A 115,343-nucleotide genomic window follows, 5' to 3' on the forward strand; every position below is an offset into this window, starting at 1 on the left:
CAGCCTAGTAAACGTAGAATTAATGTAGAACCGATTCCTAACTTAGGAGGCTTAGCTATTTTTGGGGGAGTAATTGTTAGTCTCCTCTGGTTGGGGGTCGATAGTCAATTAAGAAGTATTTTAGTGTGTGCTAGTTTATTAGTTAGTTTAGGAATTTTAGATGACTTGTATGAGCTATCTGCATCGGTTAAATTAGCTGGACAATTAGCAGTTGTTCTATTGCTAGTTAACTCAGGTATCCAAATAGAGTTTATTAGAGGTTACTATTTAGGTCTATTTAGTATTCCAGTTACTGTAATTTGGATGTTGGGTACTATGAATGTGATTAATTTAATCGATGGTTTAGATGGCTTAGCTGGAGGAGTAACTATTATTGCAGCTATTCCGTTAGCTATTTTTGCCTACCAGCAAGGACAAATGTTAGCTGTATTATTAACATTAAGTTTAATTGGGGCTACTATAGGATTTTTGCGTTATAATTTTAATCCGGCTCAGATTTTCATGGGGGATACAGGTAGTATGTTTTTAGGTTTTATGTTAGGAGTTATCTCTATCACTGGAGCTTTAAAAAGCATTACTACAGTTACCTTCATCTTACCTATTTTGGCTTTAGGAGTTCCTATTTGTGATACTTTATTTGCTATTATTAGACGTAGATTACAAGGTCAACCTATTTTTAAAGCTGATCGTAATCATTTACACCACCAATTACTAGATTTAGGGTTAACGCAGTGGCAGGTGGTATTGATTATTTATTTAGTTAGTATTTGTTTAAGTTTGGTGGCTATAGGAGTCAGTCAGGCTAATTTTGCTGAAGGTCTCTTTTTAGTGCTGACTACAGTTAGTTTTTTACTAATTGGTAGTCATAAATTAAAACTATTGCCGCTTGTATAAGTGATCACTTATACAAGCTTGTCATAAAAATTACTTTACAAGATTGTAAATATCTATTATAATGTAAGTAGTATATTATAATAATTAAAATTAGATATTTGATAATTGCCGAATCCTAATTATAGGAGCGGAGGGTCCATTCTTTGGGGCGAATCCAGCAATGAGTTTGAGCTTAAGCTGTGACTTAAACTTAGACTTGAAAATGGTAAGGTACCCTTTAACCTGAGCCCGACAGCTAACTCCGTAGGTGTTTTAAAGGGATCAGTCTAGTCTGTTTATAGCTAATTATTAGTTGTAAATAGGGTAAGAGTTTGAGAGACTATGGCTATCTGCTGTAGTCTTTTTGTATTATCTGTATAATTTTATTTTAACTTAGGGATTACTAATTAGGAGAGTAGATATGAAAGATAATTTAAGTGTTTTACAAGCATTAGCTTTATTATCTCAGGTAGGAATAGCAATTATTGTCCCTACTTTTGGTGGGTTGTGGGTAGGAAATTATTTAGATCAACTACTAGGAATTGAACCATTATTGTTAGCTGTAGGAATTATTACAGGAGTTGTAGTTGGTTTTAGAAATGCCTATCGGTTGCTGATGAGCAAGCAAGATGAGAGAAAGAGTGATTAATGATGGAACAAGTTAAGCAGACTAAACAATTTATTATAAAGTGGACTGTTCTTTTAAATTTAGCTTTAATGTTTTTGCTAGCTATCTTTTGGGATTTAAGATCTGTAGCTGGTATTTTAGTAGGAGGCATTATAAGTGTGATTAATTTTCACTTATTGACTACTTCTTTACAGAAGGCAGTCCAATTTCAGTCTACTAAAGCTGGGATTTATACTTTTGTGCAGTACATATTAAGGTATTTACTTTGGGGTAGCACATTATATATTGCTTTACAGAGACCCGATGTTAATTTAATGACTGTGATAGTAGGCATGTTAACAGTAAAGGCAGTTATCTTAGTAGTTAATGTTTTTAATATATGGCCTAATGATCCACAAAGGTTTAGAGAAAGGAGGGGAAATGAGTAGATGAATATTTTGGATAAGATATTTTTAAAAGGGGCTCCTGGAGCAGAGGAGTTTAGTCCAGATGTAATGTTTAATCTACCTGATAATACTGTGACTAGAATGTTGCAGATTGCTGATGCTCCAGTTAAATCCACTGTAACTACAACTTGGGTGATTATGGCTTTTTTAGCCTTATTTTCTTGGTTAGCTACTCGTAATTTGCAACGAGAGCCTAAGCCAGGTAGTCTACAGAATATAGCTGAATCTTTTGTAGAAGGGATGAGAGGATTAGTAGAGGAGACAATGGGTCCTAAGATGAAGCAGTTTGCTCCTTATATTGGAACTTTAATGATTTATTTGACTATTGCCAATATAATGGGGATTGTACCAGGTAGAGATATCCTACATCTTTACACTCCAACAGCAGATTTGAATACTACTTTTGCTTTGGGAGCTATTACTTTTGTTAATGTCCATTTCTTTGGTATTAGGTCTAAAGGGGTAGGAGGTTATATCAAGTCTTATTTTGAACCATTACCTTTTTTAGCTCCTTTAAATTTAATTGGTAATTTAGCTGATCCTGTATCATTATCTTTCCGTTTATTTGGTAATATGATAGCAAGTGTAGTAATTATGGGACTGCTTTATGGAGTAGTTGGTTTAATTGTCCCTAGTATAGCTGATTTATACTTTAATTTATTTGCTGGTGTTTTACAGGCCTTTATTTTTGCAATGTTGACTATGACTTATATTTCAATGGAAATGGAGTAATCTCTCCATAGTTAGAAAGGAGGGATTTGAATGGCAGAAATTCCCAATTTAGTAGTCCTTTTTTTAGATTGGCTTACTCAATTTAGTACTGTGACCTTAGTATCAGCTGCATCTGCTATTGGTGTAGGATTAGCTATGATTGCCGGTATTGGAGCAGGAATTGGTCAGGGATTTGCAGCAGGTAAAGGTGCTGAACGTGTGGGAAGCAGACCAGAGGTACAAGGTGTTATTGTAAGAACAATGTTGCTTGGTGCTGCTGTAGCCGAAACAACAGGTATTTATGCTTTAGTAATTGCTTTGATTTTGTTATTTGCTAATCCATTACTTAGTTAATGAAAAATAAAAATTAAAGGAGGAATTTATAATGAATGGTCAATCTTTAATTGCAGCTGCATCTGCTATTGGTGCAGGGCTAGCTATGATTGCCGGTATTGGAGCAGGAATTGGTCAGGGGTTTGCAGCAGGTAAAGGTGCTGAAGCTGTAGGTAAACAACCAGAAGCACAAGGTACAATTACTAGAACAATGTTACTTGGTGCTGCTGTAGCAGAGACAACAGGTATCTATGGTTTGGTAATTGCTTTGATCTTGTTATTTGCTAATCCGCTTCTTGGCTAATGAGAATCGAAAAGGGAGTAGCTAGTTGAAGATGGATTTTATGATTCATCTTCACTTCCCTTGTATTTGTCGTCCGATACTTGCTAAAAAAATGTTATAGTGATTAGTAGATAGGTTCTTGTAATTATTTTTTTGCTGTTAGTTTTGAAAGGAGGAAGCAGAAAGTGATTAGTCTAGATATAACCTTCTTTTTTCAGTTAATAAATTTTATAGTATTATATCTAATCTTGCGGCGTTTCTTATTTGAGCCAATTACAAGTTTTATGAATCAGAGATCTGAAGATATTTCTGATCGAATAGAATCTGCTCAAGCAAAAGAATCAGAAGCAGAAAAATTAAAAGAAGAATATCAACAGAAGCTAAGTGATGCTAAGCAGGAGGCTCGAGAAATAATTGAAGAAAGTCGTCGTCGTGGTAAAAAGAAGAAAGAAGAGATTGTCTCTCAAGCTGAAGAAGAAGCGAATAGAAAGATTGCTAAAGCAGAAGAGGAAATTAATATAGCTAAGTTAGGAGCACGAAAAGAGTTAAAAGATGAAGTTGCTGATATTGCAACTCAGATGAGTAAGAAAGCACTATCTAATTATATTGCTGAGCAAGAATTACAGGAAGAAACAATTAATCAATTTATTGAGCAACTTGACCAAGAGAAATTAGGTGAAGTAACATGATAGATCAACAAGTAGCGGAGAAATATGCTCAAGCTCTTTTTGAGTTGGCCCAAGAGGGAGCTAGTCTAGAGGATATTTTAGCTGAATTTACTGAGTTAGTGGATTTACTCCAAGAAAATCAAGAGTTAGAACAGATGTTATATCATCCTGAACTCAGTGGTCAACAAAAGAAAGAAGTATTAGCTGAACTCTTTGCTGCTGAATTGTCTACTACTTTATTCAATTTTATTAATTTGTTGGTGGATAAAAAACGGGCCAACTTATTAGTAACTATTTATCAGCAGTTTAAAAAGTTAGCTGGTGAGGAAGCTAATAGGTTAGCAGTAGAAGTTAAGTCTCCTATTGAGTTATCTGCTGACCAGCTAGAAAAGTTAACAACTAAGTTAGAATCTGAGTTAGATAAAGAGATAGAATTAGAAGTTACAGTTAAACCAGACTTAATAGGTGGTCTAGTCTTACAGATTGGAGATAAAGTAATTGATGGTAGTCTATTAACACAATTAGAAAATCTAAATCAGGATCTAAACAGGTTAGAAGTAAGTCAGTTAGGGGTGAGATAATGAATCTTAAGCCTGAAGAAATAAGTTCAATTATTAAAGAGCAGATTAAAAATTATGATGTTGAGTTAGAGACTGAAGGTGTAGGAACAGTTCTTAGTGTCGGAGATGGTATTTCTCGAATTCATGGTTTAGAGGACGCTATGGCCGGAGAATTATTAGAATTCTCCAGTGGTGTTAATGGTATGATTCTAAACCTAGAGGAAGATAGTATTGGTTGTGTAATTATGGGAGATCAATCCCAAATAGAAGAAGGGGACGAGGTACATAGAACTGGTCGCGTTGTTGATGTTCCAGTAGGAGAAGAGTTACAGGGACGTGTAGTTAATCCGTTAGGAAAGCCAGTTGATGGTAAAGGGCCAATTGAGACTGATAATAGACGGCCTGTTGAATCTGGAGCACCAGGTATTGTAGAGCGTCAACCAGTAGAAGAACCGCTCCAAACAGGAATTAAATCTATTGATTCAATGGTACCAATTGGTAAAGGGCAGCGAGAGTTGATTATTGGTGATCGCCAGACAGGGAAGACTGCCTTAGGGATTGATACAATTATTAATCAACAGGATGATGATGTCCAGTGTATTTATGTGGCTATTGGTCAGAAGTCTTCTACAGTAGCCCAAGTTGTAGATAAGTTAGAAAGAACAGGAGCTTTAGAGTATACTACTGTTGTAACAGCTTCTGCTAGTGATCCAGCTCCTTTACAGTATTTAGCTCCTTATGCTGGTTGTACAATTGGTGAACACTTTATGTACGAAGGAGAAGATGTCTTAGTTGTCTATGATGATTTATCCAAGCACGCAGTAGCTTATCGGGAGATGTCTCTCTTATTAAGAAGACCACCAGGTCGGGAAGCTTATCCTGGCGATGTATTCTACTTACACTCTCGTCTTTTAGAGCGAGCTGCTAAGTTAAATGATAATTTAGGAGCAGGTTCTTTAACTGCTTTACCAATTATTGAAACTCAAGCAGGAGATATTTCAGCTTATATTCCTACTAATGTAATTTCGATTACTGATGGTCAGATTTACTTAGAAAGTGAATTATTCTATTCTGGGGTTCGACCAGCGGTTAATACAGGATTATCAGTATCTCGGGTAGGTGGAGATGCTCAGATTGATGCTATGAAGGATGTTGCTGGTACACTAAGATTAGATTTATCTCAATATCGAGAACTAGAAGCTTTTGCGCAATTTGGATCTGATTTAGATGAATCAACTCAACAGAAATTAGCTCGAGGAGAAAGATTAGTAGAAGTTCTTAAGCAGGATGAAACTTCTCCAATGGCTGTAGAAGAACAAGTAATGGTTATCTACGCTGTTAATAATGGTTATTTAGATGATATTCCTGTTGAGGATATTAAGAGATTTGAAGAGGATCTTATCCAGTCTTTACAGGATACTCATCCTGAAATAGGAGAGGCAATTGCTGAACAAGAAGAAGTAACGGAAGAAACAGAAGAAAAATTAGCAGCTGCCTTAGAAGAATTCACAGAGGAGTTTGCAACTAGTCAAGACGAAGAAACTGCCTAATAAGTTAGCCGCTGTCAGAAAGTGAGGTGAGCTACAGATGGAAAGTATGCGCGATATAAAGCGGCAGATTAGTAGTGTGGAGAATACTAAAAAGATCACGCGAGCTATGAATATGGTTGCTGCCGCTAAGTTACAGAAAGCTGAAGCAAGAGCTGAAGAAGCTAAACCTTTTTTTGCTCAGACAAGAAAGACTTTAACTGGTTTAACTGCTAATGATGAGGATTTACATCCTTTATTAGAAGAACGAGCAGTAGATAAGGTAGGTTATATTGTAATCACTGGTGACCGAGGTTTATGTGGTCCTTATAATAGTAAAGTAGAACACAAAACGGAAGCTGCAATTGAAAATCGCCAGGAAGATAGTGCTTTAGTAACTATTGGTAAACACGGTAGAAACTATTTTAAAAGAACTGGCGTGGAGATTGTATCTGAATATCTAGATTTAGCAGATAATCCTACTTTCTCTACTGCTGCTAATATTGGTAAAGAAGTTATAGATTTATATAGAGATGAAGCAGTAGATGAAATTAATTTGGTTTATACTGAGTTTGAGTCAGTTTTAAATCACAATGTGGAATTATTACAATTATTACCTGTTAAACCGCCTGAAGAAGAAGTAGCTGGCGAGAATTTTCTCTATGAACCTTCTGCCGGAGCAGTGCTAGGTACTGTTTTACCACAGTATATTAACAATTTAATCTTTGGAGCTTTATTACAGTCTAAAGCTAGTGAATTTGCTTCGCGAATGACAGCAATGGATTCTGCTACTGAGAATGCAGAAGAGATGATTGAAGAGTTAACTTTATCTTATAACCGTGCTCGTCAATCCGCAATTACTCAGGAATTAACTGAGATTGTTGGTGGTGCTGAAGCATTAGAATAGGAGTTTTGAAGGAGGTATTATGATGAGTCAAGGTAATACTGAGGGCCAAAATATAGGAAGTGTTGTTGAGGTTATTGGCCCTGTAGTTGAAGCTGAATTTAATAATGGAAGCTTACCTGAGATTAATGATGCAATTCGAATTGTAGATGAAGAAAGAGATATAGATGTTACTGTTGAGGTCATGAATCAGGTAGGAGACAATCGAGTTAAAGGCGTTGCTATGTCTTCAACTGATGGATTAGTTAGAGGTATGCAAGCAATTGATACCGGCGGGCCAATTTCTGTGCCAGTTGGTGAAGAATGCTTAGGTCGAATTTTTAATGTCTTAGGGGAACCAATTGATAAAGAAGGAGAAGTTAATGCAGAAGCTGAGTGGCCTATTCACCGTGACGCACCAGCTTACGAAGAACAAACTACTAACACTGAAATTTTTGAAACAGGGATTAAAGTAATTGATCTGTTAGCACCTTATGCTGAAGGTGGTAAAGTAGGATTATTTGGTGGTGCTGGGGTAGGTAAGACAGTCTTAATCCAGGAGTTAATCAATAATATCGCTCAGGAGCATGGTGGTTACTCTGTATTTTCTGGTGTCGGGGAGAGAACTCGGGAAGGTAATGATTTATGGTTAGAATTTAAAGAAGCCGATATTTTAGATAAAGTAGCTTTAGTTTATGGTCAGATGAATGAACCACCTGGAGCTCGAATGAGAGTTGGATTAACTGGGTTAACAATGGCGGAATATTTCCGAGATGAATATGCCCAAGATATGTTACTCTTTATTGATAATATCTTCCGGTTTATTCAGGCTGGTTCTGAGGTTTCTGCGCTGTTAGGTCGAATGCCATCTGCAGTAGGTTACCAACCTACCCTAGCCACAGATGTAGGTACTTTACAGGAGCGGATTACTTCTACTCAAAAGGGAGCTATTACTTCTGTACAGGCAGTCTATGTTCCGGCAGATGATTTGACAGATCCTGCTCCTGCTACTACATTTGCTCACTTAGATGCTACAACTGTATTGTCTCGGCAGATTGCTGAGAAAGGAATTTATCCAGCAGTGGATCCTTTAGATTCCACTTCTACAATTTTGGATCCTAGTATTGTTGGAGAAGAACATTATAATATAGCTCGAGAAGTCCAGGAGACTATTCAGCAGTATCAAGATTTACAAGATATTATTGCTATTTTAGGTATGGATGAGTTATCTGAAGAGGATAAATTAATAGTAGAACGAGCGCGTAAGATTGAGCGTTTCTTATCTCAGCCATTCTTTGTGGCAGAACAGTTTACTGGTATTTCAGGTAAATATGTATCACTTGAAGAAACAATTAGAGGATTTAAGGAAATTTTAGAAGGAAAGCATGATGATTTACCTGAGGAAGCATTCCTATTCGTAGGAACTATAGATGAAGCTATAGAGAAGGCTCAAGATGTAGAAGGAAGTGAATAATTATGGCTCAGATGACGCTGAAGATTGTAACTCCAGAAGGCATAATTTATGATGACCAAGCTGAGATGATAGTAGTCAGAACTATTGATGGTGATCGCGGAATTATGGCGTTTCATGAACCTTTATTAACTGGAGTGGAGATTGGTGAGATTAAAATCAAGCGTGCCGAAGAAGAATTATTATTGGCTACTAGCCATGGTTATATGGAAGTTAAGCCCGAAAAAGTTACTATTCTAGTAGAAGCTGCTGAATTTGCTAGTGAGATTGATGTTGATCGGGCTCAAGCTGCTAAGGAGAGAGCCAAAAATAGATTAGAAAAGCGCCAAGCAGACCATATCGATGAAGAAAGAGCAGAGATTGCCTTACAGAAGGCATTGAATCGGTTACAGGTCAATAAGCGGCGTAATTTTGAGTAAGAGAGTAATCTCTTGCTCTTTTTTTATTTATAAGATAATAAAATAATACATAATTGTAAATGATAAAAAAGAGGTGAAAGAATGGGTAAAGAGGAAGATATCCAACAGGAAGCAATCAAGAATAGTCAACAAAAGAGTGATCTAGAACAGACTGTAGCAGCTAAGGCTCAAGGAGGTTTAGAGCTAAAAAAAGGGGAAAAGAATCAGTTTTTAGGTGAGTATAGAGAGAGAGTCTTGCTTGCTTTATCCTTTGCCCAAGTAGAAGAGGATAATATTTATCCCCAAGTTAAAACAGCAATTAAAGACCCGGAAGCTACTAAACTAATTATTAATCGTCAAGTTGATAGCCAGGCAGCTAGAGATTATATTAAGTTGGCCCAGGAAGCTGATGTATCTTTTAAAAAGATAGATTCACCTGATTTTATTGGTAAGATAGCTTTAGAAGTTGTTAGTGACCATGCTGTTAATAAGGAAGATATATTTGTAGAGAGTAGAGAGGATTATTTATTAGAGCAGGGGTTACCTACAGAATTGATTGCAGTCCAAGGGGAGAAGATATGCTCTGATTGCTATCAACTTTTACAGGAAAAAGCTCCTGGAGAAGTTGATAATTACCAACAAATGTCTTGGCTGGATAAATTACTAGGAGTTGACTGTCCTGGATGTGATTAGATTTAGGGGAAGGAAGGAACTTATTCCTTAATCTAGAATATCATTAAGGAAATCGGATTATAGGAGGAATAGTATGAGTAAGTTAGTAATTAATGGCGGTAATAAATTAACAGGCAGACTAAGTATTAGTGGAGCTAAAAATGCTGCTTTACCAGTTATTATGGCTAGTTTAATGGGCCAAGGGGAGAGTATATTACATGATATTCCAGATTTAAGAGATGTAAATAAATTAGTTGAAATTCTTAATTCTTTAGGTGCTGAGGCTGATTTTGCTGGTAATAGATTACAGGTGCAGGCAGATTCGCTATCTAAACTAGAAGTACCAGCTTCTTTAGCTACTGAAATGAGGGCATCTTATTATGCATTAGGGGCGTTATTGGCTCGCTATGGAGAAGTTAAGACTACTCTACCTGGTGGGTGTAAGATTGGTAATCGGCCAATTGATCTTCATTTAAAAGGTTTTAAAGCTTTAGGAGCTGAGATCAAGCAAGAAGGAAATCAGATTTCTTTACAAGCAGATAAATTAACAGGAACCAGAATTTATCTTGATTATCCTAGTGTAGGGGCTACTATGAATATTATGATGGCGGCTGCCCTAGCTGAGGGAGAGACTGAGATTGAAAATGCAGCTCAAGAACCTGAGATAGTTGATTTAGCTAATTATCTCAATGTAATGGGGGCTAAGATTAAAGGAGCAGGTACTAATTTAATCAGGGTTAAAGGAGTTAAGGAATTAACAGGAACTGAGTATACAATTATTCCGGATCGAATTGAAGCAGGAACCTATATATTAGCTGCTGCTATAACTAGGAGTCAACTACATATTGATAATGTGTTAGTAGAACATGTTAATTCCCTCCTAGCTAAGCTAAGGGAAATGGGAGTTAGAATTAAAGAGGATGTAAATAGTGTAGAAGTAGCAGCTACTGATTCTTTAAACTCTGTAGATATTAAGACTCTACCCTACCCTGGCTTTCCTACCGATCTCCAAGCTCCTTTTATGGCTTTATTAACTCAAGTTGAAGGTAAGAGTAAAGTAATTGAGACAGTATTTGAAGATAGATTTGGACATGCTCAGGAATTGCAAAAGATGGGAGCTAAGATTGCTATTGAGGATAATGTAGCTGTTGTTCAAGCTAGTCAATTGACTGGAGCTCAGGTACAAGCAACTGATCTAAGAGCAGGAGCTTGTTTAGTTTTAGCAGGGTTAGTAGCCCAGGGTGAGACAGTAATAGATGATATTTATCATATTAAGCGAGGTTATGAGGATTTAACAGCTAAATTAAATCAAGTTGGGGCTGATCTTCAAGAGATCAGCTAGCATTTAAGGGGTAACGCAATTGCGTTACCTCTTTATTGATATAGTGTAACTTTTATAGTTTACTAGGCAAGAGTTTTCTCACTTCCTGAATTTTTTCAAACTCATCTAGAGCTCACTGCTTAAAAATAAGGTTAATCTAATTTAATGTCTTGCAAATTAGATAATCCAAGCCTTATTTTTACTCCAGTTCGCTAAGATTCGTTACTAAAAAATTCAAATGTCGTTGTGAAACTCTTACCTAGTAATTAAAAAAGGTTGTTTTAGTTTTGGTTTAATTAGAACAATCAGCTAATTACGATTGAGATAAGTAAGTAATATATGGACTAATATTTTTTGCTATCTTTAGTAACTTTTTAACCGTAGAAAACATTGATTGTTCTACCCTTGAAATCTTTTGGTAACTTTTATAGTTCAATAAAAGTTACTCGGAAAAAAGCTACTTTGTAGCTTTTCCGAAACAGCTATTGAAGTTTTGTTAGTTACTTTTTATTAAATAGTTTAAATGGGATCTATTAGTTGTGGCACGAAAGTGCCACTTTATATCAATTAAGTGTATATAATTCCCTCCTGATTAATAAGTATTAGATATATGAATAGGGGGGTAAGCTTGAAAGAGCTTATAAGTATTATAGTTATCTTTAGCTTAGGCTGTTTGATTTTGCTACCGCCAGTGATAACTTTATTTACTACTATAGACTTTGCTAGTCCAGAGGTTGAGATAGTAAATAGTAAGACGCAACAGACTATGGAGTTAGAATTAGAAGAATATATTAAAGGAGTTTTAGCAGCAGAGATGCCAGCTCATTTTTCTTTAGCAGCTCTTAAAGCTCAGGCGATAGCAGCTAGAACTTATACACTCCGGGCCGTAAGCCAAGGGAACCAACTAACAACAGATAGTACTGTTGACCAAGCCTGGTCCAGTCAACAGGATTTGGTGGCTAAGTGGGGGTTGATTGATTATTTAGTCTACTGGTCTAAGCTATCTGCTGCTGTAGAGGAAACTAAAGGATTGGTTTTAACCTATGAAGGAGATCTAATTGATGCAGTTTATCATTCCACTAGTGGTGGCCATACTGCTTCAGCTAAGGAGGTATGGGGGACAAAAGTTCCTTATTTACAAACTGTAAGTAGCAAGTATGAGTCAAATTCACCATATTATCAAGTTAAAAAGCAGTTTACTTTGTCTGAATTAGAACAGGAACTAGGAATTAATAATATTAATCCAGATCAGATAGAGATTATTAAGTTAAGTGCTAGTCAGCGTGTTGCTCAGTTACGAATAGGTCGCCATATTTTTTCCGGTCGAGAAATAAGAACTAAGTTAGGATTACCTTCTACTAATTTTGATTTAGAGGCAACTAAGGAAGAGGTGCAAGTAACTACTACTGGTTATGGACACGGAGTAGGTTTAAGTCAGTATGGGGCTGAAGGTATGGCCCAAGAGGGTTATAATTTTGTGGAGATTCTCCACCATTATTATCCAGGGATTGATTTTTCTCTGGTAAAGCATGATTGATATGTATAAATTATTAATCTCTGGGAAATATAACTCCCGGAGGTGGAAGTGATGAAAGAACAGCTGAAGAGAGTATTGGCTAAACTTAAAGAAGCAAAGTGGAAGAAAGGTTTAGCATTTATAGGCTTGTTTTTTACTTTAGGAGCGATGTTTGCTCTTTATCAGCACTATAGCGAGTATAGTTTACAACGGAGTCAAAATCAAGAATCAGCCCAAGTAGAGGTAATAGAGCCTAAAGAAAAAGCTAGTCAACCTGATTTTGAAGGAAGGGAATTGAGTCTACCAGCAGCTGATAAATCAACTAAGCAAGAGCAATCTAAAAAAGAGACAACCCAACAACAAACGGCTACTTCTGAAGAAAAGCCTCAGGATGCTATTAAAGTAACCAGTCAGTCACAAATTGGTAATTTGTTACCTCCAGTTGAGGGAGAAGTAGTTACTGCTCGGGAATGGTATAAAGACCAGACCCTAGATGCTTGGAAGTATAACCCAGGTATGGATTTAGCAGCTGAAATAGGCACTGAAGTTAAAGCAGCTCAAGCTGGTCAAGTAAAAGAGATAATTAGAGATGACTTTGTAGGGTTAACAGTAATTATTAAACACAATGATAATTTTAAAACTTTATATGGTAATTTACAGAGTACTGATTTGACAGAAGAAGACCAGGTCAGTAAAGGTCAATTAATTGGTAAAGTAGGAGATAGTGGAGGCAGCGGCAAGAATAGTTTTCATTTTGAGGTAATTAAAGATGGTAAAAATGTAGCACCTGAAAAATATTTAAATTAATTTGCTTTTTTTGACATATTACTTGTCCCTAACCATATATATAAAATAAAAGCGGAGTAGACAAGGGGGACAAGTTAATGAAGGATTATATTTATCGGCGAGTGATAGAAGTTAGCCGTTACATATATGAAACTAAAGCAACAGTTAGACAAGCAGCTAAAGTTTTTGGGGTTAGTAAGAGTACAATTCATAAAGACGTAACAGATAGAATCGAAAAGGTAGATCCTAAACTGGCTGAGCAAGTACGCCAAATATTAGATTATAATAAGGCTGAGCGACACTATCGTGGTGGAGAAGCTACTAGGCAAAAATATTTACAACAGAAGCAAGAAGAGCAAACTAAGGAGGTTGGCAACTAAGCCAGTCTCTTTTTTGTTTTAAGTTACTTCTTGATTTAATTAGTAAAAAGAAAGGAGTTCAGGTTTAGATGTATAATATAATTAATAAGTAACTATAATAAGGAGGTCATTTATGTTAAGAGGATTATATACATCAGCATCAGGAATGAAGGCTTCTCAACAACAGAATAATACAATCTCTAATAATCTAGCTAATATTAATACAACAGGCTACAAAAAAGATAGAGCTATTCAGAAGTCTTTTGCTGAAGAAATGGTTACGCGAATTGACCAACAAGCAACTAATATAGGTAAGGGTGGTAGTGGAGTAGCTATTAGTGAAACAGCTACTGATCATAGTACTGGTAGTTTTCGCCAGACAGATGGACAGTTAGACTGGGCAATTGATGGTTCAGGTTTTTTTGTGGTGCAGACTCCCGAAGGAAAAAGATATACTAGGCAAGGTGAATTTACTATTAATAATCAAAATCAAATAGTAACGCAACAAGGGCATCCTGTCCAAGGTGCAGAAGGGGTTTTACAAGTGGCTCCTAATAGCGAGAGTGTTAATCTCAAGGATAATCAGTTAGTGGTAGATGGGAATGTAGTTAATACAGTCCAAGTACGGGATTTTGCTAATAAATCCAGTCTGGTTAAGGAAGCAAATAATTTATTTAGAAGAACTCCTGAGACTGGACAAGCTTTTGCTGCTCAGGCTAAGGTTAAACAAGGTTATTTAGAGGGATCCAATGTAAATCCTATTCAGGAAATGGTAAAGATGATTGAAACAAGTCGGCAGTATCAAGCTGATCAAAAGATGATTAAGTCACATGATCAGACATTAGGTAAGGCAGTTAATGAAGTAGGGAAGGTTTAGGGTATTATTTAGTGTGTGTCGTGTGCTGTGAGCTAGTTCAAAATCTTAATGCTTTTGAATTTACTCACGACACATGACTCAAGACTAATGACTAAAATAAGGGAGGTTAGAAAATGATTCGTTCATTACGTAGTGCAGCTTCAGGAATGAAGGCTCAGCAGTTAAATGTAGATACAATTTCTAATAATTTATCCAATGTTAATACTACAGGCTTTAAGAAGTCTCGAGTTAGTTTTCAAGATTTAATGTACCAAACAATTGAGGAACCGGGAACTCCTAATAGTCAAGGTTCGCAAGTTCCAACTGGGATTCAAGTTGGTCATGGTGTGCGTCCTGGTGCTACGCAAAAGATGTTTACCACTGGGAGTTTAAAGAATACTGGTAATTCACTTGATTTAGCTATTCAAGGGAAAGGTTTTTTTAAAGTTCAACTACCTGATGGAAGTACTGGTTACACTAGAGATGGTTCTTTTAAGTTAGATAGCAATGGGCAATTAGTAACCTCTGATGGTTATCAATTACAACCACCAGTGACTATCCCGGCTAATGCTAAAGACGTAACAATTAATGAAGAAGGAATGGTTACCTATAAGGAACCAGGTAATGAGATACTGCAAGAAGGAGGCCGGATTGAGTTAGCTAATTTTGCTAATCCAGCTGGGCTCAAGAGTGATGGCCAGAATATACTCAAGCAGACACCAGCTTCTGGTGAGGCAATGACTGGTAGTCCGGGACAAGCTGGTTATGGTAAGTTGGCGCAAGGATTTTTAGAGACATCGAATGTTAAAGTAGTTGATGAGATGGTGGATATGATTGCTGCGCAAAGAGCTTATGAGGTTAACTCTAAGGCAATTAAGGCTTCTGACCAGATGTTACAACAAGCTAATAATCTCAAAAGATAGGAGCGAAACATAATATGACCAAGGGCCAACTGGTAACTTTAAATTTAGTTCTTTTGCTATTGTTAGTGACTTCTGGATTAGCAATTGGGAACCAATCTAATATGATTATTATTCCCCAACAGGTGCAAGTCACTAAGTTACAGGTTAACTTACAGGAGATAGCTCAGATAAAAGGAAGTAGTAGTTTTCAAGATAAGATAGCAGATATTGATTTAGGTAAGGCACCGTTGCCTGATTATAAACGTACTATCTATCGCCAGCAAGTTATTAATCACTTACAGAGTAATCAGGTTAATTTCTCCCAGGTGAAGTTACATATCCCTTACCAGTTTAGAGTAGTTAGTAACTATCGTAAGTTATCAGCAACTAAATTACTGGCAGCAGGAAAAGATTATATTTACAACCAACTTCCTTATTCTAAGCAGAAATTAAAGCTTAAAGCTATTGACCCTCCCTCAGAAGTTCGGGTACCGCAAGGAGAGCTTGAGTTTGAGGTGGAGAATAATTTTAGTCGTAATTTAGTCGGGCGAGCAAGTATCCCCCTTAAGCTAATAGTTAATGGCCAATTTTATAAGCGATTTTATCTCCAGTACCAAGTTCAGGTAGAACAAAAGGTACTAGTCAGTAAGAAGAATTTAAAGACTGGGCAGCGAATAAGTCGTGATCTATTTGCTATTCAGACTAAAACAGTTTCTAATCCTAATCGAGACTTTGTAGATCCTAGTACCTCGTTGTCTGATTTTAAGTTAACCTCTTCCTTAAGTCCAGGAGAGGTTTTATTAAATAATATGGTAAAAAAACCTTCATTAGTTAAACGGTGGACAGATGTAACGATTATTGCTGAGGTAGGTGGGGTCTGGATTACTACTACGGGACGAGCTTTACAATCCGGACACCAAGGAGAAACAGTCAAAGTTAAGAATAAAAGTAGCGGCAAGACTATTAAGGGGCAGGTAGTTGGCCCTAAAAAAGTACAAGTAATTGTTAATTAGTAAAGGAAGGTGACTACAAAGATGTACAGGAAGACTGGTGCCTTAATAATTATTTTAGTTATATTATTAGCAACAACTGGGCAAGCTGCTTCCCTATGGAACGAGACTGAATCAGTCTATTCTGATAATGGTAAGTATGAGGCAGGAGATATTTTAACAATTATGATTCAGGAGGATGCTGCAGCTAACCAACAGGCTAGTACCGATGTCTCCCAGAGTAACCAAGCTAATGCAGGAGCAGGAACTGGTATTTTTGATTTCATTGATTCTTTTGGGTTTAATGAAAGTGATAGTAGTACAGCAACAGGAACAACTAGCCGGAGTGGTAATTTATCAGCAGAAGTTACAGTAGAAGTAGCAGAGGTCTTAGATAATGGTAACTTAAAGATTACTGGAGAAAAACAATTAACTATTAATAATGAAGAACAACAGATTAAGTTAGATGGGATTATTAGACCAGAGGATATTACTGCTGATAACTCGATTGACTCTACTTATGTTGCTCAATTAAATATAGATTATCAAGGCCAAGGGGCTATAGGAGATAAACAACAGCCAGGAATGATTACTAGAGTTTTAAATTATCTTTTTTAGAAAGGAAGGGAGTAGAATGAAGAAGTTTATTGTTATCCAATTATGCTTATTAGTTTTACTGGTAACTAATCCAGTTCTAGCTTTAACTCCTGGCCAAGAAAGTAATAATGATCCGTTAGTAAGAATAAAAGATATAACAAGAGTCAAAGGTGTCCGGAATAACCAACTGATTGGTTATGGGTTAGTAGTTGGTTTGAATGGAACTGGTGATGGCGGAAGTGACCAGACAGTGCAATCAATTGCTAATATGTTGAATGAGTTTGGGGTTAAAGTTGATCCTTCCCAGTTAGGAGCGGATAATGTAGCAGCAGTAATGGTTACCGCAGATCTACCTCCTTTTGCTCGCTCAGGAGATGAGATTGATGTTACTCTATCATCTGTTGGCGAGGCAGATAGTCTTCAGGGTGGTACTTTATTAATGACTCCCCTCCAAGGGCCGGCCCGGGAAAAGGTGTATGCTGTAGCCCAAGGGTCAGTCTCTATTGGAGGCTTTAATGCTCAACAAGGAGGTAATCAGGTACGGCAGAATCATTCAACAGTTGGTCGGGTGCCTAATGGGGCTATAATTGAACGTTCTTTAGATACTAAGTTTGCTGCAGAAGGAAAAATGACTTTGGTTTTAGCAGAACCTAATTTTTCTACCGCCCAAAGAATTGCTGATGTGATTAATAGTAAGTTTGGCTATACTCCTCAAGGTGGAGCTTATGCTCAAGCAATGGATGGAGGTCGGGTACAGGTTAAAATTCCCCAACATTTTACTGATAATAAAGTTGGTTTTATGTCTCGAGTCGGGCAACTAGAAGTAAGACCAGATACTGATGCTAAAGTAGTGGTTAATGAACGAACTGGGACTATTGTAATGGGGCATAATGTCCGGTTATCTAAAGTTTCTGTCGCTCATGGTAATTTGACAGTCACTATTGAGACTAATGAAGAAGTCTCCCAGCCTGCAGAAGATTCGGAAGGAGAAACAGCGATTGAGGAGAATACAGAAGTTGAGGTCAACGAAGAAGAAAAAAAGTTAATGGTATTACCTAAAGGAGCTACTATTTCCGATGTTGTTAAAGGATTGAATGCAGCTGGGGCTAAACCCCGAGATGTAATTTCTATTTTACAAGCTATCAAAGAAGCTGGTGCTTTACATGCTGACTTAGAGATTATGTAACAGGAGGGACTAAAAGTGAAGATTAATTCCCAGATGAAATTTAATCAATTGGCAAGACAACAGGCGAAAAACCAAGAAGGGCAGAAAGTTAAACAGGATTTTCAGCAGATAATGGATGATCAACAGCAAGAATCTGATTCCCAAAATAAAAACCAATTAAAGAAAGTAAGTAACAAGTTTGAATCTATTTTTGTAGGAATGATGTTTAAGGAGATGAAAGATGCTGGTTTTAAATCTAAACTACTGGATAGTGGATTACAGCGTGATATATTTGAAGATATGTACTATGATAAACTGGCTAAAAAGACTGCTAAAAATAGCAAATTAGGAATTGCTGAGGCAACTTATCGGCAATTAAAGAGAGATACAAGAAAGTAAGAATTTGATTTGGAAGGAAGGGATTTGATTGCAAAAAGCAGTACGGACTATTATGGTATTAGTTATCTGTTTTGTTGTAGCCCAGACTGTAGTAGCTAGTCCTGAAATCATGCCGTTAGATAAAGTGAAACCAGGCATGAAAGGGGTGGGCAAGACAGTTGTTAGTGGTACGGAAGTAGAGGACTTTAAGGTAGAAGTAGTAAGTACTATTCAGGATAAAGCAGACCATCCTTTGATCTTAATTAAGACTAGTGGTCAGGTAATAGATAAGACTGGAGGCATTGCTTCTGGAATGAGTGGTAGTCCTGTCTATATTGATGGGAAATTAATTGGGGCAGTAGGCTATGGTTGGCAGATGGCTAATCATAAGATTGGGATGGTAACTCCTATTGAGAGTATGTTAGATATTTTTAAGCTAGATAAGCTAGATCAGAATCCAGAGGATATTAGGTTGGATAAACCAATTAAACTAGGTAATAAAGAGTATGATAAGCTTAAATTTGGTTTTGGAGAGGAGGCAGCTGACACTACATTAGTAGCTAAGCCGGCTACTACTCCGCTAGTAGTTAATGGATTAGAAGGTAGAGCCCGGGATAGATTAGCTACAGAACTGGATAATTATGATTTGGCCCCAGTAAAAGGCGGTGGCGTTCAGTCTAGAGACGAAAATGTAACTCTCGAACCTGGCAGTGCAGTAGCAGTCCAGTTAGTCAGAGGAGATATTAATGTTTCCTCGATTGGTACTTTAACTTATCGTGATCAGGATCAACTACTAGCTTTTGGTCATCCTTTTTTATCAACTGGAAATGTTGATTATCTTTTATCAGCAGCCTATATCCATCAGATGGTGACAAGTGTTAAGATGCCTTTTAAGATTGGATCGCCACTGGATTTAAAGGGAATTATCACGCAAGATAGAAGTGCAGGTTTGGCAGGAACTATAGATAAGTATCCTAATGTAATTCCAGTAGAGATAAAGGTAACTGATAAAGATCTACAACGCAAGCAAAATTATAATTTTCAGATAGTAGAGGAAGAAGATTTATTACCGAAATTATCAACAGCTGCCTTATTACAGGCTATAGATAGTACACTTGATCGGAAAGGTGGAGGAACAGCTAAGGTACAATTAGAGATCATGGGGAATCATTTACCTGATAATTTAATTAAACATCAAAATTTTTATTATAGTAAGCAAGATATAGCTTCCACTTCTTTATCTAGTTTAGTTAATTTGCTACAGTTAATAATTGATAATCCATTTCAGGAAGTTGATATTTCTGGAATTAAGGTTGATATAGAGGTAGAAGAGAAAGCTAAGGTAGCTTTAGTTGAGGAAATTACTTTAGATAAGACTGAGGTACAGCCAGGAGATGAAGTAGAAGCTACTGTTACTTTGCGTCGCTATCGAGAGGATACAATTGATAAGCAGATTAGTCTCCAGATTCCAGAGGAAGTCGAAGCTAAGCAATTAGAACTCCATGCCTTAAGTGGGCGGGAAGCTAATTTAGATCATTTTACTCAATCTCAAAGTGAGAATCGCTCGAAGCAGATAAGTCAGATTCAGAGTCTAGAAAAGTTAATTGAGACTTATCAAGACCAGAATCAGAATAACCAGCTATTATTAGAGTTAAGATCTAGTTATGCTACTCAATCTGAGAGTGCTCTCCAAGAAAAGCAAACAAATCAGAGTTTAGTGAAAGAGGAGTTAAATACAGAGTATGTGTTAAAAGGAGCAGTTAAAGAACAGATTAAAGTTACAACTAGCCAGCAGAATGAGCAATCTTCAGCAGATAAATAGGTTATCAGGCTCTCTATTTAGAGAGCCTTTTTTTGGTAGTGTGATGGGTTAAATGTTAATGGATTACATTTAATTCAATAACTAACTAATAATATCTATTGCAAGATAGAATAAAATATAATATCATTAAAAGTGACTCGATCTTTAGAAGTTCCAGGCAGAGTGGAGGAGAAAAAATGAGCTTGCAAGCCTTACCGGCTAAAAAAATAGCAGTGGCAGTAATTATTATATTTTTTCTTAGCTCTTGGTTAGTTGTTAGCAATAGTCAATTATTATTAGAAGAAATTAAAACTAAAGTAATCAATCAGTTAGAAGAGAAAGCAGGAGTTCAGTTACAGGCAGATAGGATTGATCTAGCAGGTATAAACCAGTTAATAATTCAGCAGGTAGGACTCAGTGAGCCAGAAAGTACTGATTTAATTCATATAGAGAAGATAGTGGTTAGTTATAGCTGGCAGGATTTATTATTGAATACTTTAAATCCTGTCCGGAGTATTCAAAGTTTAGAATTGATCCAACCGCAGGTTAAGATAGTAAATCAACAGCAGAATAATTATCAATCTTTAATTGAACAATTCACTAGTCAAGAACAGACGGTTTCCGCTAAGGAAGACTTATCATTAACAGTAGAGATCAAAGACGGAGAGATAAATTATAAAGCTCAAGACTTAACAGAAAAAATAAGTAACATTCAAGGAGCGGTTACACTAGGACCGGAGTTAGAAGTTGATTTATCAGCTCGGTTAGCTACTTTAGCTGATAAAAAGTTACATCTAACAGGTAAAATTGATCAGGACCAGGCTTACGAAGGAAGACTTGATTTTGCTCAAGTGAACTTAGCAAAGTTAGGCCAAAAATTTGATTTAGGATTAAAGGAGCAAGGTGTTGCTTATCAAGGAAAATTAGCTGGTAAGATCAAGTTCACAGGAGATTTAGGGGCCGAACCTGATTACTATGGTGAGTTATTTTTAAGTAAGGCTCAAGTAAGTTACCAAGATGAGGAATTAACTGCTATCAATAGTCGTTTCACCCTTAATAATTACGGGTTAAAAGTAAAGCGGTTATTAGGTAGATTTGACGGAGCTCCAGTAATGGTTACTGGCGAGACTTTTGGTTGGCACAAGCCCCAGCTTAATCTCAAATATAAAGCACCTAGCCTTGAATTGGCTAAGTTAAATCAATTAGGGCCAACTGAGCTCCAGCTTAAAGGAGTAGCTAAAATAAGTGGCAAGCTACGTGGTACTCTCCAGAATCCAAATCTAGAAGCAGCCATTACGTTACCTACTGGGGAGATAAATCAGGCTACAGTAACTGATTTATCCAGTAGAATTCATTATCAAGATGGTGCTGTTAACTTAAAAAGACTTGATTTTGATTATGGAGCTGGTAGTTTTTCCAGTGACGGGATGGTAACTTTAGGAGAAGAATTTAATTACATTTTATCCGCCCAGTTTAAGAAGTTGAATCTAGACCAGCTGGCTCAGGAAACCGAATTTAATCTACCTGTTTCTGGTTTGGCTAGTGGTGAAAGTATTATTTCGGGTACAGGTTTTACTCGTGATCAATTAAATGTATTAGGCTCTGTTTCCTTACAACAAGGGGCAGTAATTGGCTATAACTTTGATCAGTTAGAGACTGATTTATGGCTTAACCAGGGCCAACTCTTTTTAAATGAAGCCCAACTGGAAACAGGAGAGACTAATGTCCAATTAGAGGGGATGGTTGATTTAGCAGGTGAGTTGGATTTAACTCTCCAAGCGGACCAGGTGGAGTTGGCTGATTTAGACTCTATTCATCACTTAGATAAGTTAGCTGGACAAGTCAGTCTAGATGGTAAATTGACAGGAGATTGGTCTGCGCCTGATTTTGCCGGCCAGTTTAGTTTAAGTGATCTAGTCTTAGCTGATTTTTTAGATGATCAACTCCAGATAGCTTCTGCTAGTGGTGCGATAAATTACGAAGATCAAGTGGTTAGCTTAGAAAGAGTCAAAGTACCTGAACTTGAGAGTCAGTTAGCAGGAGAGCTTGATTTTGCCACTAGTAATGCTCAATTAACAGTTGCTACTGATGGGGTGCAGATAGATAAATTCTTAACTAGTCTAGGGCTCCACTTACCTATTACTGGAGTAGCTACCGGTCAGGCTCAAATAAAAAAAGTACTGACTGATCCAGTGGTTACCGGACAAGCTACAGTAGCTGAAGGCCAGGCTTTTGACCAGAATTTTGATCAGGCCCAACTAGAGTTTACTAGTCGCAAAGGAGAATTTATAATTAATAATCTCCAGGCTAACTATCAAGATAGTACAGCTCAAGCTAGCGGAAATATCAAAGAAGGACAGGTGGATTTAGACTTTAGTAGCCAGAATTTTGCCCTCCAGGATAGTGATCATCTGGCGCAGCTAGCTCAGTTGCAGGGTCAAACTCAATTAGAAGGTAGACTTTATGGCCAACTACCTGATCTTAAAGCAACAGGTAGAGTAGAGGGCACAGATATTCAGCTTAACGAGCAGCAGATAGGCCATCTAACAGCTAAATTACATTATGCTGATGCTCAATTAGCAGTTAGTGAAGGACAAGTTGACTATCAGGATAATTCCTATAGTATAGATGGTGGTTTGGATCTATATCAGCAGGAGTTTACTGATTTAAAAATTAATATTAAACAAGGGAATCTCGCTTATTTTAGTCAGTTACTACCGGTTCCAATTAAACAGAATTATCAGCTGACAGGTAGAGTTAAGTTGAATGATTCCTTCCGCCAACCTAGATTTGGGCTGGACTTAACAGTAGCTGATAGAGACCAGTCAGGCCAAGTACAGTTGCTAGGTGATTATCAATTTGAACAAGGGGTTAATCTGGAAGTAATAAGTACTGATTTTGATTTAGCCAATTTAAACCAGTGGGATCTAGTCCCTTATCAAGTAGCAGGCGATCTGGATTTGACAGGTCAGTTGACTGGACAGTTGGATCAATTGGATTTTGATTCTCAACTGCAGGTTACTGATGGTCAGATAGAGGGGTTAAAGTATGACCAGATGACTGGTCAGGCGAAGGTGATTGATGGCCAAAGGTTGGTGTTAAACCAACAGCTCCAGATCCAAGGATCCAATACTCTTCAGGCTAAGGGGTTGATCCCTTTAGTGCCGGAAGAGGAATTTGATCTTGCTATGAAATTAGAAGGAGGAAACTTGAGCTTGCTTTCTTTCTGGTTAGATGACCTCCAAGCAGCTCTAGGACAAGGACAAGCTGAGTTGAGGTTAGATGGGACTTGGCAAGATCCCCAACTGACTGGCGAGGCTCAGCTAGTATCAGGTGGTTTTGCTCATTCTAGTTTAGATAGAAAGATAAATCAATTAGATGGGAAATTAATCTTTGAAGAAGGTCAGGTATTAGTTAAAGATGTAGCAGGTCGATATGGGGGAGGAGAGTTTCAGCTAGGTGGTTCAATCTCTTTGGCAGGACTAGTTCCTAGTCAGTTTGACCTAGACTTTACTGGTCAGGATATAGCTTTTGAACATGGATCCTGGCAAGGACTCAATGATGGCCAGTTAGAAATTATTGGCCCGGTAACAGAACCGCTGATCCAAGGAACTATTACAGCTCATGATCTCCAATTTGCCCTTCCTTTCCAGTGGCCGACAGATAATAGTGGTAAACAGCCACTAGTTAAGCCTCGATTTGATTTAGAAATCACCCCTGGGGAGAAAGTTAAAGTAGGTAATGATAATATTAATATATTAGTCCGAAGTGGTAATTTGCAGTTACAGACAGTCAATGAACAGTTGGAGTTGACAGGACGATTAAAGTCAACTACTGGCCGCTTCACTTACTATAATACTGAGTTTGAATTACAAGAGGGTAGGGCTGTATTTGATAAATATAGTTACATTCCTAATTTAGAGGTGCAAGCCGAGACAAATATTCAGGGCACAACTATAGATTTAGGATTAACTGGTGCAGCCGATCAATTGAATTTTTCTCTATCTTCTGATCCACCGCTTACTAGGCAAGAAATTATTGATCTCTTGACTAGCCAAGGAGGGATTGGGAATTTATTAGAGAAAAATTATGAAGAGGCAGTTAAAGATGAGTTATGGCGGATTATTGGGCAAGGTTTTAAGACAGAATTATTATATAAAGTAGAACGTTCTTTTGAAGAATCATTTAATTTAGATCAGGTAAGAATTAAATCTTTACTGAGTAATGAGTTAGAAATCGAAGTAGGAAAGTTTATTTTTCCTAATTTTATGCTGAAGTATCAACAAAATTTTGGGACAAAAGAAGAACGATCACTAGGCTTTGAGTATAATTTTGGTCAAGGACTGGATAACCTACGTTTCCAAGGCTCTTATAATAGTCAAGGTGATTATAATTTAGGAGTGGAAGCTAGAATTCCATTCTAAACAGGGAGGACATTAACTTATGCAACATAAAAGCTGGAGTATAATAGTTTTAGTAATAACTTTAGTAGTAGCTAATAGTGGATTTTTAGTGGCAGCTGAACCGCAAATGGATCCTCAGCCAAGTAAAGAAAAATTAGAGGAGAATACTATTACAGCTATTAAAGTAGTAGGTAATGAAGAGATAGCTGAGGAAGAGATTTTAAATGGAGTAGAAACTACAATAGGAGATAATATCTCTTATGATCAATTACAACAGGATATGCAGTCTATATTTGATTTAGGTTACTTCTTTGATGTTAAAGTCAACTTTAAAAACCACAAAGATGGAGTGATGTTGATTTTTGAGGTGATTGAGAATCCTCAATTATCAGCAATTAAGATAACAGGTAATGAGAATGTACCAGATACTAAATTTAAAGAGACTATAGGCTTACAGACAGGTGAGATTTTAAATGTTAATCAATTAAATCAAGGAGTTAAAGAACTGAATAAGTATTATCAAGAAGAAGGTTTTGTCTTAGCTGAAATAGTTGATGTTACAATTAAGAATGAAGATGAGTTGCACATTAAAGTTAATGAGGGGCAGATTAATAAGATCTTAATTAGTGGCAACGATAAAACCAAGGATTATGTTATTAGACGAGAGTTATCTCTAGAACCAGGCCAGGTCTTTAATATCAATCAAATGTGGTCTGATTTAAGAGATGTCTATAACTTAGGATATTTTAAAGATGTGAAACCTAAATTTAATCGAGTAGAAGATAACCCGCAGGCTGTTAATTTAGAAGTGCAAGTTGAAGAAGCCAAAACAAGAACAGCCTCTTTAGCTGGAGGATATAGTGGTAATTATGGCTGGACAGGTTCAGTTAACCTTGAACTTGATAACTTCCGTGGTCGCGGGCAGAATGTAAAGTTGAAGTGGCAGTTTGGCCAAAAGAAGAATACCTATGAGATTGGTTTTTATGAACCATGGGCCTTTGGTAGTCAGACTAGTGTTAACTTTAATCTCTACAATAAAGATGAGACAGAGCCAAGCGGTAAGGAAGTTGAGACTAAAGGAGGAGATATTACTTTAGGTCGTCCTCTAACAGATAATACGCAAGGTTATCTAAAGTTAAATATAGATAGAGAAAAGACTAAAGAAGCTGATGCAGAGAATTGGAATGACTGGCAAGATAATCGGAGTCTAACTCTTAAGACAGTTAGAGATACTAGAGATAATGTTTTAAGTCCAAGATCTGGTAGTAAATCTGAACTAGCAATAGAAAAAGCAGGCATCTTAGGTGGCGATAATGACTACACTAAGTATCAAGCAGACCTACGGAAGTATCTACCCTCTGGTAAGGATAATAGCTGGGCTATTAGATTAAAGCTAGGTGAAAGCAGTGGTGACTTAACAGATCATAAATATTCTTTATCTGGTTTAGATGGGATCCGGGGTTATGATGATGACTATTACAAGCCAGAGAATAATCCAGAAGAAGAAGGATTTATTGGTGAGTCAGTCTTAGCTAGTAGTTTAGAGTATAGATTTAAGATTGTAGATAAGGTTACAGGTGTTAGTTTTGTAGATGCAGGAAGAACTTTTGAAGATCATATTGATTTAGAGGAGTTAAATGATATTAATTATTCAGCTGGGCTAGGAGTTAGATTTGATACTCCAATGGGCCAACTAGGACTGGATTATGGTTATGCTCCAGAAGCTAAATTGGATTCTAAAGATAAATTTAGTATTAGATTAGGTAATAGATTTTAGAAGGGGGCTCTACAATGAAAAAGTTAACTGGTTTAGGACTGATAGGGCTGATAGTTGTCTTAGTAGGAGCAGGTTTATTGATCAATCAAACTGCTCAAGCCAATAAAAAACCACAAGTTGGCTATGTTGATATGCAAAAATTATTCAATAAGCACCCCCAAAAAGATACTTCTGAAGGTAAGTTACAAGGAGAAGCTAAGAAGTTACAACAGAGATTAGAGACTGAGGCTAAGGATTTAAGTAAACAGAAAAGACAAGAATTACTAAGGGAATACCAACAAAAGCTTGATCAATTAGAACGGCAACTAGTAGGAGAAGTAATGGAGGAGATCAACCAACTAATTAGCCAAGTAGCAGAAGAAAAGGATATTAAGTTGGTTGTGGATAAATCAGCAGTGATAACTGGTGGTTATGATCTAACTGATGAAGTATTAGCTAAGATGGAAGCCAAGGAAGAGGACAAGGATAAGGATAAGGACAAACAAGAAGATACCACTCAGAATAATACAGAAGATAAAACAACTAATCAATAGTAATAGAGGTAGGTGATGATAGATGTTCCAACGACGATGGGTTAAAGTTGGACTAGGGTTATTAGTTATTTTGGTAGTAGTGGTAGTAGCTTCTGGTAAAGCAGAGATTAAAATTACAGACCAAGCTAGCAAGATAGATAATAACTCTCAAGTTGGACTAGTAAATCTAGCAGAAGTATATCCTAGCCATCCATTAACCGAACAGATTAAGAAATTAGAGCAACAGATTGCTAACCAACAGTTAAAGTTACAAAATGAAAGAAATAACCTAGCCCAGGTTAAAGAAAGTAGTCAACAGCAGTTAAATGATTTTAACCAACAGATACAGGATAGGTTAGCAACTCTTAAAGAAGAGTACCAGTCTAAAATTAAAGCTCAACAGGAAGAAATAAAAGTACAATTAGATGAGTACCAACAACAATTACAGTCAGAGATTAGTAGCCAACTTAAAGATCGCAAACAAAAGTTAGAGCAACAAATAAGTGAAGAGATTAAGGCCCAAAGAACTAAGTATGATCGAGAGATGGCTACTTATGAATCCCAGTTAGCTGAGGAATATAATTCGCAAATTCTTAATTTGAGATTAAAGTTACAGGTTAGTTCGTTAACTGAGGAAGAAGCCAAAGAGCAGCGCAGTAAATTAAATGAATTACAGACTGCTAAGCAGAAGAAACTAAAACAACGTCAGTCAGAGTATGATGCTCAATTGGAACAGTTGATTAAGGAAAAGGAGACTAACTTACAAGAACAACTCCAAAATTATGAGCAGCAGTTAGCTAAGCAAGCTGAAGCAGACTTTAAAAAACGTAAAGAAGAGTTAATAGCGGAGTTTACAGCTCAAAAAAAGGAATTAGAAGCTGAATTAAGAGCTAAATTAAACCAGCGCAAACAGAAATTACAACAGGATATAGGTGCTAACTTTAAACAAGCTGGGGCTAAGTTATCTTCTAATTTAGAGGCTAAAATCAAGCAGATCAAGTCTGATATTAAGCAGTTACAAGACCAGCATCAGGAGCTAAAAGCGAAACGAGAAACAGAGATTGAAGCAGTGATTGAGCAGGTAGCTAGTCAAGAAGGACTTGAGGTAGTAGTTACTAATCCCCAAGAAGATATCTCAGCTACTGATTTAACTGCTCAAGTAGAAGATGAATTGTAGGAGGTGACTGAACTTGAAGAAGTTAATTAAAGTTAGCTTGCTAGCAATGTTTGTAGTAGTTACTCTAACGGGTTGTATTCCCCAACAGGAAAAGCAAGTGGAGTCTAAAGTACAATTCAAACAACTACAAGTAGCTGTTATTAACCAAGATAAAGTGTGGACTGAAAGTGAAGCAGCTCAGGAGTACCAGTCTAAATTAAATAAACAGATTAAAGAGTTACAGCAGGATTTTCAACAACGGGCTAAAGACTTAGCTGCAGATAAAAGAGCTCAAAAGCACCAGGAAGTATACCAGAAAATTAATCAGTTGCGAGAAGAACTAAAACAGAAATTTAAATCGGAAATCAAAGGTGTGGTGGAGAAGATTGCTAGTAATAAGGAATATGATGTAGTGCTTAATAAACAGGAAGTTAAGTATGGTGGTACTGATATTACCAGTCAAGTAATTAAGAGATTAGATCAGAAGGAATAACATTATCAACAGTTGATAGCTACTTATTAGCTGTCAACTGTTAACTGCTATAGAGGAGGGAAAATAATGGCTAGGAGACTAAAGGAGTTGGCTCAGTTAGTAAATGGGCAAGTGATTGGTAACCACCAGGTGGAGATTACAGGAGTTGGTGGTGCAGATAATGCCCAAGTAGGGCAGATAACTTTTGCTCAAAATGAAGAATTTTTTGTGCAAGCACAGGAAAATGCTACAGCAATTATTGTTAATGACGAATTAGCGCAATTAAATAGTAATGTACCATTAATAGTAGTGGAGCAGCCTCGATTAGCTTTTGCTAAGATTGCTGATCTATTTATGACTGAAGATTATTATGATCCTCAGATTAGTGAGAAAGCAACTATTAGTTCTCAAGCTGAATTAGGAGCTAATCTTTCGATTCATCCCGGAGTAGTAATTGCTGCTGATGCTGAAATTGCTGATGATGTAATTTTGGCCCCAGGAGTTTATATTGGCCCTAATGTAACAGTAGGTGCTGGTAGTATAATCCATCCTAATGTAGTAATCGAGCGTGATTGTCAATTAGGTAGTGGAGTGGAAATTCATCCTGGTACAGTAGTTGGTTCTGATGGATATGGTTTTGAGACAGGCCCCGAAGGCCATGTTAAAGTACCACAGTTTGGTAATGTAATAGTAGAAGATAACGTGGAGATTGGAGCTAACGTTACTATTGATCGGGGAGCCACTGGAGCAACAGTCATTGGACAAGGGACTAAGATAGATAATCTAGTACATATAGCCCATAATGTAGAACTTGGAGCTGAATGTTTAATTATTGCTCAAGTAGGTATTGCTGGGAGCTCTCAAGTAGGTGAGCGAGTAACTCTAGCTGGTCAGAGTGGAGTAGCAGGCCATTTAACAATTGGTGAGCAGACGACTGTAGCTGCTGATAGTGTAGTAACTAGAGATATACCTGCTGAATCTTTTGTATCGGGGTATCCAGCTCATAACCATCGGCAGGAAAGAAGAATTAAAGTAGCCCGGAAGAAGCTACCACAGTTACTTAAGCGAATCAGAGAGTTAGAAGGGCAGGTAGCAGAATTAGAAACAGAATTAAAGGGGGAAGCAGAATGAAAAAAGTTTTAATTGCTATTGCGTTAGTATTGGTAGTTAGTTTATCTGGAGTAGGGCAAGCTAGTGAAGTTGGTGGTTTCGGGACTAAGGGTCTATTGACAATTCCTACAGCTGATATTTTGCGGACAGGGGATTTGAATTTAGAATACCAAATGGGTGAAGATATGGATTTGTTGACTGCTGACTATGGATTGCGAGAAGGTGTTCAGATAGGTGTGGGATCTAATTGGGATGATAAAAGTGATGAATCAGAGGTGTATTCTGCAGCTAAGATTAAATTATTTAATGAAGATGATAACTATCGTCCTCAAGTTAGTTACGGAGTAACTAATGGTAAGAGTTATTTAGTAGCTAGCAAGACTAGTTCTTATTATAATTCACGTTTTCATCTAGGAGTAGGCGACGAAGAATATTTTGCTGATCGTATTTTTGCTGGGATTAGTAAAGTGATTAATCCAGTTGTTATTTCTTCTGATGATAATCAATTTGAGATACCGATTATTACTTTGATGGCTGAGTATAATGATGGTGTTAACTTAGGAACCAGATTTAATTTTGATGCAGGGGTTGAAGTTGATCTAGGATTTAAAGATTTAGACGAATTCACTTTTTCTGTTGGAGTGCAAAATAAATTTTAGTTCCTTTAGATCGCAGATGTAAAATACATCTGCGATTTTTTATGATTTTGAACTTGAACTGGCTGATGACAGATAGCTGATAGCAAATGACTCACGCACACAGCACACGACTATGTTGCTAGACAGAGGAGGCTTTAGCAGTGCGTTACAGTCTATCATTAGTTGATCGGTATCTGGTAGGAGAGTTTCTCAAACCTTTTTTATTTTCTATTGCTGCTTTAACAGTGATTATGATTAGCAGTTATTTATTTGAATTAACAGACTTAATTCTTGTGAAGCAGGTACCGGTAGTCAAAGTACTTAAACTATTGCTTTATAAGTTACCGGCAGTAATGGTCCAGAGTTTTACTATATCCATTTTATTTGCTACGTTGTTATCTTTAAGTCAATTAGCTAAAAATAATGAGTTAACTGCTCTCCGGTTAGGAGGCATCTCGCTCCATCGGTTATTGTTACCTTTTTTAATTACGGCTTTGGTGATTAGTATAACTAGTTTTGTAGTTAATGATAAATTAGTGCCTTGGACAAACCATCAGGCGGAGAATATTGTTCGGCGGATTATTCTTCAAGAAGGACTACCTGACCTCCAGGAAGGTTCCTTTTTTCAGGGCACAGATAAGCGGCAGTTCCATATTGGTCGTATCGATGAAGAAACAGATAAGTTATATGAGATTATGGTTTATGATGACAGTAATGAGGAAAGTAAGTTTCCGCGCTTGATTAGGGCGGATAAAGGTTATTTTAAAAATCAAGTCTGGCATCTGCTAGATGGGATGGTTTATAGATTTAATGAGCAAGGACAGGTTAGTTATCAGTCTGCTTTTCAGGAATTAGAGATTAATGTTAATCAGCAATTAGATGATTTTTATGGTGACCAAAAGACTACTTCCGAGATGAGTCGGGCCGAATTAAGGGAAGATATTAACCTCTTTCGCGAGAGTGATTTAGATGTAGCATCTTTACTAGTGGATTATCATTTAAAGTTAGCTAAGCCCTTTGCTTGTTTTATCTTTGTCTTAGTAGGAGCTCCGTTAACAGTTAATAACAAACAAGGGAGAACGTTTGGGATTATAGCTAGTGTAGTAATTATTTTCCTTTATTATGTCCTACTTTCTACCTGTCGTTCCTTAGGTAGAAATGGTTTGTTGTCTCCTTTAATGGCAGCTTGGTTACCTAATTTTGTTTTTGCTCTAAGTGGTGTTTACTTGATTATTAAAGAGGAGTACTTTAGTCTATAACTAATAGACAATTAATTTAGAATAGGTGAGCAGGATGAAGATTATTGATAGATATTTAGCTTTGGAATTTATTAAACCTTTGGTAGTGACTTTATTTATTCTAGTAATTGTTTTAATTAGTAGTTTTCTGTTTCAATTGACTGATTATATTATTATCAAAGAGGTACCAATTCCTATAGTACTCAAATTATTACTTTATAGACTACCTAGAATTATGGTACGTAGCTTTTCGATGGCTGTTTTATTTGCTACTTTATTATCTCTGACTCGGTTAGTTAAGGATAATGAATTTACTGCTTTGCGGATAGGAGGGATTAGATTTTCGCGGCTGTTAGTGCCCTTATTGATCTTAGGAGTGCTAGTTAGTCTGCTGACCTACTGGTTTAATGAACAAGTAGTTCCTGAGGCTAATAGTAGATACGAAGAGATAATTAGGGAGTCAGTAAAAGATAAACAGGATACTCCCTTCCACCAACAAGTTTTGTTTACTGATCAGCAGGGTAGATATTTTTATTTAGGGCAGATAAATACGAAGACCCAACAAGCAAAAAATATTTTAGTTTATAATAAAGAAGGATCTTCTCGGGTAGTTAGTTCTTCTAGAGGTTATTTTAAGCAACAGAAGTTATATCTAAAATCAGGTACTAACCATCAGTTAAATGAACAAGGCTATGTAACTACTACAGCTAAGTTAGAGGGAACTAGTTTTCAACTCCAGCGGGGGATTGATCAGTTAGCTACTAAACAACAGGAACCAGCTGAATTGAATCGAGCCCAAATAAGCAAGCGGATTAAGCTATTACAGGCTAGTGGAGTCGATACTATGAAGTTACAAGTGGAGTATCATTTGAAGTTGGCCCAGCCTCTAGTCTGTTTGATCTTTGTATTACTAGGGGCTCCGTTAAGTATTAAATCGGATAGAGGACGGATTTTTGGTTTAATAGCTAGTGTAGTAATTGTTCTGGCCTATTATGTCTTGTTATCTATCAGTCGTTCGTTAGGTCGAACTGGAGTTTTAGTTCCTTGGTTAGCAGCTTGGTTACCTAATCTAGTTTTTGCTCTGTTAGGTAGTTATCTAGTAATTAAAGAAGAATATTTTACAGTTAGTTAAGTTAAGGAGGGACTAGTAATTAAAATAGTTAAGGTGGTAGCTAGTAGTTTATGTAGTCTATTATTGCTATTAGTGCTGACTAATTCTAGCTGGGCGGCTGAAGCAGGAGTTAATCTGCAGGCAGAACAAGTTACCTACCAACGAGATCAGGAGTTGATTATAGCTACTGGAGAGGCTCATTTACAAGCTCCAGAGATTGAATTAGAGGCTAATCGAATCGAGATTAATCTCAAACAGAATCAACTAGTAGCAAAGGGCCAAGTTACGACTAACAGAGATACTACAGAGTATACTAGTCAGCGTGTGGAGTACGATCTAGAGACAGACCAAGGGGTTTTTATTGATTCCCAGGGAACTTTTACTAGTGCTAGTCTCAATAGTCCTCTTTATCTCCAGACTCCTAAAACAGACTATAGTCCCCAACAGAGTAAGTTATCCACTCCGCAGTTTACTAGTTGTGAGTTAGAAGAACCTCATTATCATTTTCAAGCCCAGCAGATGGTAATTTATCCTGGGGATAGGATCGTTGCTTATCACGCTAGTTTCTGGGAGTTTAATGGTCAAATACCTCTTTTTTACTGGCCTATTTTAGTTTATTCTCTCCAGCATAACCAACAAGTCTTCCAGCCTCAGCTAGGTTATAATCGGCAGAAAGGTTGGTTTGTGAAGACGACTTATAATTATTACTTGGAGTCTGATTTTGGTCAGTTATATGTTGATTATTTTAGTGAGTTAGGTTGGGCTATAGGAGCTAAGCACTATTATAAAAACCTAGAGGATGATCGGGCTAGTTTATATCTCTATCTAGAACAGGATCGCCAACATCCTAAGCAAAGTCCTTGGGTTAATTTTAGTTTTGAGCGTCATTATGAGACTGAGCAGACAAACCGAGATCTAACTTTGGATTATCAAGACCACTATGGAGATTATCTATCTCAGCCTCAGAAAGCCCACCAAGTTGAGCTTGCTTTTGATCAACAGCTTGACTTAGGTAACTGGGAAACAGCACTAGGGCTGGATTATAATCGCAATCAAAGTTACAATCATCACCTGGATCTGCAGCTAGGTCTGGACAAGCTTCCCAGGGAACCGACTGCTGATAGATTTGATCTGGATCTGGATTATAGTTACGAAGAGCAGCCTAGTAGTAGACTAGATGACTATCAAGCCCAGTTGGAGTATCAGACTTATTTAACTGATGATTTATCTTTAAATTATGATTATACTTATAATTACCGTCGGGAAGAGGAAACTAAAAGTTGGGATTATGATACTAGTCTACAGTTACAAGAAACGCAGCCTAGTTATGAATGGTGGTTAGGTACTAGTCTCCAACGAACTGAGGAAGAGATAGATTATTATAATCTTCCAGAGGGGGAAGTGACAGTTAAGCCTGGTGTTATTTGGTCGGCTGAAATCTGGGATCCCTTAGAAGTAACACTAGGGGGAGTTAATAAGTATCAAGTTGATTGGCCTGCGGCTAAGCAACATGGTTATTATCAACTGGATTACAGTGATTACTTTCAGTTAGGGAAGTATAATAACATTTATTATGATCAGCAATTTCAACAGAATATGTATAGTACTGACCATCTTAACTGGTCTTATAGTAATGATTTTAACTTACAGACCCGACTGCCAGCTGGCTGGTCTAATCGAGTGACTTATGATTATCAGACAGTCTCTAATTCTGCGCCGGAAGGCTTTTTTACTCCTGATGAGAAACACCAGATCACAGAGAAGTTAAGTTGGCACCAAGGAGAGAGTGATTTCTATATTAAATCAGGTTATGACTTAGTAACAGGAGAGTATGATGATTTAACTAGTGAAGTAGAGTATTCCCGGGAACATTATAGTTTAGAAGCAGTCACTGAGTATGATTTAAACGAACAACAGTTTAATGAATCGGCTACTTCCTTAACAGTGGATTATGATCGTTTGCAGTATGATACAGCAGCTCGGTGGGATTTAAATACTGGTTCTTTAGTCCAGTGGGATAATAGTTTACAGTTTAAAGTAGGTCGGAGTGCTAGACAATGGCAGGTGGAGGTAAATAGTAGCTATGATTTAGCTGACCAGAAGTTTAAAGAAGCTAATCTGGAACTGGCTAAGAGATTACACCGTCGTAAGTTGACTGTAGCCTATAATCATCTCCAAGAAGAAGTCTGGGTGCAGTATCAGATCTTAGCCTTCTCTGACAAAGGACTTAAATTAGGAACTGGATCTGAGGGAGAGATGTTATTTGATAGTGATCTAGGGAGGATTTTAGATGAAGTGGAGTAAGAAATTAAGTTGGTTACTTGTTATACTAGTCGTTGGCTTAGGAGGTATTATATTCTGGACCCAATCAAATCAGTCCTCGAGCCAGAAGCCTGCTGCTGACTATCAGTATCAGGTAGCTAAACCTAAATTAGTTACTTATTATCAAGGGGCTAAAAGATGGGATCTAAAGGCTGCTTCCATTATCGAACCTAAGAGAGAAGAAAAAGACAGCCGGATTATTCTCCAAGAAATTAAGCAGGGGAAGTTATTTAGGAATGGCCAACTAAGCTATCAGTTAACAGCGGATAAAATTATTTATCAACCCCAGGCTGGGCAAGCTAAATTACAAGGCAATGTTACTCTTCAGGAGGTAGAGGGCTTAGAGATTACTACTGATCGACTCCTTTGGTCAGCCCAAGAAGATAGTTTACAGACAACTAGTGGGGTGCAAGTTAACTTAGAAGCAGGCGAATTAACAGCCCAAGAGATGGTAGTTGATCTGAACCAGAAGGAGTTTGATTTTACTGGTCAGGTGGAGATGACCTTCGAGATTGGAGGTGAGAATCATCAAGAATAAACAGTTAATTGTAGGCTTGATCTGGCTTATCTTAGTGAGTAGCCCTGTAGTTGCTGCTCAGACAGGCCAGCTAAAATCGGATCATCTTAAGTACAATAAGCAGGAGAATGTTTTACTTGCTACTGCTAATGTTCAATTAGATTATAGTGGCCAACAGATAACAGCCCAGCAACTGAAGCTGGATCGGGAGCAACAGGTAGCTTACTTTAGCAAGCAGGTCCATCTAATAGGCAGTGAACAGGAGATCTGGAGTCAGAAATTAGAGTATGATCTTCAGGAAGAGATCTTAATAGCTAGCCAAGAAGTAGAACTAGTCTCCCAGAAACAAAACAAAGAGTTTCGGTTAACTAGTGCTTATTTAAAGCTGTGGACGACTAGTAATGATTTAGTGGCTAAACAGGATGTCCAACTGGATTATGATGGTCAACAGATCAAAGGTCAGCGACTAGAGTATAATGCACCAGAAGAAGAGATAGTTGTCACCGACCAAGCTGAGATAAAAGAAGATGGTAACTGGATTGCAGCCCAAAAGGTAGTTATTTCTTTAGCTGATAATACTATAGATGCTACTGGAGCAGTAGAGATGGAGTTTGAGATAACAGAATAATTTTGTTTAAAAAATGTCTGTTTGTTAAATAATAAGTATAAACAGGTATAAATTTACTAGATTATCCAGTTCTTATTTTGGAGGAGCTGTTTACTCTCTAGTGGCTTGATGATATAATTTGAGGAGGATAGATAAGTGCCTCTTTTGCAATCCAACTTTAAGATAGATATAATAAGGTTAATCATAGCTACTATTGTAGTAGGAGCTTTATTATCACTAGTGGTAGGTTATATTAGTGATTTTTATTTTGGGAACTTAGTATCTAATCTAATAGGTGGCTATGGTGAGTATGATCTGCTATTAGTTGTAGACCAGCAACAACAGCAACAAGCTAAGCAAGAACTGCAACAGATTATCAATGATAAATTAGCTGGATCAAAGTTAATGACAGGAGTTAGTTTAGTTGGCAGGACTAATTTTTTTATTAAGTTAGCTCCTGAGTATAAAACGCGTTCTACTTTATTGAAGATTAAGGACTATTTTACCCCAGTAACTGGATTAGAGAATGTTTCTTTAATCATCCAGCCTAGGATTACGATTAGAGGTTTAAAGAAAAAAGCTAACTCTTATTTAGAACCACAGATTAATTCTTTACCGGGAGTGGATTATACTCTGCCCCAAGAAGATAAGTTAGAGGTGGTGGTGACTACTCCCGAGCGGTTAGCAGAGGTTAAAGAAAAAATCACTACTATTTTAGAGAAAAATCAAGTTTTATCAGTTAGATTCCCAATTGCCTCTGAGCCCGAGCGGATAGTAGAGTTAGGGGAGCAGGTGACAACTCAATTACAACAGGAGTTTACTTCTGATATTGTCAATATTACTGCTACTGGGCGAGAGGATTTAGAAGCTTTGCTGAAAACAATGACGGAGATGAAGCAGTTTTTAGCTAGTTATACTAGTCGGATTACTATTCAAGTCAAGCCCCAAATTGAGTTAGCAGTTGAGGATAAATTAGTTGTTCCTAGCCAACAAGGGGGCCAAGTCCAATTGCGAGTTACTGCAGTAGATGATGACCAAGCCCAAGCAATTGTTACTGATGGGGATAGCCGAGCTATTCTAGGCGATCAAGCCTATCAACCTCAAGCTGAACAATTAGGGCCTGCTGTAGGTAATATCGAGGTGCATAATCCTCGTCAGCAGTTAGCCTATGCTACTAACCAATTAGTTAAACTAATGCCTAATTTGCAGAGTATTTTCCAGCAGTCAGAAGAGTTGTTAGGCCAGTTAGTAGAACTTAGTTCTCTTTTGCAGCAGGCTCGAGAATCTTTAGTCCAGATTAAGCTGTTAAATCAGCAACTAACTACCTACCAACAGGATATTTCTGAGGTGGAGTTTACTCAATTACAGCAGGCGGTAGCTGACTTAGAACAGAATCTAGCTTGGTTGGCTGAAGTGGCGCAAGCTTTGGATGTAATTCAGGGAGTACTGACTGATTTAAACTCTCAGTTAGAGAGTATTAATCGGCAGTTAGAACAAGCTAGTCAGCAGTTGGCCCCAGGAACTCCTTACTACCAGCAAGTACAGAACTTACGACAGACTATTGGTCAGTTAGCTACTAGTTTAGAAGAAAATAGTAGTCCACTTATTGCCTATATTAATCGCTATAATCCAGTATTACAAGAGGTAACTGCTTGGCGAGAACAAGTCAGTCAACTACGTGGTTTATTGGCTACAGCAGATACAATTGAAGAATTGGACCTAGAGGCTAGGCTGAAGGAAGTAATTAATCCTCAATTAATAGAGAAGGTTAATAATTTGGATACTGCTACTTTGAAGACTGATTTAAACCAGTTAGAAACTAGAATTGAGCAGTTAAGAAGTGTTGATTTTCCTGCTATTATTAATGAGTTACAGTCTATTCAACAGTCTCTGCCCCAGCTTAAAGATGAGGAGATTACTGCTACGATAGATTTGATTGACGAATATCTAGCAGGTAAGGTGATTCCTGGTTCAGAGATTGGACTGATTTTGCCGGCGCAGGGGATTGACTTAGACCAAGTTAAGAGGAAAATCCAAGCTTTAATCCCCCACCAAGTCTCGTTTACTAGTGCTCAGTTAGGAATTATCAGTCCTAATTATAGAGCTCAGGTCTACCAGATTCTAAGCGAGATAAAGATGATTTTGGCAGCTTTAACAGCTATTTTAATTACTCTTTTTTCTCTTTTATTTGATCATACTGTGGTGATTAATTCTTTGCGTTTATGGCAGGGAGCTAGAAGCTGGTATGCTGACTTTGGTTTATATTATGGAGTGTTAGTTGGAGGTGGGATGTTAGGGGCTATCTTTGGACTAGCCAGTATTGATCTACCTTATATTGCCTGGTGGCAAGTTGTTTTATTCGGGATGAGTTTAGGATTCTTTACTGTCTATAAAGCTAGTAGCTTAAATCCTATTACAGTAACTGAGTTCCAGGCCGGACGTGCTTTAGGTTTAAGTTATGCTGAGATTATGCGCCAGATTATAATTCCCGCTGGTAAACCTGGCTTGTTACAATTTTTTAATCGCTCTAAAACTTATTTTTAAGGAGTAATTATGTTACAGGTAACAGATTTAAGGAAAAGTTATGGAGCTGAAGAGGTGTTGAGAGGAGTTAACTTTACTGTCCAACGAGGCCAGACAGTAGCTATTATGGGGCCAAGCGGTTGTGGGAAATCAACTACTATTCGGTGTTTAAATCGTTTAACAGAACCTGATAGCGGAGAGATTATCTTCCAAGGGGAGTCTGTGCTGGAGTTATCTTTGAGTCACCTGTTAAAGTTGCGCCAGCGGATAGGATTTGTCTTTCAAAACTTTAATTTGATCCAGCATTTAACAGCCTTCCAGAATGTTATGTTACCTTTATTTAAGTTTAACTTAACTGCTCAAGAAAGGAAGGATCAAGCTGTAGCTGCCTTAAAAAGAGTTAAATTAAAGAAACAAGCTACAAGTTATCCAGCTCAGTTAAGTGGGGGCCAACAACAACGGGTAGGTATGGCTCGAGCTTTGGTTATTGAACCAAATCTTTTGTTATTAGATGAACCAACTGCTTCCTTAGATCCTATTTTAGTTAAGGAAGTACTAGAGGTTATCGAAAGGATAACTAAAACCCAACAGCGGGCTGTAGTGTTAGTTACTCATGAAGTATCCTTTGCTTTACAAGTAGCAGATGTGATTTTGCTGTTAGATGAAGGACAAGTAGTAGAGCAAGGAAGTCCAGAAACTATTTTTACTAATCCTCAATCAGAGGTAGGCCGTAAGTATAAGGAATTATTGGAGTACTATTAGTAGTTTATAGTGTATAGTTTACAGTTGATAGTTGATAGTTAAAAGCAAGTTCAAAGTTTTTAGTGTGAGTGTGGGTGTGAGTGTGAGTAACTTCAAATTCTAAAATTATTTTAGAATTTACTCCCCCCCACACTCATTACCCACACTTTTCAAATAAAGGAGGAGCCAAGTTTGCGGCAGCAACAGACTATAGAAACAGAATTTAGCTATACAGGTACTGGCTTACATACAGGAGAAGAAGTGACTATTGTTTGTAAGCCACTAGCTGCTAACGAAGGAATCAAGTTTAAACGAGTTGATTTAGATAAGCAACCTACAGTAGAAGCCAGGATAGAGAATGTAGTCTCTACTAAGCGGTGTACTACTGTAGGTCAAGATAAATGGCAAATCAATACTATAGAACATTTAATGTCAGCTTTATATGCTTTAGGAATTGATAATCTCTTAATTGAATTAGATGCCAATGAGCCTCCTGTCACTGATGGTAGTGCGCAAGTGTTTTATCAGTTATTAACAGAGGCAGGGGTGAAGAAGCAAGCTGCTAGCAAAGAAGTTTATCAAGTTACAGAGCCAATTCAGATTAGGCAAGATGATCAGTATTTAGTCTTGTTACCAGCTGAGGAGTTTCAGGTTAGTTATACCTTTGTGGGCCATCATGCCGGGTTAACTGACCAGTTTGCTGAGTTTAGTTTTACTAGGGCTGATTATGAAACAGAGATTGCTCCCGCTAGGACTTTTGGTCTGGCTAAAGAAATAGAAAAACTACAGAAGGCTGGACTAGCCTTAGGAGGTAGTCTGGAGAATGCCATTTTGGTAGATGAGACAGGTCCAGTTAATCAGCTAAGATTTGCTAAGGAATTTGCGCGACATAAGATTTTGGATGTAATTGGTGATTTTAAATTAGTGCCTGAATTTAAGGGGCATATTATGGCTGTTAGGTCAGGTCATAAACTAAATTCACTATTAGCTCATAAAATCAAATCTAAACTTACTAAGGGGGAATTATAAGCATGGAAGAAGTAATGGATATTAATGAAATTAAAGAAGTTTTACCACATCGGTATCCGTTTTTGTTAGTGGATAAAGTTTTGGAGGTAGAACCAGGCGGCAAGACAATAGGCGTCAAGAATGTAACTGCTAATGAGGATTTCTTTAATGGTCACTTTCCTGATCATCCGATTATGCCAGGAGTATTGATTGTAGAAGCTATGGCTCAGGTAGCAGGGATTAGTCTGTTGGCTACAGTAGATAATTCGGAGGAAAAGGTGCCTTATTTTGGTCGGATCAATGATGCTCGTTTTAGACAACCAGTTCAACCAGGCGATCAGTTGATTATGGAGATAGAAGTTACTAAACTAAGAGGAAGCATAGGGAAAGTAGCAGCCCAAGCTCTAGTTGATGATGAAGTTGTAGCAGAGGCTACTTTAACTTGCTTTATTCAGGATAAATAAGGAGGGGATAAGATGATTAACGGACAAGATAACATAGCCCACTTAAATAATGGCGGCCAGATCCACCAGACAGCTGTTGTTCATCCTGAGGCTAAAATTGGGGATGAGGTAAAGATTGGCCCTTATGCTGTGATTGATGAACATGTAGAGATTGGAGCCGGCACAGAAGTTGGCTCACATACTGTGATTAAAGGCTGGACTAAAATTGGTCAGAATAATAAGATTTTTAATGGGGCTTCTATTGGCCAAGTGCCTCAGGATTTAAAATTCGATGGAGAAAAAAGTTTTGTTGAGATAGGAGATGACAATACTATTAGAGAGTTTGTTACTATCCACCGGGGAACTGAGGAGGGTAGTGGCTTAACTAAGATTGGTAATAATAATTTGATTATGGCTTATTGTCATGTAGCTCATGATTGTCATCTGAGCAATGATATCATCATGTCCAACTCGGCCCAATTAGCTGGCCATGTGATAGTGGAGGATGCTGCTGTAATTGGTGGTTTAGCTGGCGTACATCAGTTTGTTAGAATCGGTGAGATGTCTATGGTAGGCGCTAGTTCCAAGGCAGTTAAGGATGTTCCTCCTTATATACTAGTTGATGGTCATCCAGCTAGTGTCAATGGAATCAATATTGTAGGTTTAAGGAGAAATGAGGTTGCTCCAGAAATAAGACGGAAGATTAAACAAGCTTATAAAATTCTGTATCGTTCTAACTTAAATACTAATCAAGCTATTGAAGAAATGGAAGAAGAGCTAGATAATAGTCCTAAGATAGAACATTTCTTACGCTTTTTACGTAATGCTCAGCGAGGTATCTGTAGGTAAAATAATTGATAATTGATAATTGTCAATTTAGAATTAGGAGGGAGAACATGGCTCACTTAGGATTGATAGCTGGTAACGGTCAGTTACCAGTTTTATTTGCTCAAGCTATGCAAGAAGAAGATTATGAATTAACAGTAATTACTGTTACGCCTCAGGCAGAGACGGCTCAACTACAGCAGCTAGCTGATTCTGTCTATCAGATTGAGGTAGGACAGCTAGATCAGATAATTACTACTCTCCAACAAGCTCAGCTAGAACAGGTTATTATGTTAGGCAAGGTAACTAAGGAGTTATTATACCAGGGAGTTAGTCTAGATGCTAGATTCCAAAAGTTATTAGCTAATCTAGAAGAGAAGAATGATGATGCTATTATGCTGGCTATAGTCCAGGAATTACAACAAGCAGGGTTAGAAGTGATTGACCAGACCAAGTGGATCCAGAAGTTATTGCCGCAAGCTGGTACTCTAACCGAGGTTGAGCCAACTGAAGCTGTACTAGCCGATATGGAGTATGGCTTTAAGATGGCTAAAGAGATTGGTAGATTGGATATTGGCCAGACAGTAGTTGTTAAAGACCAAGCAGTTATGGCAGTCGAAGCAATTGAAGGTACTGATCAAGCTATCTTGCGGGGTGGAGAGTTAGGCCAGCAGGAAGTTGTAGTAGCTAAGGTAAGTAAACCAGAGCAGGACTTAAGATTTGATATTCCTACTATTGGTCTTCAAACTATAGAACAGCTAATAGAAGTGGCAGCGCAAGGGTTAGTAATTGAAGCTAATAAGACTTTTATTGTTAAGCAGACTGAGGTTCTTAAAAAAGCCAATCAGGCGGGGCTACCAATTGTAGCACTTGATTAGGTATTCTGCTTTTAATTTAGAGATTAAAGAGTTATAATTACTTTTAGTAGGGTTGGTGGTTTGATGAAGAAGGTATTAGTTGTGGCTGGAGAAGCATCAGGAGATATGCATGCTGCTGAGGTAATCCAGCAGATTAAGAAATTAGATTCTACTGTAGATGCTTTTGGGTTTGGTGGCCCGCGGATGAAGAAAGCAGGAGTAGAGATTATTTATGATCCGACTGAATTAAGTACTATTGGTTTTCTGGAAGCCGTTAAGCATCTGCGCTTAATGTATCAAAAACTAAACCAACTAGAAGAAGTGATGAAAGAAAGACAGCCTGATGTTGTCTTTTTAGTTGATTATTCTGGTTTCAATATGAAGGTTGCTAAGAGAGCTCATAAATTAGACATCCCAATTGTTAATTATTTTGCTCCTTCGGCTTGGGTCTGGGGCCAATGGCGGGCCAACAAGATGGCTCAGTATGAAGCTAAGATTGCTTCTGTCTTTCCTATGGAACAGAAAGTCTACCAGGAGGCAGGAGCAGAGGTTGAATTTGTAGGTCATCCTTTATTAGATATGGTAGAAGCTGAGTTAGCCCCGCAGGAGTTTGCTACAGCCTTTGGGATTGATCAAGATCAGCAGTTAATTGGTCTCCTACCAGGCAGTCGCAGCCAAGAGATAGATAGTCTCTTAGAGCCGATGTTACAAGCAGCAGCCAGGATTAGCCAGAACCAAACTAGTCAGTTTTTGTTACCTGTAGCAGAGACGATTTCTAAGTCCCGATTAGAAGCTCAAGTTGAGGAGTACGATCTAGATCTTAAGTTAATTCCGCAACACTCTTATGAAGTAATGGAGATAGCAGATTTATTACTAGTTGCTTCGGGGACGGCTACCTTAGAAGCAGCTTGTTTTGGGACGCCAATGGTAATTGCCTATCAGACTTCCTGGACTACTTATTTAGCTGGGAAGTTACTGGTTCAGTTACCTTATGTAGGCTTACCTAATATTATTGCTGATAAAGAGATAGTACCAGAATTACTGCAAACAGAAGTAACAGGGGCCAACTTAGCCCAGGAAGCTAAGGAGATCCTTAATTCTCCTGCTAGACAAGCCCAGATAGAAGAAGATTTAGCTGAAGTTGTAGTTGATCTAGGAGATAGTGGAGCAATAAACAGAGTAGCCCAGTTAGTGTTAGCTACAGGAGGTAATAGCAGAAATGAAGCTAGCTAAACGTGTTCTTAGTTATATTAAGCCTTATAAAGGGCGGTTAGCTCTAGCAATAGTAGCTATGATATCGCATGCTTTATTACAAGTTTTCTTTATTGAAAAATTTCAGAATTTAATTGATACAATTATTCGTGGGTTAGAAAAAGGGGAGGCTACGTTAGGCGAGTTAAACTTAATTGTAATTGCTATGTTCTTTATCTTTCTGTTTCGTGGTATCTCGCAGTACGGAGAGAAGTATTTAACAGCCTATGTCTCCCAGAATTCAATTAAAGATTTACGAGATGATTTATATCAGCATTTACAGCATCTATCTTTGGATTTTTATTCAGAGAATAAGACTGGAGAAATTATGTCTCGAGCTACTAATGATGTCGGAAAATTGCAGGGAGCTATTGCTTCGGGAGCTATCGGTATTTTTAGTAAAGTATTTCAGCTAACAGCAGGGATTGGTAAGTTGTTGTATGATAATTGGCGGTTAACTCTAATATCCTTTATTGTTTTTCCATTTATTGGTTATGTCATTGATCGTTTTAACCGCAGAATTAGAAAAGTTAGTAAACGGGCCCAAGTTAAGATAGCAGATATTTCTGATATTCTCCAGGAAACTATTACTGGAGTTAGAGTAGTTAAGTCCTTTGGTCGTGAGGAATACGAATACGAACGATTTCAGGAAGAAAACTATGCTAACTTCCGGGCCAACTTGAAGAACTCGCAACTAAAAGCAACTCTAACGCCAATTACCGAGTTGCTAGCTGCTATGTCCTTTATTTTTGTCCTCTGGTATGGAGGCCAAGAAGTAGTAGCTGGTAAGATGTCTCCCGGAGAGTTGATAGGTTTCTTTACTCTGTTGATGATTATTACTAATCCTTTGAAAGGAATTACTAGACTATCCAGTACAATCCAACGTGCTCTAGCAGCAGCAGAAAGAATCTTTGCTATTATAGATATTGAACCTACTGTTCAGGATGCTCCTGATGCCCAACCGCTCGAGGAAGTTAGAGGAGATGTTGAGTTTAATGATGTTTCCTTTAGATATGAATCTGATGATGAGTGGGCGCTCAAGGATATCAACTTGGAAGCGCAAGCGGGGCAGATGGTAGCTTTAGTAGGTCCTAGTGGAGCTGGGAAATCAACTTTGGTTAATTTAGTACCTCGGTTTCATGACCCCGAGCAAGGTGTAGTTTCCATAGATGGGGTTGATGTTAAACAATTAACTTTAGATTCCTTACGGGAGAAGATAGGTATTGTGCCTCAAGAGACAATCTTATTTGGAGGTACTATTGAGGATAATATTCTCTATGGTGATCTCCAAGCTAGTTCCGAGGAAGTTATCCAAGCTGCAAAAGCAGCTAATGCTCATGACTTTATTATGGACTTTCCTGATGATTACCAGACTGAACTTGGTGAACGAGGAATTGGTTTATCGGGAGGGCAAAAACAGCGAATAGCTATTGCCCGGGCAATTCTCAATGATCCGGAGATCCTGATCTTAGATGAAGCTACTTCAGCTTTAGATACAGAATCAGAAGCATTAGTTCAGGAAGCTCTGGAAAGACTAATGGAGGAGCGGACTACTTTTGTAATTGCTCATCGGTTATCTACTGTTCTAAATGCTGATCGGATTGTAGTTATGGAAGAGGGCCAGATAGTAGAAACAGGGACTCATGAACAACTCTTAGATCACGGTGGGGTCTACCAAGGTCTCTATCAAGCCCAGTTTGATAAGTAGGTGATAGGATGAAAGAAAAAATGATTCCCTGGTTAGCCTATTGGTTATCCCGATTGACTAATGGTAGCTTACGGTTACAAGTTAAAGGTAGAGACCAAGTAACTAAGTTACAAAAGTCTAACCAACAGATTATCTTTGCTATGTGGCATGGTCACTTATGGTTGCCTGTCTATTATCTAGCTGATAAGGATTATGTAGCTTTGGCTAGTAGAAGTGATGATGGAGAGTATATCAGTCGCGTGTTAGCTAAATTCGGTTGGGAAGTAGTGCGGGGTTCAACTTCTAGAGGCGGGGCTCGTTCTTTATTACAACTAGTTAAAAAGTTAAGAGCAGGAAAAAATATAGCAATTACTCCTGATGGGCCCCGGGGACCACGCCATCAAGTTAAATCTGGTGTTTTATATTTGGCCCAGAAGACAGATAGTGTGATTATTCCTCTTGGAGTTGCTTTTAACCGGAAGAAAGTTTTTAGTAGTTGGGATCAGTTTGAATTACCTTATCCGTTTACTAAAAGTGCCCTTGTTTACGGAAGACCTATAGAGATAACAGAAGTTAATCAAGCAGCTCAGCAGCAACTCCAAACAGGATTGACAACAGCAGTTGCTGAGGCGGAAGAAATGTTGGAGGCTTAATTATGGATCTAGAAAATTATTTATTAGAAGTAGTTACTGGAGAGCGAGAAGGCCCCCTAACTAAAGTTATTTTAGTAGTCTTAACTGTCTTGTCTAAAGTTTATCAGATAGGAATCTGGAGTAGAGCTAAGATCTATGATCTAGGATTGAAGAACAGAGAGGAATTATCGACTCCAGTAATTAGTGTGGGAAATATCACCGTAGGTGGTACAGGGAAGACACCAGTGGTTAAGATGCTAGCTAACGAGTTAACGCAAGAGGATTACCAGACTGTAGTCTTAAATCGTGGTTATAAAGGTAGTTTAGAAGAGGAAGCAGGGCTTGTCTCTACCAGAAAAGAAGTTTTATTATCAGCCCAAGAAGCTGGTGATGAAGCTTATATGTTAGCTAGTAGTCTACCAGAGGTGCCAGTAGTAGTTGGTTCCCAAAGAAGTAAATCAGGTAAGTTGGCCCAGCAAAAGTTCCAGCCAGATTTTATTATTTTAGATGATGGTTTTCAACACTGGCAATTAGAGCGAGAGTATGATCTAGTGGTAGTAGATGCTACTAATCCTTTTGCTAATGGTCATCTATTACCCCGGGGGCTGTTAAGAGAGTTACCTAGCAGTTTACAACGGGCCGATGCTTTATTGATTACTAAGGCTGATCAGATCTCTAGTCAGGAATTAGAAGAACTTAAAGCAAAGTTAAGAGAATTAAACCAATCAGCTGTTTTGTTGACTAGTAAACACCAGGCTACCTATTTGCGTAGCTTAGCTCAGCAACAACCTAGAGAGATAGATCTAGCAGGAGAAAAGGTGTTAGCTGTCTCGGGGATTGGTAATCCGCAGTCTTTTGCCCAGACTCTTAGTGATTTAGGAGCTGAAGTAGTTAAGGAGTTGAGATTTGCTGATCATCATAGTTATACTAAAGAGGAAATTATGGAGATTTTTAGTGTAGCTTCTGAAGAAGGTATAGAGCGAATCATTACTACTGAAAAGGACGCTGCTAGCATAAATCAAGAACTGGTAGCTGAAATTAATAAACAACAGATTGAATTAGAAGTATTAGGGATTGAGATTGAACTGCTTGATTCTGATCAGGAGTTTGCTAAATTCTTGTCTCAGGTGGAGGGATTACAACAATGAAAGTAGTAGCTATTATTCCAGCTCGTTATGCATCAACCCGGTTACCAGGTAAACCACTCAAAGAGATTGCTGGTCAACCAATGATCCAACATGTCTACGAGAGAACAAACCAAGCTAATCATTTAGATCAGGTAATTGTAGCAACTGATGATCAACGGATTTATAATCAGGTAGCTGATTTTGGTGGTCAGGTAAGAATGACCTCTTCCGAACACCAGACAGGTACTGATCGTTTGGCAGAGGTAGCCCAGGATTTAGAAGCGGAGATTATTGTTAATGTGCAAGGGGATGAACCTTTAATCAGGCCGGAAATGATTGATCAAGCAGTCCAACCTTTAGTAGCTGATAAAACACTTCAAATGAGTACTCTCAAGCAGCTTATCACTGACCAAGCAGAATTAAAGAATCCTAATCTGGTTAAAGTAGTAACTGATAAGAATGATTTTGCCCTTTATTTTTCTCGCGCTCCGATTCCTTATCCCGGCCAGGAAGTAAAGGTTGATTACTATAAGCATATTGGGCTCTATGTTTATCGGCGTAATTTCTTACTGGATTACGCAAATTTAGAACCTACTCCCTTAGAACAACAAGAGTCACTAGAACAATTGCGAGCTTTAGAAAATGGTTACCAGATCAAGGTAGTAGAAACAGAACATAAGTTAGTTGGTGTCGATACGCCTCAGGATTTAGAGCAAGTCAGGGAGTTGTTAGAAGAGTAGCTGTCTGCTGTCTGCTATGTGCTGTGAGCTGTGTGCTGTCTGCTATGTGCTAGTTCAAAATCAAGGTCAAGGTCAAGATCAAGGGCAAGATTAAGGCCGAGGTCGAGATCAAGGGCAAGATCAAGGGCGAGGTTAAGATTAAGCTCTAGGTCGACGGTGAGGCTCAGATTAAGTTCACAAGGCCGAGGTCGAGCAAATTAATCCTTTTGGTTTTAATTGATAATTGATAATTGATAATTGATAATTGATAATTGTAAATTGTAAACTGTAACCTGTAAACTGTAAACTACTACGCGGAGGTGACAAAATGAAGCAAGCAGATGAAGTTAGATTAAATGATGAGATTAAGTTTGGGGCCAACCATCCTTTTGTCCTATTAGCTGGCCCATGTGTGATGGAAAGTGAAGACCATGTGTTAAGAATGGCGGAGAAGTTACAACAGATTACTGCTAAACTAGGGATTCCTTATGTCTTTAAGTCTTCTTATGATAAAGCTAATCGATCTTCAATTGATTCTTATCGCGGGCCAGGCTTAGAACGAGGGTTAGAGATTTTACAGCGAGTTAAAGATGAGTTTGATCTTCCGGTTTTATCTGATGTGCATAGTGTAGAAGAAGCTCAGATAGCTGGCGAAGTACTTGATATCGTGCAGATTCCTGCCTTTTTATCCCGGCAGACAGATTTAGTGACTGCTGTAGGAGAGACAGGCCAGGTAGTTAATGTTAAAAAGGGCCAATTCTTAGCGCCTTGGGATATCGATCAGGTAGTAGAAAAGATTGAAAGCACTGGTAATCAAAGGATTCTGCTAACGGAACGCGGGGCATCTTTTGGTTATAATAATCTAGTTGTTGATATGCGTTCTCTACCCCGGATGAAGGATACTGGTTATCCAGTTGTCTTTGATGCTACCCATAGTGTTCAGTTACCAGGAGGAGCTGGTGATGCTTCAACTGGCGAACGAGAGTATGTACCTTATTTAACTAGAGCTGCTCTAGGAGCAGGGGTTGATTCTATCTTTATGGAGGTCCATGATAAACCAGAAGAAGCATTATGTGATGGGCCAAATATGGTGCGGTTAGAGAACTTAGAAGAGTTACTTAAGCAAGCGCAAAAAATTGATCAGGTGGTTAAGGGGTAGCTGTCAGCGGTCGGCGGTCTGTCGTCGGCTGTCAGCTGTGTGCTATGAGCTGTGAGCTGTGAGCTGTGTGCTCAAGACACACGACACACGCCACATGACACATAGCACACGCCACATGACACATGGCACATGGCACACGCCACACGACACAACTAACTACGGAGGGATTTACAATGTCAGAGTTAGCTAATTTAGATGCGATAAGGATTAAAGAACAAGCTAAGGAAGTATTAGAGATTGAAGCTGAAGCTATTAAAAATTTAGGAAATTCTATCAATGGTGAGTTTGTGGAAGTAGTCCATGAAATCCTATCTTGCTCAGGTCGGTTGATTACAACAGGGATGGGGAAGTCAGGCTTTATTGCTAAGAAGTTAGCAGCTACTTTTTCTAGTATCGGGACTTCTTCTTTCTTTTTACATCCGGCTGAGGCAATTCATGGTGACTTAGGGATGGTTACTGAAGAGGATATTGTCTTAGCAATTTCTAATAGTGGAGAGACTGAGGAAATAATCGATATTTTGCCTGTTATTAAGCGCCTTGGGGCGCAGATAGTAGGAATCACTGGTAATCTAGATTCCACTCTAGCGGATACAGCTGATTATAACTTAGAGGCAGCAGTGGAAGAAGAGGCTTGTCCGCTTGATTTAGCTCCGACTGCTAGTACTACAGCAGCTTTAGCTTTAGGTGATGCTCTAGCTATGACTTTAGTAGAAGCTAAAGGCTTTAAGTCAGAGGATTTTGCTCTTTATCATCCTGGTGGCAGTCTAGGGAAGAAGTTGTTATTGACTGTAGATGATGTTTTACATGTTCGTGAGAGAAATCCAGTCGTCCAGCAGACTGCTACTTTACAGGAAACTTTATTTGAGATGACTTCTACTAGAATGGGCGCCGCTAATATTGTTGCTGAGTCTGGTGAATTAGTGGGGATTATTACTGATGGAGATATCCGACGGCTATTAGAGAATGAAGCTGTGTTATTGACTCAACAAGTCCAGGAAGTAATGACTGCTGATCCGGCTAGTATTACTCCGGATAAACTGGCTGCAGAAGCACTACGGGTTATGCAGGACAAAGAGATCAATGATCTACCTGTTGTCAATCAAGAGGGCCAACCTTTAGGTTTAGTTAACTTCCAGGATCTACTTCAGGCAGGGATTATTTAGGTGTTAGCTGTCTGCTATCAGCTGTCAGTCGTCAGCTGTGTGCTGTGTGCTATGTGCTGTGTGCTGTGAGCTAGTTCAAGATCAAGGTCAAGGTCCGAGGCTAAGGACAAGGCCAAGTTCGAGGCTAAGGTCAAGGTTGAGTTTAAGTTAAAATCAAAATCAAAGACTAAGGCTAAGATTGAGATTGAGTTTAAGTAAATTAATTTTTTATTTAATAATGATTGATAGGGCTTGATTTTAGGGTTTTAATTGTAAATTGTAAATTGATTATATGATTGCGAGGTGAAGGTAATGAAGCAAGAGTTAGAGGAGCAAGCCTCCAGAATAAAGTTATTCATCACTGATGTTGATGGTGTGTTGACTGATGGGCGGATTGTGTTAGGTAATAACGGCGAAGAGTTTAAATTCTTTCATGTCCAAGATGGCATGGGGATTAAGTTGGCCCAAGAAGCAGGAATTAAAACAGCAATTATCACTGGTCGAGAGTCTCAATTAGTGGCGCGTAGAGCAGAGGAGTTAGCAATTACTGAAGTCCACCAAAATATTAAAGATAAGTTAGGTGTTTTTGCTAACTTATTAGATGAGTATGAGATTTCTAGGCAAGAAGTAGCTTATATTGGAGATGATGTTAATGATTTACCTATTCTCCAAGAAGTAGGGTTGGCTTTAACAGTTGCTAATGGAGTTGAACAAGTAAAAGCAGAAGTTGATTATGTTACCAATCGACAAGGTGGCGAAGGAGCAGTGAGAGAAGCAGTTGAGTTAATTTTAGCAGCACAAAGTCAATAATTCAGTTTATAGTTTATAGTTGATAATTGATAGTTAAACTTTATTAGGATCCTATTAATGCAAGATATCTTCTGATTATTAACTCTCAATTGTCAATTATCAATTCTTAATTGTGTTAGGGAGCTGTTAGTGATGAAGGAGCAAGTGGAGTATTATCTGCTACAAGTATTTAAGTGGTTGATTAATTTTCTGCCAGCTAAGGTAGGAGATTATTTAGCTATCGGATTAGGGAACTTGTTATTTTATTTAATAAAAGGTAGACGAGAGTTAGGAATCAAGAATATAAAATCAGCTTTAGATTGTACTGACCAAGAAGCTTATCAGTTGACCAAAGAAGTCTTTGTGGATATAGCTCTTAAGTTGGGCGAAGTATTAAGGTTGGAAAACTGGACTGCAGCTGATTTTAAAGAGCGGATTAAGGTAGAAGGTCTAGAGCATCTCCAGCAGGCTTATGATCAAGAGCAAGGGATTGTTCTATTTACTGGTCACTTTGGTAACTGGGAGTTATTAGGACTTTATCTGTCCTGGTTAGGTTATCCAGTAAATGCTGTTGCTCGAGAGCATGGTAATGATTATCTTACTAAAGAGATCTGGCGGATTAGAGAAAGTCAGGGAGCTAGTGTCTTTAATCGACAGCAGGTTAAGGCGGCTTTTAAAAAATTAATCCAGCAAGAACTGCTATTACTATTAGGTGATCAGGATGCGCATCAGGGTGGTTGTTTTGTGGAGTTTTTTCAGCAGTTAGCTTCGACGCCTAAAGGGCCAGTAGTGTTGGCCCAGAAGGCAGAAGGTTTGATTTTACCTGTTTATTTAGTTAGAGAGGAGTTAGGCAACTATCGACTCTTTATAGAGGAACCTGTTGAGGTAGCACCAGAAGCTGATGAAACTCAGAGAAAAGAAGTCCTTCAGCAGTTAACTACTTCTTTAGAGGAGAAGATTAGAGCTTATCCTGCCCAGTGGCTGTGGTTACATCGGAGATGGAAGACTGATCCTAAGGAGGGCCAGGCATGAAGAAGTTAGGGGTTATTATTCTAGTTGTGGTGTTAATTAGCGGTTTGTATATTTTTCTACAACCTGCCGAAGAGCAGGATGAAATTTCGCAAGATCCAGTGCGGGAAAAAAAGCAACCCCAGACTGAGTTAGAAGATGCCCAAATTACTTTACACAGTACAGATGAGCAGACTAAATGGCAGTTAACAGCTCAGTCTATAGCCCGTTTTGAAAACCCCCAAGAGGTACAGTTAGAGCAGATTCAGGCTCAAGTTTATCAGAATGACCAAGAAATAATTACTTTAATTGCAGAACAAGGTAGTTTTGATCCCCAGACTGGTTTTTTATCTTTAAGTGGTTCTTTGACGATTAAAGGCCAAGATAAACTTATCAAGGCCGATAAGCTAAAGTGGAATCAAGCTAAAAACGAATTAACTGGTCAAGGTGATATTGTAATCAAGCAAAATGAATTAACTATTACTGGAGATAGATTTATCAGTCAGATTGATCTTAAGAAGTTACAGGTGTTAGGCAATACTAGGACGAACTTAACCCCAATTGACAATTGACAATGAACGATTTACAATTAAAATTATAAAGTCAAAATCTTTCAAATGATTAATATATAAATAATTATAGAATTTTTGAATTTGGTCTTGATTTTAACTGTCAATTGTAAATTAATAGAGGTAGGTGAGAGGGATGACTAAACAGATAATTATTAGTAGTCTGATTTTTACTTTAGTATTTTCTATAGGTTTAGCTGCTGCTGGCCAACAAGAAACTGAATTAATAGCTGATAAATTAATAGTTGATGATTTAAATGGTCAGTTGGTAGCCGAAGGAAATGTAACTTTACAGGAAGGTAAGACTACTCTCCAGGCAGATAAGCTAGTAGCCCAGCAAGATCTGCAAGAAGTTACAGCTTCAGGCCAAGTGCTACTCCAAGCTAGCGGTAGTAAGTTAACTGGTGAGCAGTTAGAACTAAATTATGAGACTCAACAGGGGGTTGTAACAGGAAGTCCGCAGTTAACTAGAGAAGAAGTGGTTGTAACTGGGGAACGGTTTACTTTTGATCTAAATCGTAGTCAGTTTGAAGTCACTGGTCAGGCTCATCTAGAAGACCCTAGCCAGGAACTAGTAGCTGATGCTGATAAACTAGAGTATCGCCAAGACCAGGCGCAGGTGGTTTTGACTGGAGAAGTAGAGGTTACTCGAAGAGGCCAGGAAATGGTGGCTCCAGAAGTGGTTATTGATTTAAAGAGTAAAAAGATGACTACCAAGGGAAAGACTAGATTTGTAATTCCAGGGCAAGGTGATTAAATTGGCAATCAAAGCTAAAGAGTTAGTTAAAACTTATGATGGAGAAGATGTAGTTGATCGAGTTGATTTTGAAGTTAATCAGGGCGAAGTAGTAGGTATTCTTGGTCCTAATGGAGCAGGCAAGACAACCACCTTTTATATGGTAGTAGGGCTAGTTAAGCCTAATCAAGGCCAAGTTGTCTTAAATGGTGAAGATATAACTAAATTACCAATGCACAAACGAGCCCAGCGAGGGGTTGGGTATTTGGCCCAGGAGGCTTCTGTTTTTAGAAAGTTAACAGTCGAGGAGAATCTATTGGCTATTTTAGAAATGATAGATCGTCCCCAGCCCGACCAAGAAATTGTTGAATCACTACTAGAGGAGTTTGAGATTGCAGATATTAGAGATCGCAAAGGATATATGTTATCTGGGGGCGAACGGCGGCGAGTGGAGATTGCTCGTTCACTAGTGACTGACCCAGATTATATTCTATTAGATGAACCTTTTGCTGGGGTGGATCCAATTGCTGTTAATGATATTCAAGATATTATTTCACATCTAAAGGACAGAGAGTTAGGAGTTTTAATTACAGATCATAGTGTTCGCGAGACATTAAGTATTACTGATCGAGCTTATATTATGCACCAAGGTGAAATATTGCTCTCAGGAACTGCAGATGAAGTAGCTAATAGTGAAGTGGCTAAAGAATTTTATCTAGGTGAGAAGTTTACAATGTGAGGTGCCAGTAGATATGAAAATCATTGATCGCTATCTATTACAGGAGTTGATTCAGCCTTTTTTATTTGGAGTATTTGCTTTTACAAGTATCTTTGTTGGTTCTGATGTCCTAATTAAATTAGCTGAGATGATGATGAAGTATGGAGTACCAATTCTGACTACAGTTAAGCTCTTCTTTTTAAGTCTACCCCAGATTATTATCTTGACTTTTCCGATGTCTATGTTATTAGCTACTTTATTAACCTTTGGTCGACTATCTGATGATAGTGAGATAGTAGCCTTACAGGCAGGAGGGGTTAGCCTGATTAGATTAGTGATCCCTGTGTTAATTGTGGCTTTAATGATTAGTGGTTTGACTATCTTTTTAAATAATAGCTTAGTACCTGCCAGCCAAAACAGTTATGAGGAGATTGTCTGGGAGTTAAAGCATGGCGAGGAGATGCCTAAAACCCAGCGGAATTTAAGGATTGCTCCGGTAGATAGCAAGACAGGAAAGTTAGACTTTTTATTGACTGCGGATAAGTTTGATGGTCGAACTCAGACTTTAGAGGGTGTTACTTGGCAGAATTATGAAGAGGGAGAGCTAGCGACGATTATCCAAGCTAAAAAGGCTAAATGGCAGAGGGATCAATGGGTCTTTATTGAAGGTACTAGTTACACTATTACCTCAGAAGGAAGGATTCCGCAGACTGAATTTCAGCGATTGAATATGAAGAACAAGCTATCTAGAACGCCTCAGCAGATGACTCGCAACCAAAAATCACCTGAGGAGATGACCCTAGGCGAGTTAAGCGAGCATATTGAATTGATGGAGCAAGAAGGTAGAGATGTTAATGAATTATTAGTTAGTTATTACCAGCGGTATGCTATTCCCTTTGCTTGTTTTGTTTTTGCTTTAGTAGGAGCTCCCTTAGGTCTAAATCCTAATCGGTCTGGTTCTTCTATTGGGTTAGGATTGAGTATTGTAGTGATCTTTATTTATTATACATTGATGACTATTGGTTCAGCGCTAGGTCAAGGTGGCAATCTAGCTCCGTGGTTAGGAGCTTGGCTCCAGAATATTGTCTTTACTATAGTAGGCATTGGATTATTGGTTAAGGAAGCAAGGTGAGAAAGCAATTGACAGTTTACAATTTAGAATTTACAATTAAATTCAAAAACAAAAAAATATATTTTTTTAATAGTATTTATAATGTTTATTCTTCTAGTTTACTAGGCAAGAGTTTTCTCACTCCCTGAATTTTTTCAAACTCATCTACAGCTCGCTGCTTAAAAATAAGGCTAACCTAATTTAATGTTTTGCAAATTAGGTAATTCAAGCCTTATTTTTACTCCAGCTTGCTAAGATTCGTTACTAAAAAATTCAAATGTCATTGTGAAACTCTTACCTAGTAATTGAGAAAGGTTGTTCTGGTTTAACTTAAGTAGAACAATCAGCGATCTATGATTAAAATGAGCAAGTAATATATGAACTATTATTTTTAATAGATTGAGTAACTTTTTAACTGTAAGAAGCATTGATTGTTCTACCCTGGAAATCTTTTGGTAACTTTTATAGTTTAATAAAAGTTACTCGGAAAAAAGCTACTTTGTAGCTTTTCCGAAATAGCTGTTGAAATATTATTTTTAATTCTCCATTCTCAATTGTTAATTGTTAATTAACTAGAAGGGGGCGGCGAAATGTATGGAGTCCAGTTAGTCTTAACTCTAATTATCCTAGGTGGCTTGATAGCTTATGTAGGCGATAAAATAGGTATGAAAGTAGGTAAAAAACGCTTGTCCCTGTTTGGTTTACGACCTAAATATACGTCTATTATTATCACAATTATTACTGGTATTTTAATTGCTTTAATGTCCTTAGGTTTATTATTAGTTGTTTCTCAAAATGTGCGCCAAGCCTTATTTGATATGCAGGCTGTATTAGAAAAGTTAGATAATTTACAGCAGACTGTGCAAGCTAAAAATCAGGAGTTAACTACCCTCCGGGATCAGGTTACAGCTAAATCAAAGGAATTACTGACTCTAGAACAGGATAAGGAAAAATTACAGACTAGGCTAGGGAAGATGAAGCAAGAATATAAACAGGTTAAAGATCGCAAGTTACAGTTAGAAACGCAGGTAGAGGAGTTATCACTCCAACAGGAGGCACTAACAGACCAGGTTAATAATTTGGCCCATAATTTGAGCTTATTTGGTAAGCGCTACTTTCATTCTTTAACTGAAGATCTTATCTTTCCTAAAGGTGAGGTAGTAGTTAGTACTAGGATTGCTGAGAGTAATCCAGCAGCTAAGCTAGAAAAATTACTTGCTACAGCTAAACAAGAAGCTAACCAGGCTGGGTTAGGTGCTGGCCAAGTAACTTATAATCAAGAAGAAAAAGAGGAAGCAATTAATCTAGTGACTAACCGTAAGGAGCAGATGATTCTACGACTTGTAGCAGCTCAGAATACTTTCCAAGATGAAGAGTTACAACTGAAGTTTGATCTGTATCCTGATTATCAAGTCTACGAGCAAGGAGAAACTATTATGACCTATCAGGTGGAAGCGGAGCAGTTGGCCCAGTTAGAAGCTGAGTTAGACCAACTAGTAGCTCGATTAAATCAGGTAGCTGTGCAGGAAGGAATGTTACCTGATAAGCAAGGTCAGGTAGTTGATTTTTCGTTGGCCCAGCTATATCCTTTAGTGGATAAATTACTAGGTTCAGAAACTAATCAACTTAAAGTAGTAGCCAGCCAAGAAGTCTGGCGGGCCAGTAATCTCCAGGCTAATATCAAATTAGAGGTGGAGGATTAAGATGATTATTGCAGTTGATCCCGGAAAAGATAAATGTGGAGTAGCTGTGGTAGAGGAAGATCTGACAGTAAAGCAGCAGGAGGTGGTAGCTAGGGCTAAGTTAGGAGCTAACTTAGCAGCACTCCAAACTAAGTACCAAGGTGCAGAGTTAGTGATTGGTGATGGAACTAAGTCTCAGGAAGTAACAACAGAGTTAGCAGCTATCTGTCCGCAAATTAGTTTAGTTGATGAATCTCATTCTACTCTTGAGGCCCGCCAACTCTACTGGCAAGAGAATCCTCCGACTGGTTGGCGAAGATTAATTCCTCTCTCTTTACAAACTCCTCCAGATCCAATAGATGATTATGTAGCTATTATTTTGGCTAACCGTTATCTACAATCAAAAAATGTAACATAAGTTGCTTATAGCGGATAATTATGTTAGAATAATAGCAGGTTAGTTTATATAAGTACATATTTTTTGGTTGGTGGCTGAGAGAAAATTAGAAAATTACAATTTTTTCGCTCAGTTTGCAGGTCTTTTTAATTTAATCGACAAATGTATAAGTAGTGAAGATTTAGCAATTTACTAAAAAATATTTTTGGCGGGAAAGGAGGTGATCCCCGCACGCCAAGACAATCTAGTTAATAGATTTATTTTTCAATAAAAAAGAAAGTATAATGTTTTATTGAAACAAAAAAGTTAAGGGGGATATTAAATTATGAAGAAAATTGTAGGTTTACTTACGTTTGTTTTAGTTTTAGGTTTAGCTGTGCCAGGTTTTGCAGCTGAAGATAATGTAGAAATTACTGGTACTGTGGACACTATTTTTGAAGTTGGTGGCTATGGTGACAATACAGATGCTACTAAGGAACTTTGGGCAGATGATGATGTATTAGATGAGGATTATGAAGAGGATCCTGATTTATTCCCTGCTGAAAAGGCATTCTACCAAGAAATTGGCTTAAATGTAGCAGGAACTGTAAATGAGAATATTGCTTTTGATTTAGCAATTGATACATTAACAAATAATTTCACTAAAGTAGAAGGTCCAGGAGTTTTAGGTAATCCAGTAACAGAAGATGGTAAATCAGATGCTAGTGACTTAGTAATGGATACTGCTTTATTGACAATTGATACTGCTGCTTCTACAATTAAGTTAGGAGATATGAATGACTATGGAGCAGAGACTTACTTTATTGATGAAGAAGATGTAGAAGGTGCAGAAGTAAGTACTGCTATTGCAGGTAATGATGTTACAGGGTTTGTAGTAAGCGACAATGATGACTTCAAAGAGAAGATTAATGGTGAGGATGAAGAAGTTGAAGGTATAGATTTCTACGGCGTAAAAGCTACTAAAAACTTAGAAATTGCTGATTTAACTGGTAAGATCTATCAAGCTAGAGTTGCAGGATATGATGTTACTAACTTAGCTGTAGCTGGTGAGAAAGAAATGAACGCTCTTACGTTAAATGGAGAGGTAGTTGCTAATAGTGCAGATGAAGAGGTTGCTAGTTTCGCTGCAAAGAATGATACTGCTGCAACAGCACTTAACCAAGATGCTGAAGGAGATGCTTTAATCAACCTTGGTGCTGATTATAAGGTATCTGATGTTTTATCTGTAAATGGTACAGTAGAAAAAGTTGGAGATGAATTTGTAGCAGTTGCGCATGACCTTGAGGAAGATGCTGACTATGAGTTATATGAAGTTGGCGCTGAGTATAAGCTAGATACTGCTACTAATGTTAGTGGTTCTTATACTATGGTTCAGCCAGGTAACTCTTTAGAGGATAAATATGAAGATGATGAAACTAAGAAAACTATTGAAGTAGCTCTAGATAATACTAGAGGAGCATTTACTAATACTGCTTCTGTAGAAATGACTACTAATGATGCTTATGCAGAAGATACTGATGTAACTGTAATTAGTCTAGGTACTGATTATGCTATGACTGATGCTACTACAGTAACTGCTGATTTAGTTAACCAATCTGCTGATGATAAGTATGATAATGACTTTACTTATCTAACAGCTGGATTAGATACACAAGTTTCTGAAAATGTAACTTGGAATACTGAAGCTAAATATGTTTCTGGTGATGCTTATAATGATGATGGCGAGGTTACAATTGATGATGAAGGAGAAGGTAGTGCATTAACTACTAAGTTAAGCGTTAACTTCTAATCAATCTCAAATTAGATCTTAAACCTCCGGGCCAACTCCCGGGGGTTTTTCACTTTACAATGTACAATTGATAATTGACAATTAAAACAATAAAATAATCTATAACTTAAGGGCACAACTCTGTTGTGTCTTTTATTATTTTTTGGATATACTTTCCTAAAGGATTTAGGCAGGACAGGTCAAATAAGTATAATAGTCGTCTGCTATTTGCTGTCTGTCGTCTGCTGTCTGCTATCAGCCCAAGCTAAAAATCAAATTCAAACTCTAGCTTAAACTCAAACTCAAACTTAGATTTAATCTTCAACTCATTGGTTAAACTTTCCTAGAGGTTTAAGAAAGGGAACGTCAAATAAGTATAGTGGCGGAAGGAATTGAGAATTGACAATTAATAATTTACAATTAACAATTAAACTCAAAAAATAGTGACTTAGACTCAAACTCAGTCTTAAAGTCAAACTTAAACTTAGACTCAGACTCAATACTTAACTTATTGGATATACTTTCCTAAAGGATTTAGGCAGGCCAAGTCAAATAAGTATAACAGTCATTAGCTATTTGCTGTCTGCTATGAGCTAAAACCAAAAATCAAGATTTTACTCGAGCTCAATCTTAAACTTAAACTCAGCCTTAAGCTTATACTTAAATTGTTTCTCAACTGTCAATTGTAAATTGTAAACTATAAACTGATTTGTGAGTTGGGGATTTATAAGTAGATACTGACTAATATTAGTATTTAGCTATGAGTTTCTAACCTACTACAATCCTATAACATCGGGCAAGAAAGGAGGTGAACCCCCGCTTAGCCCCAAGCAGGATTGTTTAGCAGGTATTACAGTTACGCACGGAAATAACTAAGGGTAAGGAAGAGTTGAGGAAACACGGTCACTCGCTTGGGAATTACTCCTAGTTATAATTAGTTGTAACTGTAATAGCCAATATATTAACTACTAATTATACTATGAAATTAACTAGGGGGCTTTATTAATGAAAACAAGGAAATCAAAATTAACTATTCTATTGACTATGGCTTTAGTATTTGCACTAACTGTACCAGTAATGGCTAGTCCGTTCCAAGATGTACCAGCTAATCACTGGGCTACTGATGCTTTAGAACAAGTTGCTCAAGAAGGATTGATTGATGGATACAATGATGGCCAGTTTAAAGGTGACAAAGAATTAACTCGTTATGAGGTTGCTACTCTAACAGCTAAAGTACTAAATAAAATCAAGGCTGAAGATAAAGAAGTAACTGAAGAAACAGCACAAGCTATCAAAAAGTTAGCTACTGAGTTTGATAAGGAATTAGCTAAAGTTGATAGTAGATTAAAAGATCTAGAAACTGTTCAAATTAATGGAGAGACTGGTGTAGAGTATAAAGACACTGAAGTTGAAGGTAATGGAGTAATGACTGATGAGGAAGGTAATGAAGTAGTTTATAAAGATCCATTTAACACTGATGTAGATGGTGATGATGAAGAATTCACTAACGCTAATAAGAATGATGAGGATGATGTGACAACTACTGAAGATTACTTTAAGCAATATGCAGATTTTAATGTTAATATTCAAAAAGATGGTTTAACAGCTGATTTAGATTTATTAGCTACTGGAAATTACTTCGGTAGTCCTGGTAATGATGAAGATGATATGAGTCAAGATATTAAATTAGATGAGATGTCTGGACAAGTTGCTACTGAAGATTTTGTAGCTAATATCGGAGATGACCAAGATTTAGGTTGGAAAGATTATTTATTTGCTGAGGATGACAATATTAATGGTGTAGTTGTTGAAGCAGGTGACTCTACAGTTGCTCTAGGTAAAGATGGAGCGAAGAAGACTGTTGCTGCTAAACAAGATAACTTATTTAACTTACCTGTTAACTTATACGCAGGGAACAATGAAGATAATACTGTAGTTGCTGCTGATACTGCATTTGATTTAGTAGGAATTGACTTAACTGGTGAGGTTGCTACTAGTGGTCAGAACTTAGAAGAGACATTAGCTAGAGTAAAAGCAAGTGAAAACTTAGGTAAACTTAATCTAGCTGCTGAATATCAATATACTGATAACTTCACTGGTATCCAAATTGACGAAGATGACTATGAGCCAGGAGAAGAAGTTACTTTAGCTGCTAAGGTAGCTGAAGATAATGCTTATAATGTATCTGGTGTAGAAGTATTCGGTAACTATGAACATGAAGTTGATTCTGGTGATGAAGAAAGATATGTAGAAGCTAATAAAGATTTAGCTGATCTTAAGTTAGCTACTATTTATGATTACGAAAATACTAGTACTGAAGACAAGTCTGATAAGGTAGTAAGTGCAGCATATGCTCCAGAATTTAAGGTAGCTGGAGTTGAAGTAGCTCCGAAAGCTAAGGTAGCTGCTATTTATGATAAGGATAACAACCAAGCTATTAATAAAGAAGCTGGCGTAGATGCTAGTTACCAAGTTAATGATAAGGTAACTACTAAAGCTGGTTATGCTTGGGCCAACAAAGAAGATCGGGTAGATATTGAAGGAGAAAAAGTTACTGCTAATGCTGGTGTAGAGTATCAAGTAACTGAAGATTCTGCTGCAACTGTTGATTATGAACAGACTGACTTTACTGGAGCTAGTGACGAAAATAGCTTCGCTACACAAAGCGTAACTGGACAAGTTAACGTTAAGTTTTAATTAACATTTAAATTTAATTGAGAAGTTGGCCCCTGGTCTTTTCCAGGGGTCTTTTTAGTTTGGTGTGAGTCGTGTGTCGTGTGCTATGTGTCGTGAGTCAGCCCATAGCAGACAGCACATAGCACGTAACCAAAGGAGGAGAGAGTGATGAAGAAGTTAGTAATTCTTTGTTTAGTGGTTACTTTTGTAGCTGTTCAGGCACCAGTAGGTTTGGCTGAGACAGTAGAAGCTAAACACGAAGTATTAACAGTTGCCGAGGAGCAGTTGATTGACTTAGCAATGAAGGAGAAGTTTACTGATTTAACAGAGGTAATGAGTAAGTTAGTCCAGCTGAATTTAGAATCTAAACAAGAAAAAATAAGTTTAGCTGAGATTCATGTTGTAGATTTTAAATATAAAGCAGATAAAATAATTATTTATTATCAGTTAGATTAGTGGGGCTATTTGGTATTTAGCACTTTAGAAATAAAAAATAAAGGATTATTAGCAGGAAACAAATTGATTATTAAAGAAAGAACAAAGTAGAAGATAGAAAAGAATAGATAAAAGATTGGTTATGGATTACTAATACTAATTCTAAATACCTGCTTAACTAGTTTATGCTAGTTGAGTAGGTATTTGTTATTTTATGGAGATAGATGTTTACGTTAATTCATGTTATAATAATAGTCGTTAGTTATGTGCTATGTGCTATGAGGCTAGTTCAAAACTATTACCAGCCAAAAATAAATCTAAAGAAAATTGTTGCTGAATCAAGACTTGATATAAAACCAAAGAGAGGTGGAAGAAGTGCGCAAGGCAGTAATCATTACAGTACTGATCTTAGCTTTCTGTATTCAACCTGTCGCAGCAGAAGAGATGCCCTTTACTATCGAAGCTGATGATCATGTAGCTTTTGTAGAAGCTAAACAACAGATTGAAGCAGAGGGCAATGTAGTAATTAAGTTAGCAGATGGTTCTATTCAAGCCGACCAAATGACTATCTTCTTAGATAAAAAAGTGATTGTAGCTGCGGGAAATGTCACTTTAATTGATGGTGAACAACAGGTGACGGGGAGTAAACTAGAGTATAATTACCAGACCAAAGAAGGGAAATTACTGGATAGTCAATCCCAGCAGGACAAGCTACACTTTAGTGGTGAAGTAGCTCATTTACAACAGGATCAAATAGTTGTTGAGAATAGTACTCTAACTACTTGTCTACTAGATGATCCCCACTATAAGTTAACAGCTGAACAGATAACTGTCTATCCTGGTGATAAGGTAGTAGCTCGAGATGTTTGGTTATGGGCCAAGGATTATAAAATATTACCCTTCCCTACTTATACTGCTAGTCTAGCCGAAGATGAAGAAGAACGAAAACAAGAGACAACCTCTTTGCCAGAACCTAGAGTTGGTTATAATGGTGATGATGGAACGTATCTCCAAGTTGATTATGATCATTATATTAATCAAGATTTAAAAGGTAAGTTTTCTACTAAATTAACTAGTAGGAGTACTGATGAATTAAATTTAGATTATACCTATAATCCCAACCAACATACTAATTTTAATCCTCGGTTAAATTATGATCGGGAGTATGGTTTAGATTCTTATTTCAATTTAACTAATCAGTTTGACGATACGACTAGTGAATTAAAATATAATTCTTATACAATTACTGATGAAGATGATGAAGATTATAGAGAAAGAAAGTGGTGGGCTAAATGGGATTTGAGTACTAAATTAGGAGAAATAGATTTGAATACGCAACTAAAACAAGATCAAGATGATCAACATCTTAACCGCAGATTAGAATTAAAAGAAACTTGGTCAGATTATTACTGGAAGTTAGAATCTAGCAGATATTTTGATATTAGTTATAAACCACAACTATCAGTGGGAGTTAAGAATAAAGATATAGGTAGAGGTAACTTATTATCTCTTGATCTGAAGCAAGGTGAAATAAAAGCAGAAGCAAATGAATCGGAAGCAGATGTAGAGACTACTAGAAAACAGTTAGCTGTAGGGTTAAAGAATGAATATCAGTTAACTGAGACTGCTAAGTTGCGGTGGCAGGGAGAAGTGACTGATGCTAGCTATGGAACAACTGCTGATTACCGTAGTTATGAATTCAAAACAGCTGTTAGTAAGAAGACGCCGGAGTGGAATTTTGGTCTGGATTATCAGTATCATGGCGACCAAGGCCAGACGCCATTTGAATTTGATGATTTAATTACTGATGGATTAGGGGCTAGACATTTAATCTCCAGTAATGTAGGCCAAGAAGAGATTAGTTTAAATGATGATTTAAAACTAGACTGGAATATGTTTGGGAAGAAGAGATTTTACGAAGCTGGAATAGAATATAGTCAGTATGGGTTGGAGACTACAGCTAATTATCAGATTGATGAATATAATAAGTTATCTATAGGATATGATTATCAGTCTTTATCTAAGAAGAATATTGTACCTAATAAAAATTATGATCTAAATGATGAAGATGATCGAGAAGATGCAGCTGATGATTTAGATTTTATTAGTGAGAGTGATTTAACTTTAACTAATCAGTTGAAATTTGGTTATCAGTTTCAGACTAACAAACAGGAGTTTCCTTATTGGGATGTAAAAATTGATACTGCTTATGATTTTAAAGATAAAGAGTTAGCAGAACTGAATTATTCTCTAACTAGAGAGTTTGATTGTTTTAATGCTCAGCTAGAGTTTGATCAGTTAGAGAAAGAGGTAGAGTGGAGTTTAGATTTTAAATATTAATTTAGATTTTAGGTTTGAACTTTTTGCAGTCTGATGATAGATATTGTATAATGTAATTGATAATTAGCGATATATAAGAGATTAAATAGAAATCAAGCTTGATAAGGGGTTTAGATAATGACAATAGCCTATTGGTTGTATGATTTATTATTAGTAATTAGTTGTATTCTTTATTTGCCAGTTATGTTATATAAGGTAATTATTAAAGATCAGTCTCTAAGACAATTTAAGCAACGTTTAGGACTATTATCAAGTAGAATCAAGGATAAGTTGACAACTAAACAGGTGATTTGGGTTCATGCAGCATCGGTAGGAGAAACAGGGGCAGCAGAACCAGTAGTTACAGAGTTGCGACAAGAATTCCCTGAGTATAAGATTTTATTTTCTACTATGACTGCTACTGGCCAGGAAATGGCTCATAAGCTAATAGATGAGGCGGATGAAATTATTTATTTCCCCTTTGATCTACCTTGGGTTATGAAGAAGGTGCTCCAGGAAATTAATCCGGAGTTAGTTGTCTTGATGGAGACTGAATTATGGCCTAATTTTCTTAGGCAAGCTAAAAGATTAGGGAGCAAAGTAATGATTGCTAGTGGGCGGATTAGTGATAAAAGTATTGATCGTTATCAGTTACTAGGTTCCTTTGGAGAAGAAGTAATAGGTCAGATTGATTCTTATAGTATGCAATCTGAATTAGATAAGGAAAGAATTATTACCTTAGGTGCTGATAAAGGTCTAGTCTATAATAATGGAAATACTAAGTTTGACCAAGAGTATAGTAATACTAGTCATAAGGCTAAAGAGGAGATCTATCAAGAATATAAATTGGACCCAGAAGCTCCTATTATAGTAGCTGGTAGTACTCATGAAGATGAGGAAGAGCAATTAATAGCTTGTTACCAGGAATTGAAGGAGCAGTTTCCTGATTTGGTTTTACTTTTGGCCCCTAGGTATGTTGGGCGCAAAGAAGAGATTGAAGCTACCTACCAAGAAGCGGGGATTGAGACAGTAAGAAGGAGTCAGTTAGAGACTAGAGATCCCCAACAGGAGTCAGTAATTATAGTTGATACTATTGGTGAATTGGCTAGCTTATATGGCATAGCTGATCTTGTTTTTATAGGTGGTAGTTTGATTGATCGGGGAGGCCATAATATCTTAGAGCCAGCTTCGCAAGGGAAGCCAGTCTTCTTTGGCCCTTATATGTATAATTTTAAGGATAGTACTGAATTATTATTAGAGCATAAAGTAGGAATTCAAGTTAAGAATGTAAGAGAGCTAACTGATAAGATGACTAAATATCTTTCTAAGCCAGATCTACTGGCAGCTAAAAATAAACAAGCTCTAAAGTTAATTGAACAAAATCAAGGAGCAGCGCAAGCTAATGCTAAGTTGGCTAAGGAATTAATAGCTACTAGGAAGATACTATTGATGCGATTAAGTGCAATTGGTGATGTAATTCATGCTTTACCAGTAGCTAAAGCAGTTAGAGAGACTTATCCCCAAGCAGAATTGACTTGGATTGTAGAGAAAAAAGCCAAAGATTTAGTAGTAGATAATCCTAATCTAGACGAAGTTATTGTGTTACCTAAAGAAAAATGGAAGACAGATTTTAAAGAGAAAAAATGGGCTACTTTAAAAGAGGTTAAAAGCTTCTTTAATAACTTGCAGCAGGAATTTGATTTTGATTTAGTTTTGGATTTACATGGCTTATTTAAAAGTGGTTTAACTGCTTATTTAAGTGGGGCTAGAAGAAGGATTGGTTCCCAAGCAGGTCGGGAAGGTAGTACCCTTTTTTATAATCAACAGATTGAGTTACCTGACCGAGAAATACACCAGATTGATAAGAACCTTTACTTAGCGGAAAAAGGTTTAGGTGCTACTAGCCAAGAGGTAGATTTTGAGATTGCTATTTCTGAGCAGGAGCAAGCTCGAGTGGAGCAGTTATTAGCTGAGTTAGGAGTAGAGGAAACTGCTAAGTTAATAGCTATTAATCCTCGGACAAGCTGGAGTTCTAAAAACTGGATACCTAGTAGATATGCTCAACTGGCGGATAGATTAAGTCAGGAATTAGACTGTACCGTGCTCTTTACTGGCGGGCCAAGCGACAAACAAAAGATAGCTCAAATCCAAGCTAAGATGAAGTCTAATGCCTATAATCTAGCGGGCAAGACAAGTCTTAAAGAGACAGCTTATCTATATCAGCAAGCCCAACTTTTTGTCGGTGGTGATACAGGTCCACTCCATCTGGCAGTTGCTATGGATCTAACAGCTATAGCACTAATGGGCCCTACTAATCCTCAGACTCATGGCCCCTACGGCGATGAGCATATTGTGATTCAGCCTGATATAGAGTGTAAGAACTGTTGGGAGCGTGAGTGTCCCAAGGATGCTCACAAGTGTATGGAGTCAATTACAGTAGAAGAAGTGTTTCAGGCTGTGAGCTGTGTGGTGTGAGCTGTGAGCTATCAGCCTTCTGCTATCTGCTATCAGCTGTCCGCTGTCCGCTATCTGCAGACGGCAGATGACAGAAAGCAGACCGCAGACGGCAGACGACACATAAAAATCCCTTCTTGGTAAATAATAATTTTCATAACACTATTTACCAATGGAGGATGATCTATATTGAGTAATGCTGAAGACTTAGATGTATTTCAGAAATCTCATAGTTTAGCAGTGGATTTATATGAATTGACCAAAGACTTTCCTGACCAAGAAAGATATGGTCTTGTTGATCAGATAAGAAGATCAGCTTCTTCTATTAATGCTAATCTGATGGAAGGAAGTCATCGAAATACCGATGGAGAATATAAACAATTTATTGGGATTGCTAGAGGTTCAGTAGGGGAATTGAAATATCATCTCTTATTAGCTAAAGATTTGGATTACATTACAAAAGAGCGGTATTTAGAATTTAAAAAGGAAACCAGTGATATAAGTAGAATGTTAACAGGGTTGATTGGAGCGGTGAGTTAGCTATCTGCTATCAGCTGTCCGCTGTCAGCTATCTGCAGACGGCAGACGACAGACAGCCGACGACGGACAGCCGACACACCGCCCACGACACGAACAGGAGTGAACTATCAATGAAGGAAATAAAACAAGCTAAAAGAATAGTAGTAATTGATCTACTCTACCTAGGCGATTTACTATTTGCTACTCCTTTTTTTCGTAATTTAAGCCATAATTTTCCGGAAGCTAGGATAGATTTAGTAGCCAATGCTAATTTTGCTGCCATGATGGAGAACAATCCCCATCTCGATCAGGTATATGCCTATGATAAAAGCTGGGGGTTATGGGAAAGTTGGGCTTTTGCTCGTCAACTAAAGGAGAATGACTACGATTTAGGACTGAATATTCATGGTAACTGGCGGACTGCTTTATTGCTGCGGGCCATCAGTCCCGAGTATAGTGTAGGCTATGGAACTAAAGGACGAGGCATTTTCTTAGATCAGGCTGTAACTCCAGTGGAAGAAGGCCATATGGTTGATAATTATCTGGCCTTATTGCCTAAGCTAGGTTTAGAGATTTTTGATCAAGCAGGCCAGGAGTTAGCAGTTACTGATCAGGCTTTAGCTAGGATGACTGAGTTTCTGACTGAAGCAGGTGTAACTAAGGAGGATAGAGTGATTGGCTTAAATACAGGAGCTAGCTGGGCTACTAAACGGTGGCCGAAAAGAAAATGGGCCAACTTAGCCGATCAATTACAACAAACAGAAGCTAAGGTAGTCTTCTTTGGCGGGCCTGGTGATGTTCAGCGGGTGACAGAGATAGTAGACCAGATGGCGGAAGAGCCTATTATTGCTGCTGGAGAGACTAACCTACAGGAGTTAGCTGCTCTAGCTTCGTTATCTGATCTCTTTATCAGTGGCGATAGTGGACCAGTTCATGTGGCTGCTAGTGTAGAGACACCAACTATAGCTATCTTTGGCCCGTCTGATGAGACTAAATATCATCCCTATGGAGATAATTATCAGGTAATAACTAATGAGATTGACTGTCGACCGTGTGGTGAACAGCAGTGTCCTCTAGAACATCATCGATGTATGGAGAATATTAGTCCCGAAGATGTTTTGAGCTGTGTGGTGTGAGGTATCAGCTGTCAGCTATCTGCTATCAGCTGTCCGCTGTCAGCTGACCGCAGACCGCAGACCGCAGAAAGCAGACCGCAGAAAGCAGACGCCACACAATTGTATCTAACTCCCTAGAGTGAGTAATAATAACTCTAGGGGGGTTCGATGAGCAATTTAACTATATTACAGATCCATTCTGCTAAACATTTTGGCGGGGGAGAAGTCCATCTCTACCAGTTGGCCCAAGGTCTATCTCAGAAAGGACATAGGGTTATTTTGGCTATTCGAGAGCCGCTGGTCGAAAAGTTCTCTCAATTAGAGGTAGAAATAGCCCAGTTACCTTTAAGAAATGCTTTAGATATACCTTCGATATTTAAATTAGTCCGGATTATAAAAGAAAAGCAAGTCGATATTATTCATGTCCACCGCGGGAAAGGATATTGGCTAGGTGTCATTGCAGCTAAGTTGGCTAAAAGGGCCAAGGTAGTGGCTACAAGACATATCTTATTGCCCTTAAGAAATAGTTATTTTCATTCTCGCCTACAGGATAATATTGATAAGTTTATAGCAGTATCTAAGGAAGTCAAGAATACTTTAGTTCAAGAGAATGGGTTATCCGAAGATAAGGTGGATCTAATCTATAATGGTGTTGATACTAGTAAATTCAATCCGCAAGAAATGGGGTCGGGGGTAAGACAAGAATTTGCAATAGCTAATGATGAATTAGTAATTGGAACTGTAGGGAGATTAACAGAGACTAAAAATCAGGAGTTATTAATCAAGATTGCTGCTCAGTTAAGGGATAGAGGACTGAATCCTAAATGGTTAATAGTAGGAGAGGATAGTAGTCCTAATAATGATTATAAACATAAGCTAGAAAGTTTGATTACAGATTTTAAGTTAAAGGATAAAGTGATTCTAACTGGTTTTCGGGAGGATATTCCGGAGCTAATGACTAGCTTTGATATTTTAGTAATTCCTTCCCAAGAAGAATCATTTGGGATTGTTGCTATTGAAGCCATGGCAATGAAGAAACCAGTAGTAGCTAGCAAAGTTGGTGGCTTAAAGGAGATTATTCAGGAGGGGAAAACTGGATTTTTGGTTCCCTTAGTAGCAGAAGAATTTGGAGATAGATTGATAAAGTTAGCTAATAATCCAGAATTAAGAGAAAAAATGGGCCAAGCTGGATATCAAAGAGTAAATAAGAATTTTACTATTGCAGCTATGATTGAGCAGACCGAGGAGTTGTATTTTAGTGTGTTGTGAGCTATCAGCTATCAGCTGTCTGCCTTCTGCTATCTGCAGATGACAGACGGCAGACGGCAGACGACACAAGACCGAGGAGGCAGATAGATGGTGTCTATTGGAGTATTAGTCTTAACGTACAATGAAGAAGAGAATATTGCCGATTGTTTAGAAAGTGTTAGTTGGGTTGATGAGCTAGTAGTAGTAGACTCTTATAGCCAAGATGACACTTTAGAGTTGGCCCGAGAGTATACTTCTGATATCTATCAGCGCGAGTTTGATGACTTTGCTAGCCAGCGTAATTTTGGTTTAGACCAGCTTGAATCTGACTGGGTCTTAGTAGTTGATGCAGATGAGCGAGTTACTTCTGAATTACAGCAAGAAGTCTTAGATAAGTTATCTAATCCCCAAGCTAAAGGCTATAAAATACCTCGTAAGAACTATTTTTTAGGTGACTGGATCAAGTATTGTGGGTGGTATCCAGATCATACTCTACGATTATTTAAAGTAGCAGACAATAGATATAGTGGTCTGGTTCATGAAGGTCTTCAGATAGAGGGGAGAGTAGAAAAATTAGAGAGTCCTTTAATTCATTATACATATCGTAATTTAGAACATTATCTAGCTAAGATCAACCACTATACAACTTTAGATGCTCAAAAGAAGTATCAAGCTGGCAAGAAGAAAGGATTATTATATATATTACTCAGACCAGTTGTTGAGTTTATAAAAAAGTATATCCTTAAAAAAGGTTTCTTGTTAGGAACCCCAGGACTTATTCTTTCTATTCTATCCGCCTACTATCAGTTTTTAAAATACATAAAGTTATGGGAAAAGTATAATAGCGATGAGTCGTGAGCTGTGTGTTGTCAAGCTATCTGCTGTCAGCTATCTGCTATCCGCAGACCGCAGACCGCAGACCGCAGACGACAGAAGACAGAAAAGGAGGTGAAGTAGATGAGTAAAATACTATTTCTTAATAGTTGTGTCGAATGGGGTGGCGGAGAGAAATGGACTTTTGAAACTGCCCTTGAATTACATAAGAGAGGTTATCAAGTAACTGTAGGTAGTGTGTCCGAAAGTGAATTGTACCACAAAGCTGAAAAAAATGGATTAGAGACGACAGAAGTTCCTGTTCGCGGAAGTCTATCAGTGCTCAATCCAGTTAAACTTTGGTCCTTTATTAATTATTTGCAGGAAGAAGAAATTGATACTATCTTCTTAAATTTATCGCAAGATTTAAAGTTTGGCGGATTAGCAGGAAGATTAGCTGGTGTGGAGAATATCATTTATCGGCGAGGCAGTGCTATCCCGATTAAAGATCGCTTTTATACTGAGTTTCTACTAGAGGATTGTGTGACAGATATTATTGCTAATTCAGAGGCTACTAAGGAGACGATTCTGGAGAATACGTCTCACTGGTTGACTGAAGAAAAGATAGAAATTATTTATAATGGGCTGAAATTAGACCAGATAGCAAAAGAACGAGAAGTTGGCCCGGATATTCGAGCTGAGTTTGGTATAGCTGAAGAAACAACTTTGCTAGCTAATGTGGGTAGATTAAGTAAACAAAAAGGGCATAAGTATTTAGTGGAGACAGTCGATTTATTAAAGGATAAGTTAGATAATTTTGTAGTATTAGTAGTTGGTAAAGGAGAGTTAGAAGCTAAAATCAAAGAGCAAGTTAAAGAGTTAGGTTTAGAGGAATACATAATCTTTACTGGATTTAGAAGTGATATCTACAATATTATGAATCAAATGGACTTTTTATTACATACGGCTTTGTGGGAAGGTTTTGGGTTTGTGATTGCTGAAGCGATGGCAGTTGGTAAACCAGTTGTAAGTACTGATGTAAGTAATATTAGTGAGATTATAGCCGAAGGGCAGACTGGCTATCTGGCTGAGAGCAAGAATCCTCAAGATATAGCGAAACAGACTATTAAGATGATTAATAATTCTAAGGCTAAACGAGAAAAAATGGGCCAACTCGGTCGAGAAATAGTTGAGGAGAGATTTGCTTTTTCAGATAAGATTACTGAATTAGAGGAGTTTTATTTTAAAGATCTTTAAAATAGAAAACGGTTTAATCATTGGAGGGAGAAGGTGTGTCTCTAAAACTAAAAGAAAAAATTGAAAATATAAATTATAGAAGAGAAGATAAAAAGTCAACTAGCAAGTTGACTTGGGTGGCTCCAGAGTGGGCTACTAAACAATTTAGAGAATTTATAAGTTCTATCCAGGAGCTAGAGACAGGAAATATTATTGATGATAAGCGGAACTTGCTGGTTCATATCCCTGCTGCTGATAGAATAGGTCTTAAAGAAGATATTATGGTGAAGAAGTTTAATCTAATCCGAAAGTATGATCAGTTACGATTTTGTTTCTTAAATTCTAAAGCAGTTCGTTCTTTGCGGTTGGCGTTGGCCCTTGCTGAATTAGGTATTAATACTCCTAAGCCACTAGCTGTAATAGAAGAGAGAGGAAAATTTAATCAACTGATCTATAGTTATTTTGTTACTGAATATGTTGATTATGATTATAATCTATTAGATATTGTTAAAGACTATGATCATCCTCAGCGAGATAAATTAAAAGATTATTTACCTTTAATTGCAGAAGATATAAAAAGGATGCATGATGCTGGAATAATACATAACGATTTACACGCAGGTAATATTTTGGTTAAAGAGACAGCAGCTAAGCCTGAATTTTATTATATTGATTTAAATCGAGGTCGAATTAAGAATAAGTTAAGTGTTAAGGCTAGAATGAAGGATTTGGCAAGATTTAAATTAACAGAAGAAGAACAAGGAATCTTTCTAGAAAATTATGATCGAGATAATTGTCAAGAATTATTAGAATTAATGATTGATCAGCGAAAAAAGAGAAAGAAGTTTAAAAAGTGGAAGAAAAAATTGAGGAGTTTATTTAAATAAGTAACAAAAATTTCAGAGCAGGAGATGGTGTAATTAAATGCCCCACTATAAACTAGTTAAGTATCTAGATAAATTTATTGTTGGTAGTTTAATGTTTATGATGTTTAGTTCAGCTATTTCAATTGCAGGTTCTAGTATAGGATTAGGATTAGCTTTTATTGGCTGGATAACAAAAATTTTTGTTACAGATGATATTGAGTTTAACTTAAATCCAATAAATAAGGGAATTCTCCTATTTTCTTTTACAATACTAGTCTCTTTTATAGGTAGTTATAATCTAGAAAAAAGTTTTGGGGATTTAGAAAATTATATACAAATATTTATTCTCTATAATATAGTTATCACTAGCATTTCAAATTTAAAACAGGTTAAGAAATTATTTAGATTAGGACTTATTTCTATTGTTATTTCTTGTTTATATGGGCTTATCTGGCAGTATTATTATTTAGGGATCGAAAGAATAGATTCCACTTTTATGGCTTTAGATTTTGGGGCATTAATTGTAATCTACTTATTATTTATTATAGTGTATCTATTATTTGAAGAGAAAGGTTTTAATGATAAATTAAAATATACTTTATTTTTTCCACTTTTATTAATAACTCTAGTTTATAATAAAAGCCGTGGAGCATGGTTAGGATTTGTAGGGGCTAGCTCTATTATTTTTTGGTTACGTAGCAAAAAATGGATTATTTGGCTGTCATTGTTGATAATTGTGGTTGTATTTTTTGCTCCAGGCGCAATAAAGAGTAGAGTTGCTAGTATTACAGATTTAGAAGATAATAGAAGCAATTTAGGGAGATTGGCTCTTTGGAAAGGAGCTATTTTGATGGCTAAAGACTATCCAATTAATGGGATTGGATTAGGTAATTTTAAAGAAGTTTATATGTCGGATTATAAACAACCTAATACTGTAGCTAATTCTCATGCCCATAATACATTTTTGCATTTATTATCTGAAGCCGGAATTATAGGTTTTTTAGGATTAATTTATCTACTATATTCAATTTTAGAATATCTATATAATAATTATTTTAAACTTCAAGATAATTATTATAGATTATTTGTATTAGCTACTTTGGGAGCTGTACTTGGAGTTTTTGTTATTCAAGGATTAACTGAGACTAATTTTGATAGATCTGTAGTAGCAAGAACAATGTGGACTATCATTGGATTGGCAACAGTTATAATTGAAAATAATAATGTAAAAGGTGAGAATGAAGTAACTCTTGATTAATATTAGATGATTCATCTATATTAGAGGAAGTGAAATTTAATATGGATTTCTTTAAGGAACAGTATAGTAAAAAAATAGATATCTATTATCAAGATCAAGTTGAAGATAAGATATTAAAAGAAGGGGTAAAAGTTTTAAAAGGGGATGTTACAGAAGTAGATAATTTAAATTTAATCAAGAATGCTAAAGGACGTCAAGTGTTTAGGTTAGATATTGAAGGTGAAGGGTATTATTTAAAGAAGTATTGCTATCGACGATATGATAAAAAAATAAAAAATATATTTCGATCATCTGAAGCAATTAGAGCTTATGATATAGCCCATGAACTATTACAAGCAGGAATTGAAGTAGTTGAACCAACTGTAGCTATTAATTATCATAAAAGTTTAATGACAAAAGATAGTTTATTTATTACTAAAGAGTTTGCAGGATCTAATTTACAAGAATATTTAGCTAATGGTAATTATACTCAAGAATTGAAAGATAAAATAATAATAAAATTGGCTAAGTTATGGGCTAAAATTTATAAAGCAAATTTTTTAACTGGTGATCCTAATTTACCGGGCATATTAGTTCAAGTTAAAGATAAGAATGTAAAACTGTGTCTTGTAGATATGGATAATTTTAAAAGATATAATTTTTTATCTTGGAAGAAGATAATTAAAAATTTAATTAAATTTAATGCTCATACATATTCTGGCTTAGATAAGATAGGGAATAAAAAATTAAATTGTGAAGATCGAAGTTTATTTTTAAAAGAGTTTATTAAAGCTTATGGTAAGAAGGTAGATATCAATAAGTTAATGAATCATATTGGACAGAAGACAGCTGATAGATTGATTGAATGGGAAAAAAAAGACTTAGTACTTAAAAATGATAATTTAGAATATAAAAATTAAGGTTGGTGAGATTGTGAAAATAGCTTTAGTTCATAAAAAATATACAACTCATGGTGGAACGGAAAGAGATATGGTTGAATTATCTAATTATTTAGTTAAACAGGGGCATGAAGTTCATGTTTTTACTGGTTCGTGGGATCAAGAAGTAGCTGATGAGAGAATAAAATTTCATAAGGCTGGTAGTTGGGGTAAACATTTAGGAATTGATAAATATATTTTTGCTAATAATGCTTATAAAGAAGTACAAAAATATGATTTCGATATTGTACAGACCTTTTCTAGAGTAGGATTTGGAGATGTGATTAGAGTGGGTGGGGGATGTCATGATATTTTTGTAGAAAAATCTTTACAGAGTATAGAAAATCCTCTTTATGAATTTAAAAAGAAGATAGAAAAAAGTATTTCTTTAAGTGATTATTTTACTAGATACTATGAAGCTAAAGATTTTAAGCCAGAAAATTATAAAAGAATTGTTGCTATTTCTAATGTAGTTAAACAAGAAATTATAGAAAAATATGATGTTCCTTCGGAAGATATAGTCGTCAATCATATTGGAGTAAATATTGATAAGTTCAAACCAGAAAACAAGAAAAAATATAGAAAAAAAATAAGAAAAGAACATAATTTAAGTGAAGATGATTTAGTCTTATTATTTTTAGGTAGTGGATTTGAACGCAAGGGGTTAGAGTATGTATTAGAGACTATGAGCAAAGTGAAAGATGTTAAGTTGTTAGTTGTAGGTAAAGGAAAAATCAATCGATACAAAAGAAAAGCTAAAAAGTTGGGAGTCTTACAACGGACAATCTTTGTTGGGGCTTCATCTGAAGTAGAAGCTTACTATGCTGCTGGAGATATTTTTGTTTTTCCAACTATTTATGAGCCTTTTGGTAAAGTAATTACTGAAGCAATGGCCTCTGGTTTGCCAGTAATTACTACTCAAGTAGCTGGAGCATCTGAAATAATAACTCCCCATAAAGAGGGCTATATCTTAGAAACCCCAGATCAAATTAGCCAGTTAGCTAATTATATAGAAAAGTTGAAAGATAAAGATTTAAGAACGGAAATAGCAAAAGCAGCTAGAGAAAAAACATTGAATTATACTAAAGACAAAGATCATCAAAGAATCTTGGAATTATACTATGAAATATTGAATCAAAAGTAAAAGTCTATTAAAGCTGCTAAAATGATCTAGGAGGAATAGTTATGGTAGAGAATCTTCTATTTATGAATACAGGTACAGGGTGGGGTGGTTTAGAAAAATGGCATTATAAGACTGCTTTAGAATTTAAAAAGAGAGGTTATCAGATATTTATACTAGCTAAAGGTGATACCCAGTTTTATAATAGATGTAGAGAAGCTAATTTTGAAGTTCAAGAGATAGAACATATAGGAGACACTACATTTATTAATCCTATTAGAGTATACCGATTGATTAAATATTTAAAAATAAACGATATTAATGCCGTATTTTTAGGACAGTCGTCTCACTTTAAATATGGGTCACTGGCTGCTAAATTAGCTGGAGTAGAAAAAGTTATCTATCGTCGTGCTTTGGCGAAACCAATTAATAATAGATTTTATAATCGTTGGTTACTAAAGTATTGTGTTACTGATTTTATGTCTATTTCTAAAATAACTAGAGAGGCGAATTTAAAGAAGTTACCGCCTAATTATTTAGCAGAGGAGAAGTTAAAGTTAGTTTATAAAGGAGTAGATAAAGACAAGTTCATCAACCCAGAACTTAAATCTGATATCAGAAAAGAATTTGATATTGAGGATGACGAATTAATAATTGGGAATATCGGACGACTCTGTAGACAGAAGGCGCAGCAGTATTTAATTGAGGCTTTACCGGAAGTTTTAAAAGAATATGAAAAATTTAAGGTGCTGATAGTAGGCGAAGGAAAGAAGAAGCAAGTATATAAAGAAAAGGCTAAAGATTTAGGAGTAGAGAATAAGATAATTTTTACTGGTTTTAGAGAAGACATACCATCAATATTAAAGCAGATAGATTTTATGGTTCATACTGCTATTTATGAAGGAGGCTCTCCTTGGGTGATCTTAGAAGCAATGATGGCTGGAGTCCCAATAGTCTCTACTGAGGCTACTACTATTGGTGAATTTATAACTGAGGGAGAAACAGGATATTTAGCAGAAGATAAAAACCCAGCTGATATTGCTCAAAAGATTATTAAGATGATTAATAATCAACAAAGAGAAAAAATAGGAGAAAAAGGCTTTGAAATAGCTCAGGAGAAATTTTCATCAGAAAAAATGATTGATAATATAGAAAAGAAAATATTACAAAAAACATGTTAACAGCAGTGATAAAAATAGAAGATAGGTTGAAGGAGGAATATAATGAGCAAGAAATATGACCTAAAAAGCAATTGGAAATATAGAATAGATAAGTTGGGAATGAGATTAAGATTATTGAGATCTCAAGATTGGACTCCTATTAAAAAGAGTTTCATCATATCTACTGGTAGAACTGGAACTCATTTTTTGTCTGAGTTTTTAAATCAATTTTCTTCAGTATTTTCTATTCATGAACCACATCCAACTTTTTTACGATTAGCTATTAATTATGCTTGTGGAGAAGTAACTGATTTAAAAGCAGTAAAAAAAGTTGAAAGATGTAGGAGAGCTCTATGTAGAGAAATTAAAAGGGAAGACGCTAATATATATTTTGAAGCGAGTAATAGACTATTTTCTTTGGTGCCTATATTAAGGAAAGTCTTTTCGGACTGTAGTATAGTACATATAGTAAGAGATGGAAGAGATTATGTTCGTTCAGGTATGAGTAGAAATTGGTATAAAGAAGAGGATGATGGATCAAGATTAAGAGCTATTTATTTTGAAGACGATAAGTATTATGATAAGTGGGAAGACATGTCTAGATTTGAAAAGATATGTTGGGAATGGCAGAAAAAAGATCAGTTCATTTGGCAAGAGATAAAAGATAGTGATGATGCTATTACAGTAAAATTTGAAGATATATTTAAAAATGATAAATGTAAAGGCATTTATGAGATAGCTGATTACATAGATTTACCTAGAGAAGAGACTGATCAGATAATAGAGCAGATGATGAATAGAAAGGTCAATTCAACTAAGGAATATGCTATTCCTAAATGGCCTGCTTGGAGCCAAGAAAGACAGGAGAAATTTGATGCTATCGCCGGACAACATATGGCTAAATATTATGATTATAGTTGGGAGTAACAGAAAGAACTGCCGAGATCAGGGAGTATTTAGTACGTTTGTGTTAAAACAGTGGGAAAGTGGAGTGAAAGTATGAAACTAATAGCTAAGATATTGGTGATTGTTGTATTAGTTAGTAGTGTTAGCTATGCTCAGGTGGAGGGTAAGATCACTAGAGTAGAAGAAGATGACGAAGAATATATCATAGAGGACTATACCCGCTTTGAGCAGTTAGAAGATCCTACAGTAGCCCTAGCCCTAACAGGTGGTGGAGCTAAGGCGTTGTTTAATATTGGAGTTATTAAAGCCCTAGAAGAAGCCAAGATTCCCATTGATATTATAGTCGGAAGTAGTATGGGGGCAATTATTGGGACTATGTATGGTAGTGGGCTATCTATAGAGCAGATTGAAGAGATAGTAACTACTACTTCTTTTTCTGATATGTTGGACTTGAATCTAGGTAGTAGTGAATCAATTCTCAGAACAGCTAAATTTAATCAGTTTATAGAGAATGTAGCCCCCAACCAAGATCTGAAGAACTTTCCCTTACCTACTGCTTTATTGAGCCTGGAGTTGATTAGCGGTAATAAATATCTAACTACTCAAGGAAATATCTCTGAGGTAATGCAGGCTTCCTATGCTATCCCTTATTACTTTCCTATTTATCAGCGGCAGGATCAAGTCTTTGCCGATCCTGGGATTGTCGAGAATAGTCCAGCCAAGGCAGCTACAGTTCTAGGAGCAGATTTTGTAATTGCTACTGTGGCTAGAGGAGATATAGCTTATAATCAGTATGATACTCCAAGTAAGATTGCTGGGAGGTACTTAGAATTAATTGAGCTAAATAATACAGCGCGGATTATTGATCAATATTCTGATCAAGTAATTTATAGTAATGTCGGTGCTTATTCTTTTCTTGATTTTAATGCTGCGCAGGAATTGATCGAGATTGGCTATCAGGATACTAAAGAGAAACTACCTGCTATTAAAGAGGCTTTGCAAAACCAAGATATTCAATTAAGTACTCCTCAGCAACGTCCTAAGCAGGATTTGACGCAGGAATTACTTGATTTAAAGTATGATCGGCTCTTAATTGATCAATTAAATGTATATCCCAGAATACATTATGGGCAGAATCGTTCCTTTTTTGAACAGGATCTAATTAGAAATCACTTATTAGAGTTGCAGTATGGTCTAGAGTTGAATTATGACCAGTTGAGTTTTTCTTCTTTAGTAGTTAATAACGAACAGCTAGAGAGTAAACTGCGCTGGAAAAAGTTGGCCCCAACTATTGATCTACTAGCTAAGACTAGACTCCACAGCAGCGGAGAGGTAGATGCTACAGTTGGTCTAGAGTATTATACTCCTGATTATACTTTAGGAGGCGGACTAGGTTCAGTTGCTAACCAAGAGTATATTTATCTGGATAATAGCTACCAGACTAAAGCAGGGGCTGGTCTGGAGTTAGCCGGCGAGACTGATCTGATTTTTAGTGAGCCAGGATGGCCACAAGTCTTAACTTCCCAACAACTCTGTGCTAAACTAAGTGATATCTGGTCGCTAGAAGGGAATCTAGTCTTTAATAATACAGACTTATTGTCCTCACCAGTTATTTATCGGGGTAGCCAGCCTGTTTCTACTGTTGATTTGCAGTTAGGAATTGATTATCTCTATACTCATCAATTTATTAATAATTTTGAATTATCGCAAGCTATTCAAATGTCGGATATAGGCTTTTACTTTTTTACTGACTATAAACAAGGAAATCAATCAGCTTTGACGTATGGCTTAGGAACACAGGGTAATTTTTATCTATTAGGCTTAAAGCCCTTTGATGTAGAAATGTATCTAGGTTATGAAGAGCAGACTGAACAGACTAAAACAGGAATTAAGCTTGATTATAAGTTTTAAGTTCAAAATTCAGTGATAAGTGACGAGTAATATATAATTTATTATGTTAATGATTATTATTGTTCTAACTATTGAAAATGTTATACAAAGTGGTATAATAAAGTATTGAATTAGTAATATAATTTGCAATTAATAGCTGTAATTTTCTGAAAGGGGTTATAGAAATGGAAGAGATAGATCTACAGGAGTGTATTAATACTTTATTAAAGCACAAAATAACAATCATTGGGATTTTTTTAACAGCAGTTTTAATTAGTGGAGTACTGAGTTATTTAGTTTTAAATCCTGTTTATCAATCACAGGCTCTGATTAAATTAGGTAATAATAGTGGTAGTTATTCCAATCCTCAGGTGGCCAAGGATATGTTATCTAGTTCAAGGTATTTACAGGAAATTAATCAAGAATTAGATTTAGACTTATCTGCAGCAGAATTGAATAGTTTAAAGGAGAATAATTTAACAGTAGAAAAAAGAGGCAATAACTTAATTAAAATTACTTACAATAGTAAAGAGGCTAGAGAAAGTAAAGCAGTTGTTAGTAAATTAATTGAACTATTTTCAGCTGATAGTTTAGCTAAATTTAAGGAAGAAAAAGAAGTGGTAGCAGAAAATTTAGCTGGAGTTAAGGCAGAGATTAAAGATCTAGAAACACAAATTCAAGAAACTACTAATCAATTTAACAACTTAAAGAAGTTAGATTTATCTACAAGCGATAGAATAATTTTAAACAATAATTTAACTAATAAATTGCAGATGATGAAAAGTTCTAAACGTTCTTTAGTAGAAAAAAAGTATGAATTAAGGAATAAAATTAATAGTATGGAATCAGTAACAGTGGTTAACCAACCAATTAAACCTGAAACACCAATTAAGCCGAATAAAAAGTTAAATTTAGCTATTGCCGGAGTGCTAGGATTAATGATTGGTGTCTTTATAGCCTTTATTATGGAATTTTGGCAGGATAATAATAAAGAAATGGAATAAATAGGGAATATTAGTCTTAATCGGGAATAGATTAAATGGAGAGTAATGATTACAATTGTGTGGGAGAGAACATTAGTTATTGAGAAAATATTATATAATTTACATAAATTTTATTGAGGAAAATGGTAAGTGTTTTGTTTTGAGATTTAGTAATAGTTTGTTATAATAAAGATGGTTTAGCAATAGATTATTTTTACAATAGTTGAAATTGTTGAAATATGTTGAATGATGTAGGAGAAATATAAATAATAGAGAAGTAATTAACTAAGCTGGAGGGATAGAAGTGTCAGAAGCAGAAAGTAGAGTATTAGCTGAAGCAGTCGAGGAAGAGTCTATTGAAGATAAAGCTATAGGAGAGATTGGATACCTGGCTATTAAACGATTGTTAGATATTGTAGTATCAGTGGTAGGATTAGTTGTAACACTACCTATTATGTTAGTGACTGCAATTGCTATTAAGTTAGAGAGCCCTGGGCCAATAATCTTTAGCCAAACTCGGCTAGGAAAACATGGCGAGGAGTTTACCATTTATAAGTTTAGATCAATGATGAAAAATGCAGAAAAAAACACAGGAGCAGTGTGGGCCAAAAAGAATGACTCTCGAGTAACTAACGTAGGTCGTTTTATTCGCGAGACTCGAATTGATGAACTCCCTCAGTTTATAAATATCCTCAAAGGTGAGATGACACTGGTTGGGCCTAGACCAGAGCGCCCTTGTTTAACAGAGAAATTTCAGGAAGAATATCCTGGTTTTAAGAATCGTCTATTAGTAACGCCTGGGGTGACAGGATTGGCCCAAGTAAAAGGTGGTTATGATGTAACTCCAGGGCAAAAGTATCGCTTAGATAAATTATATATTAAGAGGAAGAGTTTATTATTGGACCTAGAGATTATGTTTAGAACAGCTCTAGTGATGATTGTAGGAGATGGAGCGAGATAAAGAGCAATTGACAATTGAGAATGTACAATTTACAATTAAAGATCAAACAATTAAAAAATAAGGAATAAAATTTAGATATTATTTATTTGTGATTTTGAATTTTAACTGTAAATTGTACATTAATGAAGTAGTTACTTAAAACAGTTATTCTAGCAAGGAAAAGAAATAGGAAGGTGAGAAGATGACAACTATCACACCATTAATTATGGCTGGAGGAGTAGGAAGTAGATTTTGGCCTCTCAGTCGTAAAGATAGACCAAAGCAGTTTTTAAATCTAGTAGAAGAGGATAGGAGTATGATCCAAGCTACAGTAGATCGGATTAGTAAGCTGACTGATAAAGAAAATATCTTTATTGCTACTAATGATCGATATGCTGAAAAGATGAAAGAACAGTTACCGGAAATCCCAATGGATAATATAGCTGTAGAGCCAATGCGCAAAAATACAGCAGCCTGTATTGGACTAGCTTCCCTATATATTGAACAAAAAGATCCTGAAGCAGTGATGATGGTTCTACCTTCCGATCATTTAATTAAGGATGAAGAGAATTTCTTAAAAGTAATGGAGAGTGCAGTAGAAATAGCTAAAAGAGGAGATAACTTAGTTACATTAGGTATTCGCCCTAATCATCCGGAGACAGGTTATGGCTACATAGATTATAAAGATAAATATGATGAAATAGATAATAATGAAGTTTTTGCGGTTAATGCCTTTACTGAAAAGCCTGATAAAAAGACAGCAGAGAAGTTTGTAGATGATGGTACATATCTCTGGAATAGTGGAATGTTTGTCTGGAAAGTATCTACTATTCGGAAGATGTTTAAGAAACATATGCCTCAGTTACATAAAGGTTTAGAACAGATGAAAGAAGCAATTGGAACATCAAAAGAAAGAGAAGTTTTAACTGAAGAATTTGAGAAGTTAGATAGTATTTCGATAGATTATGGAATTATGGAGAAAGCAGAGAACATCTATGTTATTCCAGGTAGTTTTGGTTGGGATGATATTGGAAGTTGGCCTGCTTTAGAGCGAGTTGAAGAACAGGATAAGAATGGAAATGTGATTAAAGGAGAACATATTGGAGTAGATACAGAAAATACTATTGTGCATGGTAATGGGAAAGTGGTTACTACAGTTGGACTTGATGATGTAGTAATTGTTGATACAGAAGATGCTATTTTGGTTTGTGATAAAGAAAGAGCTCAAGAAGTAAAAGAAATTAGAAATTTGCTTCAAAATAAAGGGTTAGATAATTGTTTATAGATTAATTATTAGGTTTTAAAGTTAGGTCTATGTATTTATTAAATTAATAAGATATAAATATAAGCAGTTTGTTTTGTTATGAGTAAAAAAAACAATAATTAATAAATTATAGGCTAGATTATAATTAGATTCAAAATAATTTAAGATTAATATTGTACCTAGTAAACAAAGTAATAAGCATAAGTATCTCTTATCGTTAATTAGATTATTCAAGTTAAATAAATTTATAGTATATTTGATAATGAATCATATAAGAATATTTAAAATTAGACTGAGGGTTAAAATATGAAAAAAGAATTATTAGATGTTACAAAGAAATCTGGAATAGTATTTATCGGAAGAGTGGTTGGGCTTGTTTTTGGAGTATTATTTAATTTTGTAGCTGCAAGATATATGGGAGCTAGTATATATGGTAGCTTTATGTATGTGTATACTTTAATTAGTTTTTTTCCATTAATAGCTAAATTAGGATTGGATCAAGGATTAGTCTCATTTATTCCTAGATTAATGGAAGAAAATGAACTAGAAAAACGTAATAGTATAATTGTTTTTAGTTTGATTTTAACTTTAGCATTATCAGTAATATTATCTATTATTATTATGTTTAATAATGAATTTATTGCGAGTAAAATTTTAAATAATAATCAACTTTCTAATTTAGTTAAGGTGTTAGCTCCATTAATAATATTTTTATCTTTTATAGAGTTTAGCAAGGGGATATTTAGGGGAATAGGAAAGATAAGTTATTTTGTACAAAGTAAAAATATTATATTACCTAGTTTGAAATTATTTGGAACGATATATGCCTCTTTTTTAGGATATAGGATGTTTGGTTTAGTTGTTTCTTTTTATATTGGGTTATCAGTTTCAGTAGTATATTTGTTAAAAAGAATAAACCAATTAGATCTGTTAGGCAAAATTGATATTAATAATTTTAATTATTATAAAGAAGTAATAATGTTTTCATTTCCTTTGCTAATGACAGGATTATTAAATTTTTTAGTTCAAAAAACTGATACTTTTATGATTGGTTATTTTCTTTCTGAACTTGAAGTGGGAATTTATAATATTGCTTTAAGAATTGGAACAATGAGTAGTTTTGTTCTTGTAGCATTTAATACAATGTTTGCTCCAGTGATTTCTTCGCTATATCATAAAAATGAGATGAAAAAACTAACTAATATGTATAAGGTAATTACCAAGTGGATTTTAGGAATTAATTTGATTGCATTTTTTTTAATTTTGCTTTTCAGTCAAGAAATGATGCATGTTTTTGGTACTGAATTTATAGTTGGTTCAGCTGCCTTAATTTTGATATCAATTGGACAAGTAGTCAATGCTGGGGTTGGTTCAGCTGGTTATATAAATATAATGACAGGACATCCGGAGTATGAATTTTATAATAGCTTATTAACAGTACTAGTAAATATTACATTGAATTATTTTTTAATTCCTATTTATGGTATCGAAGGTGCTGCTTTCGCTTCACTTATTTCTATTGGTATTACTAATATCATTAGATTGTTGCTAGTTTATAAAGAACATAAGATACATCCTTATAATTTAGGTTATATGAAATTGTTTTTTAGTATTTGTATTTCATTTATAATTACTTATGTATTAAATGTCATAATCAATTATTTATGGATTATTCAATTTATAGGACTTTCTGCTTTATTTGTAATTATTTTCATCTCAATTTATTATTTAATCGGCTTATCAAAAGAAGATAATATGATTTTAAAAATAGTAATTAATAAGGTGAAAAATTAACAACAAAAGATTAGTTTAGAAGGAGACAAATAAGAATGCAAGAGAAAATAAAACAACGTTTATTTATAGTTGGATGTCCACGATCGGGAACTACTTTATTGCAGAGTATTTTAGCTTCCCATTCGCAAATTACTTCTTTCCCTGAATCGCATTTTTTTTCAAAATGTATAGGCGGGAAATTAAGAGGAAAGTTAGGTCTTGGTTGGCCTAAATCAAAAGAAAAACTTTATGATTTTTTAGAAGAGATAAATTATGAAAAAGGAAAGATATTGATTCCTGAATCTAGTTTTTTTATAGGAGAATATGTTGAAGCATTTATAGATATTTTAGATAAAGTAACACTTGATAGTGATAAGAGAATTTGGGTTGAGAAAACTCCTGGGCATTTACATTATATTGATGTTATTAGTAAATATTTATCTGAAGCTAAATTTATTCATATCATTAGAAATGGAGAGGATGTTGTTGCATCAATGTATGATGTTACACATAAATATCCTGAGAAATGGGATGGAGAACGAAGCATAAATCAATGTATTAAACGATGGAATAAAGATATAGGTATAAGTAAAAAATATTTTTCAAATCAAAATCACTATGTGTTAAAGTTTGAGAAATTACTCGAGGACCCTAAAGAAACTACTAAAAATCTTTGCAATTTTATTGAAATTGATTTTGAGAAAAGCATGTTACAGAAACAAAAATCAGTAGCTAAAAATTTAATATCGAAGAATGAAGAATGGAAAGAGGGAGTTAAAGAAGGAATAAGAGATAAGCCTAAAAATAAATTTGAACTTATTTTTAGTAACAAAGAACAAAACCACATAAAGAACCAGCTTTTAGATATATTACAGGAGTTGAATTAGTATGAAAATATTTTTTTATCCTAGTAGTAGCAAATATAATAAATATATAAAAAATTTATTAAATCATTGTGAAAATAGAAGTATTGATATTGTAAATAAAGATAAAAATAATGACTTTATTTCTATGATTTTATGGGGAAGCATATATGCACTTATAAAGAAAACTAAAATTTTTCATTTTAATTGGATTTTAGATTTTGGTTCTGAATTAACTTTAAAAAGCTATATTAAAAGTTTTATATTTATATTTTGGATTAAGTTTTTAAAAATATTCAATTGTCAACTAGTTTGGACTATGCATAATAAAATACCTCATGATACTAAGAATAAAAAACTAGTACTTTATCTTAGAAAATTTCTGATAAATAATTTTGATAGAATTATAATTCATTGTGAATCAACTAAGAATATATTGAAAGATATAATTAATGAAAATATAATTGATAAAAAGGTAAGATATATTCCACATGGTAATTATATAGATAGTTATTGTAAGACTAATGTAAATAAAAGAGAAGAATTTGGAATAGATAAAAATGAGTTTGTATTTTTATTTATTGGGATGATACGCTCTTATAAAAACGTTGACCTTCTTATTAATGTTTTTGAGGATTTAGATCTAGATAATGCCAAATTACTAATTGCTGGAAACATAGAAAATAAAGATTTGAAAGAAACGATCTTTAAATTAACCAAAGATAATGAAAAGATTATTTTTTCTCCTGGCTTTATACCAGAAGAGAAAATAACTTCTTATTTGAATACAGCAGAAGTTTTAGTTTTACCGTATGATAAAACAAGTGTATTAAATTCTGGTACTGTTTATATGTCTTTTTCATATAAATTACCAGTTATTGTTCCCAATATAGGAAGTGTGAAGGATATTGGCGATAAAAAGTTTATATTTGATTATTGTTATAATAATAAAAAGCAACATTACTTTGCTTTAAGAAAAAAAATTCATAATTGTTATAATGAATTTAAGAATAATAAAAAAACATTAGAAAATTATGGTTTGAATGCTTTTGAATATGTTAAAAAAAATAATGATTGGGGTCAAATTACAAGAAAGTTAAAAAAATCATATGAAGAAATTAGTTAGTAAAAAGTTGAATTAAAAATGAAAAAGCATTATATACTTAGTTAAAATTGATTTTTTTATTTGCTGGATTACAATTGATTTTCATATAATATTATATGAATTTATAATAAAATTGTTTTTGATGATAAATGATGGAGGGATAGTGTGAAGAGAAATATATTATTTATTAATCATACTTCTAAAATGGGAGGGGGAGAAAATAGTTTATATCATCTTATAAATAAGTTAAATAAGCAATTATTTAATCCAATTGTTATATGTCCTAAAGAGGGAGAATTAACAAAGAAACTTGAAGCTATAGGAATTAAAGTAAAGATTGTAAAACAGCCAAGTTTTTTAAAAGGTAATTTTATAAAATTACCTTTTAAATTTAGAAATGTAATTAATAAAATAAATAAAATAGTTAAAGAGGAAGATATAGATGTAGTTCATGCTAATTCTATTCGATCATCAATTTATGCTTCTTTTGCATGTGAGAATAAAGAAGTACCTACTATTAGTCATATAAGAGTTACGGACTTTGGAACAAATCGTATATTTAAAACTATTGCTATTAAATTATTAAATATGAATGATAAGATTATTGTAGTTTCAGAAACTGTTAAGAAAAATCTAATAAATTTCGATTCAAAATTAAAAGATAAAATAGTTAAGGTATATAATGGTATTGAGTTGGAATTGTTTGATTTAATGGGTTATTCAAAATCATTGAGAAAAGAATATGATATTCCAGAAGAAACTATATTAATTGGAATGGTGGGAAGAATTGCTCCATGGAAAGGACATAAATATTTTATTGAAGCTGCTTCAATAATTAAGAATGAAAAATTAAACAAAGAAATTAAGTTTGTTATTGTTGGGGATATTTTATTTGATAAAAACCAAGTTTATAAAGAAAAGTTAAAACAATTAGTTAGCAGTCTGAATTTATCAAATGATATTATTTTTGCTGGTTTTCGGAATAATATACCAGATATTATGTCTGAATTAGATATTTTTGTATTACCCTCGGATGAAGAGCCTTTTGGAAGAGTTTTAATTGAAGCTATGGCAGCTAAGACTCCAGTTATAGCTACTAGAGCTGGAGGACCAATTGAAATAATTGATGATAAAAGTGGAAGATTAATTCCTCCTAAAAGTTCATTAAAATTATCTAAAGAAATGATTGATTTAATTATTAATAAAGAAAAAAGAATTAATATGGGATTTAGAGGAAGGAAAAGGGTCGAGAAGTTATTTAGTTTAGAGTCACATGTTAATGAAATTCAATCTTTATATTTTGATTTACTTAAGAAGGATTAAATAAATTATTTAAAATATATTTAATTTTTATTTATTTTAAAATAAATAGAAGGTGAGAAAAATGAAAGATAATCAATTTTTAAATATTCCTATTTCATATATAGAAAAGAAAATACTTTTTTTATTTATTTTTCTTCTCCCGTTTGACATAATGAGGTCATATGTTAACCTCCCTTTATTTGTTAATTTATGGAAAGAGTTTTTTATATTCACTTTATTTTTTTTACTATTTGTATTATTTTGTTTAAGAGAAAATTTAGAGTCCTTAAAGTCAAAAGAGATTAGTTTTAATATAATGCCATTGATTTTTTTAGGAATGATCTATTGTAGTTATATTTTAATTTGTGGTTTAAGGAGTTCTAATTTTTATTTAGCAGTATTTGAATATAGATTATATTATCAATATTGGTTTGCTCTAATATTAGTCTATTTTATTATAAGCAATTTATCTGATGTTAAAAAAATATTAAATTTATTAGTGATTAATTCTAGAGTTATTTCAATAGGTGCTATTATACAGTTGATATTTTTTAGAAATTCTATTGTACATCAATCTAGGGCAGCTCTTTTTTCTAATCCAAGTGTTTTAAGTTTATATTTAGCTTCTGTTTGGATTTATTTAATAATTGAAAAGCTATATTTAAATGAGAGAAAATACAGTAGTTTTGATATTATTGTTATTAGTGCTGAATTATTTATTTTACAAACAAGAACTATTTGGGTAGGATTAGCTTTATTCGTTATGTATTTAGTTTTAACATTAGATATAAAAAGAAAAATAAAGTTAATTAGTTTCATTCTATTATTATCAATTTTATGTAGCATATTACTTTTTCCAATGTGGAATGCTTTGCTCAAAAGAATAACTAGTATTAGTCTTAAATCGCATAGTATGCAAATTAGAATTGAACGCTGGAGAAGTTATTTTCAAAAGTATGGGGATAACTTACTTTTAGGTAATGGATTAGGGACTGTTGGAGTAACGACTAGCAGATTTGATTCTATAGATACACAATTAGTAGAAAACCAATTTATTACTTGGACATTAAATATAGGAGTAGTAGGTATAGTTATTGTTTTTGGATTTTTCCTATATTTTTTACTATTAGGATATAGATTAATTAAAAACTATGATGGTTTAAAAGAAGTAATTGGTAGATCTTATATAGGGATATATATATTATATTTTACTAGTTGTTTAACCTTGACTACTTTTTATCTTTTTGTACCATCAATATTATTTTCAATATTTTCATCCATGTTACTGTATTTTAATAAACTGGAGGTAGAATAGGAGTGAATGTTTTTTTTGATTATCGGATGAAGGATTGGTCTGGAATAGGCAGATATTGTCGTAATTTGATTATAGAGTTTGGAGAATTAGATTTACATAATAATATATTTTTACTTTCTAATAAGGCTACAGATAGCAATTTTAAAAATATAACATGTAATTCCAATGTATTTAGTATTAAAGAACAATTCGAATTACCGTTTATGAGTTTGAATAAAAATATAAACGTATTTCATTCGCCTCATTTTGTTTATCCTATTTTTAGTTTTGATAAGTTAATTTTAACAATTCATGATTTAACTCCATTGTTGTTTCCCCAATATTTTTCTGCTAGTGAAAGAACATATATCAAATCAATGATTTGGTTAGCTAAGTTTAGAGCTGATAAGATAATTACTGTTTCTCAAAATACTAAACAAGATTTAATAAATGAATTTAATTTCAATTCAGATAAAATTAAGGTTATTTATAATGGAATAGATGATTCATATAAACCTATTAGGAACGGTTTAGATACCATTAAAGAAAAATATAAAACTGGAGATAAATATATTTTATATGTTGGTAATATAAAACCTCATAAGAATATCCCACGATTGTTAAAAGCTTTATCTAAAGTAAAGAATGATAATAATATGAAATTAGTTATAGTGGGAAAAAGAGATAAAGCTTATGATCAGGTTTTTAAAGTAATTGATAGATATGAATTAGAGGATAATGTTATTTTTACAGGATTTGTTCCAGATAATGATTTATTACTGTTATATAATGCTGCAACATTATTTGTTTATCCTTCTTTGTATGAAGGATTTGGATTACCACCACTGGAAGCTATGGCTTGTGGTACTCCAGTAATTACTTCTAATATTTCTTCATTACCAGAAGTAGTAGGGGAGGCAGCGATAACAGTAGATCCATATAGCATTGATGACTTAGCTACTGCAATTAATAATGTATTATCAGATTCTAATTTGCAAGAAGAATTAAGTCGAAAAGGATTAGAAAGAGTAAGACAGTTTTCTTGGAGAAAAACTGCCCAGGAAACATTTAAAGTGTATCAAGAAGTATTAAAGGAGTAAATATACGGAGGGGAGTATATGAACGTTTTACAAGTTAATAAGTTATATTATCCTTTTACTGGAGGAGTAGAAAAAGTAGCATATGATATTAGTAATGAATTAAGTGATAAAGTAGATATGGATGTTTTAGTGGCTAATGATAAATTTAAGAAGGATCAAGAAAAAATTAATGGAGCTAATATTTATCGTTCGGCTAGTTTAGGAAGATATTTTTCAATGCCGGTAGCTCCTACATTTCCCTTTGATTTAAAAAAAATTGATGCTGATATATATCACTATCATCTTCCTTTTCCATTAGGTGTGGTCTCTCATTTACTAACTAATCCTAATGGAAAAACAGTAGTTACGTGGCATAGTGATATAGTAAAACAAGAGAAAATATTGAAAATATATAAACCATTTTTAATGAAGTTTTTAGATAAAGTAGATAAAATAGTAACTACTTCTCTCAATATGATTGAAAGTTCCCCATTCTTACAACCTTTTAAAGATAAATGTACAGTTATTCCTTTAGGGATTAAACCTGAAGATTTTTCTCTAACTGATAGAGTAGAAAGTAAGGTAACTAAAATAAAAAGAAAGTATAGTAAACCAATCATATTTTTTGTAGGAAGATTAGTTTACTATAAGGGGATTGAATATTTAATTAAAGCTATGGAAAGGATTGATGCTCAATTATTAATTGGGGGAACAGGTCCTTTACAAGATGAACTTAGGTCATTAGTCCAGCGGAGTGATTTAGAAAATAAAGTAGAATTTTTAGGATATATAGATGATAAAGATTTATCTGCTTACTATCATGCAAGTGAGATGTTTGTATTGCCTTCTGTAGAAAAAAGCGAAGCTTTTGGAATTGTTCAGTTAGAAGCACAAGCTTGTGGAAAACCGGTTATTTCTACTAATTTACCTACTGGTGTACCTTTTGTTAATAAACATGAGGAAACTGGTTTAGTTGTTGAGCCAAAATTACATCAACAATTATCCGAGGCAATAAATTTATTATTATCAGAACCAAAGCTAAGAAAACAATATGGACAAAGGGCTAAAAAAAGAGTTAAAGAACAATTTACTATAAAGAAGCTGGGAGATAGTTATCTTAAATTATATAATCAACTATTAGAAACTGATTAATAATTCATTATATCATAGTTTATCACAAACAGGAGTTGATATTATGACAGAAAGAATAGTATTAGTCACTGGAGGAGCAGGATTTATTGGCTCTCATATTGTAGATAAGTTAGTAGCTAGAGGAGACAAAGTAATTATAGTTGATAATTTATCCACAGGGAAAAGGGAAAATTTAAATTCTCAAGCTAAATTTTATCAGTTAGATATTAGAGATGACTTAACAGAAGTCTTTACGAATCATCAGATTGATTATGTTATTCATCAGGCCGCCCAGATTGATGTCCAACAGTCTCTGGAACAACCTGATTTTGATAGTGATGTTAGTGCGACCTGTTGCGATATGAAAAGTATCGCCTAGTATAGCAGACCTAATCTGCATCTACTAGAACTGAAAGACCTTAACGGTCAAATGATAGGGTAACGCCTTGAAGGACTGTCATTGATACTCCGAACTGCTTTGAATAGGTTAATATACTCATTGCTGGTAAGCTCGGTGAAGTCGGGTGAGAGTTGCCGTAATTATACGAAAACTACCTTAGTCGGGTGGTGCAACCTATAACTCGGATGCCTATAAAATACCCATGATTAGAATGTACTTTAAAGGTACTGACGAATCTCTGAATGTACGGGTCTATACGCTAAATAACCAGAAATGGTTATCTCAACAAAGTTTGAGGTATGAGGGATGAGTAAGATTTGACGTTATGAAAATCCTTATACACTTTCAGGGTGTATAGTTGAACAGATTCAACTCATACAGGCTCATAGGAGAAATCTAAAGGTATATGGATAGGTAGGGGCTTTCGGAACAGGGGAAGCTAACAATATGTAGGTTCTTAATACCAATGACATAGTGGAGTGAAATACAGAAAGTGGATAACACTCCTTAATGTTAGGGATAGTGTTGGTATAAACCGATAATACCTTAGTAAAATAGGGTTAGGGATAGCCAATAGTCATTAGTTTAAGTTACAAGGTATGTCATTTTATCATAAGGTTCTTGTAAGACTAACAAAGGTGAAGTCTCTGTCAAAGGAGGTTTTAGCCGACTTATGACTGCGTTAGGGCAGGAAATGACTGTATCAAACTAACTTAAACTAAGATAGAACGCCTAGTGAGTTTAAAAATCTCACGCTAGGTGTGAAACGGGGGAAAGGCTGGAAATAGGTAATATGACTATTGAAGGCTTACCTATCGTTATATATTACAGGAACAATTAATTTACTGGAGTATTGTCGCCAGTATGATGTAGAGAAGATAGTTTATGCTTCTTCAGCAGCAGTCTATGGCCAACCTGAATATCTAGGAGTAGATGAAGAACATCCAGTTGATCCTATTTCTTATTATGGAATTTCTAAACACACTCCTGAACATTACTTAAAAGTCTTTCACCAATTATATGATCTAGATTATACTATTTTGCGGTATGCTAATGCCTATGGGATTAGACAAGATCCTAGAGGAGAAGGTGGCGTTATTTCTATTTTTGTAGATCAATTTTTACAAGGAGAATCTCCTGTTATCTTTGGTGATGGTAAGCAGACTAGAGATTTTGTTTATGTTGATGATATTGCAGAGGCCAATTTAGCTGCTTTAGAGCAAGGTGCTGGCGAAATCATCAATATTAGCTGTAATGTTCAGACTTCGATTAATCAATTGGTAGATACCATGAATCAAGTTACAGGCTTGGATTTAGAACCAGCCTATCAATCAGCTAGATCAGGAGATATTAGACATAGTTACTTAGTTAATGACAAAGCGCAAGAAATTTTAGATTGGGAACCCGAATATGATTTAAAAGCGGGACTCGAAGAAACATTTGCTTATTATCAAGAATTTTATAATCTTAAGCAAGAAATTGCTGTGACTGAAGAATAGAAGAACAAAGATAAGAACCAGGAATTAACAGCTGGAGTCTAGAAAGATTATAGAAAAAGGAATAGGAGGAATAATATATGCGGAAATTAGCTTTAATTACTTTAGCCATTATTTTATTATCTAGTGGGATGGGAATGGCTAAAGAAGTTGGGGATTATAAATTAACAGTAGATGATCAGCTTTACATCTCGGTGTGGGGCCAACCCGACCTCCAACAGGAAGTAGTAGTCGGGCCCGATGGAAAGATCAGTTTCCCCCTGATTGGTCAGGTGCCCGCTGAAGATAAGACGATTGCCGAACTAACTAAATTGATCACAGATAAGTTACAACAGTATATTGAAGTTAAAGAGTCGCAGGTCAATGTTGTCTTTAGAGAGTACGAAAAGATCAAAGTTATGATCTTAGGTGAGATTAAGCAACCAGGGGCTTACCAAGTTGGCCCGCAAAAAGAAGTGCTTGATCTACTGTCTCTAGCTGGCGGAACAACCAAGACAGCTAACTTAGAAGAAGCTCAGTTAAGAAGAGATGACCAGTCACTACCAGTTGACTTAAAGGCTCTATTAGCAGGCAAGAAGCAAAAACAAAACTATACCCTCCAGGAGGGAGATGTTCTCTACATCCCCGAAGAAGCAATTGAGGTTAGTATCCTAGGAGCAGTTAACCAGCCGGGGAAGTACCAACTTAAGCACGGAGCTAGGTTGAGTGATTTATTAGCTAGAGCAGGAGATGTTACTGACGAGGCAGCAGATAAGTTAAAGTATATCTCTGGCGACCAAGTCCAAAAGCTTGATTTGGACAAGTTACTAGCTAGTGAAGAAACTAAGAATCCTGTCCTCCAGGATGGCGATACAGTCCAGATTCTAGAGAGTAATTATGACTTAGGTAAGATATCCTTCTGGCGGAACTTCTTTTTCTTTGTCGGCGGACTTAATCAATTAGATGATTTAGTTAATTGATGCTGTCTGTCGTCTGCGATCTGCTGACAGCAGAAAGCAGAAAGCAGATAGCTAATATTTGATTTTGAATTTAACTGTACACTGTACACTGTACACTGTAAATTGTAAACTATAATTGTTGGGAGGTAGACAATGGAAGAATTTGAGGAAGAGATGGTGGAGATTGATTTACGAGAATACATGCGAATCCTCTGGCAGCGAAAGTGGATTTTAGTTGGATTAGTAGTTACAGCAATAATAGCTAGTCTAGTAATTAGTTCTTATCTGCCGCGGATTTATCAGACTTCTACTCTAGTCCGGGTCAAAGAGGACAGTGGAGTAGGGAATATGTTTAGTGAACAATTATCTTTGACTGGAATGGGCAGTAGTAGTAGTAAAGTAGCAACCTACACCCAGATTATGAAGAGTCGTAGTCTCCTGGAAGAAGTAATTCAGGAGTTAGATCTACGCCAAGAGACAAGTGGTGAACTACTAGAAACTGGTGCCTTAGGAAGTAAGATTAGTATCAGTCCGGGGACTGATAGTCAGTTGATTACAATTACTGTTAACTATTCAGACCCTAAGCAGGCGAAAAAAATTGCTAATACCTTAGTGACTAAGTTTAAAGCTAAGAATAGACGGATGAATAGTGCAGAACTAAGAGGAGCTTCCCAGTTTATTACTGAGCAGTTACAAGAGGTAGAGACGAAGCTGACTAATGTAGAAAATAAGCTACGAGACTATAAAGAAGAAGCCGAGGTAGTGCTCCCCACGGAACAAGGAAAGGCTACCCTAGAGAAGCTAAACCAATTAGAAACAGCCCAGGCTAAGGCAGAAGTCGAGCTAGAACAGAGCCAAGTTAGTCTCCAGGAGGTAGAAGAGAGACTCCAAAAGGAAGAGCAGGAAATAATTTCGGGCCGGACAATTACGGAGAACCCCTTAGTCCAGAAGTATAAGGCTAAGTTGGCAGATTTAGAGATAGAGTTAGCTGGTTTACAGGAGTCTTATACTAGCAAGCATCCCCAAGTAATTCAGGTCCAGACTAAGATTAAGGAAGTAAAGCAGAAACTAGAGTCAACAGTAGCGGAAGTAGTTAGTTCTAAGACAGAAACAATGAATCCTTTTTATAAAGAATTAAAACAGCGGTTGACTTCATTGCATACTAGGATAATTGCTAATCAGGCTCAGTTAGAGACTTATCAGCAACAGATTAGTGAGATTGAATCCGAGTTGGATTCTTTACCAGCTAAGGAGTTAAAGTTGGCCCGTTTAAAACGAGAACAAAAGATATCAGAGAGTGTCTATACTATGTTACGCAAGAAAAAAGAAGAGATCAATATCCAAAAGGCAATGAAGACTTCTGATGTAGTAGTAGTTGATCCTGCTATTGCTCAGGACGACCCTATTAAGCCGAAACCTAAGTTGAATCTAGCAATTGCCACTATGTTAGCTTTATTTGGAGGAGTCGGGATTATCTTTGTCCTAGAGTACTTAGATACCTCAGTCAAGAGCGAAGAGGATATTACTCGTCTAACAGATCTACCAGTCTTAGGTACAATTCCTGACTTAGAACAAATCGATCATACTGGCGGTTACGGAAGGAGAGAGGATAATGAGTAAACAAGATTTACAGACAAGACATGATGAACTAATAGTAGCCCATAGTCCCAAGTCACCAGCTGCCGAGGCCTATCGTGATCTACGAACGAATATAAGTTACTTAAGTCCTGATGAGCCACTGACTAAGATAGCAGTCACTAGTAGTGGCCCCAGAGAAGGGAAGTCCTTAACAGTAGCTAATCTAGCTATCTCTATGGCTCAGAATAACCAACAGGTAATTATAATTGATGCTGACTTACGGAAGCCAATGCAACATAAGTTTTATGATCTACCTAACTTTGAAGGATTGAGTAGTATTTTAACTGGAGAACTTGACTTTGAGGCAGGGCTAAAGGAGACCGGGATAGATAACCTCCAGCTAATCAGTACTGGTCATGTACCGCCTAATCCTGCTGAATTATTAGGTTCAGACAAGATGTCCGAGGTGATTAAGCAAGCTGAAGCAGAAGCGGATCTGGTACTTGTCGATACACCCCCAGCAATTGCGGTAACTGATGCAGCTGTCCTAGCTAATAAACTAGATGGTATCTTGTTAGTAGTTGCCTCGCATGAGACAGAACAGGAAATGCTAGCTAGAGCTAAAGAAAAGTTGGAAAAAGCTCAAGCTAATATTATTGGAACAGTGTTGAATAAACATCCAGTCAATAGTGATGGGTATGGGTATTACTACTCCTACTATGGCTCTTCTAGCGTTAGTAAGTAATAATTGAGAATTAACAATGTACAGTTTACAATTTACAATTAAATTCCATAAAAGAATAAAACAATTTAATAATCAACTCATATAAAATAATAGCTGAGATATAATAAGTTTCAGTTATTATTTAAAGGGTTGGTGATGATTTTGAATAAAAGAGAAAATGTTATCTATGATAAGTCATTTGATTTTTCAGTTGCTATAGTTAAGTTATGTAGATATTTGTTTGATGAAAAAAATGAGTATGTTTTAGGAAAACAACTAATGCGTTGTGGTACTAGTATTGGCGCAAATGTAAGAGAGGCAATTGAAGGACAAAGCAAGAAGGACTTTATTGCTAAATTGTCAATTTCTCTGAAAGAGGCAGGGGAAACAGAATATTGGCTAAATTTATTAATTGCTAGTGATGTTTTAAAAGAGACAAGAGTAAATTCACTATTAAATGATGTTAAGGAAATAATTAGAATATTGAATTCTATACTTAAGACAGCAAGGCAAAATTCATGATATTATTTGAATTAGATTTTAATTGTAAATTGTTAATTGTAAATTGTAAATTATAAAGGCGGTGTTACCTTGATAGATTTACACGCACATATCCTACCTAACGTTGACGACGGAGCAGAAGATATCCAAGAGTCACTGGCGATTGCCAAAGAGGCAGAAAGCCAGGGGATCGAGCAGATAGTAGCTACTCCTCATTATGTAGCCGGGGAAAGTCGAATCAAATCTGAAGATATAAGAGGGAAAGTGGCTGAGGTGCAGAAGTTATTAAAGAAAGAAGAAATAGATGTAGAGATCTTACCTGGGGCAGAGTTATATTTAACGCCGGAGTTACCTCGCGAGGTACATAAAGGGCAAGCTCTTAGTATTAATGATAGTCGGTATTTACTAGTGGAGTTACCGATGACTAAGTTACCGGATTATGTCACTGATACCTTATATGACTTACAGATGTTAGGGTATACCCCAGTGGTTGCTCATCCTGAGCGGTATCCTAGCCTACAGAAAAATCCTAATCGACTCTTCGACTGGGTAGAGGCGGGGATGTTGGCCCAGTTAAATGCTGGTAGTCTGTTAGGTAAGTTTGGTTCTCGCGTCCAAGAGACAGCAGAAATTTTAGTCCAGCATAATCTCGTCCAGGTAGTAGGTTCGGATCTCCATGCTACTGACCGCCGCCGCGAGTGTTTAGCAGAAGGTACGCAGCGACTAAAAGAATTAGGAGCTAAGCCAGCAGAGTATTTCCAGGTAGCTAAGCAGATTGTCAGTGACCAGCAGGTAACTAGCCAGTCTCTCGCCCAGAGATATCAGCCCCAATCTAGTTCTGTAGTGGGGAGATTAAAGCAGGCTTTAGGGTTAATTGGTAATTGAGAATGGATAATTTATAATTGAGAATATAGTGTGGTTGAGTACATTAAATAATTATTGGAAATTATATAATAGGTATACTAAATAAGGTTTATTTTTTAATTGTAAATTCACTTAAGTTTTTGATATTTAACTATTATTTGTTATAATAAAGATGGTTGTTAAATAGATTATTTTTACAGTAGTTGAAATTGTTGAAATATGTCGAATAATGTAGGAAAAATATGAGTAATAGAGAAGTAATTAACTAAGCTGGAGGGATAAAAGTGTCAGAAGCAGAAAGTAGAGTATTAGCTGAGGCAGTAGAGGAATTTAATATAGAGTCTATTGAAGACAAAACCATAGGCCAGACAGGATATCTAGCTATTAAGCGGTTGGTGGATATTGTAGTATCGGTGGTAGGCTTAGTTGTAACATTTCCTATTATGTTAGTGACAGCAATTGCCATTAAATTAGAGAGTCCGGGCCCAATCATCTTTAAACAGACTCGCTTAGGTAAACATGGCGAGGAGTTTACTCTCTATAAGTTTAGATCAATGGTAGAAAATGCCGAAGCCGATACAGGAGCAGTCTGGGCCAAAAAGAATGATACGCGAGTAACTAACGTAGGTCGGTTTATCCGTAAGACACGGATTGATGAACTCCCTCAGTTTATAAATATCTTAAAAGGTGAGATGACACTGATTGGCCCTCGGCCAGAGCGACCTTGCTTAACCGAAGAATTTCATGAAGAGTACCCTGGCTTCAAGAATCGTTTATTAGTGACGCCTGGGGTGACAGGGTTGGCCCAAGTAAAAGGTGGCTATGATATAACTCCAGGGCAAAAATATCGCTTAGATAAGTTATATATTAAGAAGAGGAATTTATTATTGGATCTAAAGATTATGTTTAGAACAGCTCTAGTTATGATATTAGGAGATGGAGCTAGATAGAAATAAATTAATATTATTGTATATTTTAGTAAATTAACAATAATTAATATTGAAGGAGTTAATATATGTCAAAATCATATACTGGAACGAAAAAAAATGTCATACTTTCATATATAAATTTAGCTGTTAAAATGTTAACGGGTTTTTTTCTATTACCTTTTATTGTTTCATCATTAGGTAATTCTGATTATGGTTTAATGAGATTAGTATATTCATTGACAGGCTATATTGGTATTTTGGATTTGGGTTTAGGTAATGCTGTTACCCGTTTTACCGCTCTTTATAATACGAAGGAGAAAAAGAAAAAAATTAACACGGTAGTAACTTATAGTTTGTTGATTTATTCTGGTGTTGCTGTATTAGGTTTTTTAGTAGGTTTAATTGTATATTTTAATTTTGGTTCATATTTTAATTTAGCTGCATCAGAAGTAGATGTGGGAAAAAAAATATTTATGATCGGGTTAATTAATTCTTTGCTTCAATTACCAGCAATGACTTTTTCTGCTGTTATTAAAGGTTTTAATAAGTATGACTATTTTTATGGAACTAGAGTTGCTAAATCTATTTTAAGAGCTATTTTAATTGTTATTTTGTTTAAAATGGGATTTGGAATACTAACTTTATTTATTATAGATTTTACTACTAGTCAATTATTAAATTTATCTTGGTTTGTGTTTAATATTAAAAAATTAGGTCTAAAATTTTCGTTAGATAAATTAGATCCTGAATTCAAAAATGAATTTGGTACTTATTCTTTTTATGTGTTTTTGGGGATTGTTACAGATCAAATATATTGGAAAACAGATAATATTTTATTAGGAATATTTACTTCTACAGAGAAAATTGCAGTCTATTCAATTAGTCAACAAATCATAAGATATTATAAGACTATTGCTTCAAGCTTTACAGGAGCGTTTTTGCCTAAATTAACTAATATGGTTTCTGATTATAAATCTAAAGATAAGATTTTATCTTTTTTTAAAAAGGCTTCTCGTTATCAATTTTTAATAGTTATAATAATATTGATTAATTTTATTTTTCTAGGAAAGGAATTTATAATCTTATGGGTAGGGAAAAATTTTATTGAAGCGTATAAGTATACTTTAATAATTATGATTCCTTTAAGTATTCCCCTTTTTCAAACTACAGGTTTTAAGATATTATATGCTAAAAATAAACATAAAACTAGATCTATAGTGTATTTAATAAATGCTATTGTTAATATTTTCATCAGTATTTATTTAATAGATCTTATTGGAGTTATTGGAGCTGCTTTCGGAACAGCAATAGCTATGATATTAGGTAATGTTTTATTTATGAATTATTATTATAAAAAAGAATTAGGATTAAAAATATATAGTTTCTTTAAAGAAACTTGTTTTAAAACTCTTTTATTGATAATTCCAACTATTATTATATTATGGATTAGTAATATTTTTATTTCAAATATAAGTATAGTTAATTTTATTATAAAAGGAACATTAGCGAATATCCCGTTCGTTATATTAATTTATAAATATGTTATTGATGAAAAGGATAAGGAAGATGTTTTGTCTTATTTAAAATAAGATAGATAGGTTGGAGGTGGAATTATTAACGTAATTAATAAAATAGTAGATAATGATTTATGTATAGGTTGTGGTATGTGTGTTGCATTATGTCCAAATGACGCTTTGGTAATAGATTTTAATGAATATGGTGAATACAATTCTTGTTTAACTGGTGAATGTATTGATGGTTGTAGTTTGTGTCTAGATATATGTCCTTTTAATGATAATCAAAATGAAGATGAGTTAGCAAAAAATAAATTTTCTAAGAATCTAAATTATGATGATAATTTGGGTTTTTACTTAAATACTTATTCTGGATATGCAATGACAAATGGTTTTAGGGAAAAAGGTGCATCTGGTGGATTAACTACTTGGCTATTAGAGCAATTATTAAAAAATGATTATGTTGATTATGTTATTAATGTTAAGCCAAATAGGGATAATGAAAAATTATTTAAGTATCAAATTGCTGCTAGTATTGAAACTTTAAGAGAAGGTTCTGGCTCAGCTTATTATCCAATAGAGTTATCTGAAGTGATTGAAAAAGTTTTAAAACAAGATGGTAAATATGCTATAGTTGGACTACCTTGTTTTCTGAAAGCAGTTGAATTAGCTAAAGAAAAAAATAAAAAGTTAGCTGATAGAATAATCTTTTCTGTAGGTTTAGTTTGTGGACAACTTAAAAGTAAAGAATTCACTAATTATATTGCTCAATTGTCTGGTTTTGAAGATGAAATAGAAGAAGTTAGTTATAGAAATAATAGTGATGATCAGACAGCAAATAATTTTTATTTTCATTTTGAAAATAAAAATAATAATGGCAAAATTTACTTCAAAGATGGAATTGGAAAAGCTTGGAGTAATCGTTGGTTTACATATAATTCTTGTAGTTATTGTGATGATACGTTTTCAGAACTGGCAGATGTAACACTTATGGATGCGTGGTTATCTGAGTTTACACAAGATAGTAGAGGAACAAACCTTTTAGCAGTTCGTAATGAAGAAATTGAAAAATTACTAATGCAAGGTAAAGAAAATAAAGATATTATATTAAATCCTATTTCTTCAGATAAAGTAATCTCAAGCCAGCAGGGAGTAATTAATATCAAACGAGATAAATTATCATATAGACTTTCATTAGTAAGTGATAAAGAAGGTTTCTATCCCAAAAAAAGAGTAAATCCTAATCAGACAACTAATTTATTTTTAAAAAAAGAAGTTGAATATAAAGATGAAATGCAGGAAGCAAGTAAAAAAATGTGGAAAAAGGTTAAAGATAATAGGATTGATTTTGATGAATTTAGCAGTATTATGCAAGAAAAAATGGATAAATTAAATAAGTTAAATATAATTAGACGTATATTCTCGTTGCCGAAAAGAATTGTTAGAAAATCACTTAGTTATATGAAATAAATTAATAATTAAGGAGGATGAAGTAAGATATGAAAGAGAAAAAGAAGATTGGGATTATAACTCTAAATGGTTACTTTAATTATGGGAATAGATTACAGAATTATGCTGTAGAACAAATTTTAAAATCTTTAAATTTTGAAGTTGAGACAATAATAAAAAAGAATAATGCAAATAATGACCAAAATGGATTTTTAAACAAAATAAAAAAAATAAAAAATAAAGATTTAAGTGATATATATAAAGTACTTACTAAGAGGATTAAAAATAAAATTTGGAATTATAGATATAAAAAGCAAATATCTGAAAAGACACTTAAATTTAAAGAGTTTTCAAAAAAATATTTAACGGAAGAAGAATATATAGTTACTAATGAATTAAATAATAAATTTGATTATTTTGTAACAGGTAGTGATCAGGTATGGAATCCATATTATAATAAATATCCTTCATTTGAATTTTTAGATTTTACTTCTAAAGATAAGAAAGTTGCTTTTTCTCCTAGTTTTGGAGTAGCTGATATTCCTAATTCTCATAAAAAAATTTATAAACAGTGGTTAAATGACTTTAATTATCTTTCAGTTAGAGAAGAAGCAGGGGCTAATATTATAAAGAAATTAACTGGTAAAGATGCAGAAGTTCTTGTGGATCCTACTATGTTAATTACTAAAGAAGAATGGATGAAAATTGCTAACAAATCTTCTAAAAAACCAAGTAAAAAATATTTACTAACATATATAATTGGAGATAGATTAGATAAATGGAATCAACGGATAAAAAAAGTTGCTGAAGATAATGATTTGGAAATAGTAAATCTTGCAGATATAAATGATAAACAAAGATTTATTGAAGGTCCTGCTGAATATTTAGATTATTTTAATTTTGCTGAAATTATTTTTACTGATTCTTTTCATGGGACAATTTTTTCTATTTTATTCAATAGACCTTTTGTGGTTTATAATCGCCAAGGTACTAAAGCAAGTATGATATCTAGATTAGAAACACTGTTAAATAAGTTTGAGTTAGCTGATAGATTTGGAAAAAGATTAAATAATAAAGATATTTTTAATATTGATTTTTCTCATGTTGATTCTATTTTAGAAGAAGAAAGAAATGAAGCTTTTGATTATTTAGAAAAAGTTTTGGAGATAAATTAAATACATAGATTTTGGAGGAGAATTATGGATAATATCTATTTTTCTGTTGTAATCCCACTTTATAATAAAGAAAAGCATATCAAGAGAGCCATTGATTCTGTTTTAAATCAAAGTCACCAAAATTTTGAGATTATTGTGGTTGATGATGGATCAACAGATGATGGAGCAACTAAAGTAAAAGAATATAACGATGATAGAGTGAAATTAATTCAGCAGGATAATCAAGGAGTTTCTGTAGCTCGTAATAGAGGAATCAAAGAAGCTAAATATGAATTAATTGGGTTTTTAGATGCTGATGATGAATGGAAAAATGATTTTTTAAAAGAAATTGTTGAATTAAGAAAAAATCATCTTGATATGGGAGCTTATGCAACTGCTTATGAATTTTATAAAGATGATAATTCAATTAAAAGAGCAAAATATAGTAATTTACAAGAAGGTTTTAAAGGGAAAGTTGATAATTATTTCAAATATACTTTAAAGAATTCATTAATTAGTGCTTCTAGTGTAGTTATATCTAGAAAGATTTTTGATGAAGTTGGATATTTTGATATAAATCTTACCCATGGAGAAGATTTAGATATGTGGTTTAGGATTGTTTTAAATTATAATATTGCTTTTTCTGATAAAGTTTTAGCTGTATACCATCAAGATGCTTCTAATAGGGCATGTGATAGAGAACATTTATTAGAATTTAATTTTACTAATAAATTAGTAAATAATATTAAGAAATACAGATTAGATGACAATATATTTAATAATATATATATAAATAATAAATTAATAGATAGAGTGGAGAATTATATATTATATAAGAAGGGAGAATCTGCTAGAAAAATATTACCTTATATTACTAACAAGAGAAAATACTTATACTATGTAATATCTTATTTTCCAGTTTCTTTTATAATTTTTTTATTGAAAATAAAAAGAAAGTTAAAAAACAAATATTAACTTTCTTGTAACGCTCTCTATTGATATTAGACAGAAGAAAATGAACGCATGAAAAAGATTATTGGTGAAAAAGAAACTCAAATAGAAATATTTCAAAAAAACCATGGTTGGATTAACCACTTCTGATAAAGTTGAAGCTGTTAAATCTCTTACATAGAGAGATTATTCAGTAAAAAAGCTTGTAAAGCTTTAAATATATCTAAAAGTACTTACTATTATCAATTGCAACAAGAAAATGATAAAGATACTCCTGAAAATTATCTTTATTCTGGGATCCCAGCTTTTGATGAAAATAATAATAAAGTTTCTGAACAAGAAGTAATAAACTTAGTAAAAGAATACACTTCTAAATACGCATATTACGGTTATAGAATGATTACGAACTACATCAGAAATAAAGAAGGGATAATAGTCAATCATAAGCGTATTCATCGGATTATGGGAGAATTGGATTTATTACAAAAACAAAATAGCCCAAAACCAGAGAAATATAACCAAAGTCAAGAACATGAAATAGATGCTCTAAATCAAATGTGCCAGATGGATATGGTTTAGTGGTATTTAGACAGTACAGGGAATTGGGTCTATATGTTTGATCTGATAGATGTTTACACAAGAGAAATAATTGGTCATAAAATCAGCTTAAGGCGCAGAACTGATGAAACTTTAGAAGCCTTAAAAGAAACACTTGAAGATCGAGATGTAGAAAATGTAATACTTAGAACAGATAATAGTGTTCAGTTCCGTAGCAAAGATTTTCAGGATTATTTAAGAGAGCTTAAATCTGATGAAGAAATTGAAATAAAACATGAGCGAATAACTATTGATACACCCAAGGAAAATGCTTATATAGAAAGCTTTCATGGTACTTTGAAGAAAGAAGATATTTATCATAAATCTGATTACGAAAATATATTAGATTGTAAAAGTTCGGTTGATGATTATATTAAAAAATATAATTAAAATCGTCTTCACTCTAGTCTGGATTATTTATTTCAAAGGAGTTTATTAATCAAGTTGAATCTATCAGGGGTTTAGGACATGTTTAATGGTATTAGAGAGATGAGTTTGGTACTATATACTTTCCTAATTGATATTAAATAAAACCTAAATATTTTTTAACATAACCGAGATTGTTTAACGGAGGAATTTTATGAATAAATTAATTTCATTATTTATATACTTATCTGCATTTGGAATTTCGTTATTAATTGCGAAAGTATACCAAAATAGATTTTTTTATAGGAAACAAAGATATTACTTTCTGAAGAAAGCTATTTGGTGTTTATTGATAATTACTCCACCTGTTATCATTTCTTCTATTAGGTATAATGTGGGAACAGATTATCAAGCTTATGTAAGAATATTTAAGCAAATTAATTTTGTGAAATTCAGTAGAATATGGCCCAAATATATTAATGAACCATTATATTTTGTCTTAAATAAAGTTGCTTATTTTTTATTTGAAAAACCACTTAGTATCTTTTTTCTATCATCATTTTTGATACATTTATTTATAATTTTTGGTATAGATTTTTTTAAAGATAAAATTTCTATTCCAATTGCCTTATTTGTTTATTATTCTATGCATTTTGCATTTGGATTAAATGGAATTAGACAAATGATTGCTATGTCTATTGTGTTCTTTTCTTTGAGATATATTTATAAAAAAGAATTATTAAAATATTTTTTATTTATAATAATAGCAACAATGTTTCATAATAGTGCTGCAATATGCTTGTTTTTTTACCTTTTAGTTAATATTCGATATAAAAAATATAATTTATTAAAGAATATAATTTATTATTTTTCAATTTTATTAACGCCATTAATTACAAACTTTTTTTTGAATTTACTATTAAAAATAGATTTATTCTCAAGTTATTCACATTATTTAATTAATGATATTGATTTAGGAGTTGGATTTTTATTACATATATTACCAATCATTATTCCAATTTTTATTTTTAAAAAATCAATTATTTATAAAAATAAGTTTTTTGAACCAATTATTAATTTGTCATTATTGAATATACCATTTAAATATGTTGGATATTTTAGTAATTGGGGTGGGAGATTATCATTATATACAAATATGTTATATTATATTTTAGTTCCTTTAGTAATATCTTCAGTTCGTAATAGAGCAAATAAAATAGTGCTTATTAATTATTATATTATATTTTTTATGTATTTTTATTTGTTTAAATTTTTTATAAATAATCATAGTGAAACATTTCCATTTACAACTATGATTTTTCATAACCTCGGTTTGACCCCCTAATATTAGAGAAAATCTTTTTTTGGTTTCTGATTAATGTAGTGAATAAAAATATGTAAATTCAAAAAATAAAAGTGCATTTGCCAGATTTAATTATTACTGATTTATTAATTTTAGATGGTGTATATATCTTTATAACAGAAGTTAAAAAGAAGGAGTGGAAATGTCCTAATTGCGGTTCTATTACTGACAAAGTTCATGATTGTAGATAGCAAAATATAAAAGATATTCCTATCAAAGGAAATCAGGTTATAATTAGATTGAAAAAATATCGTTGTAAGAGCTGTGATAGCAATTCATTCAACGAATAATATGAAATTATTGATAAATATTCTAGAAAAACTAAAAAATTAGATGAATATATAGTGGATTTAGCTCAAAGAAGAGATTATACAGGCATAGCTAAAGAAATAGAAGTAAGTTATACTTCTATTTCAAATTCAGTAGAAGATAAGCCTAAATAATTGATTGAGGATATAAATTTAGATGAAATAGAATATTTAAGTATAGATGAGTTCTCAATTCGTGAAAAGCATGAATATGCTGTAGCAATTTCTGATCCAAAAGAGAAAGAATTAATTGCTATTCTTCCAAGCAGGAAGAAAGATGACCTGATAACCTCTTTTGAACAGGAATGCCCAAAAGAGGTTAAAAGGAATATAAAAGCTATCTCAATGGATATGTAGAGTGCCTATAATTCAATGGCTCAAGAGGTGTTTCCAAATGCTAAAATAGTGGTTCAAAACCATTTTTAGAAACTAATAAAACAGTGGAAAATTGGGAAGACAAATTATTAAACTTTTTTGAGGCTAAGATAAGTAATGGTTTTGATGAAGGAATAAATAATAAAATCAAGTTAATAAGGCGAATAGGATATGGAGTAACTAATTTAAAAAAATTTAATATATATTATTCGTGGCTTTCATGTAGAACAAAATTAAAACCAAAGGTTGAAGTCTGTTGTAATTATTTTCTAACAGACTTCAATTACAGCACAGATTATTTTTCACAACAATTAAAGAGCCAATAATTTATAATGTTTTTAAGCTCATGAAGTAAATTTCGAAAAAATTTTTATAGTCTTTGATAAAGTCGTTTTCTTCCTCCCAAATTATAGTCAAAGGAGGAAATTAACAATGGGTAAACACAAAAAGATATCTTCTGAAGAGAAACTAAAAATTGTTCTTGAAGCCTTAGAAAATGGTAATATTTCTGAAACTTGTCGCAAACATGGCATTTACGAAAATCAATTTTATCAGTGGAAAGAAAAATTATTAGATAATGCTGATAAAGTTTTCAATCACGGTAATAAAAGAGATCCTGAAAAAGAAAAACTAAAGCAAGTAAAAAAAGACTTAAAGAAACCGTAGTAGAACTTTTCACTGAGCTATAAATCTTAAAAAAACGACACATAGAGCTTCGTGATAATCTTAAAGATGAATGGCTATCCAGTGATAAAAAGCATAAATTAATGGATATTATTGAATAATCAGAACTTAGTATCAAAGATATATGTAAGATACTAAAACTCAATCCAGATCGCTATTATCGCTAGAAACGAAATTTTAAAGCTAATTGTATCAGGATTTAAAAAACATAAATCTAGTCCTAAATCATGTCCTTATAGTCTTTTAGAAGAAGAAAAACAAGCAACTATAGATTATGCTTTAGAACACCTAGATTTATGACATAGGAAACTAGCTTATTAAATGCAATATAAATGATATAGCATATGTTTCTCCTTTAAGTGTTTATAGAGTTCTTAAAGCTAACATCAAGAAAAGAAAGCTGATGGTAAAATATAAAAGTTAAACAGCCAAACCAAATGTGGCACATAGATATTACTTATGTTCCTGTTAAAGATAAACATGTTTATTTGATTAGTGCTTTAGATTGTTATTCTTGTTATATTGTTCATAGTAAAAGATCTTTTACTATGACTACTGATGATATGAAGGATTTCATGAGTAAAGCTTTATTTAAAGCTGATTTATTTGAAGTTCCTGATGATGAAAAAACAACTTTAATCAGCGATAATGGTACTCAACTTGTTTCTATCAGAACTGCTGTTAGACATCCAGAGACTAATGGTAAAATTGAAGTGTTTCATAAAACTATTAAGCATGAAAATATTTATGTCAAACCCAAGTATGAGAGCTTTTATGAAGTTCAAGAGGACATTATTAATTTCATAGAATACTATAATAATAGTCATTTACATCAAAGTATTGATTTTGTTACACTATATGATAAATGTAAAGATAAAGCTAATGAGATTATTCAAGAGCGTAAAAACAATCATTAAAAAGCAATTGAGAGAAGAAAATGACTAAATAGAAAATCTCATTCACAAGCTGCTTAATTTAGGACTATGGACTATGAAATTATTTTAAAAAATACTTGATTATTTAGAAACAATGCATAATTGAATATAGAATTTAATATTTTATACTTGTCAGGGAGTGGGTAGATAATGAAAATATTGTTTTTAGGGGGGAATCGATTTAGAAAAACTTCGATCCCTTTAAATAAAAGAAATGAACTGGAGGTAATAAACTTAAGAGGGAAAAATGGGGAAAGGAAAAATATAACTTTGATATTTAAGGAATTATTATTTACTTTTTTAAGACAAAAACCAGATTTGTTATTAACAGATAATCCTGGAGTTCCTTCACTTATGTTATTGTTCTTTAAATTTATAGGAAGTATTCCTTTGTTTGTTCGATTAAGGGGAGATTTTTGGGCAGAAAGGGAATCTGAAATAAAAAAGGAAAGTTTTTTTTGGAAACTAATAGTTTATATTCGATATTCAGCTGCTAAAATATCATTTAAATTTTTAGATGGAATTTTACCTGTTTCTCATTATTTAAAAAATATTGTGTTAAGGAGAAATAAAAATATATCAGAAAAAAATGTGAAAGTAGTAAAAACACCACTTTTTTTAATAGAGAATTCCCCTAAAAATCATATAAATATATTATCTAAAAACAAAATTTTAGTTATATTAACAGTAACTAATTTTAACTTTTTAGGAAAAGCTAGAGCTTTAAAAAGAGCTATAGTGTCTTTAAAAGAATTTATTAAAAGAAATAATATAAGATGGAAAATAGCTGGTGCGGGTAAATACATGGATATAATAAAAAAGATTATTAGACAAAATAATTTACAAAAACAAATTATTTTATTGGGTTATGAAGATGAAATAGAAAGATTATATAAAAAATCTGATTTATTTTTATATTTTAGTTATAGAGATGCTTATCCGTCAGTAATTTTAGAAGCTCAGTTTTTCAAACTCCCAGTAATTGCAAATAGTTTTGGGGGGATTAAGGAACAAGTTGAAAATGATAAAGATGGTTATTTAGTTGATGAAATAAATAAAAAACAATTATTATCCAAAGTACAAATTTTATTTAATGATAAAAATAAAATTGAAGAATTAGGTGAAACAGCTTATAAAAAAGTTTTAAGAGAAAATAGTATTGATAAGATTTGTTCTGAATTTAATAATGCTATATATAATATTTTTCATAAGGGGTGAGATCACATTTCTAAGTTACTTTATTTTATAACTACTTCTGAATGGGGGGGAGCACAGAAATTTGCTTTTGATTTTATTAATGAATTTAAAAATGAATATGATATTACTTTACTAACTTCAGAAAACGGTTTACTAGTAGAAAAACTAAAGAAATCAGGTATTAAAATAATTACTAACAAAAATTTAGTAAGAGAAATTTCTTTAGTTAAAGATAGCAAAATGTTTCTTTGGTTATTAAAACATTTTTCCAAGGAAAATTATGGTATCGTATTTTGTCATAGTTCCAAGGCAGGTATATTAGGAAGAATTGCTGCAAAGTTGACTGGTTGTTCAAAGGTATTGTTTAAAGCAGGAGGTTTTGTTTTTAACGAACCGCTACCATTTTATAAAAGAAAACTATATGAGATTTTAGAATATATGGCTTCGCTTTTTTCTGATAAGATTGTTTGTGTTTCTAGTAAAGATATAGAAACAGCAAAAGAAATCAATATATCTTCTAATAAATTGGTTGAAATTTCTAATGGCTTGAAAATTAATAATTATAATAAAAAAATATATATGACATCTACTAAATTAGATGATAATGAGCAAGGGGGAGAATTCAAGTATATTGTATCTATAGCTAATTTTTACAAAAATAAAGGTCATCAAATTCTAATAAAGGCTTTAAGTAAACTTAAAGAAAAATATTTATCTTTTGAAGAAATTAAAGTGATATTAGTAGGAGGAGGACCTTTAAAACGTAAGATGAAAAAAGAGGTAGAAAAGTATGGATTAAATAAAGATATAACATTTGTTGGGAAAGTGAAAGATGTAACCCCTTATTTAAATATAGCAGATTTATTTATTATTCCTTCATTAAAAGAAGGAATGCCTTTTTCCTTATTAGAAGCTATGGCTTTTTCTTTGCCTATTATAGCAACTAGAGTAGGAGCAATGCCTGATGTAATTAAAAATAAAAAGGAAGGGATATTGATTGAACCTAATAATGAAGAAGCAATAATAGAAGCATTAATTTATTTATTGAATAATGAAGATTCAGCTGAAGAACTAGGTGAAAGAGCAAAACAAAAATTGTTAGAGAAATATACTTATAAACAAATGATGAAGCAGTATGAAAAAATTTTAAATGGAAAGTAGGTATAAGAAACTAAATTATTATAAAGGAGGAATTTAAAATGAAAATATTAGTAACTGGTGCAGCAGGATTTATTGGGTCTACAGTAGTAGATACATTATATCCTGATTTTAAGGATATTCGAGCTGTAGATAACTTTTCTATTGGAACAGTAGAGCAAATTCATGGTATTGAAGTTGAAAATATGGACGTTAGAAGTGAAGAAGATGCGAAGGAAATGGTAAAAGGAGTAGATGTAGTTATTCATTTTGCAGGAATGACAGGAATTCCATTGTGTGAAGATAAGGATAAAAAAGCTGCAGTAAATAATTTAGTAGGAACTAAAAATTTAGTTGATGCCGCTGTTGAAGAAGGAGTTGAGCAGTTCATTTATGCTTCTTCATTTGCTACTTTAGGTAATCCACCTAAATATATTGATGAAGATACTCCAACTGAACCAATAAACTTTTATGGTAATTTAAGAAGGAGCTGTGAACATCTAATAAATGCAGCAGAAGAATTATATGGTATGAAGTCTGTTATTTTCAGACAATCTAATATGTATGGTAAAGGTTTGTGCGAAAAAAGGTCGTTAATTAATATTATGGCTGATAAGATTTTAAACAAAGAACCTATGACTGTATTTGGAACTGGAAGGCAGATCAGAAACTTCTTACATGTTAGGGATACAGCTAAAGCATATAAGTTAGCAATTGAACAAGAAGCTTCTGGTACTTATAATTTAGGTGGTTATGAAAATATAAGTGTCAATCAAGTAGTAGAAACAGCTAATGAAGTAGCTGAGGAAATATTAGGTTATACTGTTCCTATAGAACATTTAGAAGATCGTGGGGCGGGAAAAAAGGAAATTGATTTGGAAGAGTTCACTTTTGATATATCAAAAATTCAAAATGAATTAGGACTTGATCCTGAATTAACAGTTAGAGATGCTTTTTACGAATTATTAACTTCGATTTCTAAGGTTGAAGATGAGGTAGCAGTTACAAAAGAATAGACTTGAATAAATTTGTTATTTATGTTAAAATTAAGTTGTTCAATCAATGAATGAACTAAAGGATGATTTTTATGGTTGTATTGAAATATTTAACCCCTTCTTCCAAATTAAAGAAAGTATTGTTGTTGAAGGAAATTGCTAAAGATCCAAATATAAGTCAAAGTGAATTAGCAGATAAAATTGGTGTTGTTCCTTCTATGGTTAACAACTATATTAAACAATTTGTAGAAGAAGGATTACTAGAAAAAGAAGTTCAATCTTCTAGGAATATGAAGTATTACTTAACTACTTTTGGACAAGATTATAAAGATAGAAATTTATTTGCTTATATGATTGAGTTAGAAAAAGTATACAAGAAGACTAGGAAAGAAGTAAAAAATAATCTAATGAATTTATTGGTTCAAGAGGAAATTAATAAAGTTGTATGTTATGGAGCAGGAGAAGCAGCAAGTGTAGCAATATTATCATTAAAAGAGATGAATCTCAGTATTTCAGGGATTGTTGATGATGATCAATCAAAACAAGGTAGCTATTATGATGATTATTTAATTCAATCTCCAGATAAAATTAAAGAACTAAATCCTGATGCAATTGTAATTACTACAATTATGTACAGGCAAGAAATTTATGAAAAGATTAAAGAATATGAGAATGAGGGAATTAAGGTTATTCAAATATAGTTGTTAAGATATAATTTATTTAAATAAAGAGGAGGAATTATAAGATGTCAATTTTAGTGACAGGTGCAGATGGATATGTAGGATGGCCAACAATGTTAAAGTTAGGTAAAGAATATCCAAATGAAAGAATTATCGGAGTGGATAATTTTGGACGACGAAGATGGTTAGAAGAGGTTGGTTCAGTCTCTGCTTTACCAGTTGAAGATATGGAGACTAGAATTCAAGCTGCTAAAGAAAATGGAATTGATAATTTGACTTTTGTTGAAGGAGATTTAACTGACAAGGATTTTGTTAATCAAATATTAGAAGTATATGAACCACGAGTTGTTTTACATACAGCCGCTCAGCCATCGGCTCCTTATTCACAAATTAATGGTGAACGAGCTAACTTTACTCAGCACAATAATAATCAATCTACTAGAAATTTATTGTGGGGACTTAAAGAATTAGGATTAGAGGATACTCATTTTGTTGAAACTACTACTACTGGAACATATGGAGCACCTGAGTTTGAAATACCAGAAGGACTTTTTGAAGTAGAATACAAAGATGGAAAAGATACTATTCCCTTCCCAGGAATGGCTGGTTCTTGGTATCATATGAGCAAGTGTAATGATGTTAATAATCTTTGGCTGGCTAATAAGCAATGGGGGCTTTCTGTTACAGATATTCGAACTGCAATTGTTTATGGAACAGAGACAGAAGAAACTAATCTTGATCCACGATTGAATACTAGATTTGATTTTGATTATTATTTTGGAGTAGTTATTAATCGATTCTGTGCCATGGCACTTGCTGGATATCCGATTACAGTCTATGGAAAAGGTGAACAACGTAAGCCAATGGTTTCTTTACAGGATACTGTTCAATCTTTAGTAAATGCTGTAGAATTAGAGAATGATGGAGAATTTAAAGTCTATAATCAAACTCTTAAACCAGTAAGTATTATTCGATTAGCTAAAGCAGTTAAGAATTCGGCTGATGAATTAGGATTAGAAACAGAAATTAAGCATATTTCTAATCCAAGAGAAGAAAAAGAAGATCATAAAATGAAAATGGCTAATGATAGATTTATGAATGAATTATTAAATCAAAAACCAGTTAGTGTTGAAGAGGGAGTACATGAAATTCTTACCAATCTAAAGGAGTTTCAAGATGTAATTGTTCAGTATAAGGATCGATTTATGTCTTAAATATATATTTATTACTGGGTATGGATTACTAATGTCTATACCCAGTAGTATTTATTCATTCAGTGAATGAAGTGCCATAATGATCAGTCGGATAAATAAGGAGTGAAGATAATGGAAGTAAAGACTCTATCTACGGATTTACTAATTATTGGAGGAGGAGCAGCTGGCTGTTTTGCTGGAGTAACTGCCAAAGAAGAAAACCTAAATTTAGATGTATTAATTATAGAAAAAGGACACATTGAGAGAAGTGGATGCCTTGCTGCCGGAATTAATGCTATTAATGCTTATATTACTTCTGGGGAAACTCCTGAAAGTTATTTAGAGTATGTTAAAAATGATTCTAATGGTTTAATTAGAGAAGATTTGGTATTGAGTATTGGTAAACATGTTAATGAAGTTACAGAGACAATAGAAAATTGGGGACTTCCTATTTTAAAAGATGAAGAGGGGAATTACATAGCACGTAGTTCGCGGAGTATAAAGATTAAAGGTGAAAAACTTAAACCAATTCTGGCTAAAAAAGTAGAAGATACTAATATAAATGTTTTGAACAGAACAATGGCTACTAATTATATTATTGAAGATAATAAAGTTAAAGGTTGTTTTGCATTTAATGTTAAGGAAAATATTTTTTATGTGATTAAGTCTAAGGCTGTAATTTGTGCTACTGGTGGAGCAGCAGGAATTTATAAACCAAATAATTCTGGAACTGCTAGACATAAAATGTGGTATCCCCCGTTTAATACTGGAGCTGGATATGCAATGGGGATTAGGGCTGGAGCAGAGATGACCACATTTGAAATGCGGTTTGTAGCTCTAAGAGTTAAAGATGTATTTGCTCCGACAGGTACTTTAGCTTTTTCTGGAGCTCGGCAAGTGAATAATTTAGGAGAAGAATATTTGGATAAATATGAAGATGTAAATACTGCTATGAGACTTTATGCTACAATTGAAGAAGAAAAAGCAGGACGAGGTCCCTGTTATATGGTTTTAGAAGATTTTAATGTTGAGGAACGAATGGAATTATATAAATCATTTTTGAATATGTCTCCAGATCTAATTTTAAAATTAGAACAAGAGTTTTCTTCGGGGAGAAAAATAAAATTTCCTATTTCTGGATCTGAACCCTATATTGTTGGAGGACATTGTCAAGCTGGTTATTGGGTAGATGTTAATCGCAAGACTACTTTAGATGGATTATATGCTGCTGGAGATGTAGCAGGAGGGGCTCCTAAAAAATATGCTAGTGGGGCTTTTGTAGAAGGTAAAATTGCAGCTCTATCAGCTGTTGATTATATAAATAATGATGCAGAAAAGATTAAAATTGATGAAGCAAAAGTAACTAATGAATTAAAAAGAATTAAGAAACCAATTGATTCAAATAATGGTTTGCATCCTGAAAATATAGAAAACAAATTACAAGAAATAATGGAACAATATGCAGGAGGAAA

The 115,343-nt window shown here is 34.7% G+C and carries 106 protein-coding genes, 3 pseudogenes and 1 riboswitch (2 of these 110 only partly in view); all 109 genes and pseudogenes read left to right on the forward strand.

What is annotated here, in order from left to right; genetic code table 11:
- Positions 1 to 894, forward strand: partial view of an MraY family glycosyltransferase gene (locus tag ACYQ3D_RS02430; RefSeq protein ID WP_459835823.1) — the 3' portion only. 93 nt of this gene lie to the left of the window's left edge; 894 of the gene's 987 nt are visible here — the last part of the coding sequence; its start codon lies off the left edge, out of view; the stop codon is at positions 892 to 894.
- 96 nt (positions 895 to 990) lie between these two features.
- A riboswitch (cyclic di-AMP (ydaO/yuaA leader) is annotated at positions 991 to 1,159 on the forward strand.
- Positions 1,160 to 1,294: 135 nt separating this feature from the next.
- Positions 1,295 to 1,522, forward strand: coding sequence for an AtpZ/AtpI family protein (locus tag ACYQ3D_RS02435; RefSeq protein WP_459835826.1), 228 nt, complete (start codon positions 1,295 to 1,297; stop codon positions 1,520 to 1,522).
- 2 nt (positions 1,523 to 1,524) lie between these two features.
- Positions 1,525 to 1,929, forward strand: a complete 405-nt coding sequence (locus ACYQ3D_RS02440) for an ATP synthase subunit I (RefSeq protein WP_459835828.1) — start codon at positions 1,525 to 1,527, stop codon at positions 1,927 to 1,929.
- The gene (gene atpB, locus ACYQ3D_RS02445) at positions 1,930 to 2,679 is read left to right on the forward strand and encodes a F0F1 ATP synthase subunit A (RefSeq protein ID WP_459835830.1); all 750 of its coding nucleotides are present in this window, start codon (positions 1,930 to 1,932) and stop codon (positions 2,677 to 2,679) included.
- 30 nt (positions 2,680 to 2,709) lie between these two features.
- Positions 2,710 to 3,012, forward strand: a complete 303-nt coding sequence (gene atpE / locus ACYQ3D_RS02450) for an ATP synthase F0 subunit C (protein ID WP_459835832.1) — start codon at positions 2,710 to 2,712, stop codon at positions 3,010 to 3,012.
- 31 nt (positions 3,013 to 3,043) lie between these two features.
- A complete protein-coding gene (gene atpE, locus ACYQ3D_RS02455) occupies positions 3,044 to 3,295 on the forward strand; it encodes an ATP synthase F0 subunit C (RefSeq protein ID WP_459835834.1) in 252 nt (83 codons plus the stop codon).
- A 164-nt stretch (positions 3,296 to 3,459) separates the two neighbouring features.
- A complete protein-coding gene (atpF, locus tag ACYQ3D_RS02460; RefSeq protein ID WP_459835836.1) occupies positions 3,460 to 3,963 on the forward strand; it encodes a F0F1 ATP synthase subunit B in 504 nt (167 codons plus the stop codon).
- The gene (locus tag ACYQ3D_RS02465; protein WP_459835838.1) at positions 3,960 to 4,523 is read left to right on the forward strand and encodes a F0F1 ATP synthase subunit delta; all 564 of its coding nucleotides are present in this window, start codon (positions 3,960 to 3,962) and stop codon (positions 4,521 to 4,523) included. The genes atpF and ACYQ3D_RS02465 overlap by 4 nt, the downstream gene beginning before the upstream one ends.
- Entirely contained in the window at positions 4,523 to 6,052 is a 1,530-nt protein-coding gene (gene atpA / locus ACYQ3D_RS02470) for a F0F1 ATP synthase subunit alpha (protein ID WP_459835840.1), read from the forward strand. Before ACYQ3D_RS02465 ends, atpA begins: the two co-directional genes overlap by 1 nt.
- A gap of 37 nt (positions 6,053 to 6,089) precedes the next feature.
- Entirely contained in the window at positions 6,090 to 6,935 is an 846-nt protein-coding gene (gene atpG, locus ACYQ3D_RS02475) for an ATP synthase F1 subunit gamma (protein ID WP_459835842.1), read from the forward strand.
- 22 nt (positions 6,936 to 6,957) lie between these two features.
- Complete coding sequence (gene atpD, locus ACYQ3D_RS02480; RefSeq protein ID WP_459835844.1) at positions 6,958 to 8,385, forward strand: F0F1 ATP synthase subunit beta; 1,428 nt, start codon at positions 6,958 to 6,960, stop codon at positions 8,383 to 8,385.
- A 2-nt stretch (positions 8,386 to 8,387) separates the two neighbouring features.
- Positions 8,388 to 8,801 (forward strand): F0F1 ATP synthase subunit epsilon, encoded by a 414-nt coding sequence (locus ACYQ3D_RS02485; protein ID WP_459835846.1) that lies wholly within the window; start codon positions 8,388 to 8,390, stop codon positions 8,799 to 8,801.
- A gap of 81 nt (positions 8,802 to 8,882) precedes the next feature.
- On the forward strand, positions 8,883 to 9,473 hold the full coding sequence (locus ACYQ3D_RS02490) for a YueI family protein (RefSeq protein WP_459835848.1): 591 nt from the start codon (positions 8,883 to 8,885) through the stop codon (positions 9,471 to 9,473).
- 73 nt (positions 9,474 to 9,546) lie between these two features.
- Positions 9,547 to 10,794, forward strand: coding sequence for a UDP-N-acetylglucosamine 1-carboxyvinyltransferase (gene murA, locus ACYQ3D_RS02495; protein WP_459835851.1), 1,248 nt, complete (start codon positions 9,547 to 9,549; stop codon positions 10,792 to 10,794).
- Positions 10,795 to 11,401: 607 nt separating this feature from the next.
- On the forward strand, positions 11,402 to 12,310 hold the full coding sequence (spoIID, locus tag ACYQ3D_RS02500; RefSeq protein WP_459835853.1) for a stage II sporulation protein D: 909 nt from the start codon (positions 11,402 to 11,404) through the stop codon (positions 12,308 to 12,310).
- A gap of 51 nt (positions 12,311 to 12,361) precedes the next feature.
- Complete coding sequence (locus ACYQ3D_RS02505; RefSeq protein ID WP_459835855.1) at positions 12,362 to 13,096, forward strand: peptidoglycan DD-metalloendopeptidase family protein; 735 nt, start codon at positions 12,362 to 12,364, stop codon at positions 13,094 to 13,096.
- A 77-nt stretch (positions 13,097 to 13,173) separates the two neighbouring features.
- A complete protein-coding gene (spoIIID, locus tag ACYQ3D_RS02510; protein ID WP_459835857.1) occupies positions 13,174 to 13,455 on the forward strand; it encodes a sporulation transcriptional regulator SpoIIID in 282 nt (93 codons plus the stop codon).
- A gap of 112 nt (positions 13,456 to 13,567) precedes the next feature.
- The gene (gene flgF, locus ACYQ3D_RS02515; protein WP_459835860.1) at positions 13,568 to 14,311 is read left to right on the forward strand and encodes a flagellar basal-body rod protein FlgF; all 744 of its coding nucleotides are present in this window, start codon (positions 13,568 to 13,570) and stop codon (positions 14,309 to 14,311) included.
- A gap of 113 nt (positions 14,312 to 14,424) precedes the next feature.
- Positions 14,425 to 15,213, forward strand: a complete 789-nt coding sequence (gene flgG, locus ACYQ3D_RS02520; protein WP_459835862.1) for a flagellar basal-body rod protein FlgG — start codon at positions 14,425 to 14,427, stop codon at positions 15,211 to 15,213.
- Between the two features lie 14 nt (positions 15,214 to 15,227).
- Positions 15,228 to 16,205 carry a flagellar basal body P-ring formation chaperone FlgA gene (flgA, locus tag ACYQ3D_RS02525; RefSeq protein ID WP_459835864.1) on the forward strand — a complete coding sequence of 326 codons (978 nt, stop codon included), beginning with the start codon at positions 15,228 to 15,230 and terminating at the stop codon, positions 16,203 to 16,205.
- Positions 16,206 to 16,226: 21 nt separating this feature from the next.
- Complete coding sequence (locus tag ACYQ3D_RS02530; RefSeq protein WP_459835866.1) at positions 16,227 to 16,799, forward strand: flagellar basal body L-ring protein FlgH; 573 nt, start codon at positions 16,227 to 16,229, stop codon at positions 16,797 to 16,799.
- 16 nt (positions 16,800 to 16,815) lie between these two features.
- The gene (locus ACYQ3D_RS02535; RefSeq protein ID WP_459835869.1) at positions 16,816 to 17,964 is read left to right on the forward strand and encodes a flagellar basal body P-ring protein FlgI; all 1,149 of its coding nucleotides are present in this window, start codon (positions 16,816 to 16,818) and stop codon (positions 17,962 to 17,964) included.
- Positions 17,965 to 17,979: 15 nt separating this feature from the next.
- Positions 17,980 to 18,342: a rod-binding protein gene (locus ACYQ3D_RS02540; RefSeq protein WP_459835871.1), complete on the forward strand. Its 363-nt coding sequence runs from the start codon at positions 17,980 to 17,982 to the stop codon at positions 18,340 to 18,342.
- A gap of 28 nt (positions 18,343 to 18,370) precedes the next feature.
- Positions 18,371 to 20,143, forward strand: coding sequence for a SpoIVB peptidase S55 domain-containing protein (locus tag ACYQ3D_RS02545; protein ID WP_459835873.1), 1,773 nt, complete (start codon positions 18,371 to 18,373; stop codon positions 20,141 to 20,143).
- A gap of 176 nt (positions 20,144 to 20,319) precedes the next feature.
- On the forward strand, positions 20,320 to 24,546 hold the full coding sequence (locus tag ACYQ3D_RS02550) for a translocation/assembly module TamB domain-containing protein (RefSeq protein ID WP_459835876.1): 4,227 nt from the start codon (positions 20,320 to 20,322) through the stop codon (positions 24,544 to 24,546).
- Positions 24,547 to 24,565: 19 nt separating this feature from the next.
- Positions 24,566 to 26,302 (forward strand): BamA/OMP85 family outer membrane protein, encoded by a 1,737-nt coding sequence (locus ACYQ3D_RS02555; RefSeq protein ID WP_459835878.1) that lies wholly within the window; start codon positions 24,566 to 24,568, stop codon positions 26,300 to 26,302.
- Positions 26,303 to 26,316: 14 nt separating this feature from the next.
- Positions 26,317 to 26,835 (forward strand): OmpH/Skp family outer membrane protein, encoded by a 519-nt coding sequence (locus ACYQ3D_RS02560; protein WP_459835881.1) that lies wholly within the window; start codon positions 26,317 to 26,319, stop codon positions 26,833 to 26,835.
- 22 nt (positions 26,836 to 26,857) lie between these two features.
- Positions 26,858 to 27,991, forward strand: a complete 1,134-nt coding sequence (locus ACYQ3D_RS02565; protein ID WP_459835884.1) for a coiled-coil domain-containing protein — start codon at positions 26,858 to 26,860, stop codon at positions 27,989 to 27,991.
- A gap of 13 nt (positions 27,992 to 28,004) precedes the next feature.
- Positions 28,005 to 28,463 carry an OmpH/Skp family outer membrane protein gene (locus ACYQ3D_RS02570; RefSeq protein ID WP_459835886.1) on the forward strand — a complete coding sequence of 153 codons (459 nt, stop codon included), beginning with the start codon at positions 28,005 to 28,007 and terminating at the stop codon, positions 28,461 to 28,463.
- 66 nt (positions 28,464 to 28,529) lie between these two features.
- Entirely contained in the window at positions 28,530 to 29,573 is a 1,044-nt protein-coding gene (gene lpxD / locus ACYQ3D_RS02575) for a UDP-3-O-(3-hydroxymyristoyl)glucosamine N-acyltransferase (RefSeq protein WP_459835888.1), read from the forward strand.
- Positions 29,570 to 30,211, forward strand: a complete 642-nt coding sequence (locus tag ACYQ3D_RS02580; protein ID WP_459835890.1) for a hypothetical protein — start codon at positions 29,570 to 29,572, stop codon at positions 30,209 to 30,211. The genes lpxD and ACYQ3D_RS02580 overlap by 4 nt, the downstream gene beginning before the upstream one ends.
- 140 nt (positions 30,212 to 30,351) lie before the next feature.
- Positions 30,352 to 31,449: an LptF/LptG family permease gene (locus ACYQ3D_RS02585; RefSeq protein WP_459835892.1), complete on the forward strand. Its 1,098-nt coding sequence runs from the start codon at positions 30,352 to 30,354 to the stop codon at positions 31,447 to 31,449.
- Positions 31,450 to 31,483: 34 nt separating this feature from the next.
- Positions 31,484 to 32,560, forward strand: a complete 1,077-nt coding sequence (locus ACYQ3D_RS02590; protein WP_459835895.1) for an LptF/LptG family permease — start codon at positions 31,484 to 31,486, stop codon at positions 32,558 to 32,560.
- A 33-nt stretch (positions 32,561 to 32,593) separates the two neighbouring features.
- Entirely contained in the window at positions 32,594 to 34,843 is a 2,250-nt protein-coding gene (locus ACYQ3D_RS02595; protein ID WP_459835897.1) for an LPS-assembly protein LptD, read from the forward strand.
- Positions 34,830 to 35,399: an LPS export ABC transporter periplasmic protein LptC gene (lptC, locus tag ACYQ3D_RS02600; RefSeq protein ID WP_459835899.1), complete on the forward strand. Its 570-nt coding sequence runs from the start codon at positions 34,830 to 34,832 to the stop codon at positions 35,397 to 35,399. Before ACYQ3D_RS02595 ends, lptC (ACYQ3D_RS02600) begins: the two co-directional genes overlap by 14 nt.
- Complete coding sequence (locus ACYQ3D_RS02605) at positions 35,380 to 36,006, forward strand: LptA/OstA family protein (RefSeq protein ID WP_459836087.1); 627 nt, start codon at positions 35,380 to 35,382, stop codon at positions 36,004 to 36,006. Before lptC (ACYQ3D_RS02600) ends, ACYQ3D_RS02605 begins: the two co-directional genes overlap by 20 nt.
- Before the next feature lie 135 nt (positions 36,007 to 36,141).
- Entirely contained in the window at positions 36,142 to 38,529 is a 2,388-nt protein-coding gene (locus tag ACYQ3D_RS02610; protein ID WP_459835901.1) for a hypothetical protein, read from the forward strand.
- 9 nt (positions 38,530 to 38,538) lie between these two features.
- Entirely contained in the window at positions 38,539 to 39,270 is a 732-nt protein-coding gene (locus ACYQ3D_RS02615; RefSeq protein WP_459835903.1) for an amino acid ABC transporter ATP-binding protein, read from the forward strand.
- A gap of 171 nt (positions 39,271 to 39,441) precedes the next feature.
- Positions 39,442 to 40,278 carry a UDP-3-O-acyl-N-acetylglucosamine deacetylase gene (gene lpxC, locus ACYQ3D_RS02620; RefSeq protein ID WP_459835905.1) on the forward strand — a complete coding sequence of 279 codons (837 nt, stop codon included), beginning with the start codon at positions 39,442 to 39,444 and terminating at the stop codon, positions 40,276 to 40,278.
- Positions 40,279 to 40,280: 2 nt separating this feature from the next.
- Positions 40,281 to 40,721, forward strand: a complete 441-nt coding sequence (fabZ, locus tag ACYQ3D_RS02625) for a 3-hydroxyacyl-ACP dehydratase FabZ (protein ID WP_459835907.1) — start codon at positions 40,281 to 40,283, stop codon at positions 40,719 to 40,721.
- 12 nt (positions 40,722 to 40,733) lie between these two features.
- Positions 40,734 to 41,549, forward strand: coding sequence for an acyl-ACP--UDP-N-acetylglucosamine O-acyltransferase (gene lpxA / locus ACYQ3D_RS02630; protein ID WP_459835909.1), 816 nt, complete (start codon positions 40,734 to 40,736; stop codon positions 41,547 to 41,549).
- 47 nt (positions 41,550 to 41,596) lie between these two features.
- Positions 41,597 to 42,403, forward strand: a complete 807-nt coding sequence (locus ACYQ3D_RS02635) for an LpxI family protein (RefSeq protein ID WP_459835911.1) — start codon at positions 41,597 to 41,599, stop codon at positions 42,401 to 42,403.
- Between the two features lie 63 nt (positions 42,404 to 42,466).
- Complete coding sequence (lpxB, locus tag ACYQ3D_RS02640) at positions 42,467 to 43,615, forward strand: lipid-A-disaccharide synthase (protein WP_459835912.1); 1,149 nt, start codon at positions 42,467 to 42,469, stop codon at positions 43,613 to 43,615.
- Positions 43,602 to 45,341, forward strand: coding sequence for an ABC transporter ATP-binding protein (locus ACYQ3D_RS02645; RefSeq protein ID WP_459835914.1), 1,740 nt, complete (start codon positions 43,602 to 43,604; stop codon positions 45,339 to 45,341). The genes lpxB and ACYQ3D_RS02645 overlap by 14 nt, the downstream gene beginning before the upstream one ends.
- Positions 45,342 to 45,349: 8 nt before the next feature.
- Positions 45,350 to 45,973 carry a lysophospholipid acyltransferase family protein gene (locus ACYQ3D_RS02650; protein ID WP_459835916.1) on the forward strand — a complete coding sequence of 208 codons (624 nt, stop codon included), beginning with the start codon at positions 45,350 to 45,352 and terminating at the stop codon, positions 45,971 to 45,973.
- 2 nt (positions 45,974 to 45,975) lie between these two features.
- Complete coding sequence (lpxK, locus tag ACYQ3D_RS02655) at positions 45,976 to 47,100, forward strand: tetraacyldisaccharide 4'-kinase (RefSeq protein ID WP_459835918.1); 1,125 nt, start codon at positions 45,976 to 45,978, stop codon at positions 47,098 to 47,100.
- Positions 47,097 to 47,819 (forward strand): 3-deoxy-manno-octulosonate cytidylyltransferase, encoded by a 723-nt coding sequence (gene kdsB, locus ACYQ3D_RS02660; RefSeq protein ID WP_459835920.1) that lies wholly within the window; start codon positions 47,097 to 47,099, stop codon positions 47,817 to 47,819. Before lpxK ends, kdsB begins: the two co-directional genes overlap by 4 nt.
- A 307-nt stretch (positions 47,820 to 48,126) precedes the next feature.
- Positions 48,127 to 48,957, forward strand: coding sequence for a 3-deoxy-8-phosphooctulonate synthase (gene kdsA, locus ACYQ3D_RS02665; RefSeq protein ID WP_459835922.1), 831 nt, complete (start codon positions 48,127 to 48,129; stop codon positions 48,955 to 48,957).
- Between the two features lie 173 nt (positions 48,958 to 49,130).
- Positions 49,131 to 50,120 (forward strand): KpsF/GutQ family sugar-phosphate isomerase, encoded by a 990-nt coding sequence (locus tag ACYQ3D_RS02670; protein WP_459835924.1) that lies wholly within the window; start codon positions 49,131 to 49,133, stop codon positions 50,118 to 50,120.
- 291 nt (positions 50,121 to 50,411) lie between these two features.
- The gene (locus tag ACYQ3D_RS02675; RefSeq protein ID WP_459835927.1) at positions 50,412 to 50,909 is read left to right on the forward strand and encodes a KdsC family phosphatase; all 498 of its coding nucleotides are present in this window, start codon (positions 50,412 to 50,414) and stop codon (positions 50,907 to 50,909) included.
- Between the two features lie 132 nt (positions 50,910 to 51,041).
- Positions 51,042 to 51,920 (forward strand): lysophospholipid acyltransferase family protein, encoded by an 879-nt coding sequence (locus tag ACYQ3D_RS02680; protein WP_459835929.1) that lies wholly within the window; start codon positions 51,042 to 51,044, stop codon positions 51,918 to 51,920.
- Complete coding sequence (lptC, locus tag ACYQ3D_RS02685; protein WP_459835931.1) at positions 51,917 to 52,468, forward strand: LPS export ABC transporter periplasmic protein LptC; 552 nt, start codon at positions 51,917 to 51,919, stop codon at positions 52,466 to 52,468. The genes ACYQ3D_RS02680 and lptC (ACYQ3D_RS02685) overlap by 4 nt, the downstream gene beginning before the upstream one ends.
- A gap of 133 nt (positions 52,469 to 52,601) precedes the next feature.
- Positions 52,602 to 53,222 carry an LptA/OstA family protein gene (locus tag ACYQ3D_RS02690; RefSeq protein WP_459835933.1) on the forward strand — a complete coding sequence of 207 codons (621 nt, stop codon included), beginning with the start codon at positions 52,602 to 52,604 and terminating at the stop codon, positions 53,220 to 53,222.
- 1 nt (position 53,223) lies between these two features.
- Entirely contained in the window at positions 53,224 to 53,940 is a 717-nt protein-coding gene (gene lptB, locus ACYQ3D_RS02695; protein ID WP_459835935.1) for an LPS export ABC transporter ATP-binding protein, read from the forward strand.
- Between the two features lie 13 nt (positions 53,941 to 53,953).
- Complete coding sequence (locus ACYQ3D_RS02700; RefSeq protein WP_459835937.1) at positions 53,954 to 55,051, forward strand: LptF/LptG family permease; 1,098 nt, start codon at positions 53,954 to 53,956, stop codon at positions 55,049 to 55,051.
- A gap of 569 nt (positions 55,052 to 55,620) precedes the next feature.
- On the forward strand, positions 55,621 to 56,733 hold the full coding sequence (locus ACYQ3D_RS02705) for a DUF3084 domain-containing protein (protein WP_459835940.1): 1,113 nt from the start codon (positions 55,621 to 55,623) through the stop codon (positions 56,731 to 56,733).
- Between the two features lies 1 nt (position 56,734).
- Positions 56,735 to 57,130 carry a RuvC family protein gene (locus ACYQ3D_RS02710; protein ID WP_459835943.1) on the forward strand — a complete coding sequence of 132 codons (396 nt, stop codon included), beginning with the start codon at positions 56,735 to 56,737 and terminating at the stop codon, positions 57,128 to 57,130.
- Between the two features lie 304 nt (positions 57,131 to 57,434).
- Positions 57,435 to 58,898, forward strand: a complete 1,464-nt coding sequence (locus ACYQ3D_RS02715) for a porin family protein (protein WP_459835945.1) — start codon at positions 57,435 to 57,437, stop codon at positions 58,896 to 58,898.
- 984 nt (positions 58,899 to 59,882) lie between these two features.
- Positions 59,883 to 61,574, forward strand: a complete 1,692-nt coding sequence (locus tag ACYQ3D_RS02720) for an S-layer homology domain-containing protein (protein ID WP_459835948.1) — start codon at positions 59,883 to 59,885, stop codon at positions 61,572 to 61,574.
- Between the two features lie 147 nt (positions 61,575 to 61,721).
- Positions 61,722 to 62,009, forward strand: coding sequence for a hypothetical protein (locus tag ACYQ3D_RS02725; protein ID WP_459835950.1), 288 nt, complete (start codon positions 61,722 to 61,724; stop codon positions 62,007 to 62,009).
- A 354-nt stretch (positions 62,010 to 62,363) separates the two neighbouring features.
- Positions 62,364 to 64,328: an LPS export ABC transporter periplasmic protein LptC gene (gene lptC, locus ACYQ3D_RS02730; protein ID WP_459835952.1), complete on the forward strand. Its 1,965-nt coding sequence runs from the start codon at positions 62,364 to 62,366 to the stop codon at positions 64,326 to 64,328.
- 117 nt (positions 64,329 to 64,445) lie between these two features.
- Entirely contained in the window at positions 64,446 to 66,782 is a 2,337-nt protein-coding gene (locus ACYQ3D_RS02735; RefSeq protein ID WP_459835954.1) for a glycosyltransferase N-terminal domain-containing protein, read from the forward strand.
- A gap of 168 nt (positions 66,783 to 66,950) precedes the next feature.
- A complete protein-coding gene (locus ACYQ3D_RS02740) occupies positions 66,951 to 67,301 on the forward strand; it encodes a four helix bundle protein (protein ID WP_459835956.1) in 351 nt (116 codons plus the stop codon).
- A 110-nt stretch (positions 67,302 to 67,411) separates the two neighbouring features.
- Positions 67,412 to 68,416, forward strand: a complete 1,005-nt coding sequence (gene waaF, locus ACYQ3D_RS02745; RefSeq protein WP_459835959.1) for a lipopolysaccharide heptosyltransferase II — start codon at positions 67,412 to 67,414, stop codon at positions 68,414 to 68,416.
- Positions 68,417 to 68,563: 147 nt separating this feature from the next.
- Entirely contained in the window at positions 68,564 to 69,664 is a 1,101-nt protein-coding gene (locus ACYQ3D_RS02750; RefSeq protein ID WP_459835961.1) for a glycosyltransferase family 4 protein, read from the forward strand.
- 87 nt (positions 69,665 to 69,751) lie between these two features.
- On the forward strand, positions 69,752 to 70,501 hold the full coding sequence (locus tag ACYQ3D_RS02755; protein ID WP_459835963.1) for a glycosyltransferase family 2 protein: 750 nt from the start codon (positions 69,752 to 69,754) through the stop codon (positions 70,499 to 70,501).
- Between the two features lie 99 nt (positions 70,502 to 70,600).
- A complete protein-coding gene (locus ACYQ3D_RS02760; RefSeq protein WP_459835965.1) occupies positions 70,601 to 71,713 on the forward strand; it encodes a glycosyltransferase in 1,113 nt (370 codons plus the stop codon).
- 35 nt (positions 71,714 to 71,748) lie between these two features.
- A complete protein-coding gene (locus ACYQ3D_RS02765; RefSeq protein WP_459835968.1) occupies positions 71,749 to 72,579 on the forward strand; it encodes a lipopolysaccharide kinase InaA family protein in 831 nt (276 codons plus the stop codon).
- 37 nt (positions 72,580 to 72,616) lie between these two features.
- Positions 72,617 to 73,816, forward strand: a complete 1,200-nt coding sequence (locus ACYQ3D_RS02770) for an O-antigen ligase family protein (protein ID WP_459835970.1) — start codon at positions 72,617 to 72,619, stop codon at positions 73,814 to 73,816.
- Positions 73,817 to 73,857: 41 nt separating this feature from the next.
- Positions 73,858 to 74,715, forward strand: coding sequence for a lipopolysaccharide kinase InaA family protein (locus tag ACYQ3D_RS02775; protein WP_459835972.1), 858 nt, complete (start codon positions 73,858 to 73,860; stop codon positions 74,713 to 74,715).
- Positions 74,716 to 74,728: 13 nt separating this feature from the next.
- Complete coding sequence (locus ACYQ3D_RS02780; RefSeq protein ID WP_459835975.1) at positions 74,729 to 75,877, forward strand: glycosyltransferase family 4 protein; 1,149 nt, start codon at positions 74,729 to 74,731, stop codon at positions 75,875 to 75,877.
- A gap of 41 nt (positions 75,878 to 75,918) precedes the next feature.
- Positions 75,919 to 77,034 (forward strand): glycosyltransferase family 4 protein, encoded by a 1,116-nt coding sequence (locus ACYQ3D_RS02785; protein WP_459835977.1) that lies wholly within the window; start codon positions 75,919 to 75,921, stop codon positions 77,032 to 77,034.
- A gap of 42 nt (positions 77,035 to 77,076) precedes the next feature.
- On the forward strand, positions 77,077 to 77,940 hold the full coding sequence (locus tag ACYQ3D_RS02790; protein ID WP_459835980.1) for a sulfotransferase domain-containing protein: 864 nt from the start codon (positions 77,077 to 77,079) through the stop codon (positions 77,938 to 77,940).
- A gap of 72 nt (positions 77,941 to 78,012) precedes the next feature.
- Positions 78,013 to 79,830 (forward strand): patatin-like phospholipase family protein, encoded by a 1,818-nt coding sequence (locus ACYQ3D_RS02795; RefSeq protein WP_459835982.1) that lies wholly within the window; start codon positions 78,013 to 78,015, stop codon positions 79,828 to 79,830.
- 164 nt (positions 79,831 to 79,994) lie between these two features.
- Positions 79,995 to 80,813 (forward strand): YveK family protein, encoded by an 819-nt coding sequence (locus ACYQ3D_RS02800; protein ID WP_459835984.1) that lies wholly within the window; start codon positions 79,995 to 79,997, stop codon positions 80,811 to 80,813.
- Between the two features lie 283 nt (positions 80,814 to 81,096).
- Positions 81,097 to 81,753 (forward strand): sugar transferase, encoded by a 657-nt coding sequence (locus ACYQ3D_RS02805; protein WP_459835987.1) that lies wholly within the window; start codon positions 81,097 to 81,099, stop codon positions 81,751 to 81,753.
- Positions 81,754 to 81,934: 181 nt separating this feature from the next.
- Entirely contained in the window at positions 81,935 to 83,017 is a 1,083-nt protein-coding gene (locus ACYQ3D_RS02810) for a mannose-1-phosphate guanylyltransferase (RefSeq protein WP_459835989.1), read from the forward strand.
- Positions 83,018 to 83,302: 285 nt separating this feature from the next.
- The gene (locus ACYQ3D_RS02815) at positions 83,303 to 84,790 is read left to right on the forward strand and encodes a flippase (protein WP_459835991.1); all 1,488 of its coding nucleotides are present in this window, start codon (positions 83,303 to 83,305) and stop codon (positions 84,788 to 84,790) included.
- Positions 84,791 to 84,825: 35 nt separating this feature from the next.
- Positions 84,826 to 85,656: a sulfotransferase family protein gene (locus tag ACYQ3D_RS02820; protein ID WP_459835994.1), complete on the forward strand. Its 831-nt coding sequence runs from the start codon at positions 84,826 to 84,828 to the stop codon at positions 85,654 to 85,656.
- A 1-nt stretch (position 85,657) separates the two neighbouring features.
- On the forward strand, positions 85,658 to 86,758 hold the full coding sequence (locus ACYQ3D_RS02825; RefSeq protein WP_459835996.1) for a glycosyltransferase family 4 protein: 1,101 nt from the start codon (positions 85,658 to 85,660) through the stop codon (positions 86,756 to 86,758).
- 144 nt (positions 86,759 to 86,902) lie between these two features.
- The gene (locus ACYQ3D_RS02830; RefSeq protein WP_459835998.1) at positions 86,903 to 88,060 is read left to right on the forward strand and encodes a glycosyltransferase family 4 protein; all 1,158 of its coding nucleotides are present in this window, start codon (positions 86,903 to 86,905) and stop codon (positions 88,058 to 88,060) included.
- A gap of 61 nt (positions 88,061 to 88,121) precedes the next feature.
- Positions 88,122 to 89,354: an O-antigen ligase family protein gene (locus tag ACYQ3D_RS02835; protein ID WP_459836001.1), complete on the forward strand. Its 1,233-nt coding sequence runs from the start codon at positions 88,122 to 88,124 to the stop codon at positions 89,352 to 89,354.
- 2 nt (positions 89,355 to 89,356) lie between these two features.
- Positions 89,357 to 90,433, forward strand: a complete 1,077-nt coding sequence (locus ACYQ3D_RS02840) for a glycosyltransferase family 4 protein (RefSeq protein ID WP_459836004.1) — start codon at positions 89,357 to 89,359, stop codon at positions 90,431 to 90,433.
- 18 nt (positions 90,434 to 90,451) lie between these two features.
- Positions 90,452 to 91,564, forward strand: coding sequence for a glycosyltransferase (locus ACYQ3D_RS02845; RefSeq protein ID WP_459836007.1), 1,113 nt, complete (start codon positions 90,452 to 90,454; stop codon positions 91,562 to 91,564).
- 43 nt (positions 91,565 to 91,607) lie between these two features.
- A complete protein-coding gene (locus ACYQ3D_RS02850; protein ID WP_459836010.1) occupies positions 91,608 to 91,922 on the forward strand; it encodes an NAD-dependent epimerase/dehydratase family protein in 315 nt (104 codons plus the stop codon).
- Between the two features lie 845 nt (positions 91,923 to 92,767).
- Positions 92,768 to 93,442, forward strand: a pseudogene (locus ACYQ3D_RS02855) (NAD-dependent epimerase/dehydratase family protein); the annotation flags it as partial.
- A gap of 77 nt (positions 93,443 to 93,519) precedes the next feature.
- The gene (locus ACYQ3D_RS02860) at positions 93,520 to 94,398 is read left to right on the forward strand and encodes a polysaccharide biosynthesis/export family protein (RefSeq protein ID WP_459836012.1); all 879 of its coding nucleotides are present in this window, start codon (positions 93,520 to 93,522) and stop codon (positions 94,396 to 94,398) included.
- A 132-nt stretch (positions 94,399 to 94,530) separates the two neighbouring features.
- Complete coding sequence (locus tag ACYQ3D_RS02865) at positions 94,531 to 95,997, forward strand: GumC family protein (protein ID WP_459836014.1); 1,467 nt, start codon at positions 94,531 to 94,533, stop codon at positions 95,995 to 95,997.
- The gene (locus tag ACYQ3D_RS02870) at positions 95,990 to 96,700 is read left to right on the forward strand and encodes a CpsD/CapB family tyrosine-protein kinase (RefSeq protein ID WP_459836016.1); all 711 of its coding nucleotides are present in this window, start codon (positions 95,990 to 95,992) and stop codon (positions 96,698 to 96,700) included. The genes ACYQ3D_RS02865 and ACYQ3D_RS02870 overlap by 8 nt, the downstream gene beginning before the upstream one ends.
- 141 nt (positions 96,701 to 96,841) lie before the next feature.
- Positions 96,842 to 97,201, forward strand: coding sequence for a four helix bundle protein (locus ACYQ3D_RS02875; protein WP_459836018.1), 360 nt, complete (start codon positions 96,842 to 96,844; stop codon positions 97,199 to 97,201).
- Between the two features lie 69 nt (positions 97,202 to 97,270).
- Positions 97,271 to 98,065, forward strand: a complete 795-nt coding sequence (locus ACYQ3D_RS02880) for a tyrosine-protein phosphatase (protein ID WP_459836020.1) — start codon at positions 97,271 to 97,273, stop codon at positions 98,063 to 98,065.
- 263 nt (positions 98,066 to 98,328) lie between these two features.
- The gene (locus tag ACYQ3D_RS02885; RefSeq protein WP_459836022.1) at positions 98,329 to 98,994 is read left to right on the forward strand and encodes a sugar transferase; all 666 of its coding nucleotides are present in this window, start codon (positions 98,329 to 98,331) and stop codon (positions 98,992 to 98,994) included.
- 65 nt (positions 98,995 to 99,059) lie between these two features.
- On the forward strand, positions 99,060 to 100,562 hold the full coding sequence (locus ACYQ3D_RS02890) for a lipopolysaccharide biosynthesis protein (protein ID WP_459836025.1): 1,503 nt from the start codon (positions 99,060 to 99,062) through the stop codon (positions 100,560 to 100,562).
- 42 nt (positions 100,563 to 100,604) lie between these two features.
- Positions 100,605 to 101,957 (forward strand): Coenzyme F420 hydrogenase/dehydrogenase, beta subunit C-terminal domain, encoded by a 1,353-nt coding sequence (locus tag ACYQ3D_RS02895; protein ID WP_459836090.1) that lies wholly within the window; start codon positions 100,605 to 100,607, stop codon positions 101,955 to 101,957.
- Between the two features lie 29 nt (positions 101,958 to 101,986).
- Entirely contained in the window at positions 101,987 to 103,111 is a 1,125-nt protein-coding gene (locus ACYQ3D_RS02900; protein ID WP_459836028.1) for a polysaccharide pyruvyl transferase family protein, read from the forward strand.
- Positions 103,112 to 103,135: 24 nt separating this feature from the next.
- Positions 103,136 to 104,065, forward strand: a complete 930-nt coding sequence (locus tag ACYQ3D_RS02905) for a glycosyltransferase family 2 protein (protein WP_459836030.1) — start codon at positions 103,136 to 103,138, stop codon at positions 104,063 to 104,065.
- Between the two features lie 222 nt (positions 104,066 to 104,287).
- Positions 104,288 to 104,620, forward strand: a complete 333-nt coding sequence (locus ACYQ3D_RS02910) for a helix-turn-helix domain-containing protein (RefSeq protein WP_459836033.1) — start codon at positions 104,288 to 104,290, stop codon at positions 104,618 to 104,620.
- A gap of 15 nt (positions 104,621 to 104,635) precedes the next feature.
- Positions 104,636 to 105,028 (forward strand): annotated as a pseudogene (locus tag ACYQ3D_RS02915) (transposase); the annotation flags it as partial.
- 190 nt (positions 105,029 to 105,218) lie between these two features.
- On the forward strand, positions 105,219 to 106,349 hold the full coding sequence (locus tag ACYQ3D_RS02920) for an EpsG family protein (protein WP_459836035.1): 1,131 nt from the start codon (positions 105,219 to 105,221) through the stop codon (positions 106,347 to 106,349).
- 461 nt (positions 106,350 to 106,810) lie between these two features.
- A complete protein-coding gene (locus ACYQ3D_RS02930; protein ID WP_459836037.1) occupies positions 106,811 to 107,032 on the forward strand; it encodes a transposase in 222 nt (73 codons plus the stop codon).
- A gap of 59 nt (positions 107,033 to 107,091) precedes the next feature.
- Positions 107,092 to 107,376: pseudogene (locus ACYQ3D_RS02935) on the forward strand (transposase); the annotation flags it as partial.
- Positions 107,377 to 107,482: 106 nt separating this feature from the next.
- Complete coding sequence (locus tag ACYQ3D_RS02940) at positions 107,483 to 107,716, forward strand: transposase (RefSeq protein WP_459836039.1); 234 nt, start codon at positions 107,483 to 107,485, stop codon at positions 107,714 to 107,716.
- Between the two features lie 431 nt (positions 107,717 to 108,147).
- On the forward strand, positions 108,148 to 108,651 hold the full coding sequence (locus tag ACYQ3D_RS02945) for a transposase (RefSeq protein ID WP_459836095.1): 504 nt from the start codon (positions 108,148 to 108,150) through the stop codon (positions 108,649 to 108,651).
- Between the two features lie 168 nt (positions 108,652 to 108,819).
- Positions 108,820 to 109,887: a glycosyltransferase family 4 protein gene (locus ACYQ3D_RS02950; protein WP_459836041.1), complete on the forward strand. Its 1,068-nt coding sequence runs from the start codon at positions 108,820 to 108,822 to the stop codon at positions 109,885 to 109,887.
- A 27-nt stretch (positions 109,888 to 109,914) separates the two neighbouring features.
- Positions 109,915 to 111,027 (forward strand): glycosyltransferase family 4 protein, encoded by a 1,113-nt coding sequence (locus ACYQ3D_RS02955; protein ID WP_459836097.1) that lies wholly within the window; start codon positions 109,915 to 109,917, stop codon positions 111,025 to 111,027.
- A gap of 38 nt (positions 111,028 to 111,065) precedes the next feature.
- Positions 111,066 to 112,019: an NAD-dependent epimerase/dehydratase family protein gene (locus ACYQ3D_RS02960; protein ID WP_459836043.1), complete on the forward strand. Its 954-nt coding sequence runs from the start codon at positions 111,066 to 111,068 to the stop codon at positions 112,017 to 112,019.
- A gap of 71 nt (positions 112,020 to 112,090) precedes the next feature.
- Entirely contained in the window at positions 112,091 to 112,699 is a 609-nt protein-coding gene (locus ACYQ3D_RS02965; RefSeq protein ID WP_459836045.1) for a winged helix-turn-helix transcriptional regulator, read from the forward strand.
- A 44-nt stretch (positions 112,700 to 112,743) separates the two neighbouring features.
- Entirely contained in the window at positions 112,744 to 113,892 is a 1,149-nt protein-coding gene (locus tag ACYQ3D_RS02970; protein WP_459836047.1) for an NAD-dependent epimerase/dehydratase family protein, read from the forward strand.
- 111 nt (positions 113,893 to 114,003) lie between these two features.
- Positions 114,004 to 115,343, forward strand: the 5' portion of a protein-coding gene (locus tag ACYQ3D_RS02975) for an adenylyl-sulfate reductase subunit alpha (RefSeq protein WP_459836049.1). It continues 346 nt past the right edge of the window; 1,340 of the gene's 1,686 nt are visible here — the first part of the coding sequence; it begins with the start codon at positions 114,004 to 114,006; the stop codon falls past the right edge of the window.

The sequence above is a fragment of the Halanaerobaculum tunisiense genome, from assembly GCF_054657635.1.

What these genes read in the sequence shown, in the direction of transcription:
- ACYQ3D_RS02435 (WP_459835826.1), top strand. Translation starts at nt 1,295, where the DNA reads ATGAAAGATAATTTAAGTGTTTTACAAGCATTAGCTTTATTATCTCAG.
- ACYQ3D_RS02440 (WP_459835828.1), top strand. Translation starts at nt 1,525, where the DNA reads ATGGAACAAGTTAAGCAGACTAAACAATTTATTATAAAGTGGACTGTT.
- atpB (WP_459835830.1), top strand. Translation starts at nt 1,930, where the DNA reads ATGAATATTTTGGATAAGATATTTTTAAAAGGGGCTCCTGGAGCAGAG.
- atpE (WP_459835832.1), top strand. Translation starts at nt 2,710, where the DNA reads ATGGCAGAAATTCCCAATTTAGTAGTCCTTTTTTTAGATTGGCTTACT.
- atpE (WP_459835834.1), top strand. Translation starts at nt 3,044, where the DNA reads ATGAATGGTCAATCTTTAATTGCAGCTGCATCTGCTATTGGTGCAGGG.
- ACYQ3D_RS02465 (WP_459835838.1), top strand. Translation starts at nt 3,960, where the DNA reads ATGATAGATCAACAAGTAGCGGAGAAATATGCTCAAGCTCTTTTTGAG.
- atpA (WP_459835840.1), top strand. Translation starts at nt 4,523, where the DNA reads ATGAATCTTAAGCCTGAAGAAATAAGTTCAATTATTAAAGAGCAGATT.
- atpG (WP_459835842.1), top strand. Translation starts at nt 6,090, where the DNA reads ATGGAAAGTATGCGCGATATAAAGCGGCAGATTAGTAGTGTGGAGAAT.
- atpD (WP_459835844.1), top strand. Translation starts at nt 6,958, where the DNA reads ATGAGTCAAGGTAATACTGAGGGCCAAAATATAGGAAGTGTTGTTGAG.
- ACYQ3D_RS02485 (WP_459835846.1), top strand. Translation starts at nt 8,388, where the DNA reads ATGGCTCAGATGACGCTGAAGATTGTAACTCCAGAAGGCATAATTTAT.
- ACYQ3D_RS02490 (WP_459835848.1), top strand. Translation starts at nt 8,883, where the DNA reads ATGGGTAAAGAGGAAGATATCCAACAGGAAGCAATCAAGAATAGTCAA.
- murA (WP_459835851.1), top strand. Translation starts at nt 9,547, where the DNA reads ATGAGTAAGTTAGTAATTAATGGCGGTAATAAATTAACAGGCAGACTA.
- ACYQ3D_RS02505 (WP_459835855.1), top strand. Translation starts at nt 12,362, where the DNA reads ATGAAAGAACAGCTGAAGAGAGTATTGGCTAAACTTAAAGAAGCAAAG.
- spoIIID (WP_459835857.1), top strand. Translation starts at nt 13,174, where the DNA reads ATGAAGGATTATATTTATCGGCGAGTGATAGAAGTTAGCCGTTACATA.
- flgF (WP_459835860.1), top strand. Translation starts at nt 13,568, where the DNA reads ATGTTAAGAGGATTATATACATCAGCATCAGGAATGAAGGCTTCTCAA.
- flgG (WP_459835862.1), top strand. Translation starts at nt 14,425, where the DNA reads ATGATTCGTTCATTACGTAGTGCAGCTTCAGGAATGAAGGCTCAGCAG.
- flgA (WP_459835864.1), top strand. Translation starts at nt 15,228, where the DNA reads ATGACCAAGGGCCAACTGGTAACTTTAAATTTAGTTCTTTTGCTATTG.
- ACYQ3D_RS02530 (WP_459835866.1), top strand. Translation starts at nt 16,227, where the DNA reads ATGTACAGGAAGACTGGTGCCTTAATAATTATTTTAGTTATATTATTA.
- ACYQ3D_RS02535 (WP_459835869.1), top strand. Translation starts at nt 16,816, where the DNA reads ATGAAGAAGTTTATTGTTATCCAATTATGCTTATTAGTTTTACTGGTA.
- ACYQ3D_RS02550 (WP_459835876.1), top strand. Translation starts at nt 20,320, where the DNA reads ATGAGCTTGCAAGCCTTACCGGCTAAAAAAATAGCAGTGGCAGTAATT.
- ACYQ3D_RS02555 (WP_459835878.1), top strand. Translation starts at nt 24,566, where the DNA reads ATGCAACATAAAAGCTGGAGTATAATAGTTTTAGTAATAACTTTAGTA.
- ACYQ3D_RS02560 (WP_459835881.1), top strand. Translation starts at nt 26,317, where the DNA reads ATGAAAAAGTTAACTGGTTTAGGACTGATAGGGCTGATAGTTGTCTTA.
- ACYQ3D_RS02565 (WP_459835884.1), top strand. Translation starts at nt 26,858, where the DNA reads ATGTTCCAACGACGATGGGTTAAAGTTGGACTAGGGTTATTAGTTATT.
- lpxD (WP_459835888.1), top strand. Translation starts at nt 28,530, where the DNA reads ATGGCTAGGAGACTAAAGGAGTTGGCTCAGTTAGTAAATGGGCAAGTG.
- ACYQ3D_RS02580 (WP_459835890.1), top strand. Translation starts at nt 29,570, where the DNA reads ATGAAAAAAGTTTTAATTGCTATTGCGTTAGTATTGGTAGTTAGTTTA.
- ACYQ3D_RS02590 (WP_459835895.1), top strand. Translation starts at nt 31,484, where the DNA reads ATGAAGATTATTGATAGATATTTAGCTTTGGAATTTATTAAACCTTTG.
- lptC (WP_459835899.1), top strand. Translation starts at nt 34,830, where the DNA reads ATGAAGTGGAGTAAGAAATTAAGTTGGTTACTTGTTATACTAGTCGTT.
- ACYQ3D_RS02615 (WP_459835903.1), top strand. Translation starts at nt 38,539, where the DNA reads ATGTTACAGGTAACAGATTTAAGGAAAAGTTATGGAGCTGAAGAGGTG.
- fabZ (WP_459835907.1), top strand. Translation starts at nt 40,281, where the DNA reads ATGGAAGAAGTAATGGATATTAATGAAATTAAAGAAGTTTTACCACAT.
- lpxA (WP_459835909.1), top strand. Translation starts at nt 40,734, where the DNA reads ATGATTAACGGACAAGATAACATAGCCCACTTAAATAATGGCGGCCAG.
- ACYQ3D_RS02635 (WP_459835911.1), top strand. Translation starts at nt 41,597, where the DNA reads ATGGCTCACTTAGGATTGATAGCTGGTAACGGTCAGTTACCAGTTTTA.
- lpxB (WP_459835912.1), top strand. Translation starts at nt 42,467, where the DNA reads ATGAAGAAGGTATTAGTTGTGGCTGGAGAAGCATCAGGAGATATGCAT.
- ACYQ3D_RS02645 (WP_459835914.1), top strand. Translation starts at nt 43,602, where the DNA reads ATGAAGCTAGCTAAACGTGTTCTTAGTTATATTAAGCCTTATAAAGGG.
- ACYQ3D_RS02650 (WP_459835916.1), top strand. Translation starts at nt 45,350, where the DNA reads ATGAAAGAAAAAATGATTCCCTGGTTAGCCTATTGGTTATCCCGATTG.
- lpxK (WP_459835918.1), top strand. Translation starts at nt 45,976, where the DNA reads ATGGATCTAGAAAATTATTTATTAGAAGTAGTTACTGGAGAGCGAGAA.
- kdsB (WP_459835920.1), top strand. Translation starts at nt 47,097, where the DNA reads ATGAAAGTAGTAGCTATTATTCCAGCTCGTTATGCATCAACCCGGTTA.
- kdsA (WP_459835922.1), top strand. Translation starts at nt 48,127, where the DNA reads ATGAAGCAAGCAGATGAAGTTAGATTAAATGATGAGATTAAGTTTGGG.
- ACYQ3D_RS02670 (WP_459835924.1), top strand. Translation starts at nt 49,131, where the DNA reads ATGTCAGAGTTAGCTAATTTAGATGCGATAAGGATTAAAGAACAAGCT.
- ACYQ3D_RS02675 (WP_459835927.1), top strand. Translation starts at nt 50,412, where the DNA reads ATGAAGCAAGAGTTAGAGGAGCAAGCCTCCAGAATAAAGTTATTCATC.
- ACYQ3D_RS02680 (WP_459835929.1), top strand. Translation starts at nt 51,042, where the DNA reads ATGAAGGAGCAAGTGGAGTATTATCTGCTACAAGTATTTAAGTGGTTG.
- lptC (WP_459835931.1), top strand. Translation starts at nt 51,917, where the DNA reads ATGAAGAAGTTAGGGGTTATTATTCTAGTTGTGGTGTTAATTAGCGGT.
- ACYQ3D_RS02690 (WP_459835933.1), top strand. Translation starts at nt 52,602, where the DNA reads ATGACTAAACAGATAATTATTAGTAGTCTGATTTTTACTTTAGTATTT.
- ACYQ3D_RS02700 (WP_459835937.1), top strand. Translation starts at nt 53,954, where the DNA reads ATGAAAATCATTGATCGCTATCTATTACAGGAGTTGATTCAGCCTTTT.
- ACYQ3D_RS02705 (WP_459835940.1), top strand. Translation starts at nt 55,621, where the DNA reads ATGTATGGAGTCCAGTTAGTCTTAACTCTAATTATCCTAGGTGGCTTG.
- ACYQ3D_RS02710 (WP_459835943.1), top strand. Translation starts at nt 56,735, where the DNA reads ATGATTATTGCAGTTGATCCCGGAAAAGATAAATGTGGAGTAGCTGTG.
- ACYQ3D_RS02715 (WP_459835945.1), top strand. Translation starts at nt 57,435, where the DNA reads ATGAAGAAAATTGTAGGTTTACTTACGTTTGTTTTAGTTTTAGGTTTA.
- ACYQ3D_RS02720 (WP_459835948.1), top strand. Translation starts at nt 59,883, where the DNA reads ATGAAAACAAGGAAATCAAAATTAACTATTCTATTGACTATGGCTTTA.
- ACYQ3D_RS02725 (WP_459835950.1), top strand. Translation starts at nt 61,722, where the DNA reads ATGAAGAAGTTAGTAATTCTTTGTTTAGTGGTTACTTTTGTAGCTGTT.
- ACYQ3D_RS02735 (WP_459835954.1), top strand. Translation starts at nt 64,446, where the DNA reads ATGACAATAGCCTATTGGTTGTATGATTTATTATTAGTAATTAGTTGT.
- waaF (WP_459835959.1), top strand. Translation starts at nt 67,412, where the DNA reads ATGAAGGAAATAAAACAAGCTAAAAGAATAGTAGTAATTGATCTACTC.
- ACYQ3D_RS02750 (WP_459835961.1), top strand. Translation starts at nt 68,564, where the DNA reads ATGAGCAATTTAACTATATTACAGATCCATTCTGCTAAACATTTTGGC.
- ACYQ3D_RS02755 (WP_459835963.1), top strand. Translation starts at nt 69,752, where the DNA reads ATGGTGTCTATTGGAGTATTAGTCTTAACGTACAATGAAGAAGAGAAT.
- ACYQ3D_RS02760 (WP_459835965.1), top strand. Translation starts at nt 70,601, where the DNA reads ATGAGTAAAATACTATTTCTTAATAGTTGTGTCGAATGGGGTGGCGGA.
- ACYQ3D_RS02770 (WP_459835970.1), top strand. Translation starts at nt 72,617, where the DNA reads ATGCCCCACTATAAACTAGTTAAGTATCTAGATAAATTTATTGTTGGT.
- ACYQ3D_RS02775 (WP_459835972.1), top strand. Translation starts at nt 73,858, where the DNA reads ATGGATTTCTTTAAGGAACAGTATAGTAAAAAAATAGATATCTATTAT.
- ACYQ3D_RS02785 (WP_459835977.1), top strand. Translation starts at nt 75,919, where the DNA reads ATGGTAGAGAATCTTCTATTTATGAATACAGGTACAGGGTGGGGTGGT.
- ACYQ3D_RS02790 (WP_459835980.1), top strand. Translation starts at nt 77,077, where the DNA reads ATGAGCAAGAAATATGACCTAAAAAGCAATTGGAAATATAGAATAGAT.
- ACYQ3D_RS02795 (WP_459835982.1), top strand. Translation starts at nt 78,013, where the DNA reads ATGAAACTAATAGCTAAGATATTGGTGATTGTTGTATTAGTTAGTAGT.
- ACYQ3D_RS02800 (WP_459835984.1), top strand. Translation starts at nt 79,995, where the DNA reads ATGGAAGAGATAGATCTACAGGAGTGTATTAATACTTTATTAAAGCAC.
- ACYQ3D_RS02810 (WP_459835989.1), top strand. Translation starts at nt 81,935, where the DNA reads ATGACAACTATCACACCATTAATTATGGCTGGAGGAGTAGGAAGTAGA.
- ACYQ3D_RS02815 (WP_459835991.1), top strand. Translation starts at nt 83,303, where the DNA reads ATGAAAAAAGAATTATTAGATGTTACAAAGAAATCTGGAATAGTATTT.
- ACYQ3D_RS02820 (WP_459835994.1), top strand. Translation starts at nt 84,826, where the DNA reads ATGCAAGAGAAAATAAAACAACGTTTATTTATAGTTGGATGTCCACGA.
- ACYQ3D_RS02825 (WP_459835996.1), top strand. Translation starts at nt 85,658, where the DNA reads ATGAAAATATTTTTTTATCCTAGTAGTAGCAAATATAATAAATATATA.
- ACYQ3D_RS02835 (WP_459836001.1), top strand. Translation starts at nt 88,122, where the DNA reads ATGAAAGATAATCAATTTTTAAATATTCCTATTTCATATATAGAAAAG.
- ACYQ3D_RS02845 (WP_459836007.1), top strand. Translation starts at nt 90,452, where the DNA reads ATGAACGTTTTACAAGTTAATAAGTTATATTATCCTTTTACTGGAGGA.
- ACYQ3D_RS02850 (WP_459836010.1), top strand. Translation starts at nt 91,608, where the DNA reads ATGACAGAAAGAATAGTATTAGTCACTGGAGGAGCAGGATTTATTGGC.
- ACYQ3D_RS02860 (WP_459836012.1), top strand. Translation starts at nt 93,520, where the DNA reads ATGCGGAAATTAGCTTTAATTACTTTAGCCATTATTTTATTATCTAGT.
- ACYQ3D_RS02865 (WP_459836014.1), top strand. Translation starts at nt 94,531, where the DNA reads ATGGAAGAATTTGAGGAAGAGATGGTGGAGATTGATTTACGAGAATAC.
- ACYQ3D_RS02870 (WP_459836016.1), top strand. Translation starts at nt 95,990, where the DNA reads ATGAGTAAACAAGATTTACAGACAAGACATGATGAACTAATAGTAGCC.
- ACYQ3D_RS02890 (WP_459836025.1), top strand. Translation starts at nt 99,060, where the DNA reads ATGTCAAAATCATATACTGGAACGAAAAAAAATGTCATACTTTCATAT.
- ACYQ3D_RS02900 (WP_459836028.1), top strand. Translation starts at nt 101,987, where the DNA reads ATGAAAGAGAAAAAGAAGATTGGGATTATAACTCTAAATGGTTACTTT.
- ACYQ3D_RS02905 (WP_459836030.1), top strand. Translation starts at nt 103,136, where the DNA reads ATGGATAATATCTATTTTTCTGTTGTAATCCCACTTTATAATAAAGAA.
- ACYQ3D_RS02920 (WP_459836035.1), top strand. Translation starts at nt 105,219, where the DNA reads ATGAATAAATTAATTTCATTATTTATATACTTATCTGCATTTGGAATT.
- ACYQ3D_RS02940 (WP_459836039.1), top strand. Translation starts at nt 107,483, where the DNA reads ATGGGTAAACACAAAAAGATATCTTCTGAAGAGAAACTAAAAATTGTT.
- ACYQ3D_RS02950 (WP_459836041.1), top strand. Translation starts at nt 108,820, where the DNA reads ATGAAAATATTGTTTTTAGGGGGGAATCGATTTAGAAAAACTTCGATC.
- ACYQ3D_RS02960 (WP_459836043.1), top strand. Translation starts at nt 111,066, where the DNA reads ATGAAAATATTAGTAACTGGTGCAGCAGGATTTATTGGGTCTACAGTA.
- ACYQ3D_RS02965 (WP_459836045.1), top strand. Translation starts at nt 112,091, where the DNA reads ATGGTTGTATTGAAATATTTAACCCCTTCTTCCAAATTAAAGAAAGTA.
- ACYQ3D_RS02970 (WP_459836047.1), top strand. Translation starts at nt 112,744, where the DNA reads ATGTCAATTTTAGTGACAGGTGCAGATGGATATGTAGGATGGCCAACA.